Origin of the sequence: Sphingomonas guangdongensis (genome assembly GCF_900199185.1) — a bacterium.
GTDB classification, from domain to species: Bacteria; Pseudomonadota; Alphaproteobacteria; order Sphingomonadales; family Sphingomonadaceae; genus Sphingomonas; species Sphingomonas guangdongensis.
The window spans coordinates 57,672-168,867 of record NZ_OBMI01000002.1; the positions used below are offsets into that span (position 1 = coordinate 57,672).

At 69.9% G+C, this 111,196-nt stretch carries 110 protein-coding genes, 1 other RNA gene and 1 pseudogene (2 of these 112 only partly in view); 66 read left to right on the forward strand and 46 right to left on the reverse strand.

Features of this window, described 5'->3' with window-relative positions; translation table 11 throughout:
* A protein-coding gene (locus CRO12_RS07380; RefSeq protein WP_097063439.1) for a glycosyl hydrolase family 28-related protein crosses the window boundary here: on the reverse strand, positions 1-2,725 show its 5' portion. Its footprint begins 275 nt before the window's first position; 2,725 of the gene's 3,000 nt are visible here — the first part of the coding sequence; the start codon lies at positions 2,723-2,725; its stop codon lies off the left edge, out of view.
* Between the two features lie 58 nt (positions 2,726-2,783).
* Positions 2,784-3,026 carry a helix-turn-helix domain-containing protein gene (locus tag CRO12_RS07385; protein WP_097064222.1) on the reverse strand — a complete coding sequence of 81 codons (243 nt, stop codon included), beginning with the start codon at positions 3,024-3,026 and terminating at the stop codon, positions 2,784-2,786.
* Between the two features lie 242 nt (positions 3,027-3,268).
* Between CRO12_RS07385 and CRO12_RS07390 the strand changes: the two genes are divergently transcribed.
* Both CRO12_RS07390 and CRO12_RS07395 read left to right on the forward strand, forming a co-directional pair.
* On the forward strand, positions 3,269-4,621 hold the full coding sequence (locus CRO12_RS07390) for a GntP family permease (protein ID WP_097063440.1): 1,353 nt from the start codon (positions 3,269-3,271) through the stop codon (positions 4,619-4,621).
* A 41-nt stretch (positions 4,622-4,662) separates the two neighbouring features.
* The gene (locus tag CRO12_RS07395) at positions 4,663-5,340 is read left to right on the forward strand and encodes a FadR/GntR family transcriptional regulator (RefSeq protein WP_097063441.1); all 678 of its coding nucleotides are present in this window, start codon (positions 4,663-4,665) and stop codon (positions 5,338-5,340) included.
* 2 nt (positions 5,341-5,342) lie between these two features.
* On the opposite strand, the gene CRO12_RS07400 is transcribed toward CRO12_RS07395, so the two are convergent.
* The gene (locus CRO12_RS07400) at positions 5,343-5,837 is read right to left on the reverse strand and encodes a gluconokinase (protein ID WP_097064223.1); all 495 of its coding nucleotides are present in this window, start codon (positions 5,835-5,837) and stop codon (positions 5,343-5,345) included.
* Between the two features lie 223 nt (positions 5,838-6,060).
* On the opposite strand from CRO12_RS07400, the gene CRO12_RS07405 reads away from it, so the two are divergent.
* Positions 6,061-9,135, forward strand: a complete 3,075-nt coding sequence (locus CRO12_RS07405) for a glycosyl hydrolase family 28-related protein (protein WP_097063442.1) — start codon at positions 6,061-6,063, stop codon at positions 9,133-9,135.
* Between the two features lie 131 nt (positions 9,136-9,266).
* On the forward strand, positions 9,267-12,260 hold the full coding sequence (locus tag CRO12_RS07410) for a TonB-dependent receptor domain-containing protein (protein WP_097064224.1): 2,994 nt from the start codon (positions 9,267-9,269) through the stop codon (positions 12,258-12,260).
* A 64-nt stretch (positions 12,261-12,324) separates the two neighbouring features.
* Here the strand turns inward: CRO12_RS07410 and CRO12_RS07415 are convergent, their stop codons facing one another.
* Positions 12,325-13,338, reverse strand: coding sequence for an oxidoreductase (locus tag CRO12_RS07415; RefSeq protein ID WP_097063443.1), 1,014 nt, complete (start codon positions 13,336-13,338; stop codon positions 12,325-12,327).
* A 160-nt stretch (positions 13,339-13,498) separates the two neighbouring features.
* On the opposite strand from CRO12_RS07415, the gene CRO12_RS07420 reads away from it, so the two are divergent.
* The 4 genes from CRO12_RS07420 to CRO12_RS07435 all read left to right on the forward strand — a co-directional run bounded on the left by CRO12_RS07420 (position 13,499) and on the right by CRO12_RS07435 (position 19,238).
* The gene (locus CRO12_RS07420) at positions 13,499-16,036 is read left to right on the forward strand and encodes a TonB-dependent receptor (RefSeq protein WP_179640920.1); all 2,538 of its coding nucleotides are present in this window, start codon (positions 13,499-13,501) and stop codon (positions 16,034-16,036) included.
* Positions 16,037-16,090: 54 nt separating this feature from the next.
* Positions 16,091-17,128: a phosphatidylinositol-specific phospholipase C1-like protein gene (locus CRO12_RS07425; RefSeq protein WP_097063445.1), complete on the forward strand. Its 1,038-nt coding sequence runs from the start codon at positions 16,091-16,093 to the stop codon at positions 17,126-17,128.
* Entirely contained in the window at positions 17,125-17,859 is a 735-nt protein-coding gene (locus CRO12_RS07430) for an acid phosphatase (RefSeq protein WP_097063446.1), read from the forward strand. The genes CRO12_RS07425 and CRO12_RS07430 overlap by 4 nt, the downstream gene beginning before the upstream one ends.
* 92 nt (positions 17,860-17,951) lie before the next feature.
* Positions 17,952-19,238 carry a serine hydrolase domain-containing protein gene (locus CRO12_RS07435; RefSeq protein ID WP_097063447.1) on the forward strand — a complete coding sequence of 429 codons (1,287 nt, stop codon included), beginning with the start codon at positions 17,952-17,954 and terminating at the stop codon, positions 19,236-19,238.
* A 9-nt stretch (positions 19,239-19,247) separates the two neighbouring features.
* Here CRO12_RS07435 and CRO12_RS17935 read toward each other — a convergent pair whose 3' ends face one another.
* From CRO12_RS17935 to CRO12_RS07445, 3 genes are all read right to left on the reverse strand, one after another.
* A complete protein-coding gene (locus CRO12_RS17935; protein WP_179640921.1) occupies positions 19,248-19,400 on the reverse strand; it encodes a hypothetical protein in 153 nt (50 codons plus the stop codon).
* Between the two features lie 124 nt (positions 19,401-19,524).
* The gene (gene mgrA / locus CRO12_RS07440) at positions 19,525-20,601 is read right to left on the reverse strand and encodes an L-glyceraldehyde 3-phosphate reductase (RefSeq protein ID WP_097063448.1); all 1,077 of its coding nucleotides are present in this window, start codon (positions 20,599-20,601) and stop codon (positions 19,525-19,527) included.
* Between the two features lie 30 nt (positions 20,602-20,631).
* The gene (locus CRO12_RS07445) at positions 20,632-21,105 is read right to left on the reverse strand and encodes a DUF892 family protein (RefSeq protein WP_097063449.1); all 474 of its coding nucleotides are present in this window, start codon (positions 21,103-21,105) and stop codon (positions 20,632-20,634) included.
* A 72-nt stretch (positions 21,106-21,177) separates the two neighbouring features.
* Between CRO12_RS07445 and rpiA the strand changes: the two genes are divergently transcribed.
* From rpiA to CRO12_RS07470, 5 genes are all read left to right on the forward strand, one after another.
* Positions 21,178-21,861 (forward strand): ribose-5-phosphate isomerase RpiA, encoded by a 684-nt coding sequence (gene rpiA, locus CRO12_RS07450; protein ID WP_097063450.1) that lies wholly within the window; start codon positions 21,178-21,180, stop codon positions 21,859-21,861.
* A gap of 65 nt (positions 21,862-21,926) precedes the next feature.
* A complete protein-coding gene (gene tkt, locus CRO12_RS07455) occupies positions 21,927-24,005 on the forward strand; it encodes a transketolase (protein WP_097063451.1) in 2,079 nt (692 codons plus the stop codon).
* Positions 24,006-24,007: 2 nt separating this feature from the next.
* The gene (gene tal / locus CRO12_RS07460; RefSeq protein WP_097063452.1) at positions 24,008-25,114 is read left to right on the forward strand and encodes a transaldolase; all 1,107 of its coding nucleotides are present in this window, start codon (positions 24,008-24,010) and stop codon (positions 25,112-25,114) included.
* A gap of 93 nt (positions 25,115-25,207) precedes the next feature.
* Positions 25,208-26,191, forward strand: coding sequence for a phosphogluconate dehydrogenase (NAD(+)-dependent, decarboxylating) (gnd, locus tag CRO12_RS07465; protein WP_097063453.1), 984 nt, complete (start codon positions 25,208-25,210; stop codon positions 26,189-26,191).
* Positions 26,188-27,000, forward strand: a complete 813-nt coding sequence (locus CRO12_RS07470; protein ID WP_097063454.1) for an HAD family hydrolase — start codon at positions 26,188-26,190, stop codon at positions 26,998-27,000. The genes gnd and CRO12_RS07470 overlap by 4 nt, the downstream gene beginning before the upstream one ends.
* Positions 27,001-27,007: 7 nt before the next feature.
* Here the strand turns inward: CRO12_RS07470 and CRO12_RS07475 are convergent, their stop codons facing one another.
* Positions 27,008-27,757 carry a FadR/GntR family transcriptional regulator gene (locus tag CRO12_RS07475; protein ID WP_097063455.1) on the reverse strand — a complete coding sequence of 250 codons (750 nt, stop codon included), beginning with the start codon at positions 27,755-27,757 and terminating at the stop codon, positions 27,008-27,010.
* A gap of 122 nt (positions 27,758-27,879) precedes the next feature.
* Here CRO12_RS07475 and araD1 point away from each other — a divergent pair, with 122 nt between their 5' ends.
* Positions 27,880-28,869, forward strand: coding sequence for an AraD1 family protein (araD1, locus tag CRO12_RS07480; protein ID WP_097063456.1), 990 nt, complete (start codon positions 27,880-27,882; stop codon positions 28,867-28,869).
* Positions 28,870-28,903: 34 nt separating this feature from the next.
* On the opposite strand, the gene CRO12_RS07485 is transcribed toward araD1, so the two are convergent.
* Together CRO12_RS07485 and CRO12_RS07490 are read right to left on the reverse strand one after the other, a co-directional pair.
* Positions 28,904-30,514 (reverse strand): alpha-N-arabinofuranosidase, encoded by a 1,611-nt coding sequence (locus CRO12_RS07485; protein ID WP_097063457.1) that lies wholly within the window; start codon positions 30,512-30,514, stop codon positions 28,904-28,906.
* A gap of 22 nt (positions 30,515-30,536) precedes the next feature.
* On the reverse strand, positions 30,537-32,327 hold the full coding sequence (locus CRO12_RS07490; protein ID WP_097063458.1) for an IlvD/Edd family dehydratase: 1,791 nt from the start codon (positions 32,325-32,327) through the stop codon (positions 30,537-30,539).
* A gap of 145 nt (positions 32,328-32,472) precedes the next feature.
* Between CRO12_RS07490 and CRO12_RS07495 the strand changes: the two genes are divergently transcribed.
* The 3 genes from CRO12_RS07495 to CRO12_RS07505 are packed head-to-tail and all read left to right on the forward strand — an operon-like array spanning position 32,473 to position 35,751.
* Positions 32,473-33,777 (forward strand): sugar MFS transporter, encoded by a 1,305-nt coding sequence (locus tag CRO12_RS07495; protein ID WP_097063459.1) that lies wholly within the window; start codon positions 32,473-32,475, stop codon positions 33,775-33,777.
* A gap of 4 nt (positions 33,778-33,781) precedes the next feature.
* Positions 33,782-34,810 (forward strand): glycoside hydrolase family 43 protein, encoded by a 1,029-nt coding sequence (locus CRO12_RS07500; protein WP_097063460.1) that lies wholly within the window; start codon positions 33,782-33,784, stop codon positions 34,808-34,810.
* Positions 34,810-35,751, forward strand: a complete 942-nt coding sequence (locus CRO12_RS07505) for an alpha/beta hydrolase (protein ID WP_097063461.1) — start codon at positions 34,810-34,812, stop codon at positions 35,749-35,751. The genes CRO12_RS07500 and CRO12_RS07505 overlap by 1 nt, the downstream gene beginning before the upstream one ends.
* 96 nt (positions 35,752-35,847) lie before the next feature.
* On the opposite strand, the gene CRO12_RS07510 is transcribed toward CRO12_RS07505, so the two are convergent.
* The 3 genes from CRO12_RS07510 to CRO12_RS07520 form a co-directional block, all read right to left on the reverse strand.
* Positions 35,848-36,762: a DUF6683 family protein gene (locus CRO12_RS07510; RefSeq protein ID WP_144033556.1), complete on the reverse strand. Its 915-nt coding sequence runs from the start codon at positions 36,760-36,762 to the stop codon at positions 35,848-35,850.
* Between the two features lie 22 nt (positions 36,763-36,784).
* Positions 36,785-37,543, reverse strand: coding sequence for a DUF6683 family protein (locus CRO12_RS07515; RefSeq protein WP_097063463.1), 759 nt, complete (start codon positions 37,541-37,543; stop codon positions 36,785-36,787).
* 96 nt (positions 37,544-37,639) lie between these two features.
* On the reverse strand, positions 37,640-38,245 hold the full coding sequence (locus CRO12_RS07520; RefSeq protein WP_144033557.1) for a hypothetical protein: 606 nt from the start codon (positions 38,243-38,245) through the stop codon (positions 37,640-37,642).
* Between the two features lie 268 nt (positions 38,246-38,513).
* Between CRO12_RS07520 and CRO12_RS07525 the strand changes: the two genes are divergently transcribed.
* A complete protein-coding gene (locus tag CRO12_RS07525; protein ID WP_097063465.1) occupies positions 38,514-38,972 on the forward strand; it encodes a hypothetical protein in 459 nt (152 codons plus the stop codon).
* A complete protein-coding gene (locus tag CRO12_RS07530) occupies positions 38,969-39,907 on the forward strand; it encodes a DUF1521 domain-containing protein (protein ID WP_097063466.1) in 939 nt (312 codons plus the stop codon). Before CRO12_RS07525 ends, CRO12_RS07530 begins: the two co-directional genes overlap by 4 nt.
* Here the strand turns inward: CRO12_RS07530 and CRO12_RS17690 are convergent.
* The 12 genes from CRO12_RS17690 to CRO12_RS07585 are packed head-to-tail and all read right to left on the reverse strand — an operon-like array spanning position 39,799 to position 50,537.
* Positions 39,799-40,425: a hypothetical protein gene (locus tag CRO12_RS17690; protein WP_144033559.1), complete on the reverse strand. Its 627-nt coding sequence runs from the start codon at positions 40,423-40,425 to the stop codon at positions 39,799-39,801. The genes CRO12_RS07530 and CRO12_RS17690 overlap by 109 nt on opposite strands.
* Positions 40,422-40,868, reverse strand: a complete 447-nt coding sequence (locus CRO12_RS07535) for a hypothetical protein (protein ID WP_097063467.1) — start codon at positions 40,866-40,868, stop codon at positions 40,422-40,424. Before CRO12_RS07535 ends, CRO12_RS17690 begins: the two co-directional genes overlap by 4 nt.
* On the reverse strand, positions 40,861-42,180 hold the full coding sequence (locus tag CRO12_RS07540; protein WP_245858316.1) for a FliI/YscN family ATPase: 1,320 nt from the start codon (positions 42,178-42,180) through the stop codon (positions 40,861-40,863). Before CRO12_RS07540 ends, CRO12_RS07535 begins: the two co-directional genes overlap by 8 nt.
* Positions 42,177-42,767 carry a hypothetical protein gene (locus tag CRO12_RS07545; RefSeq protein ID WP_097063468.1) on the reverse strand — a complete coding sequence of 197 codons (591 nt, stop codon included), beginning with the start codon at positions 42,765-42,767 and terminating at the stop codon, positions 42,177-42,179. Before CRO12_RS07545 ends, CRO12_RS07540 begins: the two co-directional genes overlap by 4 nt.
* Positions 42,764-43,216, reverse strand: a complete 453-nt coding sequence (locus tag CRO12_RS07550) for a hypothetical protein (RefSeq protein WP_097063469.1) — start codon at positions 43,214-43,216, stop codon at positions 42,764-42,766. Before CRO12_RS07550 ends, CRO12_RS07545 begins: the two co-directional genes overlap by 4 nt.
* A complete protein-coding gene (gene sctJ / locus CRO12_RS07555; protein WP_245858318.1) occupies positions 43,213-43,935 on the reverse strand; it encodes a type III secretion system inner membrane ring lipoprotein SctJ in 723 nt (240 codons plus the stop codon). The genes CRO12_RS07550 and sctJ overlap by 4 nt, the downstream gene beginning before the upstream one ends.
* Before the next feature lie 28 nt (positions 43,936-43,963).
* Positions 43,964-44,356, reverse strand: a complete 393-nt coding sequence (locus CRO12_RS17940; protein ID WP_179640922.1) for a hypothetical protein — start codon at positions 44,354-44,356, stop codon at positions 43,964-43,966.
* A 2-nt stretch (positions 44,357-44,358) separates the two neighbouring features.
* The gene (locus CRO12_RS07565; protein WP_245858320.1) at positions 44,359-44,661 is read right to left on the reverse strand and encodes a hypothetical protein; all 303 of its coding nucleotides are present in this window, start codon (positions 44,659-44,661) and stop codon (positions 44,359-44,361) included.
* Between the two features lie 35 nt (positions 44,662-44,696).
* Complete coding sequence (locus tag CRO12_RS07570) at positions 44,697-45,866, reverse strand: hypothetical protein (protein ID WP_097063471.1); 1,170 nt, start codon at positions 45,864-45,866, stop codon at positions 44,697-44,699.
* The gene (sctC, locus tag CRO12_RS07575; protein ID WP_097063472.1) at positions 45,863-47,647 is read right to left on the reverse strand and encodes a type III secretion system outer membrane ring subunit SctC; all 1,785 of its coding nucleotides are present in this window, start codon (positions 47,645-47,647) and stop codon (positions 45,863-45,865) included. Before sctC ends, CRO12_RS07570 begins: the two co-directional genes overlap by 4 nt.
* Positions 47,644-49,596, reverse strand: coding sequence for a flagellar biosynthesis protein FlhA (locus tag CRO12_RS07580; RefSeq protein ID WP_245858322.1), 1,953 nt, complete (start codon positions 49,594-49,596; stop codon positions 47,644-47,646). The genes sctC and CRO12_RS07580 overlap by 4 nt, the downstream gene beginning before the upstream one ends.
* A 2-nt stretch (positions 49,597-49,598) precedes the next feature.
* The gene (locus CRO12_RS07585; RefSeq protein ID WP_097063474.1) at positions 49,599-50,537 is read right to left on the reverse strand and encodes a lytic transglycosylase domain-containing protein; all 939 of its coding nucleotides are present in this window, start codon (positions 50,535-50,537) and stop codon (positions 49,599-49,601) included.
* A gap of 460 nt (positions 50,538-50,997) precedes the next feature.
* Between CRO12_RS07585 and CRO12_RS07590 the strand changes: the two genes are divergently transcribed.
* Genes CRO12_RS07590 through CRO12_RS07625 form a run of 8 tightly spaced genes read left to right on the forward strand, consistent with a single transcriptional unit; the run spans position 50,998 to position 57,253 of the window.
* A complete protein-coding gene (locus tag CRO12_RS07590) occupies positions 50,998-52,146 on the forward strand; it encodes an EscU/YscU/HrcU family type III secretion system export apparatus switch protein (protein WP_097063475.1) in 1,149 nt (382 codons plus the stop codon).
* A 4-nt stretch (positions 52,147-52,150) separates the two neighbouring features.
* Positions 52,151-52,504 (forward strand): flagellar biosynthetic protein FliO, encoded by a 354-nt coding sequence (fliO, locus tag CRO12_RS07595; RefSeq protein WP_097063476.1) that lies wholly within the window; start codon positions 52,151-52,153, stop codon positions 52,502-52,504.
* Positions 52,501-53,457: a FliM/FliN family flagellar motor switch protein gene (locus CRO12_RS07600; RefSeq protein WP_144033560.1), complete on the forward strand. Its 957-nt coding sequence runs from the start codon at positions 52,501-52,503 to the stop codon at positions 53,455-53,457. Before fliO ends, CRO12_RS07600 begins: the two co-directional genes overlap by 4 nt.
* Positions 53,457-54,143 carry a type III secretion system export apparatus subunit SctR gene (gene sctR / locus CRO12_RS07605; protein WP_097063478.1) on the forward strand — a complete coding sequence of 229 codons (687 nt, stop codon included), beginning with the start codon at positions 53,457-53,459 and terminating at the stop codon, positions 54,141-54,143. The genes CRO12_RS07600 and sctR overlap by 1 nt, the downstream gene beginning before the upstream one ends.
* A gap of 15 nt (positions 54,144-54,158) precedes the next feature.
* Positions 54,159-54,425 (forward strand): type III secretion system export apparatus subunit SctS, encoded by a 267-nt coding sequence (gene sctS / locus CRO12_RS07610; protein WP_281253394.1) that lies wholly within the window; start codon positions 54,159-54,161, stop codon positions 54,423-54,425.
* On the forward strand, positions 54,422-55,255 hold the full coding sequence (gene sctT, locus CRO12_RS07615; RefSeq protein ID WP_097063479.1) for a type III secretion system export apparatus subunit SctT: 834 nt from the start codon (positions 54,422-54,424) through the stop codon (positions 55,253-55,255). The genes sctS and sctT overlap by 4 nt, the downstream gene beginning before the upstream one ends.
* A complete protein-coding gene (locus CRO12_RS07620; protein WP_097063480.1) occupies positions 55,252-55,650 on the forward strand; it encodes a helix-turn-helix transcriptional regulator in 399 nt (132 codons plus the stop codon). The genes sctT and CRO12_RS07620 overlap by 4 nt, the downstream gene beginning before the upstream one ends.
* A gap of 16 nt (positions 55,651-55,666) precedes the next feature.
* Positions 55,667-57,253: a pentapeptide repeat-containing protein gene (locus tag CRO12_RS07625; protein ID WP_097063481.1), complete on the forward strand. Its 1,587-nt coding sequence runs from the start codon at positions 55,667-55,669 to the stop codon at positions 57,251-57,253.
* 7 nt (positions 57,254-57,260) lie between these two features.
* Here the strand turns inward: CRO12_RS07625 and CRO12_RS07630 are convergent, their stop codons facing one another.
* The 3 genes from CRO12_RS07630 to CRO12_RS07635 form a co-directional block, all read right to left on the reverse strand.
* Positions 57,261-57,458 carry a hypothetical protein gene (locus CRO12_RS07630; RefSeq protein ID WP_097063482.1) on the reverse strand — a complete coding sequence of 66 codons (198 nt, stop codon included), beginning with the start codon at positions 57,456-57,458 and terminating at the stop codon, positions 57,261-57,263.
* Between the two features lie 132 nt (positions 57,459-57,590).
* Positions 57,591-58,100 carry a hypothetical protein gene (locus CRO12_RS17945; RefSeq protein WP_179640923.1) on the reverse strand — a complete coding sequence of 170 codons (510 nt, stop codon included), beginning with the start codon at positions 58,098-58,100 and terminating at the stop codon, positions 57,591-57,593.
* 78 nt (positions 58,101-58,178) lie between these two features.
* Complete coding sequence (locus tag CRO12_RS07635; protein ID WP_245858324.1) at positions 58,179-58,667, reverse strand: VOC family protein; 489 nt, start codon at positions 58,665-58,667, stop codon at positions 58,179-58,181.
* Positions 58,668-58,892: 225 nt separating this feature from the next.
* Here CRO12_RS07635 and CRO12_RS07640 point away from each other — a divergent pair, with 225 nt between their 5' ends.
* From CRO12_RS07640 to CRO12_RS07660, 5 genes are all read left to right on the forward strand, one after another.
* Positions 58,893-59,852 carry a Tle-like phospholipase domain-containing protein gene (locus CRO12_RS07640; RefSeq protein ID WP_097063483.1) on the forward strand — a complete coding sequence of 320 codons (960 nt, stop codon included), beginning with the start codon at positions 58,893-58,895 and terminating at the stop codon, positions 59,850-59,852.
* Between the two features lie 40 nt (positions 59,853-59,892).
* Entirely contained in the window at positions 59,893-60,720 is an 828-nt protein-coding gene (locus CRO12_RS07645; RefSeq protein ID WP_097063484.1) for an ankyrin repeat domain-containing protein, read from the forward strand.
* Between the two features lie 70 nt (positions 60,721-60,790).
* Complete coding sequence (locus tag CRO12_RS07650; protein WP_097063485.1) at positions 60,791-61,903, forward strand: hypothetical protein; 1,113 nt, start codon at positions 60,791-60,793, stop codon at positions 61,901-61,903.
* 38 nt (positions 61,904-61,941) lie between these two features.
* On the forward strand, positions 61,942-62,616 hold the full coding sequence (locus tag CRO12_RS07655; RefSeq protein WP_097063486.1) for a hypothetical protein: 675 nt from the start codon (positions 61,942-61,944) through the stop codon (positions 62,614-62,616).
* Positions 62,617-62,619: 3 nt separating this feature from the next.
* Entirely contained in the window at positions 62,620-63,237 is a 618-nt protein-coding gene (locus CRO12_RS07660; RefSeq protein ID WP_179640924.1) for a hypothetical protein, read from the forward strand.
* 49 nt (positions 63,238-63,286) lie between these two features.
* On the opposite strand, the gene CRO12_RS07665 is transcribed toward CRO12_RS07660, so the two are convergent.
* A complete protein-coding gene (locus tag CRO12_RS07665; protein ID WP_097063488.1) occupies positions 63,287-64,132 on the reverse strand; it encodes a DUF1521 domain-containing protein in 846 nt (281 codons plus the stop codon).
* Positions 64,133-64,307: 175 nt separating this feature from the next.
* Between CRO12_RS07665 and CRO12_RS07670 the strand changes: the two genes are divergently transcribed.
* On the forward strand, positions 64,308-65,102 hold the full coding sequence (locus tag CRO12_RS07670) for a DUF1206 domain-containing protein (RefSeq protein WP_097063489.1): 795 nt from the start codon (positions 64,308-64,310) through the stop codon (positions 65,100-65,102).
* A 38-nt stretch (positions 65,103-65,140) separates the two neighbouring features.
* Complete coding sequence (locus CRO12_RS07675; RefSeq protein WP_097063490.1) at positions 65,141-65,995, forward strand: fumarylacetoacetate hydrolase family protein; 855 nt, start codon at positions 65,141-65,143, stop codon at positions 65,993-65,995.
* A 37-nt stretch (positions 65,996-66,032) separates the two neighbouring features.
* Here CRO12_RS07675 and CRO12_RS07680 read toward each other — a convergent pair whose 3' ends face one another.
* A complete protein-coding gene (locus CRO12_RS07680) occupies positions 66,033-66,512 on the reverse strand; it encodes a hypothetical protein (RefSeq protein WP_097063491.1) in 480 nt (159 codons plus the stop codon).
* A gap of 104 nt (positions 66,513-66,616) precedes the next feature.
* Here CRO12_RS07680 and ppc point away from each other — a divergent pair, with 104 nt between their 5' ends.
* Positions 66,617-69,292 carry a phosphoenolpyruvate carboxylase gene (gene ppc, locus CRO12_RS07685; RefSeq protein ID WP_097063492.1) on the forward strand — a complete coding sequence of 892 codons (2,676 nt, stop codon included), beginning with the start codon at positions 66,617-66,619 and terminating at the stop codon, positions 69,290-69,292.
* Here ppc and CRO12_RS07690 read toward each other — a convergent pair.
* The gene (locus CRO12_RS07690; protein ID WP_144033561.1) at positions 69,289-71,259 is read right to left on the reverse strand and encodes a hypothetical protein; all 1,971 of its coding nucleotides are present in this window, start codon (positions 71,257-71,259) and stop codon (positions 69,289-69,291) included. The genes ppc and CRO12_RS07690 overlap by 4 nt on opposite strands.
* Before the next feature lie 48 nt (positions 71,260-71,307).
* Between CRO12_RS07690 and CRO12_RS07695 the strand changes: the two genes are divergently transcribed.
* The gene (locus CRO12_RS07695) at positions 71,308-71,736 is read left to right on the forward strand and encodes a hypothetical protein (RefSeq protein ID WP_144033562.1); all 429 of its coding nucleotides are present in this window, start codon (positions 71,308-71,310) and stop codon (positions 71,734-71,736) included.
* On the opposite strand, the gene CRO12_RS07700 is transcribed toward CRO12_RS07695, so the two are convergent.
* Complete coding sequence (locus tag CRO12_RS07700) at positions 71,733-72,125, reverse strand: acyl-CoA thioesterase (RefSeq protein ID WP_097063495.1); 393 nt, start codon at positions 72,123-72,125, stop codon at positions 71,733-71,735. The genes CRO12_RS07695 and CRO12_RS07700 overlap by 4 nt on opposite strands.
* 65 nt (positions 72,126-72,190) lie before the next feature.
* Here CRO12_RS07700 and CRO12_RS07705 point away from each other — a divergent pair, with 65 nt between their 5' ends.
* A complete protein-coding gene (locus CRO12_RS07705; RefSeq protein ID WP_097063496.1) occupies positions 72,191-72,397 on the forward strand; it encodes a hypothetical protein in 207 nt (68 codons plus the stop codon).
* Here the strand turns inward: CRO12_RS07705 and CRO12_RS07710 are convergent.
* Complete coding sequence (locus CRO12_RS07710; protein WP_097063497.1) at positions 72,394-72,828, reverse strand: hypothetical protein; 435 nt, start codon at positions 72,826-72,828, stop codon at positions 72,394-72,396. The two genes, CRO12_RS07705 and CRO12_RS07710, sit on opposite strands and share 4 nt — an antisense overlap.
* A gap of 115 nt (positions 72,829-72,943) precedes the next feature.
* On the opposite strand from CRO12_RS07710, the gene CRO12_RS17695 reads away from it, so the two are divergent.
* The 4 genes from CRO12_RS17695 to CRO12_RS07730 all read left to right on the forward strand — a co-directional run bounded on the left by CRO12_RS17695 (position 72,944) and on the right by CRO12_RS07730 (position 76,082).
* Positions 72,944-73,492 carry a hypothetical protein gene (locus CRO12_RS17695; RefSeq protein WP_144033563.1) on the forward strand — a complete coding sequence of 183 codons (549 nt, stop codon included), beginning with the start codon at positions 72,944-72,946 and terminating at the stop codon, positions 73,490-73,492.
* Positions 73,493-73,673: 181 nt separating this feature from the next.
* Positions 73,674-74,216 (forward strand): ribosome maturation protein RimP, encoded by a 543-nt coding sequence (gene rimP, locus CRO12_RS07720; RefSeq protein WP_097063499.1) that lies wholly within the window; start codon positions 73,674-73,676, stop codon positions 74,214-74,216.
* A gap of 7 nt (positions 74,217-74,223) precedes the next feature.
* Positions 74,224-75,846, forward strand: coding sequence for a transcription termination factor NusA (gene nusA, locus CRO12_RS07725; protein ID WP_097063500.1), 1,623 nt, complete (start codon positions 74,224-74,226; stop codon positions 75,844-75,846).
* 5 nt (positions 75,847-75,851) lie between these two features.
* Positions 75,852-76,082: a tautomerase family protein gene (locus tag CRO12_RS07730; RefSeq protein ID WP_097063501.1), complete on the forward strand. Its 231-nt coding sequence runs from the start codon at positions 75,852-75,854 to the stop codon at positions 76,080-76,082.
* Between the two features lie 79 nt (positions 76,083-76,161).
* On the opposite strand, the pseudogene CRO12_RS07735 reads toward CRO12_RS07730, so the two are convergent.
* Positions 76,162-76,470: pseudogene (locus tag CRO12_RS07735) on the reverse strand (GIY-YIG nuclease family protein).
* A 65-nt stretch (positions 76,471-76,535) separates the two neighbouring features.
* On the opposite strand from CRO12_RS07735, the gene CRO12_RS07740 reads away from it, so the two are divergent.
* The 13 genes from CRO12_RS07740 (at position 76,536) to CRO12_RS07800 (ending at position 89,781) form a co-directional block, all read left to right on the forward strand.
* Entirely contained in the window at positions 76,536-77,234 is a 699-nt protein-coding gene (locus CRO12_RS07740) for a DUF448 domain-containing protein (RefSeq protein WP_097063503.1), read from the forward strand.
* An 8-nt stretch (positions 77,235-77,242) separates the two neighbouring features.
* A complete protein-coding gene (gene infB / locus CRO12_RS07745; protein WP_097063504.1) occupies positions 77,243-79,936 on the forward strand; it encodes a translation initiation factor IF-2 in 2,694 nt (897 codons plus the stop codon).
* Positions 79,937-79,986: 50 nt separating this feature from the next.
* Entirely contained in the window at positions 79,987-80,538 is a 552-nt protein-coding gene (locus CRO12_RS07750) for a hypothetical protein (protein WP_097063505.1), read from the forward strand.
* Positions 80,539-80,540: 2 nt separating this feature from the next.
* Positions 80,541-80,930, forward strand: a complete 390-nt coding sequence (gene rbfA, locus CRO12_RS07755) for a 30S ribosome-binding factor RbfA (RefSeq protein WP_097063506.1) — start codon at positions 80,541-80,543, stop codon at positions 80,928-80,930.
* A gap of 566 nt (positions 80,931-81,496) precedes the next feature.
* A complete protein-coding gene (locus tag CRO12_RS07760) occupies positions 81,497-82,126 on the forward strand; it encodes a thymidine kinase (protein WP_097063507.1) in 630 nt (209 codons plus the stop codon).
* Complete coding sequence (locus tag CRO12_RS07765) at positions 82,123-82,503, forward strand: hypothetical protein (protein WP_097063508.1); 381 nt, start codon at positions 82,123-82,125, stop codon at positions 82,501-82,503. Before CRO12_RS07760 ends, CRO12_RS07765 begins: the two co-directional genes overlap by 4 nt.
* Before the next feature lie 10 nt (positions 82,504-82,513).
* A complete protein-coding gene (locus CRO12_RS07770) occupies positions 82,514-83,194 on the forward strand; it encodes a site-2 protease family protein (RefSeq protein WP_097063509.1) in 681 nt (226 codons plus the stop codon).
* A 1-nt stretch (position 83,195) separates the two neighbouring features.
* Positions 83,196-84,194: a tRNA pseudouridine(55) synthase TruB gene (gene truB / locus CRO12_RS07775; RefSeq protein ID WP_097063510.1), complete on the forward strand. Its 999-nt coding sequence runs from the start codon at positions 83,196-83,198 to the stop codon at positions 84,192-84,194.
* Between the two features lie 24 nt (positions 84,195-84,218).
* Positions 84,219-84,488, forward strand: coding sequence for a 30S ribosomal protein S15 (gene rpsO / locus CRO12_RS07780; RefSeq protein WP_097063511.1), 270 nt, complete (start codon positions 84,219-84,221; stop codon positions 84,486-84,488).
* A gap of 149 nt (positions 84,489-84,637) precedes the next feature.
* Positions 84,638-87,007, forward strand: a complete 2,370-nt coding sequence (pnp, locus tag CRO12_RS07785; RefSeq protein WP_097063512.1) for a polyribonucleotide nucleotidyltransferase — start codon at positions 84,638-84,640, stop codon at positions 87,005-87,007.
* Between the two features lie 267 nt (positions 87,008-87,274).
* On the forward strand, positions 87,275-88,096 hold the full coding sequence (locus CRO12_RS07790; protein WP_179640925.1) for a hypothetical protein: 822 nt from the start codon (positions 87,275-87,277) through the stop codon (positions 88,094-88,096).
* Positions 88,093-89,064 carry a class A beta-lactamase gene (gene bla, locus CRO12_RS07795; RefSeq protein ID WP_097063514.1) on the forward strand — a complete coding sequence of 324 codons (972 nt, stop codon included), beginning with the start codon at positions 88,093-88,095 and terminating at the stop codon, positions 89,062-89,064. Before CRO12_RS07790 ends, bla begins: the two co-directional genes overlap by 4 nt.
* 90 nt (positions 89,065-89,154) lie before the next feature.
* Positions 89,155-89,781, forward strand: coding sequence for a cupin domain-containing protein (locus CRO12_RS07800; protein ID WP_179640926.1), 627 nt, complete (start codon positions 89,155-89,157; stop codon positions 89,779-89,781).
* Positions 89,782-89,790: 9 nt separating this feature from the next.
* Here the strand turns inward: CRO12_RS07800 and CRO12_RS07805 are convergent, their stop codons facing one another.
* Positions 89,791-90,561, reverse strand: a complete 771-nt coding sequence (locus CRO12_RS07805; protein WP_097063516.1) for a class II aldolase/adducin family protein — start codon at positions 90,559-90,561, stop codon at positions 89,791-89,793.
* 115 nt (positions 90,562-90,676) lie between these two features.
* Between CRO12_RS07805 and CRO12_RS07810 the strand changes: the two genes are divergently transcribed.
* Positions 90,677-91,039: a DUF4440 domain-containing protein gene (locus CRO12_RS07810; protein ID WP_097063517.1), complete on the forward strand. Its 363-nt coding sequence runs from the start codon at positions 90,677-90,679 to the stop codon at positions 91,037-91,039.
* A gap of 263 nt (positions 91,040-91,302) precedes the next feature.
* Here the strand turns inward: CRO12_RS07810 and ssrA are convergent.
* Positions 91,303-91,642: a transfer-messenger RNA gene (ssrA, locus tag CRO12_RS07815) on the reverse strand.
* A 48-nt stretch (positions 91,643-91,690) separates the two neighbouring features.
* Here ssrA and CRO12_RS07820 point away from each other — a divergent pair.
* Positions 91,691-92,122: an RrF2 family transcriptional regulator gene (locus CRO12_RS07820; RefSeq protein WP_097063518.1), complete on the forward strand. Its 432-nt coding sequence runs from the start codon at positions 91,691-91,693 to the stop codon at positions 92,120-92,122.
* Positions 92,123-92,152: 30 nt separating this feature from the next.
* Here CRO12_RS07820 and mscL read toward each other — a convergent pair whose 3' ends face one another.
* Positions 92,153-92,584 carry a large conductance mechanosensitive channel protein MscL gene (gene mscL, locus CRO12_RS07825; RefSeq protein ID WP_097063519.1) on the reverse strand — a complete coding sequence of 144 codons (432 nt, stop codon included), beginning with the start codon at positions 92,582-92,584 and terminating at the stop codon, positions 92,153-92,155.
* Between the two features lie 94 nt (positions 92,585-92,678).
* On the opposite strand from mscL, the gene CRO12_RS07830 reads away from it, so the two are divergent.
* Genes CRO12_RS07830 through CRO12_RS07845 form a run of 4 tightly spaced genes read left to right on the forward strand, consistent with a single transcriptional unit; the run spans position 92,679 to position 95,347 of the window.
* Entirely contained in the window at positions 92,679-93,269 is a 591-nt protein-coding gene (locus tag CRO12_RS07830) for a LemA family protein (protein ID WP_097063520.1), read from the forward strand.
* On the forward strand, positions 93,266-94,138 hold the full coding sequence (locus CRO12_RS07835; RefSeq protein ID WP_097064229.1) for a TPM domain-containing protein: 873 nt from the start codon (positions 93,266-93,268) through the stop codon (positions 94,136-94,138). The genes CRO12_RS07830 and CRO12_RS07835 overlap by 4 nt, the downstream gene beginning before the upstream one ends.
* Before the next feature lies 1 nt (position 94,139).
* A complete protein-coding gene (locus CRO12_RS07840; protein ID WP_097063521.1) occupies positions 94,140-94,811 on the forward strand; it encodes a TPM domain-containing protein in 672 nt (223 codons plus the stop codon).
* Positions 94,812-94,831: 20 nt separating this feature from the next.
* Positions 94,832-95,347 carry an NUDIX domain-containing protein gene (locus CRO12_RS07845; protein WP_097064230.1) on the forward strand — a complete coding sequence of 172 codons (516 nt, stop codon included), beginning with the start codon at positions 94,832-94,834 and terminating at the stop codon, positions 95,345-95,347.
* A 120-nt stretch (positions 95,348-95,467) separates the two neighbouring features.
* On the opposite strand, the gene CRO12_RS07850 is transcribed toward CRO12_RS07845, so the two are convergent.
* From CRO12_RS07850 to CRO12_RS07870, 5 genes are all read right to left on the reverse strand, one after another.
* Entirely contained in the window at positions 95,468-95,749 is a 282-nt protein-coding gene (locus CRO12_RS07850) for an ETC complex I subunit (RefSeq protein ID WP_097063522.1), read from the reverse strand.
* A gap of 10 nt (positions 95,750-95,759) precedes the next feature.
* A complete protein-coding gene (hrpB, locus tag CRO12_RS07855; RefSeq protein WP_097063523.1) occupies positions 95,760-98,195 on the reverse strand; it encodes an ATP-dependent helicase HrpB in 2,436 nt (811 codons plus the stop codon).
* A complete protein-coding gene (locus tag CRO12_RS17950; protein WP_097063524.1) occupies positions 98,161-98,688 on the reverse strand; it encodes a hypothetical protein in 528 nt (175 codons plus the stop codon). Before CRO12_RS17950 ends, hrpB begins: the two co-directional genes overlap by 35 nt.
* Before the next feature lie 116 nt (positions 98,689-98,804).
* Positions 98,805-100,250, reverse strand: a complete 1,446-nt coding sequence (locus tag CRO12_RS07865) for an ATP-binding protein (RefSeq protein ID WP_097063525.1) — start codon at positions 100,248-100,250, stop codon at positions 98,805-98,807.
* A 6-nt stretch (positions 100,251-100,256) separates the two neighbouring features.
* Positions 100,257-101,270, reverse strand: coding sequence for a polyprenyl synthetase family protein (locus tag CRO12_RS07870; protein ID WP_097063526.1), 1,014 nt, complete (start codon positions 101,268-101,270; stop codon positions 100,257-100,259).
* A gap of 78 nt (positions 101,271-101,348) precedes the next feature.
* On the opposite strand from CRO12_RS07870, the gene CRO12_RS07875 reads away from it, so the two are divergent.
* Positions 101,349-101,630 (forward strand): chorismate mutase, encoded by a 282-nt coding sequence (locus tag CRO12_RS07875; RefSeq protein ID WP_097063527.1) that lies wholly within the window; start codon positions 101,349-101,351, stop codon positions 101,628-101,630.
* A gap of 19 nt (positions 101,631-101,649) precedes the next feature.
* On the opposite strand, the gene CRO12_RS07880 is transcribed toward CRO12_RS07875, so the two are convergent.
* Positions 101,650-102,171: a hypothetical protein gene (locus CRO12_RS07880; RefSeq protein WP_097063528.1), complete on the reverse strand. Its 522-nt coding sequence runs from the start codon at positions 102,169-102,171 to the stop codon at positions 101,650-101,652.
* Positions 102,172-102,293: 122 nt separating this feature from the next.
* Here CRO12_RS07880 and CRO12_RS07885 point away from each other — a divergent pair, with 122 nt between their 5' ends.
* Both CRO12_RS07885 and CRO12_RS07890 read left to right on the forward strand, forming a co-directional pair.
* Positions 102,294-102,665 carry a PRC-barrel domain-containing protein gene (locus tag CRO12_RS07885; protein ID WP_097063529.1) on the forward strand — a complete coding sequence of 124 codons (372 nt, stop codon included), beginning with the start codon at positions 102,294-102,296 and terminating at the stop codon, positions 102,663-102,665.
* A gap of 3 nt (positions 102,666-102,668) precedes the next feature.
* Entirely contained in the window at positions 102,669-103,136 is a 468-nt protein-coding gene (locus CRO12_RS07890) for a hypothetical protein (protein WP_097063530.1), read from the forward strand.
* A 146-nt stretch (positions 103,137-103,282) separates the two neighbouring features.
* On the opposite strand, the gene uvrB is transcribed toward CRO12_RS07890, so the two are convergent.
* The 3 genes from uvrB to CRO12_RS07905 are packed head-to-tail and all read right to left on the reverse strand — an operon-like array spanning position 103,283 to position 107,189.
* Positions 103,283-105,487, reverse strand: coding sequence for an excinuclease ABC subunit UvrB (uvrB, locus tag CRO12_RS07895; protein ID WP_097063531.1), 2,205 nt, complete (start codon positions 105,485-105,487; stop codon positions 103,283-103,285).
* A gap of 59 nt (positions 105,488-105,546) precedes the next feature.
* Complete coding sequence (locus CRO12_RS07900; protein WP_097063532.1) at positions 105,547-105,969, reverse strand: hypothetical protein; 423 nt, start codon at positions 105,967-105,969, stop codon at positions 105,547-105,549.
* Entirely contained in the window at positions 105,966-107,189 is a 1,224-nt protein-coding gene (locus tag CRO12_RS07905; protein ID WP_097063533.1) for an MBL fold metallo-hydrolase, read from the reverse strand. The genes CRO12_RS07900 and CRO12_RS07905 overlap by 4 nt, the downstream gene beginning before the upstream one ends.
* Before the next feature lie 299 nt (positions 107,190-107,488).
* Between CRO12_RS07905 and CRO12_RS07910 the strand changes: the two genes are divergently transcribed.
* The 3 genes from CRO12_RS07910 to ligA form a co-directional block, all read left to right on the forward strand.
* The gene (locus CRO12_RS07910) at positions 107,489-108,106 is read left to right on the forward strand and encodes an opacity protein (RefSeq protein WP_097063534.1); all 618 of its coding nucleotides are present in this window, start codon (positions 107,489-107,491) and stop codon (positions 108,104-108,106) included.
* A 140-nt stretch (positions 108,107-108,246) separates the two neighbouring features.
* Entirely contained in the window at positions 108,247-110,295 is a 2,049-nt protein-coding gene (locus CRO12_RS07915) for a putative bifunctional diguanylate cyclase/phosphodiesterase (protein WP_097063535.1), read from the forward strand.
* 65 nt (positions 110,296-110,360) lie between these two features.
* Positions 110,361-111,196 carry the 5' portion of an NAD-dependent DNA ligase LigA gene (gene ligA / locus CRO12_RS07920; protein ID WP_097063536.1) on the forward strand. Its footprint extends 1,261 nt past the window's final position, so only the first 836 of its 2,097 coding nucleotides appear in the window; the start codon lies at positions 110,361-110,363; the stop codon falls past the right edge of the window.

Below are 111,196 nucleotides of genomic sequence, written 5' to 3' on the forward strand. Positions count from 1 at the left end.
CGTTGGACAGCCATACGCGCTCGCCCGAACGCGCGGTGACCAGGCCGTAGCTGTCGAGCGTGTCCGACCAGCGCCAGCCCTGGTGATCGTCGGGCCCCTGGTTCCACACCCGGAAGGCGGGGATCGCGACCGATCCGTCGGGCGACAGGTACGCGCGCGACTTCGGCTCGCCCATCTTGCTGGTGAAGAAGTCGGAGAGCGGCGGATACTGGTAGGTGCGCTGGTCGATGCGGTCGGCAAATTCGCCGTTCGCCCAGACGTTAACGGGCAGCGCGACCGCGGCACCGGCGCGCGGAGCGCCCGCGTCGATCACGCGGACGTCGTCGGGCTCCTTCGGATCGATGCTGAAGACGGTTCCGTCGCGCCCGGCCGAGGACAGGACCAGCAGCCGGCCCGAGCGGTCGACCGCCAGGTTGACCGGGTCGAGCGTCGCCTGGCTGACGGTGGTCAGGCCTTCGGTGCTCGACCAGCCGTGGATCCGCTGGTGAAAGCGGTCGACGAAGTAGAGCTTGCCGTCCCGGTCCACCGCGCCGCCCGCGACCGAGTAGAAGCCGTCGGCCAGCTTGGTGACTCCGGCGGTGACCGGCAGCGGTGCGGGCGTTGCGGCGCGCGGGGTGGCGGCGGGCACGTCGAGCTTCGCGAACTCGCGCTCGCGCACTTCCTGTCCGGTGGTCAGGTCCTTGATTGCATTTTCGAACGGATACTTGCTCGCGCGGACGTACGTGCCGCAGCCTTCCGTATCGCAGTGGGCGTAGGCGCTCTCGGCATTGATGTGGACATTGCGGAAGCGGATGTCGCCCGAATTCACCAGCCGCACCGCCGTATCCATCGGCTTGGCCGTGCGGGTCACGCGGTAGCCGTGGTAGTTGGCGAACAGGATGTTGCGGCTGTTGTGGAACTCGGTGGAGACGGCATAGACGCCGTCGCGCACCTCCTGCTCGGTCTGCGGCGCCAGGAACTCCCAGTTTTCAACGTTGCGCAGCACGATCTCGTTCTTGAAATGATGCTCGGCCGACAATTCGTAGACGTGGCCAGGCGTCTTGGTGTCGGTGACGTAGAAGCCGGTGTGCGCCAGCCCGTTGGGCGTCCAGATCGCGTTAAACGTGCCGCCGCCGTTGTCGGTGACCCAGATGCTCGCCTGCTGCCCGTCCCAGCGGGACTCCGGCTCGATCCCGCCGCCGGTCGCCTTGCCGTTCACGTAGACGACGGGACCGTGGATGCGGACGTCGTTGATCATCGACTGCTCGCCCGCGCGCCAGATGATGTTGGACGCGCGCGGGTTCACGCCGCCGGCATAGAGCCCCAGGCCGTAGACGATCGCGGCGCCGCCCTTGGCGCTCTCGATCATGCCGCGCGCGCCGCCCACGCCTGCGAAGCGCGGCGCGTTCTCGGGCAGGTAGAGCTGGGTCTGGTTGGGGTGGAGCGAGATCAGCACGCTGTCGGGCCGGAGCTTCAGCGTGTCGGTGATCCGGTAGCGGCCGGTCGGCAGGTAGACGACGCGGTTCCGATCGATCGCGCGCTGCAGCGCGGCGGTGTCGTCGCTCTGGTCGTCCCCCTTGGCGCCGAGCGCGCGGGCGTTCGCCCACTCGCTGACGGGGGGCAGCAGCGGCAGCGCCGGGGCGACCCGCGGCGGCGCGGAGGGCAGCGGCGTGATGGTGACGTCGGTCGCGGTGCGACCCATCTCCCCAATCGCCGGCACCTTCAGCCCGTGCGAGAAGTCGGCGACCCGCCAGGCCGCACCCTGGCCGGGGATGGTGCGTCCGCTCTCGCGAAAGCGCGCGAACACCGGCGTGTTGACGCCGACCGCGTTGTCGAAGCCGACCTGGGTGAAGACGCTCTGCTCGCTGGAGATGAGCACCCCGGCGCGGCTCACATTCTCGAAGCGGACGTTCTTGCCCCACAGCGAATCGGAGTAGCCGCGGTCGATCTCGATCCCGACCGGCGTGTCGCGGATCGCGACGTTGACCAGCGTCAGGTCAACCTCGTGCTCGCGGATCGCTGCCTCGCGCTGGCCGGAGAACTCCGAATCGATCAGCGTGAACTGCCACGCGGGCGAGGTCTTCTCCGTCACGATGCCGTAGCGGCCACCGAAGAAGCGCAGGTTGTCCGCCTCGTTTCCGGCCTGATAGATGCCGGCGAAGCCCGATCCCAGGCGAAAGTCGACGTGGCGCAGAAAGCCGTGCTGCGCGACGCGGAAGCGCACCGCCACCGCGCCCGCGTTGCCGTCGCCGATCTCGAAGTCGACGTTGGCGAGCGCCGAGTAGAAGGTGGTCGACGTCGCATCGAAGATCGCGTCGTTCGCGGGCACGCTGGTGGGCGGCGGCACCGGCGGCTTGCCCGCGCGGTACTGGTCCTCCCCCGAGAAGCTCAGCATCGCGCCGATGCCCCGCCCGAAGCCCGGCGTGTTGTCGCCGAGCAGGATCACCGGCCGGGTCGGGCCCACGCCGAACAGGCGGACACCCGAGCGCAGGAATATGGTGCGCGAGATGCGGTACCGGCCCGAGGGCAGGAAGACGACGCCGCCGCCACCGCGCTGACGGTCGGCCGCGACCGCGTCGATCGCCTGCTGGAGGGCGGCGGTGTCATCCGCGCGACCGTCGCCGACGGCGCGCACGGTGACGGCGCGGGGATCGTCGGGCGCGGTCAGGAAGACGGAGGTGGACTGGGCGAGCGCGGGGAGGGGCGCCAGGACGAGCGCAAGGCTCAGCAGGCCGAGAGGCTTCATCGGAACAGCTCCGCTTCAACAGTGCAGGGGGCCGCGCGCATCGGCGCGGCCGCGAAGATCACGCGGTGTGAAGCGCGAGCGACTGGGCCGCGATCGCCACCTGGGTGCGATTGCGGACGTTCAGCTTGCGCATCAGCGCCGTCATGTGCGCCTTCACCGTCGCCTCGGCGATGCCGAGGTCGTAGGCGATCTGCTTGTTGAGCTGGCCGGAGTGGACGCCGCGCAGGACCTTGATCTGGGTCGGCGTCAGGTGGACGGAGAGGTCGCTGTTCGGTCGCGTCGAGCCGGGCGGAGGCGCCATCGCCAGGTCTGCCGCTGTGTGACCACTTGCCATCATCGCCTCTCTCCCTCAGCTGTTCCCGTGCCGGTTGATCCAGAATCGGTTGGACAGGTTTCCTTATGTCCGACTAATGTCGGCGCTTACAAGACGTATTTTGCGATTACGGCAAAAACCTGTTGGACAGATAGCGTGTTCAGACACGCGAGGGAGGGGTGGATGGCAACGGCAAACGGCTCGATGCGCAAGCTGGGAGTGCACCGCTCATGACCGGCGCGGGCGACGCACGGCTGATCGCGGCGGCGATCGCCGGGATCTCGCTGGCGATCTTCATGATCGTGCGCGGGCGGCTCCACCCGTTCATCGGGCTGCTCTGCGGCGCCTTCACGGTCGGCCTGCTCGCCGGCCTGCCGCTGATCGACACGGCGAAGGCGGTGCAGAAGGGCGTCGGCGACATCATCGGCGGGACCGGACTGGTCGTGTCGCTCGGCTTGTCGCTGGGTGCGATGCTGCACCTGTCGGGCGCTGCCGCCGCGCTCGCGACGGGGGCGCTGCGGCTGACCGGGCCGCGCGCCGCGCCCTGGGCGACGCTCGGCATCGCGATCGTCATCGGCCTGCCGCTGTTCTTCGAGACGGGGCTCGTGCTGCTGCTGCCGATCGTGGTCGCCGCCGCCAAGGAGATGGCGACCGGCGACGACCCGGCCGCGCGCGACGCGGCCAAGCTACGGCTGATCATGCCGGCGCTCGCCGGGCTCGGCGTCGTCCACGCGCTGGTGCCGCCGCACCCCGGCCCGCTGCTCGCGGTGGAGACGCTGAACGCGAACCTGGGGCTCACCATGCTCTACGGCACGCTGATCGCGATCCCAATCGCGGTGCTGTCGGGACCGGTGCTCGCCCGCATCGTGACGCCGGGCATCCGCCTGACGGAGCCGGTGCTGAGCGATCCGGTGATCGACCTTGCGCCCCCGTCGCGTGGGCGCGCGCTGTTCATCGTGCTGCTGCCGATCGTGCTGATCGCGGTGGGCGAGCTCGGCAAGCTGGTGCCCGCGCTGGCCGGATCGACGCTGCTCGCCGCCGCCGCCAACCCGGTGCTTGCGCTGCTCACCGCCAACCTGCTCGCATTGCCGCTGCTGTTCGGGCGGCGGCTGAGCGAGGCCGGGATCCAGGAGTCGATCTGGCACGAGACGATGGGCGCGGCGGGCGCGATCCTGCTCGCGATCGGCGCTGGCGGCGCGCTGAAGCAGGTGCTGGTCAGCGCTGGACTGTCCGATCTGCTCGCCCGCACGGTGCTCGCCTACCAGATCTCGCCGCTGCTGCTCGGCTGGCTGATCGCGGTCGGCATCCGGCTCGCCGCCGGCTCGGCGACGGTCGCGACGATCACCGCGGTCGGCGTGATGCCCGGCGTCGTCGCCGCGTCCGGCGCCTCGCCCGAGCTCGTGGTGCTGGCGATCGGCGCAGGCTCCGTCTTCTTCAGCCACGTCAACGATCCAGGCTTCTGGCTGGTCAAGGGCTACATGGGGACCAGCACCGCCGACACCTTCCGCACCTGGTCCCTGCTTGAAACGGTGATCTCCGTCGCCGGACTCGTCATGGTCACGGGGCTCAGCTACATCGCCTGACCCGGTGGAGACAGGACAGACCGGCATGGGGGCGCGCGGCCGTGGGTGAGGGAAAGCTGGCGGACCGCGCCTACACCGCGATCGTCGGAATCATCAACGGCGACGATCTGGCCCCCGGCGATCGCCTGCCGTCGGAGGCGCGGCTGGCGGAAACCTTCGGCATGTCGCGCACGATCGTGCGGGAGGCGCTGGTGCGGCTCGCCGCCGACGGCATCACGGAAGCGCGGCGCGGCGCGGGCTCCTATGTCAAGCGCCGCCCGTCCGAGCGGCTCGGCGCGCACGTCCCGCTCGACGGACTCGCGGCGACGCTCGGCACCTATGAGGTCCGCTTCGTGGTGGAGGCGGAGGGCGCGCGGCTGGCGGCGCAGCGGCGCTCGCACGACGAGATGGACGAAATCGAGGAGCGCCTGGCCGCCCTGCGCGGCGCGCTGCTGTCGAGCGCCCCTGCGCACGACGAGGACTGGCTGCTCCACCGCGCCATCCTGCAGGCGACCGGCAACGATGCGTTCGTTGCGATCTTCGACCAGCTGCAGGAGGAGGTGATGCGGATTCTGCGCGCCGGCGTCGACATCTCGCGCGCGCGGCCGCCGCAGGTGATCGAGGCGATGATGGACGAGCACGACGCGATCGTCGATGCGATCCGCACGCAGGACGGCGACGGCGCCGCGCTCGCGATGCGCTGGCACCTGTCGCAGGGCCGCAAGCGGCTGATGCCATAGGGTCAGGCGGCGACGTCGCTCCGCGCCCAGGAGATCACCGCGTCGCTCAGTTGCTCGACCCGCCACGTGCATGGCAGCGTCAGTGCGCGCTCGTCGGCTTGCGGTCGCTCCAGGGTGGCGAGCTGACTCTCGAGCAGGCTTGCGGGCATGTAGTGGCGGGTCCGCTCCGCCAGCCGCGCGGCAAGCTCCGCGCGGGTGCCGTCGAGCAGGACGAACAGCAGCGGCACGCCCGCTGCCGCTTCCAGCCGTTCGCGATAGCGGCGCTTCAGTGCCGAGCAGGCGGCGACCGCGATCCCCGCCTGCTCCACCTCGCCGCCGATCGCCGTGCCGAGCCGGTCGAGCCATGGCCAGCGATCGGCGTCGTCGAGCGGCTGGCCGCTCCGCATCTTGGCGACATTCGCCGCGCCGTGATAATCGTCGCCCTCGAGCGCCGGGCAGGAGAGGGCGGCTGCCAGCGCGCGGAGCAGTGTCGACTTGCCGCACCCGCTCACCCCCATCACGACGATGGCGCAGCGCGGCAGGGCGGCTCCGGTGATCGGCGGCGCTGACACGTCTTCCTTCCTGGCTCCCCGACCGCCCGCGCAACGGTTGCGCGACGGCTCCAGGCTGCGTGCTGCCTTGCCCCGCGCCCGTTTGCCTATCGCGACCTTTGTCGCAGTCGCGTGCGGCGCTTGCCGTGCTAGAGAGGGCGTTACGCGCGCGACGATGAAGAGGGTGACGATGGCGAAGGTGGCAACCATGATCCGGCGCTGCCTGGGAGCGCTCGCGCTGCTCGTCGCCGTTCCCGCCGCCGCGCAGCCGGCCCTCGCGCGCTCGGCCTTCCAGACGGCACCCGCCGATCCGCGCGCGATCACCGTCAAGGCGGTCGGCGACGGGGTGGCCGACGATGGACCTGCGATCCAGCAGGCGATCGACGCCGCGGCGGCCAAGCCCGGTGGCGGAATCGTCTTCCTGCCGGCCGGGCGCCACCGCATCACCCGCACCGTGTTCATCTGGCCGGGGGTGCGCGTGTTCGGTGTGGGGCGGAGCCGGCCGGTGCTGCTGCTCGCACCCAACACGCCGGGCTTCCAGCAGGGAGTGGGCAGCATGGTGCTGTTCGCCGGCAACAACCCGCGCGGCACCACGCTCGACAACTGGGGCAATCCGGTGAAGAGCGCGGCGGTCGTGCCCGTGCCGCCGCCCAACAGCGTGCCGTTCGACGCGACGATCGCGGATGCGAACTCGGGCACCTTCTACTCGGCGCTCGCCAACGTCGACTTCGAGATCGGGGCGGGCAACCCCGCCGCAACCGGCGTGCGTCAGCACACCGCGCAGCACACCTATCTCGCCCACATCGACTTCCGGCTCGGCACCGCGCTCGCCGGCGTGTACCAGGTCGGCAATCTCGGCATGAACCTGCGCTTCTTCGGCGGGCGCTACGGCATCATGGCGGAGAAGACCTCGCCCGCGTGGCAGTACACACTGCTGGATTCCAGCTTCGAAGGGCAGCGCGACGCCGCGATCCGCGAGCATGAGGCGAGCTTCACGCTGGTCAACACCGTGATCCGCAACACGCCGGTCGGGATCGAGATCAACCGCGGCTACAGCGACCGGCTGTGGGGTAGCGACGTTCGCTTCGAGGACGTCTCGCAGGCCGCGGTCGTGATCAGCAACGAGGAACGCATCTTCACCCAGGTCGGCTTCGCGAACGCGGTCGCCAGCAACACGCCCGTGTTCGCGCGCTTCCGCGACAGCGGGCGCACGGTGCCGGGCGCGGGCGCGCGCTACCGGGTTGCCGAGTTCACCTACGGCCTGACGCTCGCCGGGCTGAATCAGCCGGGCACCTACCAGACCCGGATGGACGCGTCCCCGCTCCGCGCCTTGCCGAAGCGGCGCGATCCCGCGATCCGTGCGCTGCCGCCGGTGTCGGCCTGGGTCGACGTGCGGACGCTGGGCGTGAAGGGCGACAACACGACCGACGACACCGCCGCGATCCAGCGCGCAATCGACCGCAACCGCGTGCTCTACTTCCCCGCCGGCTTCTACCGCGTCTCCGACACGCTGAAGCTGCGGCCGGACAGCGTGCTTATCGCGCTCCATCCCGGGCTGACGCAGATCGTGCTCCCCGACGACCTGCCCGCGTTCCGCGGGATCGGCGCGCCGAAGGCGCTAATCGAGAGCGCGCGCGGCGGCGAGGCGATTATCTCCGGCTTCGGACTGTTCACCGGCGGTATAAATCCGCGCGCGACCGCACTCCTGTGGCGCGCGGGCGAGCGCTCTCTGGTGGACGACGTCAAGTTCCAGGGTGGTCACGGTACCACACTGGCCGACGGCAGCCGCTTCGATCCGTACAACGCCAACCACACCGCCGACGCCGACGTGAAGAAGCGGTGGGACGGCCAGTACGCCAGCCTGTGGGTGACGGACGGGGGCGGTGGCACCTTCAACGGGCTGTGGACGCCCAACACCTACGCCCACGCCGGCCTGCTCGTCACCGACACCAGGACGCCCGGCTACGTCTACGAGATGTCGGCCGAGCATCACCGCCGGGCGGAAATCGTGCTCGACCGGGTGGAGAACTGGCAGTTCTTCGCACCGCAGACGGAGGAGGAGGCGGGCGAGAGCCGCGACGCCGTCGCGCTGGAGGTCCGCAACAGCCGCAACATCCTCTTCGCGAACTTCCACGGCTACCGCGTGACCCGCTCGCTCCAGCCCGCCCGCGCCGCGGTGAAGCTCTTTGGATCGAGCGACATCCGCTTCCGCAACGTCCATGTGAACGCGGAGAGCGGGTTCGCGACCTGCGACGCGAACGGCTGCGGCACCTATCTTCGCGCGAGCAAGTTCCCGTACGAGAACGCGATCGTCGACCTGACCCGCGGCGGCGAGGTGCGTGAGCGCGAGTTCGCCGTTCTAGACGTCACTGCCGCGACGCCCGTCGCGCCACCTGTCGCCAGCACGGTGCCGGTCAGCAAGCTCGCCGACGGCTTCTACTCGATCGGCGGGGGCGCGGTGGATGCCGCCGGCACGCTCTACTTCGTCGATCGCTACTTCCACCGCATCCATCGCTGGAGCGAGAAGGACCGACTGGGGATCGTCGCGGACGCGCCGCTCGACCCTGTGAACCTGGCGGTTGACGCATCGGGCGGGCTGATGGTGCTCTCCTCCGACGGGCCGGAGGCGACCGTCTACGCTATCGATCCGGCCAAGCCGATGGCGGTGCGCACCATCGCTCCGACCGCGATCGGCGAGCGGACCCGCCCGCGCGTCGCGCTGCCGGGCAGCTTCTGGAACAACGGCGAGTTCCGCGACCAATATGATCCCGCCGCCGACCGCTACATCACGCTCGGCGAGATGTTCGCGCGCGACGTAGCCGCTCCCAAACCGCGTGAATATGTCTCACCCGACGGCAGTCTTGCGCTTCCGGCGTTCCGGGTGTGGCAGCAGGGGCCGCCCGATCATCTCGGCTGGCGCTTCTCCGACACGCTCGACACCTATGGCCTGGTGAGCGGACGTGTGGGCGAGCGGGTGCACCTCGCCAACGCATCGGAGAACCGGACCTACACCGGGCTGCTCGGGCGCGGCGGTGCGGTGACCGACCTCCGGCCCTTCGCCGGTCGCGGCGGGGAAAGTGTCGCGGTCGGCCCGGACGGGCGGGTCTTCATTGCGAACGGTCAGGTGTTCGTCCACGACGCCGCCGGTACCGAAGTCGGGCGGATCGATGTACCCGAGCGACCACTCCAGCTTCTGTTCGGCGGCGTGGACGGGCGTACGCTCTACATTATCACGCACCACGCGCTCTACTCGGCGCGGCCCTGACACAACTTGCCGCCCCGCGCCTGCGACTATGGTCGTAGATGATGGGGCGACCGTAATGGAGTAAATCCATCCCAACGGTGCGGACTCGTGCGGGTCATGCGCCGACCAGCATGGAACCTTGGGGGATGGACATGAAGCGTTACCCGTCTGATCGTCGCCGGCTCGGCGTCGCCACCAGCCTCGCGGCCCTGACTACCGCGCTCGTCGCGGTGCCCGCGCAGGCTCAGACGACGCCCAACGTGCCCACCGCCGCGCCGCAGGACGTGCCGTCCGCGGCCGTGCCCGACACCGACCGGGAAGCGCCGGCGCAGGACAACGCCGACATCGTCGTCACCGGCAGCCGCATTGTCGCCAACGGCTTCAACGCGCCGACGCCCACCACCGTGATCGGTGAGGAGCAGATTGCGAACAACGCACAGCCGAACCTCTTCAACACCATCCAGCAGCTGCCGTCGCTCCAGGGCTCGACCGGTGCCGCGACCGGCACCTTCAGCACCTCCAGCGGCACGCAGGGGCTCAGCTCCTTCTCGCTGCGCGGCCTTCAGCCGATCCGCACCCTGACGCTGCTCGACGGCCAGCGCGTCGTCGGCGCCAACGTCACGGGCGTGCCCGACATCAGCATGTTCCCGCAGCTGCTGGTCAGGCGCGTCGACATCGTTAACGGCGGCGCGTCGGCCTCCTACGGCTCCGACGCGGTCGGCGGTGTGGTCAACTTCATCACCGACACCCGCTTCAAGGGGTTCAAGGCGAACGTCCTCGGCAGCATCACGACCTACGGCGATGACGAGACCGCGCTGGTCCAGGCGGCGTACGGTACCTCGCTGTTCGGCGACCGCCTGCACCTGATCGTCAGCGGCGAGTACGACCATGAGGGCGGAGTCGGCCCGGGCAACTACGGCATCGACCTGGCCGGCAGCCGCAACTGGCACCGCGCCTCCACCCTGCTCAACACCGGCGTCACCACCGGGCCGGGACCGCAGTTCATCTACTCCGACTTCGCGCAGCCCTATCAGTATGCGAAGTACGGGCTGATCAACAACGGCCCGCTCCAGGGGATCGCCTTCGACCAGAACGGGACGCCGTACAACTTCAACTACGGCTCGGGCGGCCAGCCGCTCGGCAACGGCCGCGTGTCGAACTGCTTCCCGGGCAACTCCTTCTGCATCGGCGGCGACCTGTCGGGCGCGCCGGGCTCCTCCGCTTCGCTCAAGTCGAAGCTGGAGCGCATCAACGGCTACGGCCGGATCGGCTTCGATTTCGCGCCGGACAACGAGATCTACGCAACCGTCAACATCGCGCAGGTGCAGACCAGCAACCAGCCGAGCCCGGGCTACAACCGCCCGAACCTGACCGTCCAGTGCTCGAACCCGTTCCTCCCGCAGCTGGTCCGTGATCGCTGCGCCGCGGCGAACATCACCTCGTTCAATTTCGGGTCGAGCAACGGGCAGTTGCCTAACCAGCTCGTCCAGACCGATCGCGACCAGTACCGCTTCGTCGTCGGCGCCAAGGGCAAGTTCGACCTTGCCGGAACCGACTGGACCTACGACGCCTACTACCAGAACGGCACCACCAAGGTCGCGATCGACGTCGACCGCATCGTGCTCCAGCCCCGCTACGTCGCGGCGACCAACGCGGTGGTGCTGAACGGCGCGATCGTCTGCGCCGATCCGGCCGCGCGTGCGCTCGGCTGCCAGCCGATCAACATCTTCGGCAACTTCCGCCCCAGCCAGGCGGCACTCGACTATATTATGCCGCAGGCCGGACCGCTCCAGCGCACCACGCTGCGTCAGCATGTGGCGAGCCTCAACTTCTCCGGCCAGCCGGTCGACTTGTGGGCCGGGCCGCTGTCGGTCGCGTTCGGCGGTGAGTTCCGCCGCGAATACTACCGCGTCCGCGGCGACGCCTATGGCGCGGGCGTGACCCCGATCAGCCCCAACAACGCGCTCTATCCGGCCGATCCGCTGCTCAATTCCGCGCAGGGCAGCAACTGGGCGGCGGGCAACTACAAGAACGGCACCGGCAAGTACGACGTCGTCGAGGGTTTCCTGGAGGTCGACCTGCCGCTGTTCAACAGCGATGCGGCGGGGCGTGCCAACCTGAACGGCGCCGCCCGCGTAACCGAGTACAGCACCTCCGGCACGATTTGGGCGTGGAAGGTGGGCGGCACCTGGAACACGCCGATCCAGGGCCTGACGCTGCGCGCGGTGACCTCGCGCGACGTGCGCGCGCCAAACCTGTCGGAGTTGTTCGCAGCGCCGACCGTCACCACGCTGCCGAGCTTCAACGACCCGTTCCGCAACGTTGCGGTGCAGGTGTTCCAGAACACGGTCGGCAACCCGAACCTGCGGCCGGAAACCGCGCGCGACACCGAACTCGGCGTCGTCTACGCCCGGCCCGACTGGCTGCCAGGGCTCAGCCTGTCGGTCGATTATTACCAGATCAAGCTGAGCGGCGTCGTTTCGACGCTCACCCCCGACCAGATCGTCCGCTTCTGCTTCGAGGGCAATCAGGCGTTCTGCGGCGGCTTCCGCCTCGACGGACCGCAGGGCAGCAACTTTGTCAACGTCCAGCCCTTCAATCTGGCGTCTTGGGAGACCAGCGGCTTCAACATCGAGGCGAGCTACCAGTGGCAGCGCCCGCTCGGCCTGCCGGGCAGCTTCACGATCCGCGCGCTCGGCACCCACGTCCGTGAGTTCCTGGTCGATGCCGGCATCGCCGGGGTCGCGGTGCGCGATGACGCGGGCGCCAACACCGGCGCGATCCCCGACTGGAAGTGGCTGGCGACCCAGACCTACGACAGCGGTCGCCTGACGCTGACCGTGCAGGAGCGGTGGTTCTCCGATGGCGTGTTCAACAATAACTACGTCGTGTGCCAGAATAACTGCCCGGTCTCGACCGGTAACTTCAACACGGTGAACTTTAACCGGATGAAGGGCGAGTTCTACCTGGATCTCGGCGCCGCGTTCAACATCACCGACGGGATCAGCATCTACGGCAAGGTCGACAACGTGTTCGACAATGATCCGACGCCCTCGCCGCAGACCAACACCGGCCTCGACGTCAACCCGGCGCTCTACGACACGCTGGGCCGCATCTACCGCGCGGGCGTCCGCTTCAATTTCTGAAAACCCCTCCTCCGGGGTTCCCTTGGGCAGGTCGGACATGCGCCGACCTGCCCTTCTTTTTTTGCTAGAGCAGCACCTCGACACGATGGGCGCTGCTGCGCAGGCCGGCGTCGAGCAACTCGATAACAGCCAGCGCGTCGGCGGGCGGTACGGGATTCGGTCCCTCGCCGCGGATCGCGCGGGCGAGCGCCTGCCAGAACAGGCGGTAATCGCCGGCCCGGTTGGCGAGCGGCGCGGGCGCCGCGCCGGGTAGAACCAGCGTACCGTCCTGCGGATCGTGCCCCCAGCCCGCGCCGCCCGGCAGCTTTCCGGCGAGCACGGCCGCCTCCTGCGGATCGATCCCGTGCTTGATCCAGCTGCCGTCCGTGCCGTGGACCGAGAAGCGCAAGTCATGCGCGGCGGCGAGCTTGGTCGAGTGAAGCACCACCCGCTTGTCGGGGTAGCGCAGCACCGCGTGGAAGTAATCGGGCGCGGGCGCCGCGTTGCGCAGAGACGCGAGGTCGGCGGTGATCCCGAGCGGGCGGCCGAACAGTACCAGCGCCTGGTCGATCAGGTGCGGGCCGAGATCGTACCACGAACCGCCGCTGCGCGCCTCCTTCCACGTCGTGGCCGGCGTCGGGCGCCAGCGGTCGAAGCGGCTCTCGAGCGACACGATCCGGCCGAGACGGCCTGAGGCGAGGAGATCCTGAAGAGTCAGGAAATCGGCATCCCAGCGACGATTGTGAAAGGCGGTCAGCAGCGTGCCGCTCGCCGCCGCGGCGGCCGCCATCCGTTCGGCGTCGGCAAGCGAGGTCGCGAACGGCTTGTCGACCAGCACGTGGCGGCCGCTGCCGAGCGCTGCCACCGCGTGCTCGGCATGGAGCGCGTCGGGACTGGCAACGATCACCAGGTCGATGTCCGGCTTGGCGAGCAGCGCCGTGACGTCGGGCACGACCCGCATATCCGGGCGATTAACGCGAACCTTTGCCGGATCGCGCGAGACCACGGCACGGAGCTCAAGTCCGGCAGTCACATGCACATAGGGCGCGTGGAAGGCGCTGCCGCTCAGGCCATACCCGATCAAGCCGACACCGATCATGCCCGCCTCGCTACGCCGCTCGCCGGCCCGGCGCCAGCGGTCACGTCGTCATCAAGGCGTCGCACGATCGTATTCGCGGCGTAACGAAACACGGCGAAGGGCGGCCGTGCCGAAGCGACCGACCATAAGGATCGCGTTGCCGGCCCAAAGGGGAATCATCATGTCTTTCGACCTGTGGCTGCGGGCGACCGCGGCATCGATCCTGCTTGTCCCCAGCGCCGGCACCGCCGCTGCGCAGGTCACTACCGCCGAAGCGGTGACGGAGGAGAAGCAGGACTCGCTCGCGGATGATCAGAACGCCGACACCGGCGCGCATCTGGACGAGATCGTCGTCACCGGCCGCCTGGGCAACGCCGCGCAGCGCAAGGTGGAGGCGAGCTATTCGATCACCACGCTGAAGGACACCGATCTGCGCGCCCGCGCGATCGACAACCTGGCCAATGCGCTTCAGACCATTCCAGGCGTGTGGGCGGACGATTCCGCCGGCGTCACCGCGAACAACACCCGCGTCCGCGGCATCCCGCGCGGCGGCTATGAGGCGCTGGCGGTGTACGAGGACGGCCTGCCGATCCAGCATGATCCGGGCATCAACTGGATCAACGTCGACCAGTTCCTGCGCATCGACGAGACCTATGCGAGCATCGAGGCGGTGCGCGGTGGCCCGTCGTCAATCTTCGCGTCGAATGCGCCGGGCGGTCTCATCAACTTCATCCCGCGTCAGGGCACAGCCGAGCTGTCCGCCCTGATCAAGCTGACCACCGCTGACTACGGCCAGGCGCGCGGCGACGTGTGGATCGGCGGCCCGATCGGCGACGGCTGGCGCTTCTCGGCCGGTGGCTTCTACAATTGGGACCAGGGCGTGCGCGATCCGGGTCCGGTCGCCAACAACGGCGGCCAGGGCCGCGTGATCATCAGCAAGAATTTCGCGCGCGGCAGCCTGTCCTTTGGCGTCAAGTACATGGAGGACAACAACTTCTTCTTCGACGCCATTCCGCTGATCCGGACAACGGGCGGCGAGATCCGCCCGGTGCCGGGGATCGACGGCAACTACGACACGCTGACGGGTGAGGAGGACGGCCGCGTCGTCATCAAGACGCCGGCCGGGATCCGCGACGCCGACTTCAACCGCTTCAATCAGTCGAGCGACCTGCAGTTCACGATCAAGGGCGATGTGGCGTTCGGCGACACCACGCTGAACGCCGGGTTCCGCTACCGCGATTCGCAGACCAACCGGAACGCGCGCGGGCTGAACAACCTCAGCACGCAGGCGGCGTATCTCACGACTTCGCCCGCCAACACCGCCCTCGCGGCGTTCGCCTCGCGCGGGGCGACGGCGCTGCGCTACGTCTACGCGACCGACGGCTCGCAGTTTCCGGCGAACGCCAACGGCAACGGCTACCTCGGCGTCAACACGTTCCAGTCGATCCAGAACCCGATCAGCGAGATGATCGGCCTGCTCGAGCTCGGCCATCAGTTCGACACCGGCATCGGCCGCCACGACATTAAGCTCGGTGTCTACGGCACCGCCGCCGACTGGGCGCACGACCGCAACGACGGCGTCGGCCTGACGGAGGTGCGCGACAATGCGCGGCTGATCGACCTGGTCGCCGTCAACGCCGCAGGCCAGGTGGTAGGCCGCGTCACCGACCTCGGCATCGCCCGCTACAATTCGCGCTTCGCCAACTCGGAGGGCGGGTACGAGGATGTTGCCGCCTACATCGCCGACGAGTGGCAGCTGACCGAGCAGCTCCGCATCGACGCCGGCTTCCGCTACGAGAAGATCTGGATCCACGGCGTCAGCGAAGGCGCGCGCAGCGTCAACCTGGGCGATCCCGACACGCTCGCGGACAACAACGCGTTCGGCGGATCGGGCACCTTTAACCGCTTCGACGAGGCGTTCGACGACCAGAGCTACACCGTCGGTGTCAACTGGCAGTTCGTCCCCAACGCCGGCGTGTTCGCGCGCTACACCAATACCTACCGCCTGCCGCAGATCGGCCAGTATCGCGACAACGTGCTGCCCGCGAACGTGCGCAGCCAGTCGATCGTCCAGGCAGAGGGCGGCGTTAAGTTCCAGACCGACCTGGGCGGCGCGTTCGTCACCGTGTTCTACAACGAGTTTCAGGACGTCCAGTTCACCAACACCTTCATCGATCCGCAGACGCTGCTGATCCGCCAGGAGGTGAATTACGGCGATGTCGAGACGATCGGCGTCGAGCTGGAGGGCAACATTCGCCCGGTGCCATTCTTCGAGGTGGCGGGCACGCTCACCTACCAGGAGCCGGAGTTCAAGAACTACACCTACAACACGGCGGTGAACGGCCAGCTCGTCTCCACTTCGTTCGACGGCAATCGCCCGAGCAGCATGCCCAAGTGGCTGGTGAGCGTCCGCCCGCAGCTGCGGCTGTTCGGCGACCGCGTGCGGGTGCTGGGCGAGTGGCGGTACGAAGGGGACAAGTTCAACGACGACGCGAACGTCGTGCGCCTGCCGGCCTTCTCCGTGTTCAACGCGAGCGTCTCGGCCGATGTGACACCCACCGTCACGCTGATCGTAAAAGGCAGCAACCTGTCGAACGAGCTTGGACTGGGCCAAGGCGGCGGACAGCAGCAGCTGCCGGCGGCGATCGACGGCAACATCATCCTCGCTCGACCGATCTTCGGCCGGGCGGTCACGGGCTCCGTGCTGTTCCGCTTCTGAGCCGATCGGGGCAGGCGGGCGTCGATCCGCCTGCCCTCATGCGAGTAGACGTCGATGCTCCTCCTTGCCCTCCTCGCCGCGCAGGCAGCCGATCCGCCGCTCCGCCTCAACGACCTGAACGCGGTCGGCACCCACAACAGCTACAAGCTGGCGATGCCGGCCGAGACGATGGCAAGGGTGCGCGCGGCCGATCCAAGGGCGGCGGACTCTCTCGACTATGCGCACCGTCCGCTCGAGGAGCAGCTCGACGCCGGGGCGCGTCAGCTGGAGATCGACGTCAACCATGATCCGCGCGGCGGCCACTATGCGGCGGGATCGACCGACCCCCAGCTGCGCGCGCCCGGGTTCAAGGTGCTGCACATTCCCGGCATCGACAATGCCAGCCACTGCGTGCGCTTCACCGACTGCCTCACCAGGCTGCGTGCCTGGTCGGACGCGCACCCGCGGCACGTGCCGATCCTGATCCTGGTCAACGCCAGGGACGAGCGGAATGCCGCGCGCGGTGGAATCGACGCACTGCCCTTCGACACCGCCGCGTACGACGCGCTCGATGCAGAGGTGCGCAGCATCCTGCCGCCCGCCAAGCTGATCACGCCCGACGACGTGCAGGGCCGCTACCCGACGCTGCGCGACGCGGTGCGTGCGAACAACTGGCCGCTGCTGGACGCCGCGCGTGGCAGGTTCCTGTTCGCGCTGGACGAGACGCCGGCCAAGGTCGCGGTGTACCGCGGCAGGCGCCGCTCGCTGGAGGGGCGCGTCTTCTTCATCAATACCGATGAGGAGTCACCTGCCGCCGCCTACCTGACCCTCAACGATCCGGTCGGGCAGGCCGACCGGATCCGCCGCGCGGTCGCCGCCAACTATCTGGTCCGCACCCGGGCCGATGCGAACACGGTTGAGGCGCGCACGGGGGACACTCGGCCGCGCGGCGCAGCGCTCGCGGGCGGGGCGCAGTATGTGTCGACCGACTATCTCTGGCCGGACCCGCGGTTCGGCAACGACTACCGTGTGTCGCTGCCCGGCGGCGGCGCGGCACGCTGCAATCCGGTGCGCCGTCCGCGCGGCTGCGGCATCGCAGAAGGCGGGCGATGAGGGCGCTCGTCCTGCTCGCGGCGGTGGCGGTGCTCGGGGCAGCCGACGCCCCGCGCACCTACCTCGACGGGCAGCCGCAGCCCGACCTGCTCCGCATCCTGCCGCCACCGCCGCAATCGGGCTCGCCGCTTGACCAGGCCGATGCCGCGGTGTTCCGCGACACCCGGACGCTGCAGGGGACGCCCAAGTGGCAGGTCGCTACCGCCGACGTGACTGGTGGGCGGTTCGCCACCTTCGCCTGTGCGATGGGGATGACGCTCGACGAACGTCAGGCGCCGGCCCTCGCGCGCGTGTTCGCGCGGATGGGCGGCGGGCCGATGGTCGACCGGGTCAAGCGGCACTATGCCAAGCGGCGACCGTACCTGACGCAGGACCTGCCGATCTGCGAGCCGAAGACGGCGCATCTCGCCGGCAACGGCGACTACCCGTCGGGTCATACCACGAACGGTTGGGCAACTGCGCTGGTGCTCGCGGAGTTGCTGCCTGACCGCGCAACCGAGATCCTGGAGCGTGGGCGGATGACCGGCGAGAGCCGCTTCGTGTGCGGGTCCCATAGCGTCAGCGCGGTGCAGGCGGGCTTCATGGCCGGCAGCACGCTGGTCGCGGCACTTCACGGCTCGTCCGAGTTCCGACGCGACATGGATGCAGCTCGCGTGGAGCTTGCCGGATTGCGCGGCCGTGCGCGCCCCGCAGAGCCCGCGCGCTGCGCCGTCGAGCAGGCGGCCCGCTGACAGTCGGGCGGCCGGCGCCCGCGACCAAGGGCGCTCTTGCCCCGACCCGGCGCCGCCCGGTAGGTCTGCCGCAAAGACGTGGGGAGGATGACATGAAAACGCTGCTGCTGAGCCTCGCGCTACCGGTATCACTCCTCGCTGCCCCGACGGCGGCTGCGCCGCCCGCAACTCGTGCGGTCTCGGCAGCGCCGGTGCGGATCAGCAAGGCATCGATCGACCGGGCGCTCGCCGACATGGTCAGGAGCGGGCGGGTAGTCGGCGCGTCCGCGCTAATCTGGCAGAACGGGCGCGAGGCCTATGTCGGTACGGCCGGGCAGGCCGACCGTGAGGCGGCGCGGCCGATGACGCGCGACACGCTGGCGCAGATCTATTCCATGACCAAGCCGGTGACCGGCGTCGCGCTGATGACGCTTTGGGAGCAGGGGCGCTTCGGCTTGGACGATCCGCTGTCGCGCTACCTGCCCGAGTTCGCGGGCGTGCAGGTGGCGGACGGGGCCGACACCGCGGGCCGTCCGGTGCTACGCGCGCCGACCCGCCCGATCCTGGTGCGCGACATCCTGCGCCACACCGCCGGGTTCGGCTATGGTTCGGGAACGGACGCGGTCGGGACGGCGTGGGCGCAGCTCGACCCGCTCGGCACGGACCATGACCTTGCCGAGTTCGGCCGCCGGCTCGCGCGCGTGCCACTGCTCCACGATCCGGGCGCGCGCTGGTCGTACAGCGCCGCCGTAGACGTGCAGGCGCTGCTGGTGGAAAAGCTGACGGGCGTGCCGTTCGAACAGTTCGTGCGCGAACGGATCTTCGAGCCGCTCGGCATGCGCGAGACCGCCTGGACCCAGCCGGAAAGCCGGTATCCGCGTCTGGCTGCGATGTACGAACGCCCGGGCGGGTCGACACTCACCCGCGCGTCGGAGCGTGAGCAGCGCGGGCTGAACTTCGATCCCGCGCGCAGACTGACGATGGGCGGGGCGGGGCTGGTGTCGTCGCTCGACGATTACATGCGTTTTGCGCGCATGTTGCTGAACGAGGGCGCGCTCGGTGACGTCCGCATCCTTAAGCCGTCCACCGTGCGGCTGATGGCGACGGACGCGCTTGATCCGCGGATCACCGAGCGGTCATGGCTGGGGAGCAAGGGCAGCGGCGGGTTCGGGATGGACTTCTTCGTCCGCACCGCGCAGCCGAAGACTGCGGCGGAAAATCGCGGGGCGATTGGCGAGTTCTTCTGGGACGGTCGCGCGTCCACGCTGTTCTGGGTCGATCCCGTGAACGGGATCGCCGCGGTGTTCCTGGTCCAGGTGATCCCGTTCGACGCCACCCTGCACCGCGACCTACGCCGCGCGGTGTACGGCGACGATTACCTTGGGCCAGTCGGCGACTAGGGGCAGCGGCTACCAGACCGCGACCAGGATCGCCGCGGCGGCGAGAATGCACAGCAGCACGACGCCCGCGGGCGTTATCCCGGCGCCTTCGCCGGGTAATCGCTCCGGACCCGCGGGGTAATAGCGCCGCTCGTTCGCCCGAAGCGGGTGTCGCCGTCTCACGTCGTTGCCTGTCCTTTCCCAATTTCGGTAGTTCAGCCCGTTATAGGGGAGCAGCGCCGGACGCTCAACGTCGCGGCGATCGCCAACCTAGTGCTCGGGCTGGTGGCGCGCTGAGCCGCGCGGGTCAGCCCGGCACGCCCTGCGCGGCCGGCAGCGCCGTGATGTCCGACGATCCCGCCCAGATGTTGATCCCGCCATCCGCCGCCGCCCGGTCGATCGCGTCGAGTTCGGCCGCGCTGAAACCGAGGTTCGTGACCGCGTCGAGCGAGTCGTCGAGCTGCGCCACCGTTCGCGCCCCGATCAGTGCGGAGGTGACCCGCGGATCGCGCAGCACCCAGGCAATCGCCATCTGGGCGAGCGTCTGCCCGCGCCCGGCGGCGATGTCGTTGAGCGTGCGGACGGCGCGCAAGTTCTGTTCGGTCAGCAGCGTCTGCGACAGCGATCCGCCGCGGGTCGCCCGTGCCCCCTCGGGCAGGCCGCCGAGGTACTTGTCGGTCAGCATCCCCTGCGCGAGCGGCGAGAAGGCGATGCACCCGGTGCCGAGCTCGTCCAGGACGCCGAGCAGCTCCTGCTCGATCCAGCGATTGAGGATCGAGTAGCTCGGCTGGTGGATGAACAACGGTACGTTCTCCGCCGCCAGTATCTCCGCCGCCCGCCGGGTCAGTCCGGGTTCGTAGGAGGAGATGCCGACGTAAAGTGCCTTGCCCTGACGGTGGAGCTGGACCAGCGCGCCCATCGTCTCCTCGAGCGGCGTGTCCGCATCAACGCGGTGCGAGTAGAAAATGTCGACATAGTCGAGGCCCATGCGCTTGAGGCTCTGGTCGCAGCTGGCGATCAGGTACTTCTTCGACGAGCCGACATCGCCGTACGGCCCCGGCCACATGTCCCACCCGGCCTTTGTCGAGATGATCAGCTCGTCGCGGTAGGGGCGGAGGTCGGCGGCGAGCACGCGGCCGAAGTTCTCCTCCGCCGATCCGTAGGGCGGGCCGTAGTTGTTCGCGAGATCGAAGTGGGTGACCCCGCGGTCGAAGGCGCGGCGCATAATCGCGCGCCCGGTCTCGAACACGTCCGTTCCGCCGAAGTTCTGCCACAGCCCCAGGCTGATCGCCGGCAGGCGGAGCCCGCTGCGTCCGGTGCGGCGGTACGGCATGCCGGCCTGGTAGCGGTCGGCGGCGGGAAGGTAGGGCGGGGCGAAGGGCATGGCGGCTCCTGCGGGTGAGGTCGGGGCGGGTTAGCGCGAACCGGTGAGGGCGGCGAGGCGTTCCCGGAGCGCGCGGTCGCTCGCGATCTCCTCTGCCCGGTTCGCGGCGACGGCGGCATGGATGTCGGAGATGGCGAGTTCGGACGCGAGCGCGAGTGCGGTCTCGGCCGAGACGATCTCCGCGGCCTTGCTTTTGCGGACCGCGCCGATCAGCGCGACGTCGAGCAGGCGAACGGGCTCCGTCTGGCGCGTGTCGCGCTCGGCGTCGTCGAGGATGCCGCTCATCCACAGGTTCTCGGGTGAGCTGAGCGCGGGGGCGACGGCGTTGGTCCGTTCGGCCTGAACGCCGGCGCGTGCCGCCTCGTGGCGGATCATCCGGGCAAGGTCGGCATCCCCGCATCGCTCGGCGATCGCAGGCAGCCGCTCGGCCTGCGCCTGCTTGCCGGCATGCAGGTCCTCCAGCGCGACGTGGAGCAGTTCGGCGGCGGAGCGGGCGGTCGTCATGCCGGAAGAAGCGCCGATCGCGCCGGCATGTTCCGTGGTGACGGGCGCGCCGTGGTCCCTATATCGGCGTCCATGGCGGCGGATGACGACAAGCGGCTGGCGGCGGAGGCCGCAATGGCGGAGGTGGTAGACGGCATGCTGGTCGGGCTTGGCACCGGCTCGACCGCCGCTCACGCGATCCGCGCACTTGCCCGGCGAGCCGGCGACGGCCTGCGGATCGACTGCGTGGCGACGTCCGAGACATCGGCGGCGCTGGCCCGCGGACTGGGGTTGAGCGTCCGCGACTTCGCTGCGGTGGCGAGCGTCGATCTGACGATCGACGGCGCAGACGAGATCGATGGCGGGTGCCGCGCGATCAAGGGCGCGGGCGGCGCGATGCTGCGGGAGAAATGCGTCGCGGCGGCGAGCCGGCGCATGGTGGTGATCGCCGACGGATCGAAGTGGGTCGACCGGCTGGGCGGCGCGCCGGTTCCGGTCGAGGTGCTGCCGTTCGCCCATAGCTTCGTGGCACGGGTGCTGGAGCAGCGGGCGATGCCGGTGCTGCGGATGGTGGATAAGGCGCCGTACCTCACCGACCAGCGGAACGTGGTTCTCGACTGCCGTTTCGCCGGGCTTGATCCGGCGGCGGACGCGACGTGGCTACAGTCGATTCCCGGCGTGCTCGGCCACGGGCTGTTCCTGAGCGAGGTCGCGGCCGCCTATGTGGCGGAGCACGGCAATGTAACGCGACTGGAACGTTCGCGTGGCACAGGCTAGGACACTCCGCGCAACCGCCGCTCCGCCGGCGCGTTCCCGTGCATGACGACCCGCGAGGACCTGCGATGAATGATAGCGCTACCATAAATCCGTCTGCTGTTCACGAGGACGGCAGTGCCGACCGGCTGGCGATCGACACGATTCGGACGCTCGCGATGGACGCGGTGCAGGCCGCAAACTCCGGCCATCCGGGGACGCCGATGGCGCTGGCGCCGGTCGGGCACACGCTGTGGAGCCAGTTCCTCCGCTACGATCCCGCGCACCCAGATTGGCCTAACCGCGACCGCTTCGTGCTGTCGGTCGGGCACGCCTCCATGCTTCTCTACGCGCTCATTCACCTGGCCGGGATCGAGGAGATCGACGCCGACGGCAACAAGACGGGCAAGCCGTCGCTGAGCCTCGACGACCTGAAGGGCTTCCGTCAGCTCTCCTCCAAGACGCCGGGTCACCCCGAATACCGTCACACCACCGGGGTCGAGACGACCACCGGCCCGCTCGGCGCCGGCTGTGGCAATTCGGTCGGGATGGCGATCGCTGAGCGCTGGCTGGCGGCGCACTTCAACCGCGATGGCTTCACGCTGTTCGACCACCACGTCTACACGCTGTGCGGCGACGGCGACATGATGGAAGGCGTTGCGTCGGAGGCAGCGAGCCTGGCCGGGCACCTGAAGCTCGCCAACCTGTGCTGGATCTACGATTCCAACCAGATCTCGATCGAGGGCGGCACCGACCTGGCGTTCGACGAGGACGTGGGCGCGCGCTTCGCAGCGTACGGCTGGCAGGTGATCCACGTCGCGGACGCGAACGACACGGCTGCAATTGCGGGCGCGCTGGAGCAGTTCCGCGCCACCGCCGACCGGCCGACCCTGATCATCGTGCGCTCGGTGATCGGCTGGGGCAGCCCCAAGGCGGGATCGGAGAAGGCGCACGGCGAGCCGCTGGGCGCCGATGCGATCCGCGAGACCAAGCGTGCGTACGGCTGGCCGGAGGATAAGTCGTTCCTGGTCCCGGAGGGTGTGGCCGAGCGCTTCCGCGACGCGATCGCCGGGCGCGGCAGCGCGCTGCGCGCCGAGTGGGAGGAAACGGTTGTTCGCTACCGCGAGGCGCACCCGGCGCTCGCCGCCGAGCTCGACCTGATGCTGCAAGACCAGCTGCCCGACGGCTGGGACGCCGACGTGCCGGTGTTCGAGGCGGATGCGAAGGGCGTCGCCAGCCGCGACTCGGGCGGCAAGGTGCTGAACGCGATTGCATCGAAGGTGCCGTGGCTGATCGGCGGCTCAGCCGACCTAGCGCCTTCCACCAAGACGCTCATCAAGGATGGCGGGTCGTTCCAGGCGGGCGACTATGGCGCGCGCAACTTCCACTTCGGGGTGCGCGAGCACGGCATGGGTGCGGTGGTGAACGGCATGGCGCTATCGCACCTTCGCTCGTACGGCGCGACCTTCCTGGTGTTCGCCGACTATATGCGCCCGGCGCTGCGGCTGGCCGCGATCATGGAAGTGGGCGCGCTGTTCGTCTTCACGCACGATTCGATCGGCGTGGGCGAGGACGGACCGACCCACCAGCCGATCGAGCATCTGGCCAGCCTGCGCGCGATCCCGGGGCTCGACACCGTGCGCCCGGGCGATGCGAACGAAGTCGCGGTCGCGTGGCGGCTGGCGGTGGCCGACGCCGATCATCCGACCGCACTGGTGCTGTCGCGCCAGGCGCTGCCGACGCTCGACCGGAGCAAGTACGCATCGGCCGAGGGTGCCGCCAAGGGCGCCTATGTGCTCGCGAGCTGCGAGGGGGCGCCCGACGTAATCCTGATCGGGACGGGCTCGGAAGTCGCGCTGGTGGTCGAGGCCTATGAGCGGCTGACGGCCGAGGGCGTGCGCGCCCGCGTGGTCTCCATGCCGAGCTGGTATCGCTACGAGCTGCAGGGCGACGGCTACAAGGAAGAGGTGCTGCCCAAGGCGTGCCGCGCGCGCCTCGCCGTCGAGCAGGCCGGCTCGATTGGGTGGGACCGCTACGTGGGCACGGAGGGGCGGACGATCACCATGTCGACGTTCGGCGCCTCAGCCCCCATATCGAAGTTGCAGGACAAGTACGGCTTCACGGTCGACAATGCCGTGAAGGTCGCGCGCGAGATGCTGGAGGCCTGATCGTGGGACGCTTGAATGACCTTTCCGCCGCCGGATGCGCGGTGTGGCTCGACTTCGTGGACCGCAAGTTCCTGGAGGCTGGCGGCCTCAAGAAGCTGGTCGAGGAGGACTCGTTGACTGGTGTCACCTCCAACCCGTCGATCTTCGAGCAGGCGATGGGCCACGGCGACGCCTATGACGATACGCTCGTCGAGTTCGACCGCGACAATGCGGGCGCGGCGACGATCGACCGCTACGAGTATCTCGCGTCCAAGGACATCAAGGCAGCGGCCGAAACGCTCGCGCCCGTCTTTGAGCGCACCGGCGGTGCCGACGGCTACGTCTCCATGGAGGTGTCGCCCTACATCGCCGACGACACCGATGCGACGATCGCCGAGGCGCAGAAGCTCTGGTCGATGATCGACCGGCCGAACCTCATGATCAAGATCCCGGGTACCGCGGCCGGAGTGCCCGCGATCGCCGCGACGATCGCGGCGGGGATCAACGTCAACGTGACGCTGCTGTTCAGCCAGGAGAGCTACGCCCGGGTGGCGGAGGCCTATGCGACCGGGCTCGAGGAGCGGGTCCGCCAGGGGCAGCCGATCGACAATCTCGCCTCCGTCGCCAGCTTCTTCATCAGCCGGATCGATTCCGCGGTCGACAAGGAGCTCGACGCGATCGGCACGGACGAGGCCAAGGCGATCCGCGGCAAGGTCGCGATCGCCAACGCGAAGCTCGCCTACCAATGGTACCTCGATTTCCTTGCATCCGATCGCTGGCAGGCGCTCGCGGCCAAGGGTGCGCGGCCGCAGCGGCTGCTGTGGGCGTCGACCGGCACCAAGGATCCCGCCTATCCGGACACGCTCTACGTCGACGAGCTGATCGGGCCGGACACGGTCAACACCATGCCGCCCAAGACCATGGACGCGTTCCGCGAGCGGGGCACGGTGGCGGAAACGCTGACCGCCGACGTGGACGGAGCGCGGCACGTGCTCGCCGAGGCGAAGCGGCTTGGCGTCGATCTGGACGCGATCACCGCGCGGCTGGAGCGGGAGGGCGTCGCTTCTTTCGTCAAGGCGTTCGACGACCTGCTGGGCGCGATCGGAGCCAAGCAGCCCGCGGAAACCTGATCCACATCAGCGACGTTACGGACGCGACGGGCGGGGGTTGGTGTCACCGCCACTTCCGCTCGGCCGCTCAGGCGGGCAGCTTCGGAGTAGCAGATGAAGATCGGGATGATCGGCCTTGGCCGGATGGGTGGCAACATCGCGCGCCGGCTGATGCGCGCGGGCCATGAGGTGGTGGCGTTCGATCGCAGCGCCGACGCCGTCGAGGCGCTCACCAGGGATGGGGCGGACGCCGCGACGTCGCTTGAAGACATGCGCGTGAAGCTTGCGACACCGGCGATATGGTGGGTGATGCTGCCGGCCGGCGAGGCGACGGAGTCGACCGTCTTCCAGATCGCCGAGGATGCGGCCGAAGGCGAGATCATCATCGACGGCGGCAACAGCTTCTGGAAGGACGACGTCCGCCGCGCGATCGCGCTGCGCGAGAAGGGCGTGGCCTATGTCGACGTCGGCACCTCGGGCGGCGTTTGGGGGCTGGAGCGCGGCTACTGCATGATGATCGGCGGCGACGACGCGGTCGTCCGCCACCTCGACCCGATCTTCGACACGCTGGCGCCCGGCACCGGCGACATCGTCCGCACCCCCGGCCGCGTGGCCGAGCGCGCCGATCCGCGGGCCGAGAAGGGCTACATCCACGCTGGGCCGACCGGCGCGGGGCACTTCGTCAAGATGGTGCACAATGGCATCGAGTACGGGCTGATGCAGGCCTATGCCGAAGGGTTCGACATCCTGGCCAAGCGCGCGTCCGAGCATCTGGTGCCGGAGGAGCGCTTCGACATCAACCTGACCGACGTGGCCGAGGTCTGGCGGCGCGGGTCGGTCATCTCCTCCTGGCTGCTCGACCTGACGGCGATCGCGCTCGCCGAGGACGAGAAGCTCGGCCGGTTCTCCGGCCACGTCGCCGATTCTGGCGAGGGCCAGTGGACGATCGACGCGGCGATGGAGGAGGCCGTGCCGGTGCACGTGCTCAGCTCCGCGCTGTTCGCCCGCTACCGGTCGCGGGTCGACCACACCTTTGGCGACAAGCTGCTCTCGGCCATGCGCTTCGGCTTCGGCGGGCACACCGAGATCCCGCAGTGAGTGGCGCAGCGGCCGGCATCCGGCTGCTTGTGTCGGACATCGACGGGACGCTGGTCGACCACGACAAGGCGCTGACCGATGCGACGGTGGCGGCAGTGGCGCGGCTGCGCGCGGCGGGGATCGGCTTCGCGCTGATCAGCGCCCGGCCGCGCTCGGGCATCGCGCCGCTGGCCGAGCGACTGGCGCTCGACGGGCTGCTCGCCGCTTTTAACGGAGGCACGATCTTCGACGCCGCGGGCACAGTGCTGGGGCGCCACCTAGTGCCCCACGCAGTCGCGGAGCACGCCCTGACCGTCGGTCGCGCGGCGGGGGCGACGCTGTGGCTGTTCGCCGACGATCGCTGGTACGCCTCGAACGGCGATGACCCGCACACGGCACGCGAGCGTCGCTCGACGTTCCAGGAGCCGACTGTCGTCGACGGCTTTGCCGACCTGCTCGACCGGGTGGACAAGGTCACGATCGTCTCCGACGACCAGGACCTGCTGGACGGCGTGACCGAGCAACTGCGCGCGGCGCACGGGACGGAGGCGACGATCGCGCGGTCGCAGCGCTACTATCTCGACATCACGGCGACGGCGGCGAACAAGGGTGCGGGGCTCGCCGCGCTTGCCCGCGCCGCCGGGGTGCCGCTGGAAGCGGTCGCCGCAATCGGTGACATGGCCAACGACCTGCCGATGCTGACCCGGGCCGCGCTCGCCATCGCGATGGGCCAGGCGCCGGACGAGGTGAAGGCCGCGGCCGACTGGGTGACGGCGAGCAACGACGAGGACGGCGTGGCCGCGGCGATCGACCGGCTACTCTCGCGATAATTCGGCGTCACGCCTCCCGCGAGCGGCGGGTATCCTCCAGCGCGAGCTCGACCAGCGCCCGCATCGCCGCCTCCGCCGCCGCGGCGTCGCCCGCCGCGATCGCGTCGCTCACCCGGGCGTGATCGGGAATGGGGTCGCGGGGGAGGGCGCGCAGCCGCTGCTTGTACTGCGTCGTCCACTTCACCGCGGCGCCGATGCTGGCGCTGAGGCTGATCAGCGCGTCGTTGCGGGTCGCCTGGAGCACGGCGTCGTGGAACGCGCGGTCGGCCGCGCGCCCGGCCTCGGTCGCGAGCGTGTGGCGGCGCATGCGGTGGAGCGCGGCGTGGAGCGCGGCGACATCCTCGGCGGTGCGCCGGATCGCCGCCAGCCGCGCGGCGGCGGGCTCCACCACCGCGCGCAGCTCGAACAGGTCCTGCGTGAAGCCCGGGTCGGGCTCACCGGCAAAGGCCCAGGCGAGCACGTCCGGGTCAAGCAGGTTCCAGCGGCTGCGCGGCAGCACGCGTGTGCCCGCCTTGGTCCGGCTCTCGACCAGTCCCTTGGCGGCGAGCACCTGAACCGCCTCGCGATACGCACTGCGCGATACCTCGAGGAGGGCGGCGTGCTCTATCTCGCCGGTCAGCCGCTCGCCCGGGCCGATCGCACCGCCGACGATCGCGATGCCGAGCTGCTGCGCGACCGCGCCGCGCAGGCGGCGTCCGCTGCTCCGTGCCGGCGCTGCGACAAGGTCGAGTTCGATCGAGCCTTCGCTATCCTCCATCGCTAAGCCGACCTTTCCGCGAGCCTGCTTACGCTGGCGGTGGCGCGCTTGGCAAACCGCGGCCTTGCGCGAATTGTCGGAGTAATACAGACGAACCTCCTCCACGACGACAAGGATCGACCATGCTCAGGCTCCTCCAGCACCGTGCGCCCTCCGGTGAGCGCCGGGTGATCGCGGTGACCGACGCGGCGACCGGCTTCGTTCGGGGCGCCACCGACACGTTGGGGCTGGCGAGCGAGGCGACGGCGCGTGGGACAACGCTTGCCGAGGTGGTCGCTGCCGCGGGGCTGGAGGGGAGCGTCGATCCGGCCGAGGAACTCGCCGCCGGGCGGCTGCTCGCGCCGATCGATCATCCGGACACCGCGCACCTGGCGCTGACCGGTACCGGCCTCACGCATCTCGGCTCCGCGGAAGGGCGCGACAAGATGCACAAGGCGGCCGCCGCGGGCGACACCCTGACCGATTCGATGCGGATGTTCCTAGAGGGGCTGGAGGGCGGCAAGCCCACGCCCGGCGCGGTCGGGCAGCAGCCCGAGTGGTTCTACAAGGGCGACGGCACCCACGTCGTCGGCCCGGGCGCGCCGCTCACCATCCCCGCCTTCGCGCAGGACGGCGGGGAGGAACCGGAGCTCGCCGGCGTCTACCTGATCGCGCCCGACGGCACGCCGCGGCGCATCGGCTTCTGCCTGGCCAACGAATTCAGTGACCATGTGACCGAACGCCACAACTATCTGTGGCTCGCACACTCCAAGCTGCGCCAGGCGGCGCTGGGCCCGGAGCTGCTGGTCGGCGATCTGCCCGCCGACGTGCGGGGCACGAGCCGCATCCGCCGCGACGGTGCGGTGCTGTGGGAAAAGCCGTTCCTGACCGGCGAAACGAACATGTCGCACAGCATCGCCAACCTGGAGCACCATCATTTCAAATACGCGCTGTTCCGCCGCGCAGGCGACGTCCACGTCCACTTCTTCGGCACCGCCACCTTGTCGTTCAGCGACGGGGTGCGGACGCAGCCGGGCGACAGCTTCGAGATCGAGGCGGCACCGTTCACGCTGCCGCTCCGCAACCCACTGATCGCGGCCGAGCCCGAGCCGGTCGCGGTGACGAGCCTGTAGCGACCCGTCACCGCGCGCCCGATGCGGCGGAGAGTTACTCCGCCACCACCAGCATCGTCACCGACTTGCTCGGCAGGCGGACGGTCAGCGCATCGCCACTTGCCTGCGCGCTGATCGGCCGCGGCACGACCGCATCCGGGCGGTCGAAGCTGTTGACCGTATTCACCTGCGGCGCGGTGAGGACGGTGCCCGACGCAGCCCGCGCACGGACGCCGGGTACCGCGATGCGGATCGTCGCATCGTGGTTCGGATCGAGGTTGACGAGCGATAGCCACAGCTTGCCGTCGCTGCTCCGCGCCGCCACCGCATCGACCCGCGGAAGCACCGTGGTGCCCTGACGATACTCGCCGGCCGCGAACTGGACCGGAATGAAGGTCGCGTCCTGGAACGGCAGATACATCTTGTGGATGTGGTAGGTGGGGGTCAGCACCATCTTCGCCTCGTCCGTCAGGATCATGGCCTGAAGGACGTTGACCATCTGCGCGATGTTGGCGCCACGTACCCGATCGGCGTGACGGGCGAAGATGTTGAAGTTGAGCGCGGCGATGATCGCGTCGCGCAGCGAGTTCTGCTGCTGGAGGAAGCCTTCCGGCGACCCGGGCAGCTTGGCCAGCCACACGCCCCATTCGTCGACGATCAGCGTCACCTTCTTCTCGGGATCAAACTTGTCCATGATCGCCGAATGGGTCTTCAGCCGCGCGTCCATCTTTAGCGTCGCGGCGGTCAGGTCAGCATATTCCTTCTCGCCGAAATTGACCGAGTCGTACGACGGCGGCCATTTGACGACCGTGTAGGAGTGCATCGAGAGGCCCTCGATGTCCCAGCTCCAGTCGCGCCCCTTCCACGCCTTCATCACGCCTTCGGTGTAGCTGGTGTCGTCGTCGCTCGGGCCGACCGCGACGCGCAGCATGCGGTTGGGATTGACCGCGCCCGGATCAGCGGGATTGTTAAGCGTGACCTGCGCCGGGTTGTAGTTGCGCGCGAACCGGGCGTAGCGTTTCAGCTCGTCCGCGTAATATTCGGGGCGCATGTTGCCGCCGCAGCCCCAGGTTTCGTTGCCGATCCCCAGGAACTTGATCCGCCACGGTTCCTTGTGGCCGTTGGCCGCGCGCTCCTGGCCCGCGGTGTTGCGGGTGTCAGCGGTCATGTAGGCGACCCAGTCGGCCGCTTCCTGGTAGCTGCCCGAGCCGACGTTGATCGACACATAGGCTTCCGTGCCGATCTGCTCCACGAAGTCGAAGAACTCGTGGGTGCCGAACGCATTGTTCTCGATCGAGCCGCCCCAATTCGAGTTGACCGTGACGCGGCGCTTGGCGGGATCGCCGATGCCGTCGCGCCAGTGATACTCGTCGGCGAAGCAGCCGCCCGGCCAGCGCACGTTGGGGACGCGGATCGCCTTCAGCGCGGCGACCACGTCGCTTCGGATGCCGCGGACGTTCGGGATCTTGGACTTGGGCCCGACCCAGACTCCGCCGTAGATGCCGGTGCCCAGATGCTCGGCGAACTGACCAAAGATGTGCCGGTCGATCTTCGGCCCCGGCCGGTCGGCGCGGATCGTGACCGCGATCGGCGCCTGCGCCTGCGCGGCGGCGGAGGGCACGGCGGCGGCCGCCAGCAGCACGGCCGGTGCGATGGTCCTCAACATCCTCTTCCCCCTTCTTCTCTGATCAATGGTTGTCGCGCGGCAGGCCGCGGGTCTGGGCGATGCGCTGATACGCCTCCGCCCCCTCCAGGATCGCGCCGGTTTCCATCTGGCCGACCAGGCTGCGCTGGATCTCCTGCCAGGGCGTCTGCGACGCGGGATAGGCATAGCCGCCCGCGGCGGTCAGCGCCGCGCGGCGGCGGGCGAGCTCGTCGTCGGCGACCAGCATGTCCGCGGTGCCCTCGCGCAGATCGATCCGCACCCGGTCTCCGTTCTGGAGCAGCGCCAGCCCGCCCATCGCCGCGGCCTCCGGAGAGGCGTTGAGGATCGACGGGCTGCCGCTCGTCCCCGACTGACGCCCGTCGCCCAGGCACGGCAGGCTGTGGACCCCTTGCGCGATCAGCTGCGCGGGCGGGCGCATGTTCACGACCTCCGCCGCGCCCGGATAGCCGATCGGGCCCGCCCCGCGCATGATCAGCAGCGTGTCGGTGGTAATGCCGAGCGCAGGATCGTCGATCCGGGCGTGATAGTCCTCTGGCCCGTCGAACACGACCACCGGCCCCTCGAAAGCATCCGGATCGGCCGGGTCGGACAGGTAGCGCTCGCGGAACTCGGGCGAGATCACGCTGGTTTTCATGATGGCAGAATCGAACAAGTTGCCGCGCAGCACCAGGAAGCCCGCCGCCTCGCGAATCGGCGTGTCGAACGGGCGGATCACCCGCTCGTCCTCGATCGCGGCGCTACGGCAATTATCGCCGATCGTTCGGCCGTTGGCCGTCAGCGCCTCTTCGTGGATCAGCCCGCGCCCCATCAGCTGGTTGACCACCGCCGGCACGCCGCCGGCACGATAATAGTCCTCGCCCAGATACTCGCCGGCGGGCTGGAGGTTGACCAGCAGCGGCACGTCGTGGCCGACCGCCTGCCAGTCGTCGATCGGCAGCTCCAGTCCCACGTGGCGCGCGATCGCCGCCAGGTGGATGGGGGCGTTGGTCGATCCGCCGATCGCGGTGTTGACCCGGATCGCGTTGTGGAACGCCGCGCGCGTCAGCAGGTCGGACGGCTTCAGGTCCTCCGCCACCATGTCGACGATCCGCTTGCCGGTGAGATAGGCGACCTCCTGCCGGTCGCGGTAGGGGGCGGGGATCGCCGCTGACCCGGGCAGCGACATGCCGAGCGCCTCCGCCAGGCTGTTCATCGTGGTCGCCGTGCCCATCGTGTTGCAGTAGCCGGTCGACGGCGCGGAGGACGCGACCAAGCGGATAAAGGCGTCGCCGTCGATCTCGCCGGCGGCGAGCATCTCGCGCGCCTTCCAAACGATGGTGCCCGATCCGGTCCGCTCGCCCTTGTGCCAGCCGTTCAGCATCGGCCCGACCGACAGGGCAATCGCCGGGATGTTCACGGTCGCCGCCGCCATCAGGCAGGCGGGCGTCGTTTTGTCGCACCCGATCGTCAGCACGACGCCGTCAAGCGGATAGCCGTAGAGCACTTCCACCAGCGCCAGATAGGCGAGGTTGCGGTCGAGCCCGGCCGTCGGCCGCTTGCCCGTCTCCTGGATCGGGTGGACCGGGAACTCGATCGCGATCCCGCCCGCCTCGCGGATGCCCTCGCGCACGCGCTCCGCCAGCACCAGGTGGTGGCGGTTGCACGGGCTCAGATCCGATCCGGTCTGCGCGATGCCGATGATCGGCTTGCCCGAGCGCAGCTCCTCCAGGCTGAGGCCGAAGTTGAGGTAGCGCTCCAGATACAGCGCGGTCATGTCGATGTTGTCGGGATTGTCGAACCAGGCGCGGGAGCGTAGCGGCGGTGTGTCGGTCATGGCGGGCCTGTGGTGCGGAGGCGGGAAGGTCACCTGGCCCGCGCGCGGGTCCGGGCCCGTCGCCGGAGGATTGACGGTCTTTGCCGACCCATATACTCCGACAAAAAAAGGGCAAGCCGTTTGCCGTCACAGTGGAGGATCGGGGATGGCGGTGGCACCAACAGGCGGAACCGCGGCAAGCGTCGGAACCGCCGCGCCGGGCAGCTACCGCCCCGCGCTGACCCTGCTCGCCAGCCTGTTCTTCATGTGGGGCTTCATCACCGTCATCAACGGGACGCTGCTGCCGCATTTACGCAACGTGTTCGACCTCAACTACACGCAGACGACGCTGATCGAGTTCGTCTGGTTCATCGCCTACGGCGTCGCGGCCTGGCCCGCGGCCAAGCTGATCGAGCGGATCGGCTATCAGCGCTCGATCGTGATCGGGCTGGCGGTGATGGCGGTCGGCGCGCTCGGCATGATTCCGGCGGCACGCATCCCGTCTTACAACGTCACGCTGTTCTCGCTCTTCGTGATCGCGAGCGGGATCACTCTGCTCCAGGTTGCGGCCAATCCTTACGTCGCGGTGGTCGGCCCGCCGGAGACGTCGTCGGCGCGGCTGAACCTCGTGCAGGCGTTCAACTCGCTCGGCACCACGCTGGCGCCGCTGTTCGGCGCCTATCTGATCCTCGGCCGTTCGCAGTCGGGGACCAGCCTGACCGGCGCCGCGCAGATGACCCCGTCGGAGCGGCTGGCCGACGCGCAGTCGGTGCAGCTCCCCTATTTGATCGTTGCCGGCGTGCTGGTGCTGCTGGCGGTGGTAATCGCGCGTTTCCCGCTGCCGGCGATGGGATCGGCGACCAGCCGGGTCGCGCGGGAGGAACGCCGCAAGCACTCGCTCTGGTCGCACCGCAACCTGGTGTTCGGCGTGCCCGCGATCTTCATCTACCTGATCGCGGAGATCGGCGTCGCCAACCTGTTCGTCAACTTCGTGATCCAGCCCGACATCGCGGGCGTCACGGCGGAGCGCGCGGGCTTCTACCTGTCGCTGCTGTGGGGCGGGATGATGATCGGGCGGTTCGCGGGCGCGTTCCTGATGCAGCGGATCGCCGCCGACCGCGTGCTCGCCGCCTTCGCCGTGTTCGCCTTCATCGCGGTGATGATCGCGGTGGTGGCGAGCGGGCGAGCCGCGATGTGGGCGCTGATCCTGGTCGGGCTCGGCCACTCCATCATGTTCCCGACGATCTTCACGCTCGGCATTCGCGGGCTGGGGCCGCTGACGGAGGAGGGGTCGGGGCTGCTGATCATGGCGATCGCGGGCGGTGCGCTGGTGGTGGTGCACGGCTGGCTCGCCGATCAGGTCGGGCTGCAACTCTCCTTCCTGCTGACCGCTGCGTGCGAGCTATATATCCTGTTTTACGCGCTCTGGGGCTCGCGCCCGACCGGCGCACTGCCGCCGGTGGAGGGCTGAGCCGATGCGTCGCTCGTCCCTCCTCCTCCTCCTCCTCGCGGCGTCGCTGGCGCTGCTGCCGGGCACGACAGGCGCGCAGCAGGCGCCCGCGCCCGGCTCCAACCCCATCATCCGCGACAAGTTCACCGCCGATCCCGCGCCGCTCGTCGTCGGCGATCGGCTGTACCTCTATGTCGGGCATGACGAGGCGGTCCGCGATCAGATGTTCAACATGCGCGAGTGGATGGTCTATTCGACCACCGACATGCGCCACTGGACCGATCACGGTCCGATCATGCGCGTCGCCGATTTCAAGTGGGCCAAGGCAGACGCCTGGGCGAGCCAGGCGATTCAGAAGAACGGCAAGTTCTGGTTCTACGCCGCGGTCGAGCACGACGACACGCACCCGGGCAAGGCGATCGCCGTCGCCGTTGCCGATTCCCCGACCGGCCCGTTCCGCGATGCCAAGGGATCGGCGCTGATCACCAACCAGATGACGCCCAAGGGCACGCACAGCTGGGAGGACATCGATCCCACCGTCTTCACCGACGACGACGGGACGACCTGGATCGCGTGGGGCAACCGCCAGGCGTACATCGCCAAGCTGAAGCCCAACATGATCGAGATCGACGGCCCGATCACCGAGATCACACCGCCGCATTTCGAGGAGGGGCCGTGGCTGCACAAGCGCGGCAAGCTCTACTATCTCACCTATGCCTCGCTCGACCGCAGCAAGCATCGCGACGAGAAGATCTCCTATTCGACCGCGCCGGCAATCACCGGACCATGGACGTACCGCGGCGAGCTGACCGGATCGGGCAAGTACAGCTTCACGATCCATGCCGGCATCGCCGAGTTCAAGGGCAACTGGTACCTGTTCCTCCACAATGCCGCGCTGACGATCGGTGAGCTGAACGGCTCGATCGGACGCCGCGCGGTGACGGTGGAGCACCTGCGCTACGACAAGACCGGGCTGATGCTGCCCGTTGCCCAGACCGACGCCGGCGTCACCGCCCCGCCGCCGCCCGCTTCCCCCCGCACCGGAGCACAGTGATGAGCCCGATCCTTCGCCTGCTCGCAACCGGCCTTGTTGCCTGCGCGACCATCCCGTCCGCCCATGCGCAGAACGATCGCATGACCCCGATCGCGATCCCCGCGCAGCCGGACGCGATCACGCTCAATACCGGCGAACTGCCGAACGCGCCGGTGCGCGAATCCTGGCACAGCCAGTACGGCAGCGTGTTCGCGCGCAACGTGACGGTCGCGACGCTCACGCCCTTCCTGCCCGATCCGGCGAAGGCGACCGGCAGCGCAGTGATCGTGGCGCCGGGCGGCGGGTTCCGCACGCTGTCGATGCAGAACGAAGGGTGGGACGTCGCCCGTGCGCTCGCCGCGCGCGGGGTGGCGGCCTTCGTGCTCAAGTACCGCCTGAACCAGACGCCCGCCGGGATGCCCGCGTTCGAGCAGTCGATGGCGCAGATGTTCGCCGGTGCCGCCCGCCCGCAGCGCCCGTCGCCGATGCAGCAGATCGCGCAGATCGGGCCCCAGATCGCCGACGCGCGCGCGGCGTTCGCGCTGGTACGCTCACGCGCGCGGGAATGGCGAGTCGATCCGCAGCGGATCGGCATGGTCGGCTTCTCGGCGGGCGCGATGCTGACCATGGCGACGACGGTCGCGGGACAGGACGCGAAGCCCGCCTTCATCGGCAACGTCTATGGCCCGCTGTCGGCGATGGACGCGCCCGCCGACGCGCCGCCGATGTTCGTCGCGCTCGCCGCCGACGATCCGCTGTTCGGCAGCGGCAACTTCGGGCTGATCGAAAGCTGGCGCGCCGCCAAGCGCCCGGTCGAGTTCCACCTCTACGAACAGGGCGGCCACGGCTTCGGCATGTATCAGAAGACGACCACCAGCACCGGCTGGTTCGACGCCTTTGCGCGCTGGATGGACATGCACGGCTATCTGAAGCCGGCTGCGGCGAGCGCCACCGGCAACTGAGCGGACAGGCTGGCGGCTGCCGTCGATCACGTCAGCCGTCGGTCCTGACGAACCCGCTGGTACCGAAGCCGCGCACGTGGCGGCAACGCGCCGGATCTACTCGCCGGCCGCTTCCGCCCCCGGCACCGCGCCGACCACCTTCTTCGGGAACATGCCCTCTTCGGTGATGACGATGGTCTTTAGGTCGAAGCCGAGCGTCGCCTTGGACCCCTGGTACACCGCCGCGCGCCACGCCTCGATCTGCTTGCGGTCGCCGTCCCGCTGCACGATCGCGGCACCGTTGGCGACCATCGCGGCCTGAACCAGCAGCGCGTCCGCCGTTTCCTGCTTCGCGGCATCGCTCGCCTCAGCGATCGCCGGCATGGCGAGGATCGAGCGCGCGATCTGGCCGCGGACGGCCATCGCGCGGGCGCGGGTGGTCGGCGTCTGCCTGTCGTTGATGAACTCCCACGCTTCCATGACGTAGAGCGCCATCGCATCCGCGACATTGTCCGTGCGCAGGCCGAACGGCGCTATACGTGTGCCGACGACCCCGATCAGGTCGTCGGCGACGAACTTCTCCAGCTCGGCCGCGCCCCGCGGATCGGTGGCGCGGGTCTTGGCGACGAACTGCGCCAGGTTCCGCTTGCGACGCTCGGGCGAGGGGCGGAAGCTGAGCGACGCGGGATCGGCCGCCGCCACCGACGGTCGCGCGCGAGCGGCGTCGTCAGGCTTGGTCGGCTGCGGCGCGCGGCGGTTCGGCTGCGGGCGCGACGCCTTGCAGTCGGTCGACCACTTGCGCTCGTCGACGCACTCGGGCGCGGCCCAGGCCTTCTTCTCCGAATTGAGCAGCAGCTGCGTGCTGGTCCAGCTCTGATTGATGCCGCCCATCATCAGGTCCTGCGCGGCGGCGGGCAGGGCGGACATGGCGATGAGGGCGGCCGTGGTAGAAACGATGCGGTGGCGCATGTAACCTTCCTCCGTCACGAACAACTTGGCTGCGGCAACAGTCTGCTCGCCCTGCGTCTTCACCGGCAAAGCATCGACGTCGCGGCTACCGCAACACGAATCCGGTTGGCGTCAGCGTCATCGCGTCGAGGTTCAGCCCCGACGCGCGAGCGCCCTGACGCACGGACGCCGCGATCTTTCGGGCCATCGCCGGATCGCTTCCGTATTTCTCGATCATCGCTTCTATCATGGCGGCCTGCACCAGCAGGGCCTCGGCATATTCCTGCTTGGCGGCGTCGTCGGCCCGCGCGAACTCCGGCGTCGTGGTGATCGCCTGCAGCGCCTGCGCACGCACGGCCTGGTACTGGCCGCGATCGGGCGAGCTCTGCCTGCCATGCGCCGCGTCCCACGCGTCCATCCACCACATCGTGTACGCATCGGCGACGTCGTCGACGCGCAGTCCGTAGGGCCTGAGCGCGGTTCCGATCTCGGCGATGATGTCCTTGGACGCGGTCAGCTGGGCCATCGCCGCGGCGCCCTTCGGATCGACCTTGCGGCTCTTCGCGATGAACCGGGCCAGGTTTGCGCGGCGGCGCTCGAGTGACACCCGGTACGTCGCGGCGGCCCTGCTCGCGGCCGTTGGTCGCGGCGCCGACTGGAGGGCCGACGGAACGCCGGGCTGCCGCCGCGCCCTGGTGTTGGCCGAGTTGGCGAGGGCGCCTTGCGTGATCGCGATCTGGTTCGTGATCATGCCGTTGACGGCGCCCTGGAAGTGATTGTCGGACCAGCTGAAGATCGCGGCGGACGCCGGCGTGCAGGGCAGCAGCATGATCGCGGCGATGGCCAGACGGATGATGAGGTGCATGGCTTGCCTCCACGAGGGGTTCGTGCGCCACGGCCGGACGCCAGAAGGGCGCACGCGATGGTTCGCGTGCGCCCTATCAAGGTATTGAAAAGAGGGTCAACCCTTGCGCGCGATGGTCGACTGGGCTTCACCGATCGTCTTGATTGTGGTGTTCAGCGCCTGCGACAGGATGCTCACTTCCTGCGAAGCGGCGGCCATCTTGCCGTTCAGCTCGCCGAGCTTCGACTGGTTGGCGCTGCCCTGCTGGCCGATCTGGTCGGCGAGCGACGCGACCTTGTTCATCTTCTCGTCGAGCATCTTGCCGAGCGCGACCGCGATGCGCTCCAGGAAGCCCTTGCCGCTGCCGCCGGTCTTGGCCGCCTTGAACTCGTCCGAGCCGATCAGGTCGCGCAGCAGGTTGGTGTAGTCCTGCGTCGCCGACCGCTCGAGCTGGCCCTGCTGCGCAGGCGAGAGGTTGAACTGGCTGGCGAGCTGCGACACCGCCTCGCCGATCGACAGCGGACCGCCGCTGGTGCCGGTCGCCGCGCCGAACGCGTTCTGCGCCAGGCCGATGACGCTCTGCGGCAGGCCGAGCTGCTGCCCGAGCTGCTGGATGAGCTGCTGACCGATCGCACTGCCGAGCGTCTTCAGCGCCAGCGACGCCCAACCGGCCGGACCCATGGCCAGCTGAGCAAGCGAGATCGGGTTAACAACCGACTTCAAGATTCCGCCGAGAACACCCATTGTCCGTCTCCTGCATTGATCCGACGAGATTGACGCCTGCCCCGGGACCATCCCGCCGCCGTCCGTCTCTCGAGTGGTTAAGTACCCGTTGCCGTCCTGCCCGACCCTCCGCGTTTCGTGGAGGAGGGTCGGCGAAACGCGCAGGCACGCCTCCACGAATTACGGGGCGCGCGGGCGCGCTCGATCGGCTATTGCATCCGGTCAGACCGGCAGCCCGCCGGTTGCGCAGCGCAGGACAACGTCACGGATGATCGGCCCCGCCAGTTCCAGTCGCCTGACCGGCGTCACCGCCGTCCGGATCGAGGGGGGCGGCAGCAGCCGTACACGGGCGGGGGCGGCCATGCGCGGACTGGCCGGCAAGGTGGCGGCCACCTTCAGCCAGGAGCTCGACCTGCTGGGTGAGGATCGCTCGCGGCAGCAGCACCGCCCGGACATCGACTCCTATGACGTGAACGGAACCGCGCGCGCGCTCAACCGCGATCTGGGCGGCGGCGCCGTGGACGAGGGGCGGCTGACCCGGTCGCTCGGCGAGTTCGTGACCGAGAGCGCGAGCCTGATCGGGGCGCGGCCGGAGAGCCGCTCGCTCGGCCGCATCGACGCCGCGATCGGCGAGGCGGAAGGAGAGGTGCAGGGGGCGGAGACGATCGACGCGGCGCTGCGATCGATCGATCGGACGACCACGCTGGTCGCGTCCGACCGGCGATGATCGGTTCCGTCGAGTCCGCCCCGGTGCAGGCGACCGGCGCTGGCGCAGTTTCGGCAGACGGCGTCGTGCTCGCCGCGGCGAGCGAAGCGCTGGATGCGTCCGTGCTGGCGCTCGCGGTCGTGCCCGACCTCACCGTCACGGTGCTGGAGGATCCGAACGCATCGGACACCACGCTGCTGATCATCCGACAGGCGGGAACGACGTCCGTCGTTATCGAGCTGGGCGACGGCTACCTGCTCGACGTCGACCGCGCGCGCGCGTCCGTGCTGCTCAGCAATGCACGAACGGGACTGTTGACCACGCTGTGGGGTGATGAGGCCGCCGTGTCGCTGATCGCCGGCGACGACGCCGTGCGCTTCTGGGGATCGCTGACCTTTGCGCTCGACAACGGCGCGGTCATCACCGCCACGACACGCCAGCAGCCGGACAATGCCTGGCTGTACGCGCTGGAAACGCTCACCGTCACGCGGGAGAGTGCCGCGGTGATCGTCAGTGCGGCGCTGGACGTGCAAACCTCGCTGGACGGGTGGGCGGTCGAGTTCGATACGCCGGACGGCGTGGTGCTGCAGCAGGATGCGGCGGCCGCCGGCTGGGTGCGGGAAGCGACAAACATGGTGGCGGACGCGGCCTGGCTAACTGCGAACCTGCCGGACACAGCGGCGGAGCTGGCCTTGCCGCCGCTCAGCAGCCGGGAGCAGGGACGGCTGCTGTCTTGGATGGCGGGAAGCTGGGCCAACCAGGCCACCGCGCGCCAGGCGCCGCCCGATCTGGAGCGGGAGGACAGCACGCGCCGGGCGGAGGCGAAGGCGCTTGCCCTGCGCCAGATCTACCTCGACTCGCTGCGTCCTGCCGTCGATGAGACCGCATCCGCCGCGGCACCCCACTCGAGCCGCCCGAGCCTCACCCTTCGCCGGTCGAGCGCGACCCGCAACTGATCCTCCAGCGCGCGCGGCGGCAGCGCGAGCGCGGCCGCGGCCACGCCCTCCAGCCGGACCGTGAGCGCGCCGCTCACCTCGCGGATCAGCACCGCTCCCTGGCTGAGCGCGGCGGGATCGTTGAACTGGATGGTGATGACGGGCTCCCGGCCCTGCGCCAGCGCCGCTGCCACGGCGTTCGCGAGCTTGCCGACGGCTTCCGCAGCCGCGGGATCGAGCTGGAGCGCGCCGCTCTCGCTGACCGGCGCGGCGGCAGCGATCGTCAGTGGCAGGGAGGTTGCAGCCCCAATGAGGGCACCGCGCGGTTGATCGTCCGAGCGGTCGGCGGGCGCGGTCGGCTCGTCCTTGCTGCCGAGCAGTGCGCGGAATGCCCGAGCAGTCGCCTCGCCTGACGCCGCCGGTTTGGCAGCACCCTCGCGGGGCAGGGCGGCGACGGCGCGCGTCAGGAGTGCTGGGCCTCCCGTCTGTGGCGAGCGCGGCGAAGCGGGCGTGTCGCTGGCGGCGGCGGTCGTCGTCATGGCTTGCGTCCCGGCACGAAGAGGTCCTCAGCCGCGCGTTCCTCCAAGCGGGTTGAGGCGGCACGGCGGGCGGCCGTCGCTCGGACCGCGGCCTGATCGACCCGGACCTCCGCCTGGAGCAGCGCCGCGCGGGCGTGATCCTGGGCGGCGACCGCGCCGTCGCGGCGGCGGCCCTGCTCGCGCGTCAGTTGCGCCGCCGTGCCCGCGCGGTCACGCGCGATCCGACGCCACAGCTGGGCCTGCGCACAGGCGGGATCGTCGGCAAAGGCGCGGATCGCGGCATCGGCGGCGGCGAGCGCCGCCTGCTCGGCCGCCGCGACGCGCGCCAGGGCAGCGTCTTCCGCCGCCCGCGCCTGCCCGGCGTCGGCGAGCGCGACGGCGCCGCGATCGCGCCTGATCTGCGCGATCCGGTGCAGCTGGGCAAGCTGGCGCGGGTCAGCCATCGGGATCGAGGCCCCGCAGCATCGCGACGGTGGTCGAATAGGGCGTCGCCGTGCCGGCGTCCTGCCGCAGGAAGCTGTCAATCGCCTCGCGCTGGGCGATCGCCACATCGGCCAGGCGGTCCTGCCCGGCGCGATATTCGCCGAGTTGGAGCAGCAGCTCGATGTCGGCGAGCTTGGCGAGCATCGCCCGCACCCGCCGCGCGGCCTGCGCCTGGGTGGCGGAGGCGAGCGTTGGGAACAGCCGCGACAGGCTGCCCCCGATATCGACCGCGGGATAGTGGCCGCGCGCGCCGAGCGCCCGCGACAGGTGGATGTGGCCGTCGAGCAGCGAGCGGACCTCCTCGCCGATCGGATCGCCGTCCTCCTCCTCGAGCAGCACGGTGTAGATGCCGGTGATCCCGCCGACCACGCCGTTCCCCGCGCGCTCGAACAGCCGCGGCAGCTCGGCGAAGACGGAGGGGGGAAAGCCGCGCCGCACCGCCGGTTCGCCCGCCGCCAGCCCGATCTCGCGGAGCGCACGGGCGTAGCGGGTGACGCTGTCCATCAGGAGCAGGACGTGCCGGCCCTGGTCGCGCAACCCTTCCGCGATCGCGGTCGCGACCTGCGCGGCGCGGACGCGCTCCATCGCCGGGCGGTCGGAGGTCGCGACCACGATGGTGGAGCGGGCGAGCCCCTCCGGCCCGAGCACCTCCTCCACGAACTCGCGCACCTCGCGCCCGCGCTCGCCGATCAGCGCGATGACGATCGCGTCGGCGCGGGTCTGGCGGGCCAGCATCGCGAGCAGAGTCGACTTGCCGCCACCTGCGCCCGCGAACACCCCGACGCGCTGCCCGCGGCCGAGCGTCAGCAGCCCGTCGATCGCGCGAACTCCGGTCTCGAGCACCTGGTCTACCGGCGCGCGGGTCATTGGATCGGGCGCGCGTGCGTCGAGCGCGCGTACCTGGTCGCGTGCGATCGCGCCGCGACCGTCAAGCGGGCGGCAGTGCGCGTCGACCACCCGGCCGAGCAGCGCGGGGCCGATCGGGACCAGGCTGTTGCTCGGGCGCAGCACGACCTCGGCCGTCGGGGACAGGCCGCGCAGCTCGCCAAGCGGGGTCAGCAGCAGCTCGCCGTCGGCGAGACCGACGATCTCCGCCATCAGCGGCGTGCCGCGCTCCGCATCGACGATCTCCACCGTGTCGCCGATCCGGCCGCGCAGGCCGCGGGCGCGGATGGTGGTGCCGACCGCACCCACCAGGCGCCCGCGCTGCTCGGTGAGCGGTGCCTGCGCGAGCGCCGATAGCAGTCCGCCGGGTGCGTCGATCAGCTTCACAGGGCGACCCCCCAGCGCTCGGCAAGCGCGGCGAGCTGGACGTCGAGGCTCGCGACCACGCGACCGGCCCCGGTCAGCAGCTCGACTTCCAGCGCGCCGAGCTCCGGCCGGGCGCGGACGGTGACGCCGCTGCGCCCGGCGAGCGCCGCCTCCACTTGCGCGGCGATGGCCGGCGAGCAGGCGACCACCACGGCCTCGTCGGCGGGCAGCTGCGAGAGCGCGTGGACGGCTAGGCGCATGCCCGCCTCCTCGGGGTCGAGCGCACCGATGATCGCGCGAGCGCCGGCGAAGGCCGCGTTCGCGATCTCGCGTCGGCGCTGCGCGGCTTCCGCGGCCAGCCCGGCGGCGAGTGCGGCCACCTGCGCCGCGATCTCTGCGCCCGCGCGCGCGTCGGCGTCCTGCCACCCGGCCGCACGACCCTGCGCAGTCGCGGCAGCGACCTCGTCCGCCAACCGCGCGGCGTGCTCCCGCGTGCGGGCTAGCAGATCGTGCGCGGTCGCGAAGGCTTCGCGCTCGCTCGCCGCGATCCGGGCGCTCGTTCCGCCGAGCAGCGCGACATTCTCGCCGATCGTCAGGTGAAAGGTCACGGCACCACCGCCTCCACCAGCGCCGCCGCGCGGGCGACCAGTGCGCGGGCGGGCGGATCGTCGGTGCGCGCCAGCAAGGCGTGGCCGGTCGCGCGCAGTGCCTCGAGCGGCGGCACGCCCGCGCTCACCGCGGCGCAGTGGTCGCTCGGCGGCGGATCACCGTTGCACGCCCGGTCGAACAGCGCTTCGCCGCACGCGTGCGCGAGCGGCGCGAGCCGCGTACCGCTCAACTCGGCGTCGATCGCGGGTCGGTGGTGGAGCAGCCCCGCGACGAGGGCGATACGCGCGACCGCTTCGCTGTCATGCAGCCGCCAGACCGGCACCCGCGCCAGATCGTCGAAATGCCGGAGTGTCCCGCCCTCCAGTCGGACCGCGAGCCGCGCCGCCCGCGTGCCCGGCGCGGCGACGATCGCAGCCCGCCGTTCTAGCTGCGCGACGAAGCGGCTCATCCGAGATGGGTCGGGGTGACGGCGGTGCCGGCCGCACGTCGCTTGCGGAGCCGACCGGGCAGCGTCCGCGCGAGCACCACGGCCGCGATCAGCGCGGCCAGCCCGGCGAGCACCGCCGCGACCGTGCCTGCGATCCCGCTCCAGCCCGCCTCGGCCGGAACCGGCAGCGGCCGGGCGGGCAGCATGACGACGCTGACCCGGTCGTAGGTCAACCCCTCCACTCCGTTCGTGACCAGCGACTTGATCGCGCCCGTCTGGTTGCGGAGATCGAAGCCGGGGCGGTACTTCACGAACACGGATGCCGACGCCGGCGCCGCCTCGCGACTGAGGGGATGCGGCTCGGGCATGGTGACGTGCACCCGCGCCTGCACCACCCCGTCGATGTCGGAAATGGTGCGGCTGAGTTCCTGGCTGAGGCCGTAGATCAGGCGCGCGCGTTCCGACAGCGGGGAGGAGGTGAACCCCTCCTTCTTGAACACGGTGCCGAGCGACTCGAAGTTCTCGCGCGGCAGGCCGTTCGCCCGCAGCACCTCCACCGCCTTGGCGAAGTCGCCCTGCGGCACGGAAACGCTCCACGTCTCCTTCTCGCCCGCATCCTTGCTGGCGGTCACGCCGGCGGTGCCGAGCACGGCGACGATCTCGTTCGCCTCGCGCTCGGTCAGCCCGGTGTGGATCTCCTGCCCGCTGCACGCGGCGACGAGCAGCGCGAGCGCCCCCACGCCGCAGCGAAGGGAGCGGGTCAGCGGCCTAGCCCTGCTGCTTGAAGAGCTGCTGGATGCCATCGGAGCTCCGGTTCGCGATGTTGGACGTCAGCTGGCACTCGAACATGAACTGCTGACACTGCATGGTCAGCTGCACCATTTCGCCGGGGGTCAACTGGCCGCCGCTCGCCTCCGCCGTGCGGGCGTAGTTGGACACGTTGCCCGCCTGGACGTTGATCGAATCGAGCGTGCGGAACAGGCCCTGCACCGCCGGCGGCAGATCGGCCGTCGGGGCACCGCCCGCCCGCTCCATCGCCGCGTCGAAGCGACCGGCCGCGGCGGGATCGGCACCGCCCGCGGGCCCGAGATCGGTGACGGAAACGGCACCCGCGCCGCCCGCCGCTCCCGCCGCCTGCGCGGCGATTGCCTCGATGCTCACGATCAGCCCTTCCGCGCCATCGTCTCCAGCGCCTTGGACACGCTGTCGAGCGAGGTGTGCGAGCTGTTCGCCATGAAGCCCATCCGCATCGATTCGGCGGTCAGCTTCGTGATCTCGGACGGATTGTCCTGGCCGCCCGGGCCGATCAGGTCGGACTGCGCCTCGATCTTGGCGGCCTGGCCGTCGAGCGCGGAGCCCCAGGCGGTGGCGAACGCCTCGAACCAGTTGGAGCCGCGCGGGCGGACCGGGTTGGTCATCGCGGCGGCGGTCAGGCCGGCATTCATGCTGCTGATGGGATCGGTCATGGTCGTCACACTCCTTGGCTAGAGGTTGCACGCAACTACATTCGCAGGACTTCGATCTGGCCTGCACGTTCGAGGGTCACCTGACCGTGGCCGACGCTCACGATCTTGTGGCCGGTGGGTAGGGTGGCGCCGGCGAACCAGCGCGATCCGTCGGCGGTGGTGATGAAGCCGGGGTCGCCGTCGACGAAGCTCGCCGCGCCGAAGCGCCCGGAGTTGAAGAAGTGGCGCAGGTCGTCGGAACCCTTGCCTGCGCTTGCGCGGAACTCGACGTGGCGCAGCGTCGGGATGTCGCGGCGGAGCAGCTCCTCCACCTCCAGCTGCTTGTCGACGGGCAGGTAGGCGGAGAGCACGGCGATCGTGCCCGGCCGCACCCCCTGCGCCCGCGCGTCGACACCGTTCGCGCGCAGCACGTCGGTGGCCGCCGCGGCCATCGCGGTCGCGGTTTCGACCTCGACCAGCGCGCCGGGCAGCTGCTCGGCGGCGAACGCGTCCAGCCGCTCGGCCGCGCGGTCGTCGGCGACGCCGCCGGTGATCAGCACGCCCGCGCCGCCCGGATCGGCGGCGACCGTCAGACCGGGGAAGCCGGCCGCGGCGAGCTTGCGCTTCACCGCCGCCGGATCGCGGTTCTGCAGCGCGCGCCAGTAATCGACGCTGGGGATCGCGATGCCGGCGAGCAGCACCGCGGCACCGCCCGCCGCGAGCGCGCCGATCCGCTTGCGCCCGAGCTGCAGCCAGCGATCGCCGCGGGTGGCCAGACGCTGGCGCACGTCGGCGCGGGGCCGCTCCTGCGTTGCCTGCTCCAGCGGGCGCGCGACGCTGCCGGCGAGGCGCCCCGCCTCGTCCCAGCGCGCGTGATCGTCGGCACCGACCGCCCAGGCGAACTCGCCCAGCCGGACCGGCAGATAGGGGGGCAGCAGCAGCTCTTCGCCCGCCGACAGCTCGCGGCCGAGCGCCACCACCGTGCCGCTCAGCACCCGCAGCAGGGTCGCGCCGTCGCCCAGGTGGAGCTCCGCCGACAGTCCGGCGGTGCCGTCCCCGCGCAGGACCACGTCGTTCTCGAAGCTGTGGCCGACCGTGATGCTGCGCCCCGGCGGCAGGCGATGCTCCGCCCCCGCCAGCCGCCCGCTCAGCACGCGCAGGCGCACCGGACCGGCGGGGAGCGTCGTCTCGGGCGCGGACGGCTCGATCACGATCGTGTCGCTCATTTGCGCTTCGATGCCAAACGGCGGCCGGCGCGCAGCTCTTCGACGCTGAGCGGCTGGGCGGCGGCGGGCTGCATGTTGGCGCGGGTGACGCGCGAGGACACGATCCGCGGCGTGATCAGGAACAGCCGCTCATAGTGCGCCTCGCCCTTGTTGCGCTTGCGGAAGGCCTGGCCGACCACCGGAATGTCGCCCAGCACCGGGGTCTTGCTCTTGTAGTCGTACTGTGTCGCGGTGGTCATGCCCGCGATCAGGACCGCCTCGCCGTGCTTGACGATCGATTGGGTGGATATGCGCGGGCCCGAGTAGAGCGGGATGCCGTCGACGACCAGGCCGTTGAGCCGCGTGTCGGCGATCTCGATCGCCATGCGGATCCGCATCTCGCCGCCGTCCTCGATCGCGCTCGGCTGGACCCGCATGGACAGGCCGTAGGTGATGGTCTTCAGCGCAACCTCGCGCTCGCCGGTGATGCGGGCGAACTGCTGCGTCGTGTCGTCGAACACCGCGACCTGGTTCGTCGGCGTGCTGAGCACCGGCCGCGAGACGACGCGCAGCGCGCCGCTCTGCTGGAGCGCGCGTATGCGTACCGCGAAGTCGTCGCCCGATCCGCTGATGTACTGGCCGCCGATGTTCGGCGCACCCTGACCGCCCGCGACCTCGCCGCCGAACACCAGGCGCAGACCGTTGATGCCGAGGTTCCAGTCGACCCCCAGCTCGCGGAACTTGCTGGTGTTGACCTCGATGATCGACGCCTCGACCTCGATCATCAGCGGCTCGGTGTCGAGGTTGGCGATCAGCTGCTCGTACACGCCCATCCGCTCCGGCCGGTCGCGGACGATGATCGCGTTGTTGGTCGGGTCGGCACTGATCCGCGCGGCGTTCGGGTCGAGCAGCGCCACCTCCGGCGGCAGGTCGGCGGTGCCGCCGCGCGCCAGATCGGTCGGACCGAGCGGGTCGCCGGCACCCCAGCCGCGCTCCTGCGAGCGGTCGATATTGGAAATGCGGTACTGGTTGGACGAGGCGGTCGACACGCCGTTGCCGTTGCCCATCTGCTCCCGCAGCAGCGTCGCGACACCCGGCACCAGCGTGATCCGGTCGGAGCTGGTCAGCTCCTTGTCCGCGGCATCACGGTATTTCAGAAAAAACATGCGCACCTCGAACGGCGAGGCGCGACCGGCCGCGACCGTGACGACCGAGCGCACGGTGCCGCGCGCCGGCATGCGGAGCAGGGGGGAGGCGATCGCTCCGCCCGCGGCCGGAGCGGGGACAGCCGCAACCGCCTGGGACTGCGGCGCCTTCAGCACCGCGCTGCCGGCGAGTTCCTCGACGCGCTCAAGGAAGGCCGGCACGCCGGTCGCGATGATCGCATTGCCGCCGGTACGCACGTTGTTGACCCCGTCGGCGAGGCCCAGCCGCTCGACCTCACCCGCGACGCGCGCGGCGGCCGGGGTGGCGATCGACCGGGTCGCGATCTCCGACTGCGCATAGACCCGGGTGACGCCGCCGTCGTGGAAGCCGACCAGGCCGTAGGCGCGCGCCATCTGGGTCCAGATCTTCTCGGGCGTGTCGACGAACACGCCGTTGACCTTGCCCGAGACGGCGGTGCTCACCTTCACCCGCAACCCGCCCTGGCTGAACAGGTCGGAGAGAAAGGCGCGGACGTCCTGGCCACGGGCGTTGATCGACACCGACTTGACCGGGAATGGCGGGACCTCCCCTGCCAGCGCCGGGGTGGCGGCGCAGGCGAGCAGGCCCGCAAGGACGAGGGACAGCGATCGGTTCATTCGGCAGCCTCGGTCTGGGGCGTGAAGCCCAAAAGGTCCGGTGCGTGATTGAGCTCGGCGACGACATCGAGCGGCACGGCCGGGTTAAGCTCGTTGAATGACAGCACCGGGACATCGAACATGTCGGCGGCGGTCACCAGCCGCAGCGCGCGGCGCAGGTCCTGTGCGGTGAGGATCGCGCGGGCGCCCGATGCCTCGGTCTCGCGCCGGAGCAGGTCGATCAGCGCGCGCATCTGATAGGGCGCGATCGCGAGTCGCGACTGGCCGTCGATGGCGGTGACGGTGTCGCGCAGCGCCTCCTCCACCACGCTGCCGATCATGACCACCTTCAGCCGCCCTTCGACCGTCAGCGGCGCGACGATGTTACGGCGGAGCGCAACGCGGACCCGCTCGGCGATGGCACGCGGATCGCGCTCCATCTGCCCGGCCGCGGCGATCGCCTCCACCGCGTCGCGGAGGTTGCGCAGGGGCACCTGCTCCTCGGCGAGTAGCCGCAGCACGTCGGCGATCGTGGCGGTCGGGACGGCGCGGACCGCCTCCTTGACGACCTCCGGGTAGCGATCACCCAGCCAGTTGAGGAGGTCGGTTACCTCCTGAAGCCCCAGGAACATCGACAGGTTGCGGCGCAGCAGCTCGGCGGTGAGCGCGACCAGCCGCGCGTCGTCGCTTGCCGGCAGCACGCCCGAGCCGAGCGGCGCATCGAACGCGATCAGCGCCCAGCCGCCGGGCGGGAGCGTGCCCGACCGGTCGACCAGGACGCGCAGCGGCGGCACCGTGATGCCGCTGCCGTCCTGAAGCGCGGCGAGTCGCGCCTGGATTGAGGCGGTCAGCGCGGCGAGCGAGGCGGGGTCGCGGCCCTCCGCCACCCGCAGCTGGAGCGGATCGGTGAGCACAAGCGTGCCGGCGTGGACGGCGACGTCGTCCGGGCTGCCGGGCGTTTCCTCGGCGATCCCCAGGCGGCCGCGAAGATAAGCGCCCGCTGCCGGATGCGCCCAGGCGCCGGCGCCGACCAGCGCGGTGCCGATCAGCAGGAACACCGCGACCGGGAAGCCGGGAACGAGGGCCAGCGCGCCGGCGAGCGCGCCCGCGATCAGCAACACGTGCGGCTTGCCCGACAGCTGGCGCTGTATTGCGGGGGCGAGCTCCTTTTCCGTCTCCTCGTCGGTCGTCCGGGTCACCAGCAGGCCGGCGGCGAGCGCGCAGAAGAAGGCGGGGATCTGCGCGACCAGCCCGTCGCCGATGGTCAGCACGGAGAAGGTCGAGACCGCCTCCCCCATCGGCATGTTGTGCCAGAACATGCCGACCGCGATGCCGCCGAGCAGGTTGATGACGACGATGACGAGCGCCGCGATCGCGTCGCCCTTCACGAACTTCATCGCACCGTCGAGGCTGCCGTACAGCCGGCTCTCGTTCTCCACCGCGCGACGCTTCTCGCGCGCCTCGTCCTTGGTCAGCAGGCCGGAGCGCAGGTCGCTGTCGATCGACAGCTGCTTGCCGGGCATCGCGTCCAGGCTGAACCGCGCGGCGACCTCCGCCACGCGCTCAGCACCCTTGGCGACGACGATGAACTGCACCACCGTGATGATCAGGAAGACGACCAACCCGACCACCAGATTGCCACCCGCCACCATTTCACCGAACTGCGCGACGATGTGGCCGCCGTTGGCGGTCAGCAGGATCATCTTGGTGGTGGCGACGCTGATCCCCAGCCGGAACAGCGTGGTGAGCAGCAGCACGCTCGGGAAGGTCGAGAAGTCGAGCGGCTTGGCGACGTAGAGCACGCTCAGCAGTAGCAGCAGCCCCAGCGTCATGTTGATCGCGATCAGCAGGTCGAGCAGCAGCGGCGGGATCGGCAAAATGAAGAGCGCGACGACCGACGCGAGCACGCCGATCAGCAGCGCGTCGGCGACCCGCACGCGGCCTGCGAACCGCTTGGCGGCGAGCTGCACGCTCAGCGCCCCGCCACCAGGTCGTAGTAGGAAGCCTGCACCTTGCTGACGTAGTTCCGCGTCTCCGCGTAAGGCGGCACCTGCATGCCGTACTTGCGGACCGCGCCTTCGCCCGCGTTGTAGGCGGCGAGGACCAGGTCGAAGCGGCCGTCAAGGCGCCCCCACAGCTTCTTCAGCAGCCGCGCGCCGGCATCGATGTTGGTCGCCGGATCCAGGAGGTAGCTGGCGTTGGCGACGCCCAGGTCTGAACCTGTGCCCGGCATGATCTGCATGAGCCCGCGCGCGCCGACCCGGCTGACTGCGCCGGGCCGATAGGCCGACTCCTGCTTGATGACCGAATGGAGCATCAGCGGATCGACGCGGTGGCGAGCGGCGGCGCGGGTGATCAACGAGTCGTACGGCGTGGTGAAGCTCGCCGGGCGCATCGCCAGGATCGCCGACTCGCTCGGGGCGACGAAACCGACCGGCGTGGTGGCGGGCTCCTCGGCGGCCAGCGCGGTCGGTGCCGGCGCGATGGCGGCGGGCGCCTCTTCCTCCTTCGGCAGGATCGGGATTATGCGGACGACGCGGGTGCCGGCGGCGCCGACGGCCGCGGTCTGCACGGTGGTGTCGCCGATCCGGCCCTTGCGCACGCGCTGAGCCTGGTAGTGACGCGCCCCGTCGATCGAGACCGGCGCGCCATCGAAGGGGCGGGCGGCGGGACCGGGATCGGGCAGCGCGGCGACCACCACCGCGTCGGGAGAGCAGCCATCGAGCGCGGTGAAGCGGCGCAGCGTGTCGGCACTGGCGACTCGCACCGGCACATCGACCGGGCACGCCAGCGGCTCCGGCAACGGGCGCTCGTCGCGGGCGAACGCGGGGGAGCAGAGGCCACCGACCACCATTGCCCCGATTGCCAAAAACTGGTGCTGGATACGGGCGTTTCGCTTGCTGCGCTTCACCGTGACTCTCCCCACAACCGCGCAGGAATGACCTGCGCCCGATCCGAGGGGTTCTGGTGCTGCCGAAAACACGCCCTGTTTCAGCAACACTTCATTAATGCATGTGACTTCGCATTGAAGGCAACAGCTTTTTGCACGAACCCGCTGTTTTCGCGTCCTAATTTGTTACGCCGACGACTCCATCTCAGCAAAATGACTATGTTCCGTCGCTTCATCGCTGATGGCACACCGCTCGCCGCACAGTTTCATTGACAGGTCATAATCGGCGGTCATTAGCTCTGCATCGGTTCGTCGGGATCGGGTTCTGACTGACGTGCCGACCGTCCCTGCTGCGGCCGAAACGCCCTTTGGTGCAGCGCGTGTTTGAGTGAGAATCGCTGGCGCACCTTTGCCGTGCTCCCGCGCTGCAGGATGCAGCGGCGGGTCGCGCAACCGGACGCCGCATGACGGAGGGCGCGCGGTGGCAAAGGGTGGTGACAGCGGCGAGAAGACCGAGCTGCCGACGCCCAAGCGGCTGCGTGACGCCCGCGCCAAAGGCGATGTCGCCAAGTCGAAGGAGTTCGGCACCGCGCTCGGCGCGCTCGCCTGGCTCATCATGTTCGTGTTCGCGGCCGGCTATGTGGCAAGCAGCATCGCCGCGCTTAGCGAACAATCGCTGAGCGCCGCCGCGAGTGGTGAGTTCGGCAACGCCGCCTGGTCGCTTGGCGCCGCCTGCGTTCGGGTGCTGCTGGTCGCCACCGGGCTGCTGCTCGCTCCGATCGCGGCCTTTCTGCTGCTCGCCGAGGCGCTCCAGATCGGGCCGGTGTTCACGACCGAGAAACTCAAACCATCGCTCGACAAGATGAACCCGCTCGAGGGATTGAAGCGGATGTTCGGCAAGGACGGGCTGGTCGAGCTCGCCAAGTCGCTCGCCAAGGCGCTGGTCCTGGTCGCGATCACGTGGCTGGCGATCAGGGCGGTGCTCCCGGAGCTCGGCACGATGATCGCGGCGGCCGGCTGGTCACCCGTCGATGGCACCGGGCCGGAGGCCGCGCGGCAGAGCCTGGCGCTCACCAGTTCGGTCACGGTGCAGCTGCTCGGCTGGACGGTGGCGGCGTTCCTCGTAGTCGCGGTACTCGACCGGATCTGGACCAAGCACAGCTTCACCAAGCGCATGAAGATGAGCCGCCGCGACGTGAAGCAGGAGCACAAGAGCGACGAGGGCGACCCGCACGTGAAGTCGCACCGGCGCGAGTTGCACCGCGAATGGTCGAGCGGCAATCCGGTCGGCGCCGCACGCAAGTCGGCGGCGCTGCTGGTCAACCCGACCCACATTGCGATCGCGCTGGACTATGACGCCGACGAGTGCCCGGTGCCGGTGATCGCCGCCAAGGGAGAAGGGCCGCTCGCCGCGGCGATGCGCGCAGCGGCGAGCGAGGCGGGGGTGCCCATCATCCGCAACGTGAGCGCCGCCCGCGCGATCTGGGCGCGCGGCGCGGTCGGTGACGTGGTGCCGGAGGATCTGTTCGACGCGGTGGCCGAGGTGATCCTGTGGGCGAAGCGCGCGCGCGACGGCAAGGCGCCGATGGTGCAGGACGTCGACGCGGCGGCGATGCCGGCAAGGGGTTAGGCTCATGGGTTTCGGAACGCTGCTGTCGTCGCTCGCGGCGCTCGTCTTCTCGCTGGCGCTGGTGCTTGGGCTCGCCTGGGGCGCGATCTTTCTGCTGCGCAAGTGGCAGGACCGTTCGCTCGGGCCGCGCGATGCAGAGCGCGCCAACGACCGTCCGTTGCGTTTCATCCGCGCCCTGCCGCTCGGTCAGCGCGAGCGGGTGGTGCTGATCGAGGTGGGCGAGGAGACGATGCTGCTCGGGATCGGCGCGGGCGGCGTGACGTTGTTATCTCGCTGGGACGCCGGCGGAGCGGTCACTGCTGTTCCTGCGCCAGCGCCCGCCCCACCGCGGCCTGCGCCGCTCGGCGGTGACTGGTGAGCGGCGAGATGGCGGCGCCGGAAGCGCTCGACCTGCGGACGCTTGACCCGGTGCGTCAGGGTGCGGCGGAGCGGCTCGCGCTGCTGCTGGAGCGCGCGCCGGCCGGGGAGGGGGTGACGCTGCGCGCCTCGCTCCGCGACGATCGATCGGGCTGGTGGTGGGTCGGCGATGACTCGGTTTCGGTCAGCATCGACTCGGTTGCCGGCAATGCCGCCGCGCTCCATCCGGAGCGAGTCGACGAAGTGGTCGCCGCACTCGCGACGGCGGAGCCGCTGCTCGACGCGGTCGAATCCGTCACGGGCTGGGTGATCGAGCCCGGCCGAGCGGTGCGAGACGTGCCCCAGGACAGCGTTGTCGTATCAATTGCGGCGTCCCGAAATGGGACGGCCTGGATCACGCTGTCGCTCGCGGTCCCGACGGCGCTGGCGGCTGCGACGCAGACCGAAGCCGTAACGAATCGGTGGCTGCGCGATGTGCCGCTCCCTGCCGCGCTAAGCATCGCCGCGGCGGCGCTGGCCATCGACGACGCGGCGGCGCTCGGGCCTGGCGACTTGCTGGTCCTGCCGGCCGGTCCGTGGCGCGGAACGGTAACAATCGCCGCGCAGGGCGACCTCGCCGTCGCGCTGGAACCGGGGAGCGGCACGCTGGTACACGCCCCGGCGTGGAACGGGAGGGACGGGGCCTTGGATGACGACCAGCCGGCGGCCGACCGGATGCGGGAACTGCGGGTGAGCGTCGCGGTGGGACTGCCGGACGTGGCGGTGACGGCGGCCGACCTTGCCGCGCTGCGCGAGGGCGGGACGCTGCCGCTCGGGCCCGTCACCGCCGGGCTTGCCGTAACGCTCTCGGTCGGCGGCCGTGTCATCGCCGCGGGAGAGATCGTGCGGCTGGGCGATCGCTTTGCCGTCCATGTCGACAGGCTGGCATCGGTCCCGACCGAGAGTGCCGACTGATGGACATGTCGTCCTTCACGCCGGGCTCGGCGCTCTTCACCGTCATCATCCTGGCGCTCGCGCCGTTCTTCGCGGTGATGGTGACGTCGTTCACCAAGATCGTGGTGGTACTGAGCCTGCTGCGCAACGCGCTCGGGCTGCAGCAGGTGCCGCCCAACGTCGTGCTGAACGGCCTGGCGCTGATCCTGACCGCCTATGTCATGTACCCGACGCTCACCGACATGACGATCGCGAGCGGCGTGGCGCAGAGCGCGACCATGCCCGGCGACGAGCAGCCGGTGCGCACGATCGAGGGGACCGACGCGATCTTTGCGTCGGCCGACCGCGCCAAGGAGCCGCTCCGCCAGTTCCTCCTGAAGCACAGCGACCCGCGCGAGCGCGCCTTCTTTCTCGGCACCCAGCGCCGGATCAGCGGGCCGGAGCAGGGCGCCACGATCGGCGAGCGCGACTTCATCGTCATCATCCCGGCGTTCGTGGTGCGCGAGCTGACGGTCGCGTTCCAGATCGGTTTCCTCATCTTCCTGCCGTTCCTGGTCATCGACATGGTGATCTCGAACATCCTGCTCGCGATGGGCATGATGATGCTGTCGCCGGTCACGATATCGCTGCCGTTCAAGATCCTGCTGTTCGTGCTGATCGACGGCTGGGTGAAGCTCAGCCACGGGCTGGTGCTGTCCTATGTCTAGCGGGAGCGCGGCCAGGTGAGCGGCGACATGCTGGGGCTGACCACGCAGGCGCTGTGGCTGGTGCTGCTGCTGTCCGCGCCGCCGATCATTGCCGCCTCCATCGTCGGGCTGCTGGTCGCGGTGGTGCAGGCGGCGACCCAGCTCCAGGAACAGACGCTCCAGTACACGCTCAAGTTCTTCGCGATCGTGCTGACGCTGTTCGTCACCGCCTCGCTGCTGTCGGGCGCGCTGCTGCAGTTCGGCGATGCGATCTTCTCCGGCTTTGCGGAAATGGTCCGTTGAGCACCGCCGCGACGACCGGCCTGATCGACATCGCGCCGTGGACGGAGCAGGTGCTGACGGTCGGCGTTGCCGCCGCGCGCTTCGCCTTTGCGTTCGTGATGGTGCCGATCTTCTCGCCGCAGGTCATGCCCGCGACCGTCCGCAACAGCATCATCATCGCTTTCGGCCTGATCGCGCTGTCCATGCCGCTCGGCTTCCGCCCGGGCGAGCTAGCCGCCAGCGACTGGCTTTGGCTGTTCGCCAAGGAGATCATCGCGGGCGTCACGATCGGCTTCTTCTTTGGAACCGTCATCTGGGCAATGGGCGCGGCCGGCGAGATCATCGATACCAAGGTCGGTGCGACCATCGGCCAGCTGGTCGACCCCTTGAGCGGCATGCAGGAGTCGATCACCGCCACGCTGCTCAGCCGGCTGGCACAGATCCTGTTCGTGTCGGCGGGCGGGATCACGCTGCTCGTCGGCACGATCATGCTCAGCTACACCGTCTGGCCGCTTGGGCCCGGGGGCATGCGCTTCGACGCGCAGGCGGTGCGCCTGTTCGAGGGCGAGTTCGGGCGCATGTTCACGCTCGCCTTCATCTTCTCCGCCCCCGTGATCCTGGTGCTCTACGTGATCGACCTCGGCATGGGGCTGCTCAACCGCTTCGCGCAGCAGTTCAACGTCTTCTCGCTCTCCATGCCGATCAAGGCCGCGGCGGCGACCGCGGTCATCCTGATGCTGCTGCCGTTCCTGGCGGACGCCGTGCTGCGCGACATCGGCAGCCGCCGCGACGTCGCCGACGCGGTACTGGAACAGGTCGGCCGCCCGCAGGCGGAAGAGGCGCCGCGATGACGCGCGACACGGTGGCGGGCGCCGTTCCGGCGCATCGGCCGCGCTCCGGCGAGGGCGTGTCCGACACGGCCGAGCTCACCCGCCTGGTCGAGCTGCTGCGCCAGCACGAGGCGGCGCAGCCGACCCGTCCGGACGTCCGCATCGGCGAGTTCCTGGTCGATGGCATGCGGGTGCCACTCCCGTTCCTCGCCGGGCTGCAGTCGCTCACCCGGACGGAGGCGGCGGCGCTGCGCCTGCTCGGCTGGGGCCGCGCCAATGCCGACATCGGCCTGCTGCTCGGCATGAACGAGAGCACCGTGCGCTCCCACCTCAACAACGCCGTCGGCAAGCTCGGCATCGACGGCATGCGCAAGCTCGGCTGCATCGCCGGCTTGCTGTTCCACCCCCTCGATTGATCAACCGGAGTCGCCTGTGACCGCCACGACGATGATGCGCGCGCTTGCCCTTCTCGCGCTCTGCGCTGCCGGAGCCGCCGAGGCGCAGCGCCGCACGCCGCGCGGACCGGACATCGTCGTGGAGGCCCCCAACAAGGCCGCGCCGATCGGCGGCGAGCTGTTCCCGGTCGACGCGCCGCCCCCCAATTCGTGCCTGGTGAACGCTCCCGCGCTCGCCGCGACCAAGCCCGCCGCCGGGGTGATCGACGGCAGCCGCATGAACCTGAAGGCGCTGGAGAAGCTGCGCCGCAGCCGTCAGGGCGTGCTGCTGGTCAGCGGCGTCAACCTCCCCGGCCAGCGCTTCGACGCCAAGAAGCGGCTGTCGGACATCTGCTTCATGGGTGCGAAACTGGGGCTGTCCGACTGGTCGGGGTTCAGCGGCTCGGGCATCGGCTTCGTCGACAGCGACCTGACCGGGGCAAAGTTCGTCGCCGCGCAGCTGCCCTGGGTCCTGTTCCGCAATGCCAAGCTGACCGGGGTCGACGCGACCGGCGTAGCGCTCACCCGCGGGCGCCTCGATGGGGGCTGGAGCGGGTCGATGCGCGGGCTTAAGCTCGACAAGGCCAGCCTGTTCGGCTTCCGGATCGAGTGTGGCGTGACGGAGACGGACGGCTGTCCGCTCGAGCGCGACGGCCTGTCGCTTAAGGAAGCCAATCTGGCGAAGGCGAGCGTGTGGCCCTTTCCATTCACCGACGTCGATGCGACCGGCGCGATCCTCGACCAGACCGAAGTGGGCGTCGACCACCTCGCCCGGTTGCAGGGCGCGCGACTGCTCGGTTCGCTGGTGGTGCGCAGCCGGCGGAGCGCCGCCATCTACCTGCCGGCGGAGATCGCACGCATCCAGCAGGCGTTTGCCTCCGGCGACCAGGCGGCCGACTGCGGCGCGATCGTGACGCCCGTCCAGCGCTCGATCTGCGCGACCCAGAACAGCGAGCTGCGCCGCCTGGACAAGCTGGTCGCGCAGGCGGAGGCGGGCGCGCGCACCCGGGTGCCGGCGCGCGGCGTTCGCGCATCGTGGCTCACCCAGCGCGACGCCTGCGGCGAGCGCGGCGAGGAGGAGATCGCCCGCTGCCTGGTGCCGGTCTACCGCGCGCGATACGAAGCGCTGGCGCGGGCGGGCGGACGTCCGGCCTGGATGCGGCCGGGCGGCATTGCGATGTTTCTGTCCGGCGATTCCGCGCTCTCTCCCGACCTTGCGCGGTCGGAGCTGTTCATGCGGACGAGCCCGGTGCTGCTCGAGTCGGCGCAGGCGCGCGTGCTGCTGAAGGTCGGCGCGGACGGCCGGATCGAGGCGCGCGGCGCGGCGGCGGGTGGCTGCCAGCTCCAGGCGGAAGGCCTCAGCTACGACTCCGCCAAGCTGATGCTGGTCGGCGGCGGCCGCCCGCGCACCAAGCGCCGCCCGGCAGTGCAGGGTACCGCCGTGATGCAACTGACCGGCGACGAGCTCCGCCTGATCACCACCGGGGAGCCCTATGTGTCGTGCGGATCGAACGGCATCTTCGTGCCCATGACCCGCGCCAACGTCCCCGAGGCGTCGTTGGCGGTCATGTGGGAGGAGATGTGAGGCCGAGCTAGCCCTTCGTCTTCTTGGCCTGCGCGGCAACGATCGCGGCGAAGGACGCGAGCATCGAACCCGCCACCGCCACGAACACCGGCGATCCCCGATCCGTCGCGATCATCCACACGGCCAGCGCGATCAGCGCCAGCGCCGCGCCCAGCATGATCCCGACGAGGAAGCGCGACGTCGGCACGCCGGGTTGTTCGGCCATGTCATCACTCCTTCGTTCGTCCTCGCGGAACCCACGGTGCCGCAGCAACGATATCGAACGCTTCGATGGTGACAAGTGAGAGCGACTTGAAGTCCGCAGCCGGGGAGCGGACAGCGGGAGATCAGGTTCGCACTACGTTGCTGTACCTTCAAGCGTGGCGTCCCCGGCGTTGCCGTCAAGCATCGCTCCGAAAGCAGCACGGAAACGATCTATGTCGCCGTAGGTCGCGCGAAAGCGAGTAGTCACCGCTTGGTGTAGATCAACGGCTTCGCCCCGCTCAGCCGGCGACGCCAGTGCAACTGTCACGCGGATGGAGCCTTGCCGATCATGTGGCGATAGCCGGATACTCAGATGACACTGGCGTAGCGTCTCACCGCTGTCATCCCAGTATCCGCCGGCGAGATGAGGCTCTTCCCGCTCAGAGATCGGGTAAGCGCCTGCCATTCGCCAGAACTCGCGCAACTGTTCGATCGTGAACCACGCTGACCCAACTCCGCGAAAGTCTCCGCTCTCGACAGTCGTCGAAAGCTCCCCATGCCGTACGTCTTCTGTCCGGTAGAGCAAGCGGAGCGAGTTCATGTTGGCAACAGTAGCGGCCTGCGCAGTGTCCACAATCGGGCGGAAGCGGAGGTTCGCTGCCACGCCGCGCGGAATGCTCGCTTCTGGTGGAAAGCTGCCTGTCCGCTTTCCGGTCAATATACCGAGAAGCGGACAGTGAGATCACATCGCGAATGTCACTCGACCATCCTCGCTGATCGACCAAGCTGGGTTCCAGGCGACTTCCCAGCAATGCTCATCCGGGTCTGCAACGTAGCCGCGAAAGCCGCCATGGACGGGCGCGTCGCCGGTGCGGAGCATCCGGCCACCTGCGAAGACCAACCTATCGAGCAGTGGCTGCACCTGCTCCTGAGCGCTGACGTTATGCGCCAGCGCGAAAGCACCAGGTCTCATGAGCCCTTCACGTTGCATGTCGTTCTCGAGCGCGGATGTGAGCCAAGTACCCAGAACGAAGCCATTCATCTGGTAGAAGATGATTTCGTCGTTCTCGAAGACAGGCTCCCAGCCAAACCCGTCCGCATAGAAGTTGCGAGACCGAGCCAGATCGGTGATGCCCAGCGTGACCACGGAAATCTGTTGCTGCATCTCAAAGGCCTCCATCGGTGCCGCACCATTGCAGACACCGCTCAAGGTCTTGGGACTCAACGCCATCGCGAAGGTCAGGCCCTACTTCACAGCAGGGACCGGGCTAACCGCACCGATCTCGCCTTTTTCGACGATTGTTTTTAGCATCACCCGCCCGAACGAACAACGTCCGTAAGCGGGCGTTAGCGGACGTTCACCGCCTTAACGGCGCGACCGGAGCCCACTCCACGTTTCGTCTAGGGACAGGCGCACCCTTCGCTGCCACGGTGCGCGCATGAGCCCGCGCCTGCCATGCTGATCGACCGGATCGAACAGACCGCCATTCGTCGCATCGAGCCGGCGGGGCAGATCGACGATCCTGCGCGGCTGTCGCTCTCGCAGGCGCAGGCGAGCGTGCCGCCGCGCGAGCTGGCGGCGTGGAACGCGGTGCCGCCGCCGACTCCGCCGGTGCCAGTTGCCGCCGCGAGCGGCGTCACCAGCGTTGCCGCTGCGCGGGGCGTGCAGGCGCCCGATCCGGTCGCGCTCGCGGAGATGGCGCAGGACGTCTACAACGACGTGCCCGCGCCGCCGCCGGGTTTCCGGGTCGCGAGCGATGCGGAACTGGCGGCGATCGGCGTTGATCCGGCGCAGCTGACCACGCGGGCGAGCGGCTATCGCGCCCGCGCCTATGTGTCGGGGACGGGCGAGAGCGCGCAGGTCGTGATCGCGTTCCGCGGCACGGCGGGCGGGAGCGACTGGGTGGCCGATGCGCGCCAGGCGGTAGGGCTCGGCACCGATCACTACCGTCAGGCGCTGGCGCTCGGGCGCCAGGTCGCACGCTCGGGTGCCGCCAACGTCACCTTCACCGGCCACTCGCTGGGCGGTGGGCTCGCGTCGGCGGCCGGGCTCGCGGCGGGGCGCGAGGCGACGACCTTCAACGCGGCGGGCCTCAGCGACGCGACAATCGGGCAGGCGGACGCGATCCGCACCGCGTCGCGCCGTGGCGTCCCCGATATCCGCGCCTACTACGTCAGCGGCGAGATTCTGTCCGCGCTCCAGGACGGCGGCGACCGGGTCGCGGGCGCGCTGATCGGCCACGCGATCGGCGGCATCTCAGGTGGGGTGCTCGGCGCGCAGGTCGACGCGCCGGAGGCATATGGCCACCGCATCGAGCTCGACGCGGTGGCGCCGGAGGGCAAGCACTTCTGGGAACGTCACGCGGTCGACAAGCACGGCATGGACTGGGTGCTGGCGAGCCTGCGCGCCCAGTGACGTCTAGCCAAGCGCGCCGGCGCGGCGCATGAGCGGGGGCATGGCCCCGATCCGCGCCGCTGCCACGCTGCTGCTGGGGCTCACCATCCTCTCCAGCCAGGGCTGCGCGATGGCCTCTCCCCCGTGTTTCTCCCGCAAGCCCGACCTGAACTTCCCGCGGGCCGAGCGCGTCCGGCCGAACCTGACCCATGGGGAGGCCGGGCGGCGGCTGTACGATGCGCTGGTCGCGGGAGATCGCGCAGGCGTCGCGGCGCAGCTCCGCGCCGATCCGCGGCTGGCCAATCTCCAGGTCCGCTACGACACGCGCGGCGATCGGCCGGCGGGACAGGACGGCGACCTGCTGACCTTTGCGGTTACGGCGTGCGACGAGGCGATGCTGGCGACGCTCCTCGACGCGGGCGTGCCCGCCGACGGGGCGGCACCGGGCCTTGCGCTCTCCTTCGCGCTGCTCGCCGACGCGCCGACGATGGCGGAACTGCTGCTCCGCTCGGGCGCGTCGCCCGATCCGCAGAAGCGCGGCGGCGTCAACCTGATGCGCGAGGTGGCGGCGGCCGGGCAGCTCGGCGCGACGATGATGCTGGTCCGCCACGGGCTGGACCAGCAGTGGGTCGACCGCTTCGGCCGCGGGCACCTGGAGACGGCACTCGACATGGACCGGTTCCAGGTCGCCGATGTGCTCGCCGCGGCTGGTGCACCGCTTTGGCGGATGTCGCAGGGCAACCACATGCCGGTCCACAATCTGGTGGAAACGCCCGACCCGGGTGACCCGGCGGAGGCGGCGGCCCACGCCCGGCTGATCGAACGCGCGCGGCGCGGCGGCCGGCCGTGGCCGCCGCCGCCGCCCGGGCAGGCAACCCCCGACAACTAGGCGATTTGCCGATGGCGCGCGCCGGGACGCGCCCGCAGGCTGCCGGCCAGGATAGCCGGAGTCGCCGCCCATGCTCACCGATGCCGCCCTGCGCACGCGCGTTCAGCTCGACGTCGCACGGGCGCCGTCATCGACGCCGACCAACCCGGCGAAGGCGCTGGTCGACCGGGCGACCAGCCCCGCCACGGGCGCGATCGACACCGCGGGGCTCGCCCGCGACGTGGTAGCGGCGGCGCGAACGGACGCGCCCGTCGCCGACCGAGCCTATCGCGCGATCAGTGCCGAGCTCGCGCAGCACAGCCCGGTGGCTGCGGGCGCGTTCGAGCGGGAGGTCGTCGCCGCCGCCCGCGACCAGTCGAGCGCGGTTCCCGGTCCGTCGATCACCGGCGCCGCGCACGGCGCAGCGACCGCCGGCACGCGCACGCTGATCGACAACCCGATCCTCTCCGTCCAGTGGGAGGGAACGCGCAGCGCATGGACCGGCAAGGCGGGCTTCACGCCCGGGCTGACCGCTCTGCTCGAGCAGCACGGGCTGACCATCAATCCGCGGAACAACGTGCCGCCTGCCGGCAGCGTCGGCCAGGCCTCCGGCGTCGGCGTCGGGCGAGCCAACAACATCAACGGCGCCGCGGCCGAGGCCGCGATCGCCGATCGGCTTCGTGCGCAGGGCTACGACGTCGAGACGCAGGTGACGGTGCAGGACGGGCAGCGCCGGCTGGACGTGGTCGGCACGCGCCCGGCAAGCGACCCGCGCTTCAACGAGCGGGTGGAGGTGGAATCCAAGGTCGGTCGCACCGGCCCCAACGCTCGCGCGACCAGCGAAGCGACCCTCGACGGCATGCGGCTGGCAGAGAACCAGACGCTGCGCGGCGGCGCACGGGTGCTCGACGTTGTCGGCCGGGTGGCGCGGCCGGTCGGGCTGGTGATGGACGCGGTGGAGATCGGCAGCGCGTTCCGCGCCGACGGCAACCAGGTGGGGGAGAACACCGGGCGCGCGGCCTCCGGTCTGGTCGGCGGTGCGGCCGGCGGCTACGCCGGCGCGCTCGCCGGCGCGGCGATCGGCACCATGATCTTCCCGGGCGTCGGCACGGTGGTCGGCGGCATCGTCGGCGGCGCCATCGGTGCGCTCGCCGGCGACGGGGCCGGTCGCGGGCTGTTCGACGGGATCAGGAGTTTGATCTGAGGCTGGCGGCGAGGACGGGCAGGAGATAGGCTCGCGCCATGGCTGGCCTGTTCGACACGCTGTTCGGGCGACGCAGGGCAGGCGACGGGCCGCTCGCCGCAGCGCTCGCCCACTATCCGCCGAACCTGCCCGCCCACGTCGGACCGGCCAAGCGGCTGACGCCGGCGATGGCGGCAGAGAACCTCCAGCGATTTCTCGCGACTCGCGACGAGCGGCTGGCGGCGCTCGCTGCGGTGCTTGCCGACCACGATGTCGATGTCAGCCCGATCCTCGAGCCCACGGCGGATCCCGCCCCGGCCTTCGCTCGGCTCACGGCATGGCTAGCGGAGGCGCTGCCGCCGCGCGCGTGGATGCCGGGCGGGGCGGCGGTGAACGCGCCGATCGACGCCTTCGTCGCGAGCGAGCGGCGCGGCGACGACATCCTCTTCAGCCTGGTCGCCGATCTCGCGCTGCTGGAAGGCGAAGGCATCACCCGCCGTCGCGACGAGTGGCGGTGGGAGCTCGATCAACTACCGGAGGATGCCGGCAGCTATCCATATCGGCGCGTGGTGGTGTGGCGCGATCGCCAGGGCGAGCGGCCCGCCATCGCGCTCGACCTGGAGCATGAGGTGCTGGAGGTCGTCTACGCGCTGCGTGGCCGCGCTCCGACCGCCGCACCGCCGCTCGGCCGCACGCTGAGCGGCATCGTCGCCGGCGGCTTCGACCATATCTGATCGGTGAGCGCGCGCCGACATCGTGCCGCTGCTACCCTGCTGGCCGTGCTCGCGTTCGGTACCGATCCCGCGCGCATGTCTGCTGCGGCTAAAAAGGCGACACCTTCGCCGGGGTCTGACCCCAAGGCTGCGTACACGCGTGACGTTGCCGCGGCTGTGGCGGGTGCGCGCCGCCGATCGCCGCCACCGCGTGGCGCGTTCGGCATGGCCTGCACCCCGCCCGCGATCAGCACCTCGCGGCGGACGCTGGTACTGCACCTCCCGGAGAGCGTCGCGATGCGGCGGCACGCGCTGGCGGTGGTCACGCCGACGCGCGGGTTGCTGGACGTCTACTCACCGTACAACGAGGAGACGGAGGAGGGTGACCTGTTGCTGCCCTCCGATGTGATCAGCTGGTCAAGGGCGCGAAAGCAGGCGCGGTTCGTCGTGCGGGCAGACGACCTCTACGCGCTGCGGCGCGGCGCCGACGCGCCGGAGGTCCTTTTTCTGGAAGAAGGGCGCTACCGCTTCGCGCTGGTCAACAGCATCCACCCCGACCTGCTCCGCGCCAACCGCGCCGCGGTGGAGGTCTTCGCCGCCTGTTCGGTCGATTGGACGCTGGAGCCAACCACCAGGAAATGACCGGCGGGCAGTGCGCCCGCCGGTCAGGAGATGACTGGTGCAGGCCGGCTCAGACCAGCCGGGCGAAGGCGCGGATCGCGGCGCGATCGGAGAGGGCGGCGTCCGCGCCGATGTCCAGGCGCCCGAACGCGAGAAAGGTCCCGAGGAGCTGCCAGAACTCGCCAAGGCTCGGAGCGGTCGCGCCCGGCCCGTAGGCCTCGCCCGGTCGCGTGATGTCGGCGTCGGCCTGGGTCGCGATGCCGCCGTGGTCGGCGCGCCAGCCCGAGCCGCTCGCGTTCTCCTGCACCGTCCAGCCGTCGCGATGCGCGGCATCGAGCGCGTAGCCGTTGCCGCCGACGCTGACGCTCAGGTCGCCGAGCTGGTTCTGGCTGATCCCCTCGATCACCGCGGAGTTGTTGCCCTTGGTGATGACCACCTGGCTCGCGACATACATGTTCGGGTTGCCGGCGAACTGCTCGGTGTTGATCGTGATCTTGGTGCCGTTCTCGAGCTGGAAGGTTGTTGTGCCCCAGAAGTCGAACGCGTGCTTGCCGTCGACCTCGACGTGCGGATCGCCCCAGATGCGGGTATTCTCGCCGGTCGCGGCATTGAAGATCGTCATCTCGCTGTTGCGCTCGTCGATCTTGAGGGAATAGCCGTCGCCGAGGTCGAGCGCCGCGGTGTGCGTGCCGGTGGTGCTCGCCGTCCAGCTGGCGAGCGGCTCGCGACCAGCCACCCCGCAATTGAGCGAGGCGGTGGCGGGCAGGCAGCTCTGCGCGAACGGGCCGGCGAGCAGGCGACCGGCGGCCTGCACCAGGATGCCCGCGGCGAGCTGGTTCCAGCCGGTGCCGGCGAGTTGCGACAAAGCGATGAAGCCGATGCTGGCGTTGGTCGCGGCTAGTGCGTTCACGGTCATGATCGGCCTTTCGCTTGACGGTGAACAAAGGGTTACCGCGTCGCAGCCTCGCAAGCCCTCCACGGAACGCGGAGGTGCCTAGGCGAAACGTGGAGGAGCTATCGGCGGCTGGACGTTGCGGGCGCGGAACGGGTACGCCACCGTGCACGTTGGCGCGCGCAACAGGAGGTCGTCCATGCGTGCCAGTACCCGCCTTACCACCCTCACCCGCGTCGGCTTCGCGACCCGCGGGCTGCTGTATCTGGTCATCGCCTTCCTGATCTTGGGCACGGGCCGGGCGGAGGACCCGAGCGGCGCACTGCGCTACCTGGGGGAGGGCGGCGGGCGGCTGCTGCTCGGCGTCATGGCGACGGGCCTGGTCGGCTACGGCATCTGGCGGCTGGCCGATGCGGCGTTCGACCTGGAACGCCACGGCAGCGACCGCAAGGGCGCGGGCGAGCGGCTGGGCGCAGGCGTCAGCGGCATCGTCCACCTGTTCCTCGCCTGGCAGGCGATCCGGCTGATCCAGGGTGTTGCGAGTGCGACCGGCGGCGGCGGAGCGCAGGACGGCGCGGCGACCGCGCTGCGGCTGCCTGGCGGATTCGCAGTGGTGCTGCTCGGCGGCGGCGTCCTGCTAGGTCTGGGCGGCGTCCAGCTGGTCAAGGCGGTGAAGGGCAGCTTTCTGCGCTACCTGGAGCCGCAGGTCGCGCGGGCGGCGTGGGTGCAGTGGAGCGGGCGCGCCGGCTATGCCGCGCGCGGGCTGGTGTTCCTGATCAGCGGACTGTTCCTGCTGCGCGCCGGGTGGGATCAGCAGTCAAGCGAGGCGGGCGGCATGGCGGAAGTGCTGTCGTGGCTGACGAGCCCGTGGGACATCGTCGTCGCGCTGGGGCTGTTCGGCTTCGGGCTGTTCAGCCTGGTCGAGGCGCGCTTCCGGACGCTTCACGACGTACCTGTCGATGGGCTGGTCGCGCGGGTGACGAGTTTCCGCTAGCGCAGCACGCCTGCCGTACAGGAAGAGGACCGACCACAATGAAGCTCTGCCGCTACGGCGCGCCCGGTGCCGAGAAGCCCGGCATGATCGATGCCGACGGGCGCATCCGTGACCTCTCCAACTACCTGGCCGACATCGATGCGCGCACGCTCGCGCCGGAAACGCTGGCGACGCTCGCCGGGGTTGACCCGGCGGCGCTGTCGCTGGTCGCCGACGGCGTGCGCTACGGTCCACCGGTCGCCGGCACGCGCCAGTTCGTGGCGATCGGGCTCAACTATGCCGATCACGCCGCGGAGGCGAACCTGCCGGTACCGGCCGAGCCGGTCGTGTTCAGCAAGTGGGTGAGCTGCATCGGCGGTCCGAACGACCCGGTCACCATCCCGCAAGGATCAGAGAAGAGCGACTGGGAGGTGGAGCTCGGCGTTGTCATCGGCACTGCTGCGTCCTACGTCAGCGAAGCCGACGCGCTCCGCCATGTCGCGGGCTACTGCGTGGTCAACGACGTGTCGGAGCGCCAGTGGCAGCTCGAGCGCGGTCCGACCTGGGACAAGGGCAAGGGTTTCCCCGGCTTCGGTCCGGTGGGGCCATGGCTGGTGACCGCAGACGAGGTCGGCGACCCGCAGGCGCTCCGGCTCTGGCTGGACGTCAACGGCGAGCGCCAGCAGGACGGATCGACCGCGACGATGATCTTCTCCGTCGCGCAGATCATCGCCTACCTGTCGCAGATCATGACGCTGCTGCCCGGCGACATCGTCACCACCGGCACGCCGCCGGGCGTCGGCATGGGACAGAAGCCGAGCCCCCGCTTCCTCAAGGACGGCGACGTGGTGACGCTCGGCATCGACGGGCTGGGGCAGCAGCGCCAGACCTTCGTCGCCGCACCCGTGGCGTGAGCCGGCGTGCGGCGGCGCGGCAGCAGCCGACCCCGCCCTAGCCGCCGATCGAGAGGACGCTCTCCGACCCTCCGGCGCCGCCGCGGCTCGACAGCCGAAAGGACTTGCCCTCGTCGGTCGTGCCGGTCAGCGCGGCGCCGTTCGTCGTCAGCGTATAGCCCTTGCCGGCCAGCCGGCCGCGAAAGTGCTCGAGCACCGCGCCCGGGGCGACCGGGCTGCTGAACCGCACCTCCACCGCCTCCTTCTCACCGCGATCGACGACGTTGAGGTTGCGGATCTTCGATCCCTCGGGCAGGCGCACGCCGTCGATGTCGAAATTGCCGGCGTCCAGCTGGATCTTGGGCAGGTCGATCGCGCCGGAGAAGCCGGGTGCCTTGATCGCGATGGTGCCGTCCCTTGATCCCATCTCCGCGCTGAAGCTGTTGTCGGCGCCGGTGATCGAGATCGCGGTACCCTCCTTCGCGCCGTCGCCGCAGGCGGCGAGCAGGAGGACGGGGATCAGGGCAAACGCGCGCATCGGCTCTCTCCGTGTTACGTAGGTAACACACTTAGGAGTGCCGGATGCCCTCGTCAACGCTTTCTCCGTTGACCGCCGCGGCGTGTGCGGTGCAGCAAAGGCTCATGGCCAGCCATCCCCCGATCGCCAACAATCCCGACGTGCGTTTCCTGGGCAAGCTGCTCGGCGACGTCATCCGCGCCTACGGCGGGGAGGCGCTGTTCAAGCGGATCGAGTATATCCGCGCGACCTCCGTCGACCGTGCGCGCGGCGTCGCGGGGGCGGACGGGATCGATCGCGGGCTGGACCGCCTGTCGCTCGACGAGACGCTCGATTTCACGCGCGGCTTCATGCTCTTCTCCATGCTCGCGAACCTGGCCGAGGATCGCCAGGGCGTCGCGGCGGAGCAGGGCGCCGATGTCGCGCACGCGCTGGAGCGGCTCGCCGCGGCGGGCGTCGATCGCGCCACCGCGGCGGCGCTGCTGGACGGTGCGCTGGTCGCGCCCGTTTTGACCGCGCACCCGACGGAGGTGCGGCGCAAGTCGATGATCGACCACCGCAACCGGATCGCCGAGCTGCTGTTGCTGAAGGATCGCGGGCTGGAGGAGACGGCCGAGGGCGACCAGATCGACGACGCCATCCTGCGGCAGATCGCGCTGCTCTGGCAGACGCGGGTGCTGCGCCGCGAGCGGCTCTACGTCGCCGATGAAGTGGATACCGCGCTCAGCTACCTGCGCGACGTGTTCCTCCCCGCGCTGCCGGCGCTCTATGCGCGCTGGGACCGGGCGTTTGGCGCGCGCGTCCCCGCCTTTCTGCGGCCGGGCACGTGGATTGGCGGCGACCGCGACGGCAATCCGAACGTCGATGCGGCCTCACTCCGCCTGGCGCTCGCCCGCGCGGGCGAGGCGGTGATCGGCCATTACCTGGAGCAGGTTCACGCGCTCGGCGCCGAGCTGTCGATTTCGACCGAGCATGTCGCGGTCGGCGACGCGGTCCAGGCGCTCGCGGCGGCGAGCGGGGACGCGGCCGCGAGCCGCGCCGACGAACCCTATCGCCGCGCGCTCTCCGGGATCTACGCGCGGCTCGCCGCCACCCACCTCAAGATCACCGGCAAGCCCGCGCCGCGCCCGGGCGCGCTGAGCGGCGAGCCTTACCCCGACCCAGCGGCGCTCCGGGCCGACCTCGCCCAGCTTGCGCACGGCCTGTCGGGCGAGTCGCACGGGCCGCTCTCCAGCGGCGGTGCGCTCGGCCGGCTGATCCGGGCGGTGGAGGTGTTCGGGTTCCATCTGGCGACGCTCGACCTGCGGCAGAACAGCGCGGTGCACGAGCGGGTGGTGGCGGAACTGCTGAAGGCCGGGGGCGCGTGCGACGACTATCTCGCGCTCGACGAGGAGGCGCGGGTCGCCCTGCTGCGCCGGGAACTCGCCAGCCCGCGTCCGCTGACCAGCCCCTACGCCGCCTATTCGGAGGAGACCGCGTCCGAGCTCGCGATCGTGCGCGCGGTCGCCGACGGGCACCGCACCTACGGCCGCGCGGCGATTATCAACTACATCGTGTCCATGGCGCAGTCGGTGTCGGACCTGCTGGAGGTCCACCTGCTGCTGAAGGAAGCGGGGCTGTACCGCGGCGGCGACACGCCGGAGGCCGACATTATGGCCATTCCGCTGTTCGAGACGGTCGCCGACCTGGAGCGCGCGCCCGGAATTATGAGCGCCTGGTTCGCGCTGCCGGAGGTCGCCGCGATTTCGTGCACGCGCGGCGTGCAGGAGGTCATGATCGGCTACTCCGATTCCAACAAGGACGGCGGTTACCTGACCTCCACCTGGCAGCTGTCGAAGGGATCGTCGGCGCTGGCCCCGGTGTTCGACGATGCGGGAGTCCGGATGCAGCTGTTCCATGGCCGCGGGGGTGCGGTCGGGCGCGGCGGCGGATCGGCGTTCCAGGCGATCCAGGCGCAGCCGCCCGGCACCATCCAGGGGCGCATCCGCATCACGGAGCAGGGCGAGGTGATCGCGGCCAAGTACGGCACGCGCGCGTCGGCGGCGACCAACCTGGAGGCGATGACCGCGGCGACCCTGCTCGCCAGCCTGGCCCCGGCCGAGCTTCCGGAACAGGACCGCGCGCCCTTCCACGGCGCGATGGATGCCTTGAGCGACGCCGCCTTCCGCGCCTATCGCGGGCTCGTCTACGAGACGGAGGGCTTCCGGAGCTTTTTCCGACAGGCGACGCCGATCGCGGAGATCGCCGGGCTGAAGATCGGCTCGCGGCCGGCCAGCCGCAAGAAGTCGGACGCGATCGAGGATCTGCGCGCGATCCCCTGGGTATTCAGCTGGGCGCAGGCGCGGGTCATGCTGCCGGGCTGGTACGGAGTCGGGACCGCGCTTGCCGGGTTCGACGACAAGGAGCTGCTGCGCGACATGGCGGCACACTGGCCGCTGTTCGCCGCGACGCTCGCCAACATGGAGCAGGTGCTCGCCAAGTCCGACATGACGATCGCCGCCCGGTACGCGTCGCTGGTGGAGGACCGGGCGCTGGGCGGCGACATCTTCGGCCGGATCAGGGACGAGTGGCAGCGGACCCACGACTGCCTGCTCCAGGTCACCCGCCAGACCCGGCTGCTCGAGAAGAACCCGGCGCTCGGCGCCTCCATCCGCCTGCGCCTACCCTATATCGAGCCGCTCAACCTGCTCCAGATCGAGCTGCTGAAGCGGCACCGATCGGGTGAGGACGATCCGCGGATCGGCGAGGGCATTCTGCTGTCGATCAACGCGATCGCGACCGCGCTGCGCAACTCGGGCTAGCTCGGAAGCTTGAAGATGAAGGTGCGCTTGTCGGCGGCGCAGGCGACCGTCGCCTCCGGCCGGTAGCTGCGCGCAAAGCGGGTCTTGGCAACCATTGTGCTCGCGACATCGCCGAACAGGAAGGGCGGGTAGGAGATCAGCGCGCGCTGCGCGGCGGTCCGGCCGTCGGCGGCGATGTCGAACTCGACCTGGGTCCAGCCCTCGAACCCCATGCGGACGAGGTCGGCGGGGTAGAGCGACGCCGATGCGCCGCTCGACTCGATCCTGGGCGTGGCCCCGATCAGCGCGCACTGCTGCTCCGTCAGCCCGGTGCGCCCGAACGCGCTTGCCGCCGCCGCGAGGTCGCCGCGCGCCGCCGCCGCGTTCGCCTGAGCGAGCAGCGCATGGACCTTGAGCGGGTGCCGCTCCGGCAGGCCGCGCGCGTCCGCGACCGCGGCGAGCAACTGATCGGCGTCGGCAACCTGCTTCTTCTCTCCATTCGGGAACTGCCGCGCGATCGCGAGACGCAGCGTCGCGGCGCTTACCGGATCGGCGGCGATCTCCGGCCGGGCGAGCAGCGCCCGCAACGACTGGTCGCGGCGCTCGAAGCTGCGCTGCAGATCGGCCGTGCTGCCGATAGGTCCGCTCTGGTCGAGCGCGGCAAGCGCCGCGTCCGTCTTCACCGCAGTCGGCGCGCCAAGTGCCGCCGCGAGTGCGATCGTGCGCTCGGCAGCGGCCTTCTGTTCGGTGGCGGGCGCGAGCGGCGAGTGCGCGATCTGGAGGTTGGCGGCGAGCGCGGCGGCGTCGCTGCCCGTTGCCGCCGCGCGCCAACGAGCGATCAGCTCCGCGGGGCGCTCACTCTCCGGCGGCGCGGCAACGCCCTGCTGCTGCAGCCAGGCCTCGCTGGCGGTGCGCAGCGGCAGCGACAGGTCGCCGCCCGACGCGCTCCTGGTGCAGCGCAGCTCGACGCGGGTGATCGCGCGGTAGAAGGGGGCGATCGCCTTGGCGACCTCCGGCTTCCAGCTCCAGTCGAGCACCGCGCGCCCGAAGGCGAGCGCGACTGCCCGGCCGCCGCGTGCGTAGACCGGCTCGGCCCGCGTGACCGTGCCGTCCTCCGCCAGCGAGAACTCGACCACGGCCGAACTCTCCGGCGTCAGCCCCGGCACCTCGCCGCAATCCGGCACCTTGAGCGAGTCGGCGCGCTCGAACGGGGTGTCACTCTGCCGCCCCGCGCCGGTGTAGGCGAGGTAGAGCCGCGCCTCGTCCGGCCGCTTCTTCAAGAGCGCGACCTGCGCCAGATCGTAGCGCGTCGCGATGTCGGCAAGCGTCGAGCGCGTGGTCAGCCCGCCGTTGTTGGATAGCGCCTTCTTGAGCAGCGCGTTCGCCTCGTCGATGCGGTCCGCGGCGAGCAGCGCGCGGGCCGCGGCGACCTGCGCGGTGGCGATGTCCTGCTTGGTCGCCTTGGGCGCCATCTCGATCAGCTGGAGCGCCTCCGCTGTCGACCGGATCGCCGATCCGTCCCCGTCGAACCGGGTCAGCGCCGCGAGCATCAGCAGCGGCCGGATCCGCTGGACGCCGCTCGTCAGCGCGAGCGCGCGGTTCGCGTCGGCGATGCCAGTGTCGTAATCGAGCCGGAGCTGCGCCAGCGCCGCGAGTTGGTGATAGGCGTCGGCTGCCTCGTCGCGCAGGCTCTCCGTCACGGCGAGCCGGTCGATGCCGCCGCGGATGCTCGCCTCTGCTTCGTCGGCGCGTCCCAGCCGGGAGAGGCACATGCCGCGTCTGACCGCGATCGCCGCCGCGACGGTCGCGTTGCGGCGGGCGGTATCGCTGGTCGCCAGCGCGTCGAACAGGGTGACGGCCTCGGCGCAGCGGCCCTCCTGCCACGCCTTGGTCGCCGCGTCGAAGCGCGCCTGCGACCCGGCCGCCGTCGTCGGTGCCGGCGCGGCCTGTGCCGCGGTTGCGGCGAGCGCCGCCATCACGCTAAGCATTATCCCACCCTCCCTATGCGCGCAGAAGGACAGCAGAGCCGCTCAGCGATGTCCAGCGTTCGATCGCTCCCTATCGGTTTGCTGGCGCTGCTCGGTTCGGTCGGAGCCGCCCCGTCGCCCATCGATGCGCCGGCGTTGCCGCCGAGCAGCGTCGTGCTGTTCGTCGCGTCGTGGTGCGTGCCGTGCCGGGCCGAGCTGCGCCAGCTCGAAGCGATCATCGCCGCGGCGGCGCCGATCGCGGTGCGGGTGACCCCCGTCGACGGGTCGGCGCGGACAGGGGCACTGCTCGCCGGGGTTCCGGCCGAGCGGATTTGGCGCTCGCCGCGCGCGATCGACGCCTATCTCCAGCTCGCCGGCAGCCTTCCTTACGCGGTCATGACCGATGCGGCGGGGCAGGTCTGCGCCATCCACAATTGCGGCCTCGATCAGGGGGCGACGCTTGCGATGCGACGCCGCTGCCAAGGGGCGGACGGCTAGCCGCGGAACGGCGCCGCAATCTCCGGCGTCACCCGCATCAGCCGGCCGGTCGCGCGCTCGAGCATCGCCCAGGTGGTCCGCGCCTCCACCTTCACGCGGCCGTCGTCGCCGGTGAAGCGGACGTGGCGGTCGAAGCGGGCACCGCGCGGGGCATCGCCGACCCACGTCTCGGCCGCGACGCTCTCGCCCGCCACCAGGTTGCCGCGATAGTCGATCTCGTGCCGGGTCACGACCCAGACATAGGCCGCGACGTGATCGGCAGGGGCGACCGCCGCCCAGTGCGCGACCGCGATGTCCTGAATCCAGCGCACCCACACCGCATTATTGACGTGGCCGAGTTCGTCGATGTCGGCCGGGGTGGCCGTGAAGCGCTGCTGGAAGGGAGTCATGGTATGCGCGGGCTTAACCACCCCTCCTTGCGAAGGCTTCACCGCCTGGCGGGTAGGGCAGCGTCATGCTTCCGCGCAACCCTTCCCGCATCTTTCGCAGCCGCTGGCGCGCGCTGTGGTGGGCGGGCGGCGTGTGCGTCAGTGCGGTGCTGTTCGTCGGATTCGGCAGCCATGAGGCGGGCCGCGCGGTGGCTGCGCAGACCGACGTGCTCGGCGGGCAGGTCGACGACAAGGACCTGCAGGAGCTGATGAAGGTCCTGAACGCCGGCTAGTCGCCGATCCGCACCTCCCGGATCCGCCAGCGTTTCTGCGCCGGCGTCGCACCGTCGATCTCCGCCGCGACGCGATGCAGGACGACCGCACCACGCCGGGTCGCAGTTCCGTCCCGCAGCTTGCTCTTCACAATGATCGGCACCGTGACGTAGCGCTGCCCGGCGCCGGGCTCGACCCGAGAAGGCGTGCCGACGGTGAAGGCTCCGAAACGGGTCAGGCGCCGCTCGCGTGGCGCTACCCGCGCCTGCGGCTCCCACAGCCGCTGCGCCCGGGCCTCGTCATGGCCGGCGAGCAGCGCCCGGTAGCGCCGCACGACCGCCACGGCGGCGGCCGCGTCCCGATCGATTGGGCTCCGTGACGTCACCTGTGCCGGCGCCTGCCCGGTCGGGCCGGCGGCGAGAAGCAGGAGCGGTGCGACCCAGCTGATCATCGGGGCGCCAACCGCCGTACTGTTGCGCGTGTTCCTTGACTCCCGAACGGAACGGCAGCGTACCTCACCGGTTGGTCCGGCGTCAGCAAGCCGCTGGCGCGTGGAGAGGATGTACATGATCCAGAGTATCGCATCGGCTGTCTTCGACAGCGAGACCGACGCCGACCACGCGATTGCCGAGTTGCGCCAGGCGGGCGTGCCCGACTCGTCGCTCTCGATCATCGCGCAGGAGAACGGTCGCACCACGACGACCAGCGGCACGGGCGAGACCCACGGCGACGGCCACGGCAGCATCGTGCGCGGCCTGATCGGCGGCGGGGCGCTGGGCGCGGGACTCGGTGTCGCCGCCCTGGCAATCCCGGGCGTCGGTCCGCTTGCGGCGCTGGGCGCGATCGCGGCCTCGGCAGTACCGGAAGCGGTGGCGATCGGCGCGGCGGCCGGCGCGGTCGCGGGCGGGCTGAACGAGTCGCGTCAGAAGCACGGGATCAGCGAGGCGGATGCCGGCTATTATCAGGAGCGGATCGGCGGCGGCGGCACGCTGGTGTCGATCGACTCCACAGCGACCGTGGACCGGGGCACGGTGAGCGACATCCTGTACCGCAACGGCGGGCACAACTCGACCCGGGCGGCGACCACGGCGACCGCCGCCCCGATCGCCTACTGACACCAATACCGAGGGCACCGGCGCCCGTCCCGCGGGGGATGGGGCGCCGGCGCTTCCGCCAAGAGGCTTGTCGCGCCGCGCGAACCGGCCTATATCGCGCCTGCCTTCTCGACATCGTCACCATGCCGAGGCTGGTCCCACCCGGGGCCGGCAGCGAGGCCGATTGGGAGTACGATAGGGCTTGGCCGACCTCGCGACCATCACCGCGCTGATCGAACCGGAGGCGGAAGCGCTCGGGTTCGCGCTGGTGCGCGTCAAGATGTTCGGCGGCCAGTCGGACCCAACGCTGCAGGTCATGGCCGAGCGGCCGGATACGCGCCAGCTGACCATCGACGATTGCGCTGAGCTGTCGCGCCGGATCTCCGACCGGTTCGATGCGCTGGAGGAGGTGGGCCGCGACCCGATCGAGCACGCTTACCGCCTCGAGGTGTCGTCGCCCGGGATCGATCGTCCGCTCACCCGCCTCCAGGACTTCGCGGACTGGCAGGGGCACGAGGCGCGCGTCACGCTCAGCGAGCAGGTCGACGGGCGCAAGCAGCTAAACGGCATTCTGATGGGCATCGAGGGCGACCAGGTCACCGTTGACGTCCGCAAGCACCAGCCGATGACGGTGCCGTTCCACAAGATTTCCGACGCCAAGCTCGTCATCACCGACGCGCTGATCGCCGCCACCCAACCCCTGTCGGCCGAGGGCGCCGACCGGATCATCGAGCAAGAAGGGTAAGTTCCCCATGGCCTCTGCCGCCGCCATCTCCGCCAACAAGGCCGAACTGATCGCGATCGCCGACTCGGTCGCGAAGGAGAAGCTGATCGACAAGGCCATCGTCATCGAGGCGATGGAGGACGCGATCCAGCGCGCCGCCAAGAACCGTTACGGCAGCGAGAACGACATCCGCGCGAAGCTCGACCCCAACACCGGCGACCTTCGCCTGTGGCGCGTGGTCGAGGTGGTCGAGGTGGTCGAGGACTATTTCAAACAGGTCGACCTGAAGGGCGCGCAGAAGCTGCAGAAGGATGCGCAGATCGGCGACTATATCGTCGATCCGCTGCCTCCGATCGAGTTCGGCCGCATTCAGGCGCAGGCCTCCAAGCAGATCATCTTCCAGAAGGTCCGCGATGCCGAGCGCGAGCGCCAGTTCGAAGAGTTCAAGGATCGCCAGGGCGAGATCATCATCGGCGTCGCCAAGCGCGTCGAGTTCGGCCACGTGGTCGTCGACCTGGGCCGCGCCGAGGGCGTGATCCGTCGCGACCAGCAGATCCCGCGCGAGCTGGTCCGCGTGGGCGACCGGGTCCGCTCGATCATCTTGAACGTTCGCCGCGAGAACCGCGGCCCGCAGATCTTTCTGTCCCGCGCGCATCCCGATTTCATGAAGAAGCTGTTCGCGCAGGAAGTGCCGGAGATCTACGATGGCATCATCGAGATCAAGGCCGCGGCGCGCGATCCGGGCAGCCGCGCCAAGATCGGCGTGATCAGCCACGATTCGGGCATCGACCCGGTCGGCGCCTGCGTCGGCATGAAGGGCAGCCGCGTGCAGGCGGTCGTGCAGGAGATGCAGGGCGAGAAGATCGACATCATCCCCTGGTCGCCCGACACCGCGACGTTCGTCGTCAACGCGCTCCAGCCCGCCAACGTCGCCCGCGTCGTGATTGACGAGGAGGACGACCGGATCGAGGTGGTGGTACCTGACGACCAGCTCTCGCTCGCGATCGGCCGCCGCGGCCAGAACGTCCGGCTGGCATCGCAGCTGACCGGCAAGGCGATCGACATCCTGACGGAGGCGGACGCGTCCGAGAAGCGACAGAAGGAGTTCGTCGAGCGCTCCGCGATGTTCGAGAAGGAACTGGACGTCGACGAGACGCTCGCCCAGCTGCTCGTCGCCGAGGGCTTCGGCGAGCTGGAGGAGGTCGCGTATGTCGAGCTCGACGAGCTCGCGGGGATCGAGGGCTTCGACGAGGATCTGGCGCAGGAGCTGCAGAGCCGCGCGGCCGAGGCGCTGGAGCGCCGCGAGCAGGCCAACCGCGAGGAGCGTCGCGCGCTCGGAGTCGAGGACGATCTCGCCACCATGCCGTACCTGACGGAGGCGATGCTGGTCACGCTCGGCAAGGCGGGTATCAAGACGCTGGACGACCTCGCCGATCTCGCGACCGACGAGCTCGTCCAGAAGAAGCGCGCCGAGCCGCGCCGCCGCGCCGAGAACGCGCCCCCGCAGCGCAGCGAGGACAAGGGGGGTATCCTTGCCACCTACGGCCTCAGCGACGAGCAGGGGAACGAGATCATCATGGCCGCGCGCGCGCACTGGTTCGCCGACGAGGAGCCGGCACCGGCTGACGCGGATGCGGGCGAGGAGGCCTGATCGCGATGCCGTTCATCGACATCCGCCTCGCCGGCCCCGCGACGCGCGAGCAGAAGGCCGGGATCGTCGCCGACGTGACCGCCTCCATGGTCGCGCGCCTCGGCAAGCCCGCGGCGGCGGTGCAGGTGAACATCACCGAGCTGAGCCTCGAGAACTACGGCGCGGCCGGTCAGCTGATCGCCGACCGCGACGCCGCCAAGCCGAGGGAGGACGCTGATGCGGATGCCCCTCGATGAAACGCGACAGCTGAACAACCAACCTCGTCACCCCGGCCTCGAGCCGGGGTCCATGGGTCCGCGCGCGCTGTCGTGGCGGTTACAGGAGCGGCGGCAAGCCGATTGCCGGACCCAAGTCGTTCCAGTGCGGATTGGCGCGCTCGATCAGCTCGATCTTTCAGTCGCGGCATCAGCGTTTGATCCGTTTCTCCACGGCGATTGCGTCCATCATGCTGGCTGCAGTCTCGAACCAGACAAGCCGCTTGGCGCCGTACCGGTCGGTGAAGCCGGCATAGGCGCCTCCGCGATGCTGGACCACGCGAGCAACGAGGTCCGAGGTCACGCCGACATACAGCGTTCCATTGCACCCGCTGGCCATCATGTAGACGCATGGTTGTCCGTCCCACATGCGCCAGCTTGTGCAACTTGGATTCCGGCTCAAGGCCGGGGTGACGTTGCGGTGGGGACGGCGGCATGAACGACCGCACCTGCATTCTCAGCCGCGACTCGGGGCCGCGCGACGGACTTATCCGGCTCGCGATTTCGCCCGACGGCGCCGTGCTGCCGGACGTGCGGGCGCGCGCGCCGGGGCGGGGTGCGTGGATCGGTGTGTCGCGCGCGGAGCTGGATCAGGCGCACGCCAAGGGCAAGCTGAAGAGCGCACTCGCCCGCGCGTTCAAAGGCGCGGCGCTCACGATCCCCGATGATCTCGGCGCGCTGATCGCCAGCCAGCTCGAACGCGCGGCACTGGATCGGCTGGGGCTCGAGGCCAAGGCCGGGCACCTGCTGTTCGGCACCGACCGGATCGAGACGGCGGCGCGCAGCGGCAAGCTGCACCTGCTGCTCCACGCCTCCGACGCAGGCGCGGACGGGGCGGCGAAGCTCGCGCAGGCGTGGCGCGTCGGCTCCGATCGGGAAGGGTCGGGTGCACGGGGCTTGGTTTTGCCGGTGGACCGCACCATATTGTCCTTGGCGCTAGGCCGCGAAAATGTGGTACACGCCGGTTTGACGGACGCTCAGGCGGCCGAGCGGGTGCGCGCGGCGCTATCCCGCTGGCTGCATTTTATCGGACCCGCACCCGCCCCTGAACCTTGCGCCACGGCCGCGCAGGGCGCATCGGCAACTGACACACAGGCCGTCCCTGGGCGTGGGCCGGTCGACGAAGGAATTTGAAGAGGCGCATGAGCGATACCGACAATGACAAGCCGAAGCTGGGCATGCGCGCGCCGCTGGGGCTGAAGCGCACGGTGGAGACCGGCAAGGTCAAGCAGAGCTTCAGCCACGGCCGTTCTAACACGGTGGTGGTCGAAGTGAAGCGCCGCCGCGTGCTCGGGCCTAACGGTGCGCCCACCGATGCGCCGGTCCAGGAGGCTGCGCCCGCGCCGGCGCCCGCTCCGGTCGCGCCCATGCCGTCGCCGGCCCCGGCTGCGCGGCCGCTGAACGACGGGCTGACTGCGCAGGAGCGTCAGGCCAAGCTGCTGCGCGAGGCGGACGAGCAGCGCATGGCGGCGCTTGAGGACGCGCGTCGGCGGGACGAGCGGCTGGCCCGTGAGGCGAGCGAAGAGGAGCGTCGCCGCTCCGCCGAGCGCGCGGAGGCCGAGGCGGCCGCCGCGGCCGCGCCGCAGCCCGGGCCGACGCCGGCACCGGCTCCGGTTGCGCAGCCCGCGCCCGCGCCCGCTCCGGCACCAGTTCAGACGCCCGCACCTACTCCGACGCCGGCTCCCGCTCCCGCGGCGCCGATCGAGCTGCGCGCCGATCCGAACCGCCCCGCGCCGCGCCGCTTCACGCCCGTGCAGCGCCCTGAGATCCCGAAGCCGGTCGAGAAGCCGGCGCCTGCGCCGGCACCGACCGCGGCTGCCGCCCAGCCGGCGGCGTCGTCCGGTGGCGCGAGCGCGCCCCGCAGCCTGCCGTCGGGCGTCGCCACGCCGCGCAACGCGGTTCCGGCGCGTCCCCAGCAGCGCGACCGCAAGGGCGACGAGCGCCGCGGCGGCAAGCTGACCGTCAATCGGGCGCTGTCCGACGATGGCGGCGCGCGTGCCCGCAGCCTCGCCGCGCTGAAGCGTGCGCGCGAGAAGGAGAAGCGCGGCTTCGGTGGCCCGCGCGAGGCGCAGGCCAAGCAGGTCCGCGACGTCCAGGTGCCGGAGGCGATCACCGTTCAGGAGCTCGCCAACCGCATGGCGGAAAAGGGCGCCGACCTGGTCAAGACGCTGTTCAAGATGGGTATGCCCGTCACCATGACGCAGACCATCGACCAGGACACGGCCGAGCTGCTGGTCACCGAGTTCGGCCACAACATCGTCCGCGTGAGCGACTCGGACGTCGACCTGGCGCTCGACACGAGCGAGGACTCGGCGGACACGCTCAAGCCACGTGCGCCGGTCGTGACCATCATGGGCCACGTCGATCACGGCAAGACCAGCCTGCTCGATGCGCTCCGCGGCACGGACGTGGTGAAGGGCGAGGCCGGCGGCATCACCCAGCACATCGGTGCGTATCAGGTGACGCTGAAGGACAAGTCGCAGATCACCTTCCTCGACACGCCCGGCCACGAGGCGTTTACGGAGATGCGTGCACGCGGGGCGAACGTCACCGACATCGTCGTGCTGGTGGCGGCGGCGGACGACAATCTGATGCCTCAGACGATCGAGGCCATCAACCACACCAAGGCGGCCGGCGTGCCGATGATCGTCGCGATCAACAAGGTCGACAAGCCGGAGGCGAACCCCCAGCGCATCCGCGAGCGTCTGCTCGAGCACGAGGTGGTGGTCGAGGAAATGGGCGGCGACACCCAGAATGTGGAGGTGTCCGCGCTCAAAAAGACGGGCCTCGACGAGCTGGTCGAGAAGATCCAGATCCAGGCCGAGCTGCTCGAGCTCGCCGCCAACCCGGATCGTCCGGCCGAGGGGTCGGTGATCGAGGCCAAGCTCGACAAGGGTCGCGGCCCGGTTGCGACCGTGCTGGTCCAGCGCGGCACCCTGAAGGTCGGCGACGTGTTCGTGGTCGGCGCGGAGAGCGGCAAGGTCCGCGCGCTGGTCGACGACAAGGGTCGCCAGATCAAGCAGGCCGGCCCGTCGACTCCGGTCGAGGTGCTCGGCCTGTCAGGCGTGCCGTCGGCGGGCGATCCGCTGCAGGTGGTGGAGAACGAGGCGCGCGCCCGCGAGGTCGCGGAATATCGCGCCGGCGTGATCCAGCAGAAGCGCACCACCAATGCGCCGGCCAGCCTGGAGAGCATGTTCTCCGCGCTTAAGGCGAACCAGGCGATCGAGTATCCGCTGGTCGTCAAGGCGGACACGCAGGGCTCGGTCGAGGCGATCGTCGCGTCGATCAACAAGATTTCGACCGACCTCATCCGGGCACGCGTGCTCCACTCGGGTGTCGGCGGCATCACCGAAAGCGACGTGACGCTCGCGGCCGCGTCGGGGGCGCCGATCATCGGCTTCCACGTGCGTGCGAATGCCAAGGCACGCGAGATCGCCGAGCGCGGCAAGGTGGCGCTGAAGTACTACGACGTCATCTACGACCTGCTGGACGAGATCCGCGCCGGTATGGCGGGCGAGCTCGGGCCGGAGGCGTTCGAGACGGTGGTCGGCCGCGCCGAGATCCGCGAGGTCTTCTCGGCGGGCAAGCACGGCAAGGCCGCGGGTCTGCTCGTTACCGAAGGCGTCATCCGCAAGGCGCTCAAGGCGCGCATCACGCGCAACGACGTCATCATCTACAACGGTGAGATCGCGTCGCTGCGCCGCTTCAAGGACGACGTGGCCGAGGTCCGTGCGGGTCTGGAGTGCGGTGTGACGTTCACGCAGAACTTTACCGACATCAAGGCCGGCGACTACCTCGAGACCTTCGAGGTCGAGATGCGCGAGCGCACGCTTTGACGGACGGCGGGCGGGACGATCGTCTCGCCCGCGGTCTCCGCCGGCGCGGGATGGCGGCCGGGGCGTGGCTCGTCATCGGGCTGACGGCGATTTTCGCCGGTACGTGGTGGCTGGGGCAGGCCGGGATCTTCGTCGCGCTCGCGGTCGCCTTTGCCGGGTTCGTGATCGTGATGGAGGCGGTGGTCGCCGTGTGGGGCCTGCGGGCACGGGGTCTGCCCGCGCTCCTGCTGGTCGGGCCGATGCTGCTGGCGATCGTCGCCACGCTGGTGCTGCTCAACCCGGTGCTGCGCCAGGCGCATGTCATGCCCTCCCGCCAGCTGCTCGCGCGCGAACGGGCGTCGTTCGACGCGGTTGCGAGCGGCGCGGCGATTACCATGCCGGGCGTGCTCGCGGTGGAGCGGCGCGACGGCGCGGTGCGGTTCCTGACGCAGAACGGGATGCTCGGCGCGTCGCGAGCGGTCGTCTTCGATCCGTCGGACCGGCTGGCCGGCGCCAACGGCTGGGCCGGAGGCCGGATCAGTCCCGCGGCCGCGAAACTGTTCTACGACGTCCGCTGGTGTTACCGGCTGGACGTGCACTGGTACCACTGCCACTTCGGTTGACCATGAAGAGCGACACGCCCGAGAAGTCCGTTCGCACGCTGCGCGTCGGCGAGCAGGTGCGCCACATTCTGTCCGAGATCCTGCAGCGCGGCGACGTGCATGACGAGGTACTCGCCAGCCACCTAGTCAGCGTTACCGAGGTTCGGATGTCACCCGACCTGCGCCACGCCACCGTGTTCGTAAAGCCGCTGCTGGGCAAGGACGAGGAGGCGGTGCTGAAGGCGCTGCGCACCAACACCGCCTACCTACAGCGCGAGGTCGCACACCGCATCAAGATGAAGTACGCGGCCAAGCTGAAGTTCCTGGCGGACGAGAGCTTCGACGAAGGCAGCCACATTGACGCTCTGCTGCGCTCGGAAAGCGTCGCGCGCGACCTCGACGGCGGAGGGTAAGAGCTGGGCCGAACATCGTCGGTCAGCGCGCTTCGATCATCAGCAGACGGCTATTTAAGGCAGAACCGTTCGTCCTGAGTAGCCATTGAGCTTGCCGAAATGGCGTATCGAAGGACTGTCCCAAGTGCTTCGATACGCGTCTTCGGCTTCGCTCAGCCGCTACTCAGCACGAACGATTGAGGCTTAGGCTCGCACGAGTTCGTTCAGGTGTCGAACATCGCCGTATAGCGAGGGTCTCATTCGGGCGCTAGCGGTGACCACCCATCACCGTCACTTCGTGCTTGCGCCAGCAGGCGCTCGATCGCTTCATCCGGTGTTCCGCCGGCCGCAATCCACGCCGGCGGCTCCGCTCAGAAAGACGCTGCCATAACGTCGTCCGCGCCCGGCCCATGTTCCCACAGCCAAACAATTCTGCTGAGTTCTTCAAACGGCCGATCAGCCTCGGCGACTGTCCACCACGCACCGCTGCTATACGTGCCGTTGTACCGATCTTCGCAGACTAGGAGCGGATGGATCGCCGCAGGAATGGGCGTGGACATAGCCGCAAAGATACGCTTCTGAGCCTGATGGCCAAGCTCTACTTCTACTACGCCAGCATGAATGCGGGGAAGTCGACCAACCTGTTGCAGGCGGACTTCAACTACCGCGAGCGGGGCATGCGGACGATGTTGTTCACGGCCGCGATCGACGATCGATTCGCCGCGCGCACGATCGCGTCGCGGATCGGGCTGGTGGCGCCGGCCACCGCCTTTGACGCGACGACCGACCTCTACGGCTGTGTCGAGCAGGAGCACGCGCGCGGCACTCTCGGGTGCGTACTCGTCGATGAAGCGCAGTTCCTGAGCGAGGCTCAGGTCGATCAGCTCGCCGCGGTGGCAGACACGCTCGGAGTGCCCGTGCTCGCCTATGGCCTGCGGACCGACTTCCGTGCCGCACTGTTCCCGGGCTCGGCGCGACTGCTGGCGCTCGCCGATGCGCTGCTCGAGATCAAGTCGGTGTGCCTATGCGGGCGCAAGGCCACCATGAACGCGCGGGTCGGGGCGGACGGCCGCGCGGTCAGCGCCGGTGCGCAGACCGAGATCGGCGGCAACGACCGCTATGTCGCACTGTGCCGTCGCCACTTCACGGAAGCGCTCGCCGGAACGCTGCTGCTCGGCGCCGGTTCAACCAGGATCGAACAGGAGGCTCTGCCATGAAGATGCTTGTCGCCGTTCTCGTGCTGGCTGCGACGCCTGCCGCCGCGTCGGTCCAGAGCGAACGCAGGGCAAGCGGTGAAACCACCATCCCGCTGAACCGGTCCGGCGGCATTCGCAGCTATGTCGTCGACCACGGCGACCATCGGATCGTCCATATGCAGGACCAGCGCCAGCGCTGGTACCGAGTCACGCTGTCGGGCGAATGCCTGCCCGCCGACGGCCAGGCGGCGCTGATCACCCGGACCCGCTTCGATAGCCGCCTCGATCGTCAGTCCACCGTCGCGTCGAACCGCTATCCCGGGCGTGTGTGCGGGATCGACAGCATCGTCCATGCGGCACCGCCGCCGGGTACGCCGGGGGCGGCGCGCCGCCCGTGAGCGCCACCGCATGAGTGCCGACGGCCTGCCGTGGCGGATCGCATCCTGGCTGATCCCGCTGGTAGTCGCGATCGTGTTCCACGAGGTCGCGCACGGTTGGGTCGCGCGCGCCTTCGGCGATCCGACCGCGGCGCGGCTGGGGCGGCTTAGCCTCAATCCCATCCGTCACGTCGATCCGATCGGCACCGTCGCCCTGCCGCTGCTGCTCGCGGTGACCGGCGCGCCGGTGTTCGGTTGGGCGAAGCCGGTACCGGTCGTGGCGCGGCGGCTGCGTCACCCGCGTGTTCAGATGATGCTCGTCGCGCTCGCCGGGCCGGGGATCAATCTGGCGCTCGCAGCGGTCACGGTGCTGCTGCTGGCCCAGATCGGCGGCGGCGAGCCGCCGGGCGGGGTCGCCGGGCAATTCGTGCTGGCCAACCTGTTCAACTTCCTGCTGATCAACGTCTTTCTCGCGATCTTCAACCTGATCCCGCTGCCGCCGTTCGACGGCGGCCATGTCGTGGAGGGGCTGCTGCCGCGCAGCGCGGTGCCGGCGTGGCAGCGGCTGGCGCGCTTCGCCTTTCCGATCCTGATCCTGCTGCTGCTCGTCATTCCGATGCTCGCGCCGCAGCTGAACGTGGTCGGGCGAGTGGTGGCGCCGATCGCCTGGACCGTGATCCGAACGCTGCTGGGGGCGGTCGGGCTCGCCTGAGATGCACGGCTGGCTGATCCTCGACAAGCCGCTCGGGCTCGGCTCGACCGACGCCGTGTCGGCCGTCAAGCGCGCGCTGCGCTCCGGCGGCTACGGCAAGCTGAAGGTCGGTCACGGCGGCACGCTCGATCCGCTCGCGAGCGGCGTGCTCCCAGTCGCGCTGGGAGAGGCGACCAAGCTCGCCGGGCGCATGCTCGACAGCGACAAGGTGTACGACTTCACGGTCCGCTTCGGCGTGCAGACCGACACGCTCGACGCCGAGGGGCGGGTGGTGGGGACAAGCGACGTGCGGCCGAACGCCGCCGAGCTAGCGGCGGTGCTGCCGCGCTTCACCGGCCCGATCGCGCAGGTGCCGCCGGCGTTCTCGGCGCTTAAGGTCGATGGCAAGCGCGCCTATGATCTGGCGAGGGCGGGCGAGGAAGTGGTGCTCGCGGCGCGGGATGTGTCGGTGCACGCGCTCGAAATCCTTTCCGAGCTTGGCTCGGGGAGGGGGACCAGCGGAGCTGGTGGAGGGGCAGAGCCGCAGGCGGCGCGCTCACCCCCCCACCACTCGCTTCGCGAGCAGTCCCCCTCTCCAAGCAAGCTTGAGCAGGTTCTGCACGACGTGACCCTTACTGCAAACGTCTCGAAGGGCACCTACATTCGCAGCCTCGCGCGCGACATCGCGCTCGCGCTCGGGACGGTCGGTCATGTGACCATGCTGCGGCGGACCAGGGCCGGGCCGTTCGACCTCGCGCAGGCGATATCGCTGGACAATCTAGCGGAAAGCGGTAAGGCGCGCACCCTTGAACACCTACTCCTGCCGCTGAGGGCGGGGCTGGACGACATCCCGGCTCTCGCGCTCGATCCCGACCAGGCAGGGGCGCTCCGTCAGGGGCGAGTGCTGGGCGGGATTGCCGGAACCGATGGCCTCCGCTTCGCGATCCTGGGCGACACGCCCGTTGCGCTGGTGGAGGTGGTGGGCGGAGACGCCCGCGTCGTTCGCGGCTTCAATCTGTGAACCGATGTCGAGGACGAAGATAGCATGTCGATTACCGCTGAGCGCCGCCAGGAGCTCATCAAGGACCACGCCCGCAGCGAGGGCGACACCGGTTCCACCGAGGTCCAGGTCGCGATCCTGACCGAGCGCATCCGCAACCTGACGGAGCACTTCAAGGGCCACGCGAAGGACAACCACTCGCGGCGCGGCCTGCTGATGATGGTCAACAAGCGGCGCTCGCTGCTCGACTATCTCCGCAAGTCGGATGGCGACCGCTATCTGGCGCTGATCGCGAAACTCGGTCTTCGCAAATAACACTCAAGGGCGCCTTCGGGCGCCCTTGTCGTATTCGGGGTCGCGCAATTCGGCGTTGACCCCGCAGACGGACCATCCGTCGCATCAGGCTGCAAGGGCAGCCCTCAATGGCCCCCCACGCATTGGGCGCGGGGAGTGAAGGAAATAGAATGTTCGACAAGAAGACTGTATCGATCGAGTGGGGCGGCAAGACGCTGACGCTCGAGACGGGCAAGGTTGCCCGCCAGGCCGACGGCGCGGTGATCGCGACGCTCGGCGAAACCGTGGTGCTGTGCGCGGTGACTGCCGCCCGCACCGTCAAGGAAGGGCAGGACTTCTTCCCGCTTACCGTCCACTACCAGGAGAAGTTCTCCGCGAGCGGCCGCATTCCCGGCGGCTTCTTCAAGCGCGAGCGCGGCGCGACGGAGAAGGAGACGCTGGTCTCCCGCCTCATCGACCGCCCGATCCGCCCGCTCTTCCCGGAGGGCTTCTACAACGAGATCAACGCGATCTGTCAGGTCCTGTCGTACGACGGCGAGAACGAGCCGGACATCCTGGCGATGGTCGCGGCGTCGGCCGCGCTCACCATCTCGGGCGTGCCGTTCATGGGTCCGATCGGTGCGGCGCGCGTCGGCTACAAGGACGGCGAGTACCAGCTGAATCCGACCGACGCGATGGTGGCCGAGGGTGATCTGGACCTGGTCGTCGCGGCGACCCAGGACGCGGTCATGATGGTCGAGTCCGAGGCCAAGGAGCTGACCGAGGAGGTCATGCTCGGCGCCGTGATGTTCGCGCACAAGGCGTCGCAGGACGTGATCGGCGCCATCATCAAGCTGGCCGAGCAGTCGGCCAAGGATCCGTGGGAGCTCGCCCCCGTTGCCGACAAGTCGGCGCAGATGAAGGCGCTGCGCGATGCGATCGGCAGCGACCTGCAGGCCGCCTACAAGATCACGTCAAAGGCCGACCGTCAGAACGCGGTCAACGCCGCCCGCGCCAAGGCGCGCGAGGCGTTCGCGGACCTGAAGGAAAGCGATCCCGCTCAGTACCTCGGCACGCTGAAGCTCGTGAAGAAGCTGGAGGCGGAGATCGTCCGCGGCCAGATCCTGAACGAGGGTGTCCGTATCGATGGCCGCGACACCAAGACGGTGCGCCCGATCGAGGCGGAAGTACACTTCCTGCCGCGCGCGCACGGTTCGGCGCTGTTCACCCGTGGTGAGACCCAGACGATCGCCACGACGACGCTGGGCACCCGCGACAGCGAGCAGATGATCGATGGGCTGACGGGCCTCAGCTATCAGCACTTCATGCTGCACTACAACTTCCCGCCCTATTCGGTGGGCGAGGTCGGCCGCTTCGGCGCGCCGGGCCGCCGCGAGGTGGGTCATGGGAAGCTTGCCTGGCGCGCGCTGCACCCGGTGCTGCCGACCAAGGAGGAGTTCCCCTACACCATCCGCGTCACCAGCGACATCACGGAGAGCAACGGCTCGTCCTCGATGGCGACGGTTTGCGGCGGGTCGCTCAGCATGATGGACGCGGGCGTGCCGCTGAAGCGTCCGGTGTCGGGCATCGCGATGGGCCTGATCCTGGAAGGCGACAAGTTCGCCGTCCTGTCCGACATCCTGGGTGACGAGGATCACCTGGGCGACATGGACTTCAAGGTGGCGGGCACGTCGGAGGGCATCACGTCGCTCCAGATGGACATCAAGATCGCCGGCATCACCGAGGAGATCATGAAGGTCGCGCTGGCACAGGCGCATGACGGCCGCGCGCACATCCTGGGCGAGATGGCGAAGGCGCTGGGCGAGACCCGCTCCGAACTGTCGGCGCACGCGCCGCGGATCGAGACCTTCTCCATCGACAAGTCCAAGATCCGCGAAGTGATCGGCACCGGCGGCAAGGTGATCCGCGAGATCGTCGCCACCACGGGCGCCAAGGTCGACATCGACGACGAAGGCGTGATCAAGGTGTCGTCGTCGGACCCGAAGCAGATCGAGGCCGCGGTGAACTGGATCAAGGGCCTGGTCGAGGAGGCCGAGGTCGGCAAGGTCTACACCGGCAAGGTCGTCAACCTGGTCGATTTCGGCGCGTTCGTGAACTTCATGGGCGGCAAGGACGGGCTGGTCCACGTCTCCGAGATCCGCAACGAGCGGGTCGAGAAGGTGTCGGACGTCCTTAGCGAAGGCCAGGAGGTCAAGGTCAAGGTCCTGGAGATCGATCCGCGCGGCAAGGTCCGCCTGTCGATGCGCGTCGTCGATCAGGAGACCGGCGCCGAGCTGGAGGACACCCGTCCGGCGCGCGAGCCGCGCGAGAGCGGCGATCGTGGACCGCGCGGTGACCGCGGTCCCCGTCGCGACGGCGGCGGTGACCGTGGTCCGCGTGGCGAGGGTGGCGGTCGTGACCGCGGGCCCCGTCGCGATGGCGGCGGCGACCGTGGCCCGCGTTCGGGCGATCGCGGTCCTCGCCGCGAGCGCTCCGAGAGCAAGGACGACGGCCCCGAGCCCGAGTTCGCACCGGCGTTCCTGACCGGCGACAAGGATTGATCCTTGCAGCCTTGAGGGGTTGAAGAGGGGCCTGGCAGCGATGCCGGGCCCCTTTTCTGTGCGGATTAGGTGCTCGCGCGGACGCCAACGCTACTGGCAACCCGCCAATACCCTCTCCCGGTCACCCCGGCGAAGGCCGGGGTCCGGCTGCGATGCCGTTGCCACGGCGCGCTCCCTCACGCGCCGGGGTGACGCAGGTGGAACAAGGGCTTGCCCTCACGACCCCGATCGGGTCCGATGCCACGCATGCGCGCGCTCTTACCCCTGGTGGTCCTCGTAGCACCCGCCGCCGCCCAGCAGCCGCCGCAGGTCGGCGACCGCTACGAGCTGATCCGCAGCTACACAACCGAGAGCCGCACTGGCGCCACCGGCCGGTCGAGCGCGCGAGGCAGCGACACGATCGAGGAGCGAGTGACCGCGGTCACGCCGGAGGGCGTCGAGCTTGTGTATGACCTGCCCGCCGGTGCCGATGCAGCGGCACGCGCGCGGACGTGGGAACTGCCGGCGCGGGTCCGGCGTGGTCGCAACGGCACGCTCACGCTGATGAACGCCGGCGAGCTGGAGCAGCGGCTTACCACGTGGCTGACCGCGGCGAAGATGGATCGGTCGATGTGCGGCAAGCTGATCTTTACCTGGAACGCGTTTCGAATCGAATGCGATCCGCAGTCGGTGCTGGCGGAGATCGCGAGCTACGATCCCGCCGACGCACTGCCGATTGATGGCACCGACTTCAGCGATCCCGATGCGCTCGCTCCCGTGCCGCTCGTGGCGCAGGCGGACGGCCGGAGCCTCGTCGCGACGCTCGCTCCCGACCCCGTCAAGGTGCGGCGCGCCCGCGCCGAGACGGACATGGCCGTCGCCGAAATCACGCAAGCGCCGATCAGCCTCGACGCCGCGCTTGCCGCGCACGCGCGCGATCAGGTGGCGGGAACGATCACCGTCACGCTGCAGCGCGGCGCAGGCGGGGCGATCACCCGCCGAACCCGCGTCGAAACGCTGACGATCACCGCCGCCGACGGCACGGTCGAGCGCAGTAGCGGCACCCGCACGCGCGAGCGGCGCCCGCTGCCAGCGGAGCCGGCTGCGTGAGGACGCTGCTGCTCTTCATCCTCGCGGTCGCGACGCCCGCCGCCGCGCAGACGCTGCCTGCCGGGCTCCAGTCGCGAGTCGCCGCCGTCGCTACAAGCGACCGGGGCGAGATCGGGGTCAGCGCGCTCGACCTCACCACCGGCGCGCGGCTGGCGGTGAAAGGGGACACGCGCTTTCCGATGGCAAGCGCGGTGAAGGTCGCGATCGCCGCGACCTATCTGGCCGGGGTGGACGAGGGGCGCTGGCAGCTGTCTACCATGTACCCGCTCGACGAGGCGATGCGGGTGCGGTCTGACGGGATCACCGACACGCTGCCGCACGCGGGCGTGGCGCTGTCGGGCGCGAACCTGATCGAACTGTCGCTGACGGTCAGCGACAACACCGCGACCGACATGCTGCTGAAAGTGGTCGGCGGGCCGGCGGCGGTGACCAAGTGGCTGCAAGGGCAGGGGATCAGCGGCCAGCGCGTCGACCGGACGATCGCGCGGTTGCTGATCGACGCGAGCGGGCACACGCCCGATTCGGCACTCGCGGACGGGCCAGCGCTCGCGACCTTCATGCCGGTCGAGCCGTGGCGGACCGACGACGAGAAGTGGCCGGTCAGCGCCGCATTCGACGCCGACCCGCGTGACAGCTCGACGCCCGACGCGATGGTGGCACTGCTCGCGCGGCTGCACGACGGCAAGGCGCTGAAGCCTGCCTCCACCCGCTTCCTGTTCGACGTGCTCGCGCGGACGAAGACGGGGGCGAAGCGGGTCAAGGCGCTGCTGCCCGCGGGGACCAGATGGGCGCACAAGACGGGGACGCTGCCCGGCATCTCCAACGACGTCGGCGTGCTGACGTTGCCGAACGGGCATAAGGTGGCGGTTGCGGTGCTGTCGCACGGCATCGCCGATCCGGTCGCGCGCGACGCCAAGCTGGCGGAGATCGGGCGCATCCTGTTCGACGGCTTCCAGCTGCAGCGGTGAGGGCGCGTCCGCGCGCCGCCAGTCCGGCGCGCTTGTTGCAGCATTGCGCGTCGAGTGCGAAATTAAGCGCCTGGCATGAGGGAGGTTGAGGTGCTTGCGTCACCCCTGGCTTGGTTCCTGTTGATTGCCGCTCAGCAAGTTCCCGCCGTACCGGGCGGCTGCTCCGAGCCGGCCGACCAGCACGTTGGCGAGCCCGGCTGCTTTCTTACGACTGAAGTGCGGCTTGGGCCGGCATCGTCGACGCTCTACTGGCACATCATCCGCGCCGACAGCGAGGCGACGGCGCGAGCGCTGGCAAAGCGCGCCAGGTGGCAGGTGGTGGTGAAGGCGCACGGGCGCTGGTGGCTCTACGTTCTTTCCCCAGCCCGAACGGTGCCGGGAGTGTTCTCGCACCACGTTGCCGGCCCGTTCGTGCTCCCTGCCGGACCTTCATTCACGGCCCGTTTCATGGAGTCCTGGTTCCCGCCAGGCATGCGTACGCGGGTCCACAGCCACTCCGGACCAGAGGCCTTCTACGTTGTGGAGGGAGAGCAGTGCACCGAAACACCCAAAGAGCGGCGGCTCATCCGGCCGGGTGAGAGCTACACGGTCGCCGGCGGCGCGCACCTGCAGGCGGCGCCGAAAGGCCGGCGGAGCCTCGTCCTGATCCTGGCGCCCGACGGGGAGCCATGGATGCGGCTGGCGAACGACTGGACCGGAAGCGACTTCTGCCGCTGACACGAATCGCTACTCCCGATACCCCGCGTCCATCCGGTCGAGCTTGCGCAGCAGCGCCGGCCACGCGAGGCGCTGGGCGAGCAGCCCCATCCCCGCGGGGGCGGACTGGACCGCGACCTTCTCCGGCGTGCCCTCGGGCGGGGGCGTGAGCCCGTCGATCCCGGCGGCGAGCATCTTGACCTGCGCCTCGCACGCGCGCTCCAGAAAATAGAGGCGGACGAAGCAGGCCGCGACGCTGTTGCCCACCGTCAGCGTGCCGTGATTGCGCAGGATCATGGCGTTCTTCTGGCCCAGGTCTGCGACGAGGCGGTCGCGCTCCTCCAGGTCGGTCGCGATCCCCTCATAGTCGTGGTAGGCGACGTCGCCGCCCGCGATCATCGCCGTTTGCGTGTGCGGGAGCAGCCCGCACGCCATCGCCGACACGGCCTGCCCATCGGGCGTGTGGAGGTGCATGACCGCGTGCGCGTCCTCGCGCGCCATGTGGATCGCGGAGTGGATCACGAACCCCGCCGGGTTGACCGGGTGTGCGGTCGCGCCGACCGGGCGCCCATCGACGTCGATCTTGACCAGGCTCGACGCCGTGATCTCCTCGAACATCATGTCATAGGGATTGATGAGGAAATGGTGCTCGGGGCCCGGCACCCGGGCCGACAGGTGCGTGAAGATCAGGTCGTCCCAGCCGTACAGCGCCACCAGCCGGTATGCCGCGGCCAGGTTGACGCGAGTCTGCCACTCCTCAGCGGTCATTCCGGGCGCGGGCGCGCTCGCAAGCGTTGCCATGTGCCTCTCCTCTGTTTTGCCGGGAGGCTAGGGCGGGGGGCGAGTCGGCGCAAGCCGCGGAACTGCCGCGCCGCTCATCCGCTTGGGGTGGCGAAGCCATCACGGGAGATGCTGCATGGAAGACGATCGGGTCTGGGCGTTCGAGGAGAGCCTGTGGACGGGCGACGCCGCCAACTACCACGAGAAGATGGATGACGAGTGCGTCGTGGTGGTGCCGCAGCCGCCCTATGTGATGACAGGCGAGCAGGCCAAGGACGCGGTGTCGGACACGCCGCGCTGGGAGTCGGCGGAGTTCTCGGACACGCAGATCATGCGCCCGCAAGAGGGACTGATCGTGATCGGCTATCACGTTGCCGCGAAGCGCTCCGACGAGGCGTACGAGGCGCACTGCACCTCCGTCTACCGGCGACTGGAACATGAGGTGTGGCGCGTGGTGCAGCACCAGCAGACGCCGAAGCTGACGTCTGGCGGGGCATAAGTTCCCTCCTCCGTCACCCCGGCCCTGAGCCGGGGTCCCGCTTCTGCTGCTTGCGGATTGAGGAAGCGAGACCCCGGATCAAGTCCGAGGTGACGAGCAGGGATACCGTCATGCCAGCGCAGGCTGGCATTTATGCCTCTATCGGTGGAAGGCTACGGCGCCCCAATCTGCGACAGAGATGGACCCCGGCCTTCGCCGGGGCGGCGTCTCTGAGTAAGGAAAGGTCCGGGGGGTTCTGTTGCTCGGCCCCCCCGGCGGCCGCCGGTATCCGCTTCTGTTGCCCGGTGCGGTCCAACCGCGCTATTTTGGTGTAACGTCAGGCCGTTAGGCCCTCAGTTACGCCGCAATCGCGAGTGCTTCGTTATCGTTGGCACTTGTGTAATGGGCCGTTGCGGTGGTCCCATTCCGAGCGAAAGACAGCGCTTTTCAACACACGTCGATCCTGGTTCGGCCCCGTCAACATCCGCCGGCGAGGGCGGTTGATGGTGGAGCCGCCGGGTACTGCCCCCGGGTCCGCTGCATCTATTGCACGCAATCCTTTATCGCCATAGCCGGCGAACCGGCTTCTCAGACATAGGCACGCTTGCGGCGCTTTCCAAGCGTCGAAACGCCTTCCCTCCGCCACAAAGCGGGTGCATGGGACCGCCATCCATGTTGACTCAGCGTTCCCGCTATGCGCTCCGCGCGATGCTGTACCTGGCGACCCAGCCGCCGGGCGGTCCACCGGTGCCGATGAATCGCATCGCGACGGCGGTGCGCGTGCCCCGCAAGTTCCTGGAGCTGATCCTCGCCGACCTGCGCGAGGCGCAGTTCCTCCACTCGCACCGCGGCAAGGCGGGCGGGTACCTGCTGGCGCGGCCGGCGCACCTGATCTCGCTAGGTGAAATCATCCGGGTCATCGAGGGACCGCTGGCGCTGGTGCCGTGCGTCAGCCGCACCGCCTACCGCCCGTGCGGCGACTGCCACGACGAGGCGACCTGCGCGATCCGCCACGCCATGGCGCGCGTCCGCGACGAGACCGCACGCATCCTCGACGGCACCAGCCTGGCCGATGCGACCGCGGAGGAACTCGCGGCGGCCTGACCGGCCTCGGCCAGGTGACGGCCAAGTAGATTACGCCGTCTTCCCCGACCGAATCTCATCCCTGATTTCGCGCAGCAGCGTGATGTCGGCGGGCTCGACTGCCGCCGGCGCGTCGGGCTTCGGCAGGATGCGGCTGACGACGCGCAGCAGCAGGAAGATGATGAAGGCGACGATCACAAAATTCACCGCCTGGGTGATGAACTCGCCATAGCCGAGCAGCGGGACGCCCGCCTTCTTGAGCGCGGCATAGTCGGATGACCCTTGCAGGTTCGCCGGTACGTCGCCCAGCACCAGGAAGTAGCTGGAGAAATCGAGCCCGCCGAAGATGCGGCCGATCACCGGCATCAGCACGTCCTCCGTCAGCGAGGTCACTATTTTTCCGAATGCCGCGCCGATGATCACCGCGACCGCCAGGTCGAGCACGTTGCCGCGCATGATGAACGCCTTGAATTCATTGAGCATCGCTCGCCCTCCCTGATGAGCGCGACAGAACGCCATTGTGCCCCCGGCCGCTGCGATTACATGATGTCGCCGCAAGGGTTGGAGGACAAGCCAGATGATGTTCCGTGCTGCTTTCATTGCGGGTGCCGCGCTGACCCTGTCGGCGTGCGGGCTGAACAGCGTGCCGACGGCCGAGGAGAATGCCAAGGCACGCTGGGCCGACGTGCAGAACCAATATCAGCGCCGAGCGGACCTGATCCCGAACCTGGTCGCAACCGTCCGCGCGGCGGGCGCGCAGGAGAAGGACATCCTTACGCAAGTCACGCAGGCGCGCGCGTCGGCGAACCAGGTGCAGGTGTCCGCGGACGACCTGACCGACCCCAACAAGATGGCGGCGTACCAGCGGGCGCAGGCGGGTGTCACCCTGTCGCTCCAGCGCCTGCAGGAGGCCTATCCGGAGCTGCGCAGCCAGGCGAACTACACCACGCTGATGAGCCAGCTGGAAGGGACGGAGAACCGCGTCACCATCGCGCGCAACGACTACAACCAGGCGGTGCAGGCGTACAACACCCGCATCCGCACCTTCCCCGACGCGGTCGGCGCGCGCATCTTCTACGGCGCGAAGCCGCTGACCCCGTTCCAGGCGACCACGCCGGGCGCGGAGACGGCGCCGTCGGTCGCGGCGGCGTTCGGGAACGGCAGCTGACCGTGCTCGCCCGCCTTTTTCTGGCGCTCGCGCTGCTTCTCGGCAGTGCGGCGCCGGCGGCGGCGCAACAGTTCCCCAAATTCACCGGCTTCGTCGTCGACGACGCCGACGTGCTGCCGCCGGACGTGGAAGCATCGCTGACGCAGAAGCTCGACGCGCTCCAGCGCGATAGCAAGCGGCAGTTCGTCGTCGCGACGATCCGCGACACCCAGGGCTACCCGCTCGAGGAATATGGCTACAAGCTGGGGCGGGCGTGGGGCGTCGGACTGGCCAATGCGGATAATGGCGCGATCCTGTTCGTCGCCCCGAACAATCCCGCCGGCCAGCGCGGGCCGCGGATCGAGGTCGGACGCGGGCTCGAACCGATCCTGACCGATGCGCTCTCCAGCGTAATCATCAACGAGCAGATGATGCCGCGGCTGCGCGCCGGTGAGGTGCCGCAGGCAATGGAGGCGGGTGCCGATGCAGTGATCGCGCAACTCCGCGCCGCCCCCGAGGAGGCGCAGGCCAAGGTCGACGCGGCGGTCAAAGAGTTCGACCGAAAGACCACCACGCGCCAGCGTCGCAGTGGCGGCGGCGGGTTCCCGATCGCGCTCGTCTTCTTCGGCATGATCTTCCTGTTCGTGATCCTGTCCATGGGTCGGCGTGGCGGACGCGGGCGGCGCTATCGTGGCGATGACAGCGGTGTGTTGCCGATCGTGCTGTGGAGCATCGCCAACGAGATCGGCCGTGAGGCGAGCCGCGGCAGCGGCGGCGGCAGTTGGGGCGGCTTCGGCGGCGGCGGTGGTGGCGGCGGTTGGGGCGGCGGCGGCTTCACCGGCGGCGGTGGCGGATCGTTCGGCGGCGGCGGCGCGTCGGGGAGCTGGTGAGATGCGGCTGAGCGCAGAGGACCATGCCAAGGTGACCGCGGCCGTCACCGCGGCGGAGGCGCAGACAGACGGCGAGATCGTCACGGTCGTTGCGGCTTCATCCGACAAGTACCACGACGCCGCGCTGCACTGGAGCGTGCTCGCCATGCTGCTGGTGCTGACGTTGCTGGCGGTCTTTCCCGTCATCGCCGACGCGATCCACCACGCGCTGACCGGCGGGTGGGATCAAGCGACCAGCGGCGCGACCTATTACACCATCGCGGTCGTCCTGCTCGCGATCACGTTCCTCCTCACCCGCCTGCTGTTCGCGCCTGTTGCGGTGCGCATGGTGCTGACGCCGGCTGCGACCAAGACGCGGCGGGTGCGGGCCAAGGCGCTGCAGCTGTTCCGCACCGGCGCGGAGAAGCGCACGGTGGCGGCGACCGGCGTGCTGCTCTACCTGAGCCTCGCCGAGCACCGCGCCGAGCTGATCGCCGACGCCGCGATCCATGGCAAGGTCAGCGAGGACGTGTGGGGCCACGCCATGGCGGCGCTGATCGCGGGGGTTAAGGACGGGCGGCCGGGTGATGGACTCGCGGCGGCGGTGGCGGAGATCGGCGTCGTCCTCGCCGAGCACTTTCCGAGGAGCGAGGGCGACACGAACGAGCTGCCCGACCGGCTGATCGAGCTGTGAGCGACGCACCCGACGAGGTGATGTGGGCGGGCAAGTACCTGGCCGCCAAGCGCTGCGGGCCGTGGGAGTATGCCACGCGCCAGGGTGACGGCCGCGCGGCGGTGCTGCTCGCGATCGACGACGAGGACCACGTCCTCCTGGTCGATCAGTACCGCGTGCCGCTCGGCCGCCGTTCGCTCGAGCTGCCCGCCGGGCTGGTCGGCGACGACGTGGCGGATGAGGGCGTGGAGGCAGCGGCCGCCCGCGAGCTGGAGGAGGAGACCGGCTACCGCGCCTCGCGGCTCGACATCATCGGCGACTTCGCCTCCTCGCCCGGCATGACCAGCGAAACCTTTACGCTGGTGCGTGCGAGCGGGCTGACCCGGGTCGGTGACGGCGGCGGCGTGGCGGGCGAGGGGATCACCGTGCACCGGGTGCCGGTGAGCGAGGTAGCGGCCTATGTCGCGGAGCGGCGCGCGGAGGGGTTTGCGATCGACGTTCGGATCCTGGTGCTGCTGGGGACTCTGGTCCTACCCACTACCGTTCGTCCTGAGTAGCCGCTGAGCTTGTCGAAGTGGCGTATCGAAGGACAGGTGCTTCGATACGAGCCTTTGCCTACGCTCAGTCTCTACTCAGCACGAACGGTTTGGGTGGGTGTCAGAACGGCGCTGTGCGCCTCAGCGAAAGTTATCCGCGTACGCCTGCAGCTTCAGCTTGCGCTCCGGGGCCGGCACCACGTGATAGGCGATGCCTTCCTTCTTCGCATATGCCTCTGCCGCCTCAAGCGTCGGGAAGTTGAGGCGGAGCTGGTTGCGGGTGTCGTTCGATCCGGCCCAGCCGGTCAGCGGATCGGCGTGGGGTGCGGTCGCCTGCTCGAATTCCAGCACCCACCGATCGGTGCGGGCGCGGCCGGACTGCATGGCGCTCTTGGGACGCTGGTAGATGCGGGCCTGGGTCATGGCCCCTCCCTTATCGTGACTTTCCGGTGCGTGCATCCGCCTTTTTCGTGCGCAGCGTCGGGAGTGCGGCGGCCGGATCGTCGGGCCAGGGATGGCGCGGGTAGCGGCCGCGCATCTCCTTGGCGACCGCGCCCCAGCTGCCCGCCCAGAAGCCGGGCAGGTCGCGGGTCGTCTGGATCGGCCGGCCGGCGGGTGAGGTGAGGCTGAGGACGAGCGGCAGGCGCTGCGTGCCGACAGTCGGGTGTTCCGACAGGCCGTAGAGCGACTGCACGCGCAGCTCGACGCGGGGGCCGCTTTCCGCGCCATACTCGATGGGGTGCGAGGAGCCGGCGGGCGTCTCGAACCGTGCCGGGGCGAGGCGGTTGAGCTGCTGCAGCGCGTCCCAGCCGAGCAGACCCTCCAGCGCGCCGGTCAGTCCCTCGACCGCGTCGAGCCGGCGCTTGGCCGTGAGCAGCGGCAGTAGCCAGGTGTCGAGGCTCGCCAGCAGCGCTTCGTCCCCGAGCGCGTCGATGCCGGCGAAGGCGGCGCGGGTGCGCAGCGCCGTCGCGTTCTCCGACCAGGGTAGCAGCGCGAGGCCGTGCGCGCGCACGCCCTCCAGCAGCGCGCCTTCCACTTCGGCGCGGGCCGAGTCGGCGGCAGGTCCGCTCGCCAGCCGGAGGGCGCCGAGCCGGGTCTCCCGCGCCGCGCTCACCCCGCCGGTCGCGGGATCGAAGCTGACGTGGCGGCAAGTCTCGATGCGGTCGCCGAACAGCGCCTCGATCGTCGCACGTTCGATCGGCACGGCGGACAGGATGCGCGCGCCTGCCGCGACACCGCCCGTTTCGGCTACGGCCAGCCACTCGGCGCGGGCGAGCGGGGAGGTGGGGTCGAGCCGGAAGCCGCGGCCGCCGACCGAGGCCCAGTGCTCGCCTGACGGGTCACGGCGGCGGGCGATCCGGTCGGGGAAGGCGAGCGCAACGCAGGTGGCGAGCGCGTCGTCCTGCGGCTGGTCCGGTGCCTTGGCGACCAGTCCACGCCAGCGCGCCGCCAGCCGACGCGCGCCCTCTGCCCGCTGCCCGCGCTCGCTCCGCCAGCGTCGTAGGCGGAGTTCCAGATCGGCATCGTTGCCGCCGAGCCCGCGCTCACTCAGCAGCACGGCGACCTCCGACGCCACGCCCGCCAGCCCGCGCTCGCCGGCACGCAGCATCATATGGGCGAGCCGCGGCGGCAGCGGAAGTGCGGCCATGGCGCGGCCGTGGGCGGTCGGCCGGCCGTCGGCGTCGATCGCCTCCAGCGTGAGCAGACGTGCCCGCGCCTCCTTCACCGCGGCGTCGGGCGGCGGATCGATCCAGCGCAGATTCCGCGGATCAGTGACGCCCCACAGCGCGCAGGACAGCGTCAGTGCCGACAGGTCGGCCTCCAGGATCTCGGGCGGGTCGAAGCGCGGCAGGCCGGCGGTCGCGGCCTCTTCCCACAAGCGGTAGGCGACACCCGGACCCTGGCGCGCGGCACGGCCAGCGCGCTGGGTCACCGCCGCCTGGCTCGCGCGCTCGGTCACCAGCCGGGTCATGCCGGCGGCGCGATCGTAGCGCGGGCGGCGCGCAAGCCCGGAGTCGATCACCACCCGGATGCCGTCGAGCGTCAGCGACGTTTCGGCGATCGAGGTCGCGAGCACGACCTTGCGGGTGTCCGACGGCGCGATCGCGGCGCGCTGCGCGGCGGGGTCGAGCTGACCGTGGAGGCGGTGGAGGGCGATATCGGGAACCTCGCCGAGCGCGTCGGCCGTGCGCTCGATTTCCGCGACGCCGGGCAGAAAGGCGAGCACGCCGCCCGGCTCCTCGCGCAGCGCGGTGCGGATCGCGGCGGCGACGCTCGCCTCGATCCGCGCGTCGGCGGCGCGGCTGAGATAGCGCAGGGTGAGCGGATGCGAGCGGCCCTCGCTCTCGATTATCGGCGCGTCGCCCATCAGCGCGGCGAAACGCCCGCCGTCAAGCGTCGCCGACATGGCGACGAGGCGCAGGTCGGGGCGGAGCGCGACGGCGGCATCGAGTGCTAGCGCGAGGCCGAAGTCGGAATCGAGGCTGCGCTCATGCACCTCGTCGAACAGCACCGCCGATACGCCCGCGAGTTCCGGATCGGCCTGGATGCGGTTGACGAAGATGCCCTCGGTCACCACCGTTACGCGGGTTTGCGCCGAGCGCTTGCTGTCGAGCCGGGTGGCGTAGCCGAAGGTGCCGCCGACGCTGTCGCCCGCCAGCGCCGCCATCCGCTCGGCCGCGGCGCGCGCCGCCAGGCGGCGGGGGGAGAGGAGCAGCACCTCGCCGGTACACCAGTCCTCGCCGAGCAGCGCGGGCGCGACCGCCGTGGTCTTGCCCGCGCCCGGCGGCGCGACCAGCACGGCGGTGGGTCGATCGCGCAAGTGCGCGAGCAGCTCAGGCAGGACGGCGTGGATGGGCAGGTCGCTCACGCCGGAGCCGTTGGCACAGCACCTCGTCCGGCGAAAGACGGGAACCAAGCGCCCGCGTCCGCCATTGAGCCTCCCGACAACCGGCGCACGCCAGCGCCGCGAGGAGACGGATAATGATCAAGACCCTTATTGCCGGCGGCGCGCTCGCGCTCGCCGCTCCGGTGCTCGCGCAGACGATGACGCCGAGCTCGCCGACCAGCCCGTCGACGACCACCACGCCGGGTACCCAGTCCACCACGACCAGCCCTTCGACCACCTCCGACGTGCCCTCGGCCACCAGCGCCCCGTCGACGACGACGTCGCGCACGACGCCGCAGTCGCGCCGCCGCTCGACCACGACGCCGAGCACGTCGCCGACGCCGTCCACGACGCCGACTCCGATGAGCACGCCGGCTCCGGGCATGGATCCGATGACCGGCACCACGGGCACGACCGGCACCGTTCCCGGCCTGACCAGCCCGTCGACCCCGACCACCACGCCGACGCCGTCCACGACGCCGATGCGGTGAGCCGACCGTTCCCATCGGGAAGCATGACAAGCTGATAAAGGGGCAGTCGCCGCGGCGGCTGTCCCTTATCGCTCTATCGCCAGCCGAAGGTAAGGTCCGATCAGACCTCAGCCGACGCGGTGCTCCACCCCAGCCGCGGGATCGTGATTGAGCGCCGACCCGACAGGTCGATCCGGGTCACGATGATGTCGCGGCTCTCCATATAGCCGAGCATCCGCCGCGCGCGGCCGAGTGACGTGGTTCCATAGGCGCGGGCGATCGCCTCGTCGCCCGGTGCGGGGGCGCCCTCCCGCGCGGCCCTGGCGATCAGCAGGAATGCCCCCACCATCTCGTCGGGCAGTGCGCCGGCCGCCGCCATCGCCTCCGCCCAGTCGCCGTCCACGCCCTCGTAGATGCCGGCCCGGGCCGCTGCCAGCCGCCGCGCGAAGGCGGACGGATCGAGCGGCGGCTTCTTCACGCCCGCCATTCGGCAGCGGACGGCGAAGTCCTGGTGCAGCACCGCGGCGGGGCGCGTGGTCGATTCCGGATCCTCGGCGATCCCGCGCAGCGCGTCTGCGACGACGATGTCGACGTCGGGCGCGTCCGGCTCGGGAAAGTCAAAGCCGTTGGGGTTCGGCTGTGGGCCGAGATCGCGCAGCACCTCTGCCGCGGGCGGTGGCGGCGGGGGTGGTGCGTAGAGCGGCACAGACTGCTCCACTTCCGCCAGCAGCAGGTCGCGCGCGTCCCCTCCCACGGCACTGGGCAGCGGCACCAGCTTCGGGCTCGACGAGCGCGCGGAGGTCGCGACCGCGCCGATCCGGATCGTCACGGGACGGCGGGCGATCGCGGGGCCGAGCCCCAAGAAGGTGCCGCGCGCGAGATCGCGGATCGTCTCCGCCTGGCGCCGCTCCATGCCGAGCAGGTCGGCCGCACGCGCCATGTCGATGTCGAGAAAGGTCCGTCCCATCAGGAAGTTGGACGCTTCCGCCGCGACGTTCTTGCTGAGCTTGGCCAGCCGCTGGGTCGCGATCACGCCGGCAAGGCCGCGCTTGCGCCCGCGTGACATCAGGTTGGCCATCGCGCCCAGACAGGTGCGGCGCACCTCCTCCGCCACTTCCGCGCCGCCCGAGGGCGCGAAGATCTGCGCCTCGTCGATCACCACCAATGCGGGGTACCAGTGCTCGCGCGGCGCGTCGAACAGGCCGGAGAGGAAGGCGGTAGCTGAGCGCATCTGTCCTTCCATCTCCAGCCCCTCCAGGCTCAGCACGACGGAGGTGCGATGCTCCCGCGCGCGGCCGGCGAAACGGGTGAGCTCGGCAGCGGAATAGTCGACCGCCTCGATCGCGACATGGCCGTGGGCGTCGCCGAGCGTCACGAAGTCGCCTTCCGGATCGATCACCACCTGCTGCACCTGCGCGGCGCTCCCCTCCAGCAGGCGGCGAAGCAGGTGCGACTTGCCCGAGCCCGAATTGCCCTGGACGAGCAGGCGGGTAGCGAGCAGCTCCTCCAGGTCGAGCGTGACCGCGCGGCCGGTGCCGTCCAGCCCCATGTCGACGGCAAAGGTCACCGTGGATCAGTACGCGCGGGCGATCGCGAACTCGACCGCCTCGACCATCGCGTCCTTGGCCGCGCCGCCGGCGAACGGCCCGATCGCGTCCACGGCACGCTGGCCATAGTGGCGTGCGCGGGCGAGCGTGTCGTCGAGCGCGCGAGTGTCGCGGATGCGCGCCACCGCCTCGGCGAAGTCGGCGTCGCTGTCGCGGCGACCCTCCACCGCGTCCTTCCAGAACCGACGGCCTTCCGCATCGGCGCGGGCGTGGGCCAGGATGATCGGGAGCGTGACCTTGCCCTCGCGGAAGTCGTCGCCCGCGTCCTTCCCCATCGTGCCCGCGTCCGAGACATAGTCGAGCGCGTCGTCGACCAGCTGGAACGCCACGCCCAGGTTGCGGCCGTAGGCGTCGAGCGAAGCTTCCTCCGCCTCCGGCCGCTCCGCCACGACGGCGGCGATCCTGCAAGCGGCGGCGAAGAGCGCGGCGGTCTTGGCGCCGATGATGTCGAGATAGCGCTGCTCGTCCAGGTCGATGCGGCGAACGGCGGTCAGCTGGTTGACCTCTCCCTCCGCGATCACGGCGGAGGCGTTGGAGAGGATCTTCAGCACCTTCAAGGAGCCGTCCTCCACCATCAGCTCGAAGGAACGGCTGAACAGGAAGTCGCCAACCAGCACGCTCGCCGGATTGCCCCAGATGATGTTGGCGGTGCGACGGCCGCGGCGCAGGTCGGAGCTATCGACAACATCGTCGTGGAGCAGGGTCGCGGTGTGGATGAACTCAACCGCGGCGGCGAGGCGGTGGTGCCGCGTGCCCGAGTAGTCGAGCAGCCGCGCGCTCGCGAGCGTCAGCATCGGCCGCATCCGCTTGCCCCCGCCCGCGATCAGGTGACCGGCGAGCTCGGGGATCAGCGGGATGTCCGACTGCATCCGCGCGAGGATGGTCTGGTTGACCAGGTTCATGTCATGCGCGGTGAGCGCCAGCATCGGATCGAGCGAGGGCGTGCGGGACGCGCCCAGGCGGTGGAGGGTGGCACTCATGCTGCAGCGGCAAATGGCGGCGGGGGTCGGGAAAGGCAAGCCTTGCGCCGCGCAAGAGACCCTTGCAAAGCGTACCCCATGGCCGACCCGATCCTGGAGCGCTACCGCCAGAGCATCGACAACATCGATGCGGCACTTGTGTTCATGCTGGCCGAGCGGTTCAAGGTGACGCAGGCCGTCGGGCGCTACAAGGCGGATGCCGCGCTGCCCCCGGCCGATCCGGGCCGCGAGGAGGCGCAGATCGCGCGGCTTCGCGCGCTCGCCGAGGCGGCCGAGCTCGACCCCGAGTTCTCGGAAAAGTTCCTGCGCTTCATCATCGATGAGGTGATCCGCCACCACGAGCGGGCGCGCGGCGAGTAGCGTCCAGGACGAACGCGGATCAGCGGCAATCCTCCACCACCCGCAGGATCTCCGCCCAGGCGGGGATGGCTGCGGGGGCGAGCGGGGGCGCCTCCACCACGAACCGGCCGCGGCTGAAGCCGATCGCGTCCAGCAGCGGATCGCGGGCGGGAAGCTGCGCGACGCCGCCCTGCGCCGCCAGCGCGCGGGTGAGGGTGGAGGTGCGCACGGTCAGGCTGCTCCCAGCGCTGCCGCCACGCGCGAGGACCACCTGCCCGTTTGCGCGATCGCAGCGGAGCGACACGACCGGGGCCGCCCCGGGCAGGCCGAAGCTTGCGACCGATCCGCCGCCCTCTGCGCGGTAGCTCCAGGTGCCGGGCGTGATCGCCCAGTCGCGCCAGTCGCTGGAGGCGGGCGGCGGCGGTGGCGCGGGTACAGGGCGGGGCACCGGCCGCGGGGCGGCGGGGGCGGGGGGCGGCGGGGCGTTGCGCGGGATGCAGCCGCCGAGCGTGAGGGCGCCGAGCGTCAGAACGGCGGGCGACAGGGCGGAAAGGCTACGCATGGGCGGCGTTATGGGGGAAGGTGCGCTGCCGCTCAACCGCGCAGGTGCCGCAGGAACCCCGCGGCCTGCCGCAAGTTGATCGTTGCGATTACCCAACGATGCATCAATCCGGAGGAACCCGCATGTCCACCACCGAGGTCCAGTCGGTCCTGCTCACCCAGGCGAACGTCGCCGACACGCTGAAGCTCCAGAGCCGCGACGGCGCGAACATCGGCACCGTCCACGCGCTGCTGGTCCACAAGGGCACCGGCCGCACAACCCACGCGGTGCTCAGCCTTGGCGGCTTCCTCGGCATGGGCAAGAGCTATTACGCGGTGCCGTTCGAGTTGCTGAACTACGACATCGCCCACGATCTCTACACCATCACCGTCGACAAGCGCGTTCTGGAGGGCGGGCCGTCATGGGCGAACAATGCCCCGACCTTCGATCAGGCCTATGCCGACCGGGTCGCGGCCTACTACGGCACCCGCGCCGAAAACCTGGCGGAGGGCTGAGCCGTGACACCGCGCACCGCCGCCGTGCTCGGCGGGCTCGCCGCCGGGGTGATCACCACCGCGGCGATGTTTGCGGGTCGGAAGACCGGCGCACTCGGCAAGACGCTTGATCGCGACGCGGTCGACTGGATCGACGAGACGACGGGGTCGCGCGACCTGATCGGCGACGCCGGCACGAGCGTTGTCGAGTTCGCCAATCACCTCGGTGCGTCGGCCGTGTTCGGCTATGGCTACGCGCTCATCCGCGAGGAGCTGCCGGACGTGCCGGCCTGGGCGCTCGGCGCTGGCTTCGGTACCGCGCTCTACGCGATCAACATCGCCGGCATCGCGCCGCTGCTTGGGATCACGGAGGGCGAGGTCGAGGCGGGTCCGCGCAAGGCGGCGGAACGCTGGGGACTGCACGTGCTGCAGTCGGTGGCGACGGCGGTGATCGCGGAGCGGCTAGCCGGTACGTCCGTTCGTCCTGAGTAGCGATTGAGCGCAGTCGAAGGCGCGTATCGAAGGACTGTTTCGCGCGCGAACCATGTGCTTCGATACGCGCCTTCGATACGCTGCTTACGCAGCTACTCGGCCGCTACTCAGCACGAACGGTGTTGAGGCGGCGAGCGGCTTCAGTCCTACCGCGCCCGCCGGCTTCCACCCGCCATCCTGAGCTTCTGCTGCTTGCCGTAGCGGGTCTTGCGCGTGCCCGGCTTGCCCTCGTTCGAGCGGCCCATGATCGGCGCGGCGCTGCGCTCGGGAGCGGGCAGGCCGAGTTCCTCCTTCTCCAGCTGGCGGATCTCGTCGCGCAGCCGCCCGGCCTCCTCGAACTCCAGGTTGGCCGCGGCCTCGCGCATCCGCTTCTCCAGCTCCTCGATGTAGCCGCGCAGGTTGTGGCCAACCATGTGCGGTCGGTCCTCGTCGATCTCGACGGTGACCTGATCCTTGGACGCGACATGGGCGATGATGTCGCCGATGTTCTTCTTGACCGTCGCGGGCGTGATGCCGTGCTCGACATTGTAGGCCTGCTGCTTCTCGCGGCGGCGGTTGGTCTCGTTGATCGCGCGCTCCATGCTGCCGGTCATCCGGTCGGCGTAGAGGATCACCCGGCCCTCCACGTTGCGCGCGGCGCGGCCGATGGTCTGGATCAGCGAGGTTTCGGAGCGGAGGAATCCTTCCTTGTCGGCGTCGAGGATCGCGACCAGCCCGCACTCGGGGATGTCGAGCCCCTCGCGCAGCAGGTTGATGCCGATCAGCACGTCGTAGACCCCGAGCCGGAGGTCGCGGATCAGCTCGATGCGTTCCAGAGTCTCGACGTCCGAGTGCATGTAGCGGACCTTGATCCCCGCCTCGTGCATGTACTCGGTCAGGTCCTCCGCCATCCGCTTGGTGAGCGTCGTGACGAGCGTGCGGTAGCCGAGCGCGGTGGTCGCCTTGCACTCCTGGATCAGGTCCTGGACCTGCTCCTCCACGGGCCTGATCTCGACCGGTGGGTCGATCAGGCCGGTGGGACGGATTACCTGCTCGGCGAAGACGCCGCCGGTCTGCTCCATTTCCCACTCGCCCGGCGTCGCCGAGACGTAGGTCGTCTGCGGGCGCATCGCCTCCCACTCGTTGAACCTGAGCGGGCGGTTGTCGATCGCGGAAGGCAGGCGGAAGCCGTACTCGGCGAGCGTCAGCTTGCGACGGTGGTCGCCGCGCGACATGCCGTTGATCTGGCCGATCGTCTGGTGGCTCTCATCGACGAACAGCAGCGCGTTCTCAGGAATATACTCGAACAGCGTCGGCGGCGGCTCGCCCGGCAGCCGGCCGGTCAGGAAGCGGGAATAGTTCTCGATTCCCGCGCAGCTTCCCGTCGCGGCGATCATCTCCAGGTCGAAGTTGGTGCGCTGCTCCAGCCGCTGCGCCTCTAGCAGCTTGCCCTCGCTCACCAGCTCCTGCAGCCGGTCAGCGAGCTCGAACTTGATCGCCTCCATCGCTTGCTTGAGCGTCGGGCCGGGCGTCACATAGTGCGAGTTGGCGTAAATGCGGACATAGTCGAGCGTCGCGACCTTCTTGCCGGTCAGCGGATCGAACTCGACGATCTCCTCAATGTCGTCGCCGAAGAAGGACACGCGCCAGGCGGTGTCCTCATAGTGCGAGGGGAAAATCTCCAGATTGTCGCCCTTCACCCGGAAGTTGCCGCGGGCGAAGGCGGCGTCGTTGCGCTTGTACTGGAGGGCGACCAGCTTGCGGACGATCTCGCGCTGGTCGACGACCTGACCCTTTTTCAGGTCGAAGATCATGGCGGAGTAGGTCTCAACCGAGCCGATGCCGTACAGGCAAGAGACGGATGCAACGATGATCACGTCGTCGCGCTCCAGCAGTGACCGGGTGGCGGAATGGCGCATCCGGTCGATCGCCTCGTTTGTCGAGGATTCCTTCTCGATATAGGTGTCCGACCGGGGCACGTACGCCTCCGGTTGGTAATAGTCGTAGTAGCTGACGAAATACTCGACCGCGTTGTTCGGGAAGAACGACTTGAACTCGCCGTAGAGCTGGGCGGCCAGGATCTTGTTTGGCGCGAGGATGAGCGCGGGGCGTTGCAGCTCCTCGATCACCTTGGCCATGGTAAAGGTCTTGCCCGAGCCGGTGACACCCAAGAGCACCTGGTCGCGCTCGCCGGCGCGCGCGGCCTCGACCAGCTCGGCGATGGCAGTCGGCTGGTCGCCGGCGGGCTGGTAGTCGGACACGATCTCCAGCCGCTTGCCGCCCTCTGCTTTCGGGGGGCGCGCCGGGCGATGCGGCACGAACTCGTCGTTGGTCTCGGGCTCGTCGAGCGACTTGCGGATGTGGATCGCCATGGCGGCGAATATGGGTCCGCGTGGGTGGGAACGCAACGCGAACCCGGCGACGTCGCCGGTCAGAGGATGCGCCGGTAGGCTACGTGCTGCATCGCGACGCCGGTTGCGGCGGCAGCCAGGATCAAGCCGGCGCCCCCCGGCGTCAGCAGCGGTGCGCGGACGGCCAGCAGCAGGATCGCCGCCAACGCCCCTGCGGCCAGCGCGGCGACGATAGGTCCACGGCGGTGCGCGCGGTGGAGCAGCGCCCATACCGGCCCGAGCAGCACTAGGGCCGCGGCCATCCCGCCGCCAGCGCCAAGCAGCGCGCCGATCGCGAGTGCGGCGATCGCGTGTGTACCGCCCAGCGCCAGCAGCACGGCGGTGACGAACCCGCTGCTCAGGCCCGCGACGCCGAGCGCCAGCCCGATCCGGTCCATGCTGGTGACATAATAGCCGCGTCGCGCCGCCGACCGCTCGGGCAGGAACGGCGCCGCCGCCCTCACTTGAGCGTCCTGGCCGCCGGCGTGTGGAGGCAGGCGAGTATCTCTGTCCGCGAGAAGGCGCGGGCGGGCGCGGCCGGCGCGAACGGCGGGATCGCCTGCGGTACGCCGACGGGGACGGGGTCGAACCCGCTCTGTCCGGTGCACGCCGTCGCCGCCGCCAGCAGCCCGGGCGGGGTGTCACGCCCCTCGTAGCTCAGGCGAAAGGTGCCCCAGTGAATCGGGATCGCGCGGGCTGCGCCGGTGCGGCGGTAGGCCTCGGCCGCGTCGGCGGGACCGATGTGGCTGCCCGACGTCATCTGCCCGGGCACGAAACGAAACGCGCCGATCGGGATCAGCGCCAGCCGGATCGGACCGTGGGCTGCCGCTTCGTCCGCCCAGCGTCCGTCGCCAAAGCCGGTGTCGCCGGCGAAGTAGAGGTTGCCGCCCGGCAGCACGACCACGAACCCGCCCCACAGCGCCCGGCTGCGGTCCGCACCCCAGCGGCTGCCCCAGTGGTGCGCGCGGTTGAGGATGACCCGGATCGGCGCGCCGCCGCCCGCCGCGGGCACGTCCGTCTGCGCTCCCCAATCCAGCGCCACCGCGTCGATGCCGTGGCCGCGCAGGATCGTGTCGTTGCCGAGCGGCGTGACGATCAGCGGCCGGTCGCGCTCCCACAGCCGCTTGAGCGTTGCCAGGTCCATGTGGTCGTAGTGGTTGTGGCTGAGCAGCACGACGTCGACCTTCGGCAGGTCGTCGAAGGCGATGCCGGGTTCGTGCACCCGCTTCGGTCCGAACCCGAATGGTCCGGCCCGCTCGCTCCATACCGGGTCGGTCAGGATGTTGAGCCCGGGCACCTGGACCAGCACGGTCGCGTGGCCGACCCAGGTAGCAAGCATCGGCGGGTTGCCATCGGCCGCGGACGCCTGTCCGGCGCGCGGCTGGAGCAAGGCGTCGGGACGCGCCGGCGTCACCGACACCGCGGCGGGCCAGGCCGGGCGGCCATCGTTGCCGGTCAGCTGCCGCCAGAGGAAGCTACGGCGGCTACCACCGCCGGGCGGCGCCGCAGTGTCGTCGTCGCCGTCCGGGTTGAAGAAGCGCTCGCCGTCGAAGTGATCGCTCCGCGGTCCCGCATAATACACCCGGTCCAGGAAGCGCGGCAGGATCGTCGCGGCGAACCCGGCCGCGCCAACCAGGAACAGCAGCAGCCAGAGCAGCCCGCGCAGGATGGAGAGCAGAGTCATGCCAGCGGCCTAGGCGCAAGCGGACGCGGCGTCACCCTGTCCAAACGCGCCCGACGACACCTCGATCGATGGCTGCCACAGCTGCGGCGACGTGAACACCTTCGTGCCACATCGCCGCCGGCTTTCGTTCACCTGCGCGACAGGAAGCGTGTCTTTTGTGCAACGATGACGGATTTCTGCGGAAAAATCTTGGGTGCACTGCAACGAACGGGAGGGGTCGCGGTTGTGCAGGCTCCTCGGACGTCGGGGCCTGTCACAGTTGGTCAGGTCCGGTCCGTCCCACTGAAAAAGGTCGTATCATGCGTAGCCTCTTCACCGCCGCGGCGTTCGCGGCGATCGCCGTCGCGTCGCCAGCGCTTGCGCAGGACGTCCCCGCCGAAACCACCGCAGACACCGGCACCGTTGCCGAGGCGCCCGACGGCAGCCCTGCGTTCGGGATCGAGCCCTACATCGCCATCCGCGGCGGCTGGGAGCAGTTCGACAGCGAGCCCAATAGCGCCGGCATCCCGGGCGTCAGCCGCAACAACGAGCTGAACGGCAGCCTGGTCGAGGGCCTGGTCGGCTTCAACGTCCCGCTCGGTCCGGTGTTCGTCGGTGCCGAGGGCAACGTCGCCAAGGGCCTGTCGGGCGATATCGACTGGCAGTACGGCGCGGCCGGCCGGTTTGGCGTGCGCGCGGGCGACTCAGGCCTGATCTACGGCCGGGTCGGCTATCAGTGGGTCAACTTCGAGAAGCGCGTGCCGACTAACCGCGACTTCAACGACGTGACCTATGGCGCGGGCTTTGAGGTTGGGCCGAAGGACATCGGTCTCGGCGGCATCACCGGCAACTCGGGCTTCCGCCTGCGCGGCGAGGTGTCGACGTTCGGCGACTTCCACAGCTTCCGCCCAACGCTGGGTATCGTGACCCACTTCTGATCGGCTGATCCGATCCTGTTGGCGTACCGCGGGGGGCGGGGCAGCGATGCCTCGCCCCTTCTCGAATCGGTGCGGCAGCGAACGGACGTGGACGACGTTTTGTTAACTTAGCGCAACTACATTGATGCGCGGTGGGAGGCATGATCAGATCCTTTCGCGGCATCGGCAATCTCCGTCGGTTGGCCGCCGATCCCTCGGACGCGGACGAGCTGCGTCGCGGCGAGCAAGCGCTGCGCATGATCGATGCGGTGGAGGAGGGCGGCTCCGGCTGGTTCTGGCAGACCGACGGCGAGGGCAGGCTGACCTATCTCTCCGACAAGGTCGTGCGGCAACTCGGCGTCGACCGCGCCACTGGCCTGCCCGTGACCGCCCTGTTCCAGATCGACAGCGAACGTCCGGATACCGAGCGGACGCTCGGCTTCCATCTCTCCTCGCGCACCTCCTTCGCCGAGTACACAGTCCGACCCGCAACCGGCGCGCCGGAGCGCTGGTGGTCGATCTCCGGCCGGCCACTCTTTGACGAACAAGGCGTGTTCCACGGCTTCGTCGGCTGGGGCAGCGACCTCACGGAGAAACGGCGATCGGAGGCGGAGATCGCGCGGCTCGCGATGTTCGACGCGCTGACCGGGCTCGCCAACCGGCAGCGGATGCGCCTGTCGCTCGATCAGACGCTCGCGCAGACCGCGCGGTCCTACCGAGCGGTCGCGCTGATGCTGCTCGACCTCGACCGCTTCAAGACGGTCAACGACACGCTCGGCCACCAGGTCGGCGACGAGCTGCTGAAGCAGGTCGGCCAGCGGCTGGTCCGCACGGTCGGCGAGCACGGGCTGGTCGGGCGGCTGGGCGGCGACGAGTTCAAGGTGATCCTGCCGAGTGCCAGCAACCGCGAGCGCCTGTCGGAGCTCGCCGGCAACATCATCATCGCGCTGTCGCAGCCCTATGTGGTCAAGGGTTCGTCGATCTCGATCGGCTGCTCGGTGGGCATCGCGGTCGCCCCCGACGACGGCGGCGATGCGGAGACGCTGACCCGAAACGCCGACCTGGCGCTCTATGCCGCCAAGGGTGACGGTCGCGGCACCCACCGCTTCTACCGCGAGGAGATGCTGGCCGGCGCGCAGAACCGCAAGCAGCTGGAGGACGACCTGCGCGTCGCGCTGTCCGGTGGGCAATTCCACGTCGCCTACCAGCCGCTCGTCTCCACATCGGACGCGCGCGTCACCGGCTACGAGGCGCTGCTGCGCTGGGAACACCCGATCCGCGGTGCGATCAGTCCGGCCGACTTCATCCCGATCGCCGAGGACTGCGGGATGATCGAGGCGATCGGCGAGTGGGTGCTGCGCACCGCGACCAGTGATGCCGCGCAGTGGCCCTCGGACGTCCGGGTCGCGGTCAACGTGTCGCCAATCCAGTTCGCCAATCCCGCGCTGCCGACGCTCGTCGCGAACGCGCTGGTCCAGTCGGGGATCGCGCCGCAGCGGCTGGAGCTCGAGATCACCGAGAGCGTCTTCCTGAACGAGAGCGCGTCGTCGGAGGCGATGTTCGCGAGTCTCAAGGCGCTGGGCGTGCGGCTCAGCCTCGACGATTTCGGCACCGGCTATTCCTCGCTCGGCTACCTGCGCAAGGCGCCGTTCGACAAGATCAAGATCGATCAGAGCTTTGTCCGCGGCGCGGCGGTCGCCGGCAACCGCAACGCCGCGATCATCAAGGCGATCGTGACGCTAGCCGACACGCTGGGGATGGAAACCACGGCCGAGGGCGTGGAGACGCAGGACGAGATCGCGCTGATCCGCGAACTCGGCTGCACCCACATCCAGGGCTGGGTGTATGGCAAGGCGATCCGCCACGGCGAAGTGCTCGCGCGCGCCGACGAGGGTCACACCGCGACTCCGGTCGGGCATCGCACCAGCCGGCCGCAGCGAAGCAAGATGCTCCGCTGGGCGACGCTGGAGATCGGCGGCAGCCGCGGCGAGGTGCGGATCCGCAACCTGTCCACCACCGGCGCAATGATCGATGGAGTCGAGTTCAGCGGCGAGATCGACGGGACAACCGTCCGGATCGAGGTCGGCGAGGGCCGGATGGTGAGCGGTGTGCTGCGCTGGGCGGTCAACGGCCAGGCTGGGGTCGAGTTCCTCGAGCCGATCAACCTCGACCGGCTGGGCCCGCCGCCAAAGGTGCGCAGGGCCGGCTGACCCGTACGGAGCCCGGAACGAGGAGGAGCGTTGCCGAGGGCGCACCGCTTTCGTAGGTCGTGCCCATGGTTCCGCTTCCCGCGTCTCCGCTCCCCGCCACACCCGACGATGCGGCCGCCGAACTCGCGCGGCTGGCGGCGCAGATCGCGCATCACAACACCCGCTACCATACGGAGGACGCGCCGGAGATCAGCGACGCGGACTATGACGCGCTGGTCCGGCGCAATGCCGCGATCGAGGCGGCGTTCCCCGAACTGATCCGCGCCGATTCGCCCAGCCGTCAGGTCGGGGCTGCACCGGCAGGACACCTGGCCAAGGTGCCGCATGCGCGGGCGATGCTGAGCCTCGACAATGCCTTCTCGGACGAGGACGTGGCCGACTTCGTCGCGCGGGTGCGCCGTTTCCTCAGCCTGGCCGCCGACGAACCGGTGGCGCTCACCGCCGAGCCCAAGATCGACGGGCTGTCCTGCTCGCTACGCTACGAGGGGCGGCGGCTGGTGCGTGCGCTGACGCGGGGCGATGGTGCGGTCGGGGAGGACGTTACCGCCAACGTCCGCACAATTGCCGACGTGCCGCAGCAGCTGCCCGCCGACGCCCCCGACGTCTTCGAGGTGCGCGGTGAGGTCTACATGGCCAAGGACGAGTTCGCCGCGCTGAACGCGCGGCTGCTCGCGGAGGCGACCGCGGCGGGTAAGGACCCGCGCCAATTCGCCAACCCGCGCAACGCCGCGGCGGGCTCGCTCCGCCAGAAGGATGCCGCGGTCACCGCCGCCCGGCCCCTGCGCTTCCTGGCGCACGGCTGGGGGGAGGCGAGCGCGGTGCCGGGCGCGACCCAGGACGAGGTGATGGCGGCGATCGGCGGCTGGGGGTTCCCGCTGTCGAACGATCTGCAACGCTGCGC

What these genes read in the sequence shown, in the direction of transcription:
- CRO12_RS07385 (WP_097064222.1), bottom strand. Translation starts at nt 3,026, where the DNA reads ATGGCGCCTCCGCCCGGCTCGACGCGACCGAACAGCGACCTCTCCGTC.
- CRO12_RS07390 (WP_097063440.1), top strand. Translation starts at nt 3,269, where the DNA reads ATGACCGGCGCGGGCGACGCACGGCTGATCGCGGCGGCGATCGCCGGG.
- CRO12_RS07400 (WP_097064223.1), bottom strand. Translation starts at nt 5,837, where the DNA reads ATGGGGGTGAGCGGGTGCGGCAAGTCGACACTGCTCCGCGCGCTGGCA.
- CRO12_RS07405 (WP_097063442.1), top strand. Translation starts at nt 6,061, where the DNA reads ATGGCGAAGGTGGCAACCATGATCCGGCGCTGCCTGGGAGCGCTCGCG.
- CRO12_RS07410 (WP_097064224.1), top strand. Translation starts at nt 9,267, where the DNA reads ATGAAGCGTTACCCGTCTGATCGTCGCCGGCTCGGCGTCGCCACCAGC.
- CRO12_RS07415 (WP_097063443.1), bottom strand. Translation starts at nt 13,338, where the DNA reads ATGATCGGTGTCGGCTTGATCGGGTATGGCCTGAGCGGCAGCGCCTTC.
- CRO12_RS07420 (WP_179640920.1), top strand. Translation starts at nt 13,499, where the DNA reads ATGTCTTTCGACCTGTGGCTGCGGGCGACCGCGGCATCGATCCTGCTT.
- CRO12_RS07425 (WP_097063445.1), top strand. Translation starts at nt 16,091, where the DNA reads ATGCTCCTCCTTGCCCTCCTCGCCGCGCAGGCAGCCGATCCGCCGCTC.
- CRO12_RS07430 (WP_097063446.1), top strand. Translation starts at nt 17,125, where the DNA reads ATGAGGGCGCTCGTCCTGCTCGCGGCGGTGGCGGTGCTCGGGGCAGCC.
- CRO12_RS07435 (WP_097063447.1), top strand. Translation starts at nt 17,952, where the DNA reads ATGAAAACGCTGCTGCTGAGCCTCGCGCTACCGGTATCACTCCTCGCT.
- mgrA (WP_097063448.1), bottom strand. Translation starts at nt 20,601, where the DNA reads ATGCCCTTCGCCCCGCCCTACCTTCCCGCCGCCGACCGCTACCAGGCC.
- CRO12_RS07445 (WP_097063449.1), bottom strand. Translation starts at nt 21,105, where the DNA reads ATGACGACCGCCCGCTCCGCCGCCGAACTGCTCCACGTCGCGCTGGAG.
- rpiA (WP_097063450.1), top strand. Translation starts at nt 21,178, where the DNA reads ATGGCGGCGGATGACGACAAGCGGCTGGCGGCGGAGGCCGCAATGGCG.
- tkt (WP_097063451.1), top strand. Translation starts at nt 21,927, where the DNA reads ATGAATGATAGCGCTACCATAAATCCGTCTGCTGTTCACGAGGACGGC.
- gnd (WP_097063453.1), top strand. Translation starts at nt 25,208, where the DNA reads ATGAAGATCGGGATGATCGGCCTTGGCCGGATGGGTGGCAACATCGCG.
- CRO12_RS07475 (WP_097063455.1), bottom strand. Translation starts at nt 27,757, where the DNA reads ATGGAGGATAGCGAAGGCTCGATCGAACTCGACCTTGTCGCAGCGCCG.
- araD1 (WP_097063456.1), top strand. Translation starts at nt 27,880, where the DNA reads ATGCTCAGGCTCCTCCAGCACCGTGCGCCCTCCGGTGAGCGCCGGGTG.
- CRO12_RS07485 (WP_097063457.1), bottom strand. Translation starts at nt 30,514, where the DNA reads ATGTTGAGGACCATCGCACCGGCCGTGCTGCTGGCGGCCGCCGCCGTG.
- CRO12_RS07490 (WP_097063458.1), bottom strand. Translation starts at nt 32,327, where the DNA reads ATGACCGACACACCGCCGCTACGCTCCCGCGCCTGGTTCGACAATCCC.
- CRO12_RS07495 (WP_097063459.1), top strand. Translation starts at nt 32,473, where the DNA reads ATGGCGGTGGCACCAACAGGCGGAACCGCGGCAAGCGTCGGAACCGCC.
- CRO12_RS07500 (WP_097063460.1), top strand. Translation starts at nt 33,782, where the DNA reads ATGCGTCGCTCGTCCCTCCTCCTCCTCCTCCTCGCGGCGTCGCTGGCG.
- CRO12_RS07505 (WP_097063461.1), top strand. Translation starts at nt 34,810, where the DNA reads ATGAGCCCGATCCTTCGCCTGCTCGCAACCGGCCTTGTTGCCTGCGCG.
- CRO12_RS07515 (WP_097063463.1), bottom strand. Translation starts at nt 37,543, where the DNA reads ATGCACCTCATCATCCGTCTGGCCATCGCCGCGATCATGCTGCTGCCC.
- CRO12_RS07525 (WP_097063465.1), top strand. Translation starts at nt 38,514, where the DNA reads ATGATCGGCCCCGCCAGTTCCAGTCGCCTGACCGGCGTCACCGCCGTC.
- CRO12_RS07530 (WP_097063466.1), top strand. Translation starts at nt 38,969, where the DNA reads ATGATCGGTTCCGTCGAGTCCGCCCCGGTGCAGGCGACCGGCGCTGGC.
- CRO12_RS17690 (WP_144033559.1), bottom strand. Translation starts at nt 40,425, where the DNA reads ATGACGACGACCGCCGCCGCCAGCGACACGCCCGCTTCGCCGCGCTCG.
- CRO12_RS07535 (WP_097063467.1), bottom strand. Translation starts at nt 40,868, where the DNA reads ATGGCTGACCCGCGCCAGCTTGCCCAGCTGCACCGGATCGCGCAGATC.
- CRO12_RS07550 (WP_097063469.1), bottom strand. Translation starts at nt 43,216, where the DNA reads ATGAGCCGCTTCGTCGCGCAGCTAGAACGGCGGGCTGCGATCGTCGCC.
- CRO12_RS07565 (WP_245858320.1), bottom strand. Translation starts at nt 44,661, where the DNA reads ATGACCGATCCCATCAGCAGCATGAATGCCGGCCTGACCGCCGCCGCG.
- CRO12_RS07570 (WP_097063471.1), bottom strand. Translation starts at nt 45,866, where the DNA reads ATGAGCGACACGATCGTGATCGAGCCGTCCGCGCCCGAGACGACGCTC.
- sctC (WP_097063472.1), bottom strand. Translation starts at nt 47,647, where the DNA reads ATGAACCGATCGCTGTCCCTCGTCCTTGCGGGCCTGCTCGCCTGCGCC.
- fliO (WP_097063476.1), top strand. Translation starts at nt 52,151, where the DNA reads ATGGGTTTCGGAACGCTGCTGTCGTCGCTCGCGGCGCTCGTCTTCTCG.
- sctR (WP_097063478.1), top strand. Translation starts at nt 53,457, where the DNA reads ATGGACATGTCGTCCTTCACGCCGGGCTCGGCGCTCTTCACCGTCATC.
- CRO12_RS07620 (WP_097063480.1), top strand. Translation starts at nt 55,252, where the DNA reads ATGACGCGCGACACGGTGGCGGGCGCCGTTCCGGCGCATCGGCCGCGC.
- CRO12_RS07630 (WP_097063482.1), bottom strand. Translation starts at nt 57,458, where the DNA reads ATGGCCGAACAACCCGGCGTGCCGACGTCGCGCTTCCTCGTCGGGATC.
- CRO12_RS07635 (WP_245858324.1), bottom strand. Translation starts at nt 58,667, where the DNA reads ATGGCGTTGAGTCCCAAGACCTTGAGCGGTGTCTGCAATGGTGCGGCA.
- CRO12_RS07640 (WP_097063483.1), top strand. Translation starts at nt 58,893, where the DNA reads ATGCTGATCGACCGGATCGAACAGACCGCCATTCGTCGCATCGAGCCG.
- CRO12_RS07645 (WP_097063484.1), top strand. Translation starts at nt 59,893, where the DNA reads ATGGCCCCGATCCGCGCCGCTGCCACGCTGCTGCTGGGGCTCACCATC.
- CRO12_RS07650 (WP_097063485.1), top strand. Translation starts at nt 60,791, where the DNA reads ATGCTCACCGATGCCGCCCTGCGCACGCGCGTTCAGCTCGACGTCGCA.
- CRO12_RS07655 (WP_097063486.1), top strand. Translation starts at nt 61,942, where the DNA reads ATGGCTGGCCTGTTCGACACGCTGTTCGGGCGACGCAGGGCAGGCGAC.
- CRO12_RS07665 (WP_097063488.1), bottom strand. Translation starts at nt 64,132, where the DNA reads ATGACCGTGAACGCACTAGCCGCGACCAACGCCAGCATCGGCTTCATC.
- CRO12_RS07670 (WP_097063489.1), top strand. Translation starts at nt 64,308, where the DNA reads ATGCGTGCCAGTACCCGCCTTACCACCCTCACCCGCGTCGGCTTCGCG.
- CRO12_RS07675 (WP_097063490.1), top strand. Translation starts at nt 65,141, where the DNA reads ATGAAGCTCTGCCGCTACGGCGCGCCCGGTGCCGAGAAGCCCGGCATG.
- CRO12_RS07680 (WP_097063491.1), bottom strand. Translation starts at nt 66,512, where the DNA reads ATGCGCGCGTTTGCCCTGATCCCCGTCCTCCTGCTCGCCGCCTGCGGC.
- ppc (WP_097063492.1), top strand. Translation starts at nt 66,617, where the DNA reads ATGGCCAGCCATCCCCCGATCGCCAACAATCCCGACGTGCGTTTCCTG.
- CRO12_RS07690 (WP_144033561.1), bottom strand. Translation starts at nt 71,259, where the DNA reads ATGCTTAGCGTGATGGCGGCGCTCGCCGCAACCGCGGCACAGGCCGCG.
- CRO12_RS07695 (WP_144033562.1), top strand. Translation starts at nt 71,308, where the DNA reads ATGTCCAGCGTTCGATCGCTCCCTATCGGTTTGCTGGCGCTGCTCGGT.
- CRO12_RS07700 (WP_097063495.1), bottom strand. Translation starts at nt 72,125, where the DNA reads ATGACTCCCTTCCAGCAGCGCTTCACGGCCACCCCGGCCGACATCGAC.
- CRO12_RS07705 (WP_097063496.1), top strand. Translation starts at nt 72,191, where the DNA reads ATGCTTCCGCGCAACCCTTCCCGCATCTTTCGCAGCCGCTGGCGCGCG.
- CRO12_RS07710 (WP_097063497.1), bottom strand. Translation starts at nt 72,828, where the DNA reads ATGATCAGCTGGGTCGCACCGCTCCTGCTTCTCGCCGCCGGCCCGACC.
- CRO12_RS17695 (WP_144033563.1), top strand. Translation starts at nt 72,944, where the DNA reads ATGATCCAGAGTATCGCATCGGCTGTCTTCGACAGCGAGACCGACGCC.
- nusA (WP_097063500.1), top strand. Translation starts at nt 74,224, where the DNA reads ATGGCCTCTGCCGCCGCCATCTCCGCCAACAAGGCCGAACTGATCGCG.
- CRO12_RS07730 (WP_097063501.1), top strand. Translation starts at nt 75,852, where the DNA reads ATGCCGTTCATCGACATCCGCCTCGCCGGCCCCGCGACGCGCGAGCAG.
- CRO12_RS07740 (WP_097063503.1), top strand. Translation starts at nt 76,536, where the DNA reads ATGAACGACCGCACCTGCATTCTCAGCCGCGACTCGGGGCCGCGCGAC.
- infB (WP_097063504.1), top strand. Translation starts at nt 77,243, where the DNA reads ATGAGCGATACCGACAATGACAAGCCGAAGCTGGGCATGCGCGCGCCG.
- CRO12_RS07750 (WP_097063505.1), top strand. Translation starts at nt 79,987, where the DNA reads ATGGCGGCCGGGGCGTGGCTCGTCATCGGGCTGACGGCGATTTTCGCC.
- rbfA (WP_097063506.1), top strand. Translation starts at nt 80,541, where the DNA reads ATGAAGAGCGACACGCCCGAGAAGTCCGTTCGCACGCTGCGCGTCGGC.
- CRO12_RS07760 (WP_097063507.1), top strand. Translation starts at nt 81,497, where the DNA reads ATGGCCAAGCTCTACTTCTACTACGCCAGCATGAATGCGGGGAAGTCG.
- CRO12_RS07765 (WP_097063508.1), top strand. Translation starts at nt 82,123, where the DNA reads ATGAAGATGCTTGTCGCCGTTCTCGTGCTGGCTGCGACGCCTGCCGCC.
- CRO12_RS07770 (WP_097063509.1), top strand. Translation starts at nt 82,514, where the DNA reads ATGAGTGCCGACGGCCTGCCGTGGCGGATCGCATCCTGGCTGATCCCG.
- truB (WP_097063510.1), top strand. Translation starts at nt 83,196, where the DNA reads ATGCACGGCTGGCTGATCCTCGACAAGCCGCTCGGGCTCGGCTCGACC.
- rpsO (WP_097063511.1), top strand. Translation starts at nt 84,219, where the DNA reads ATGTCGATTACCGCTGAGCGCCGCCAGGAGCTCATCAAGGACCACGCC.
- pnp (WP_097063512.1), top strand. Translation starts at nt 84,638, where the DNA reads ATGTTCGACAAGAAGACTGTATCGATCGAGTGGGGCGGCAAGACGCTG.
- CRO12_RS07805 (WP_097063516.1), bottom strand. Translation starts at nt 90,561, where the DNA reads ATGGCAACGCTTGCGAGCGCGCCCGCGCCCGGAATGACCGCTGAGGAG.
- CRO12_RS07810 (WP_097063517.1), top strand. Translation starts at nt 90,677, where the DNA reads ATGGAAGACGATCGGGTCTGGGCGTTCGAGGAGAGCCTGTGGACGGGC.
- CRO12_RS07820 (WP_097063518.1), top strand. Translation starts at nt 91,691, where the DNA reads ATGTTGACTCAGCGTTCCCGCTATGCGCTCCGCGCGATGCTGTACCTG.
- mscL (WP_097063519.1), bottom strand. Translation starts at nt 92,584, where the DNA reads ATGCTCAATGAATTCAAGGCGTTCATCATGCGCGGCAACGTGCTCGAC.
- CRO12_RS07830 (WP_097063520.1), top strand. Translation starts at nt 92,679, where the DNA reads ATGATGTTCCGTGCTGCTTTCATTGCGGGTGCCGCGCTGACCCTGTCG.
- CRO12_RS07840 (WP_097063521.1), top strand. Translation starts at nt 94,140, where the DNA reads ATGCGGCTGAGCGCAGAGGACCATGCCAAGGTGACCGCGGCCGTCACC.
- CRO12_RS07845 (WP_097064230.1), top strand. Translation starts at nt 94,832, where the DNA reads ATGTGGGCGGGCAAGTACCTGGCCGCCAAGCGCTGCGGGCCGTGGGAG.
- CRO12_RS07850 (WP_097063522.1), bottom strand. Translation starts at nt 95,749, where the DNA reads ATGACCCAGGCCCGCATCTACCAGCGTCCCAAGAGCGCCATGCAGTCC.
- CRO12_RS07870 (WP_097063526.1), bottom strand. Translation starts at nt 101,270, where the DNA reads ATGAGTGCCACCCTCCACCGCCTGGGCGCGTCCCGCACGCCCTCGCTC.
- CRO12_RS07875 (WP_097063527.1), top strand. Translation starts at nt 101,349, where the DNA reads ATGGCCGACCCGATCCTGGAGCGCTACCGCCAGAGCATCGACAACATC.
- CRO12_RS07880 (WP_097063528.1), bottom strand. Translation starts at nt 102,171, where the DNA reads ATGCGTAGCCTTTCCGCCCTGTCGCCCGCCGTTCTGACGCTCGGCGCC.
- CRO12_RS07885 (WP_097063529.1), top strand. Translation starts at nt 102,294, where the DNA reads ATGTCCACCACCGAGGTCCAGTCGGTCCTGCTCACCCAGGCGAACGTC.
- uvrB (WP_097063531.1), bottom strand. Translation starts at nt 105,487, where the DNA reads ATGGCGATCCACATCCGCAAGTCGCTCGACGAGCCCGAGACCAACGAC.
- CRO12_RS07905 (WP_097063533.1), bottom strand. Translation starts at nt 107,189, where the DNA reads ATGACTCTGCTCTCCATCCTGCGCGGGCTGCTCTGGCTGCTGCTGTTC.
- CRO12_RS07910 (WP_097063534.1), top strand. Translation starts at nt 107,489, where the DNA reads ATGCGTAGCCTCTTCACCGCCGCGGCGTTCGCGGCGATCGCCGTCGCG.
- CRO12_RS07915 (WP_097063535.1), top strand. Translation starts at nt 108,247, where the DNA reads ATGATCAGATCCTTTCGCGGCATCGGCAATCTCCGTCGGTTGGCCGCC.